This is a genomic window from Rhizobium sp. WCS2018Hpa-16, from assembly GCF_031843705.1.
Lineage (GTDB): Bacteria > Pseudomonadota > Alphaproteobacteria > Rhizobiales > Rhizobiaceae > Agrobacterium > Agrobacterium tumefaciens_C.
Window position 1 is genome coordinate 113,448 of the sequence record NZ_JAVTIX010000005.1, and the last position, 115,343, is coordinate 228,790.

Sequence of the window (115,343 nt, forward strand, 5' to 3'; positions counted from 1 at the left end):
ACCCGAGCGCTGATTTCACCGGTTGTCGTGATGACATCGGCGACGGGAAGCGTTTTGACCTGAACCACTTCTACTCGTCGCGGTGGCTTCTTTTGCGCTTCTTTCTCAGGCTCGCAGGCTGAAAGCCCTGGCAGTGCTGCCGCCAGTAAGGCGATTGTTGCGTACCGTCTCATTTATTGCCTCTTGAACCATAATGAATAGGTGATACATTTGACTTACTGGGTAGTCAATGAAATTATTGTGTCTCGAATTGATCGAGCGCACATGGTTAAGGATAGTTATGGCAAGTCTGACACGCGCCGAACAGAAGGCACTTCGGCCCACGCAAATCTTGGAAGCGGCATTTCAAGAGTTTGTAGATCACGGCTTTACCGCCGCTCGCGTGGAAGACATCGCTGAGCGTGTGGGTGTCACCAAGGGTACAGTGTATGTATATTTCCCAACAAAGGATGAACTTTTCTCGGCGATGATCCAATATATTGCCGTTCCGATGAAAAATGTCATTGGCGATATTGGAGAGCTAAAGGGAAATGCAGCAACGCGGCTTGAGACGCTTCTACGGGAGCTTTATCATCGGTTGCTCAGGGAGAGACGACTGCGACAGTTGCTGCGGTTTGTTGTAGCCGAAGGTGCGCGCTTTCCCGAGGTTATAGACACCCACCGCGACGAACTCATCGAGCCCATTCACGCCCGTATACAAGCCATCCTCAACGAGGGGGTTGAAGCGGGAGAATTTGTGGGCGGGCCAAGGGCAAACGCTTGCCTTATTTTCGCGCCCATCGTTGCGATTGGCATCGAAACGCTCATCTATGAGGACCGCCGAGAACTTGATCTTGAGTCCTACATCGATGCCCATATTGATCTGGTGATTGGGTCGCTTTTGGTTGATCGTCGCTCCCGCTCATAGTCCACGCTGTGTGGTTGGATTGTTTGTAACGTCGAGACGCGCTGTCAGCTCGGGCAGGTGGTCGCGTCTCATCGAGTCGTTTGCATGCTCCGCGCACTATCCTCCTGAACTTCGCTGCCAAAGAAACACTGCCGGATTGATTGCAGTGAAGGCTTGACTTTGCGTTGCGGTCATAGTTACTAAGTTGTAACTGGTAAGACCAATTGACCAGATGGGATCTGGGAGGATTTCATGTTTGTGGCCCTGGAACCACGCCGTCTGCACAGGCAGGTGGCGGACCAAATCCGTTCGCTGATCGAAACGGGCGAGTTGAGCTTGGGCGCGAAGCTTCCAGCTGAGCGGGATCTTGCCGAGCGGTTCGCAGTGTCCAGACCGACGGTTCGGGAAGCGTTGATTGTTCTGGAAGTTGAAGGGTATATCCACATCCGGATGGGTTCCGGCGTTTACGTCAGTCAGCGCACGAACCACGCTCCCAAGGCCTTGCCGGTTGACGACAATGACAGCCCGTTTGAAATTCTTCAGGCGCGCAGCATTATCGAAAGTGCAATTGCGGAGGAAGCAGCGCGGGTTGCAACGGCTGAAGGTATTCAGCGGCTGGACGATTGTCTCAGGCAGATGGAGAATGCCATTGGCGATCCCGTCAACATGCTGGTTCAGGACCGCGCATTTCACACGGCCATCACGGATATCATCGGTAACGCTACGCTGCATCGGTTTACCGGCCAGATCTTTGACCGGCGCATGACACCGTATTTCGAGAGGCTGGCCAGCCATTTCGAAGGGCCGCAGACATGGCGTCTGGCGCTTGATGAACATCGGGTCATTCGAAACGCCATCGCTCAAAACGACGCGGCAGGTGCGCGCGATGCCATGCGCCGGCATCTGATGCTGTCGCAGAAAAGATTTTCCGAAAGCTTCGGGGAGGAGCCGTAGGCGAAGCATGGTCCTTCCGAGAGAGAGGAGCATGAAAACAGAGAATCTGACATCAATCCGGGAGGGAAAACAATGTCATTCAAAATCATCAGCTTGCTGGGTGCAACGGCAATCGTCGCTGTATCCGCATTTGCAGCCCAGGCGCAGACCGCGCTCAAATGGGCCCATGTTTACGAAACAAGTGAGCCTTTCCACACCGAATCCGTCTGGGCTTCGAAGGAAATCGAAAAGCGTACGGAAGGCCGTTACAAGATCGACGTGTTTCCTGCATCGCAGCTCGGCAAGGAGGTTGATATCAACCAGGGCCTGAAACTGGGAACGGTCGATATGATCATTTCGGGTTCCAGTTTTGCCGCCCGTGACTACAAGCCTATCGGCGTCACTTACTTCCCTTACATCTTCCGCAGTCCTGAACATCTGATCGCTTACACGAAGAGCGACGTGTTCAAGCGCCTTGCAAAGGGTTACGAGGACAAGACGGGCAACGTCATTGCCGCCGTCAGCTATTACGGCACTCGCCACACCACAGCCAACAAGCCGATTGCGACATGTGCTGATCTGGCCGGCGTGAAAATGCGCGTTCCTGACGTTCCAGCCTATCTTGCCATGCCCCGCGCATGCGGCGCCAACACCACGCCGATTGCTTTCGCCGAGGTCTATCTGGCGCTTCAGAACGGAACTGTCGATGCGCAGGAAAATCCGCTGACGACCATCGAGGCGAAGAAATTCTTCGAGGTGCAGAAGAACATCGTGCTGACCGGCCACATCGTCGATCACCTCAATACGGTGATCTCCAAGAGCCGGTGGGCGAGCCTTTCCGAGCAGGACAAGAAAATTTTTGTCGATGTTATGCAGGAAGCCGCAACTCGCACCACGAAGATCATCGAGGAGCGTGAAAACAAGCTGGTCGATGATTTCAAGTCGCGTGGCTTGACAGTGACTGAGGTTGATAAGGCCGACTTTGAAAAGAATGTGATCGAGAAGGTTAAGTTCGAGGACTTTGGTTACGACAAGGCCGACTGGGAAGCCATCCGCGCCATCAAGTAAGCCCGTGCCCGGCGCGGTTTTATGAGCCGCGCCGCCTTTTCTTCTCAGTCGGGATAAATCAATGTCGCAGGAAATTCATACTCAGGTCACGCCTGAGGAACTTGCCCACACATTCGATGAGCCACCACCCAATGCCGATCTCTCGGTCTATGCTTTCGAGGACTGGCTGACTCTCGCTCTTTTCTGGATCATGACAGGCTGCGTTTTCCTGCAGTTCTTTACCCGTTATGTGCTGAACGACAGTTACGCCTGGACGGAAGAGATTGCCGTCAATTGCCTGATCGCTGTCGTCTTCATGGGCTCCGTCATGTGCGTGCGCATGTCGCGCCATATTCAGGTTGATGTTCTCTACCACTACCTGCCTGCACATGTGACGCGCGTCATGTCTCTGGCTGTGGATGTGCTGCGGATCGGATTTTTTGCCTACACATCATGGCTGATGTGGCGCTATCTGGAGATTGTGGAGGGTGAGGAAATGGTGACCGTGGCGCTGCCACGCAGCATCGTTTTCTACACGGTCTTTGCGGCATTTGTGCTGATGTTCCTGCGATCCATCCAGGTGTTCATCGCCAATATCAGGCGTGGCTATTCCGTTCTTGAGAGACCGGAAGAGTTCCAGAGCGTGGAGGAGGTTTGATATGCTGGTATTGATTGGCTCATTCCTGCTTCTGATGCTCATCGGCCTGCCGGTTGCCATCTCCATGGCATCAGCATCGCTTCTTTATATTCTGGCCTTCAATGTTGCCCCTGATATCATCGCTGCACAGCGCATGATTGCGGGCATCGAGAGCTTTCCGCTTCTGGCCGTCCCGTTTTTCATTCTGGCGGGTAATCTCATGAATACCGCCGGTGTGACCGGGCGCATCTATTCCTTCGCCGTTGCCCTGGTGGGATGGATGAAGGGTGGTCTTGCTCAGGTCAACATCATCGGCTCGGTCATCTTCTCTGGCATGTCTGGAACGGCCCTTGCAGATGCGGCTGGCATTGGCACCATCGAAATCAAGGCCATGAAGGATCATGGCTATCCTGTCGAAGCTGCCGTTGGCGTTACAGCCGCATCCGCAACGCTTGGGCCTATCTTTCCGCCATCCCTGCCTTTCGTGATTTACGGAATGATGGCCAACGTTTCGATTGGCGCGCTTTTCATGGCGGGTATCGTTCCCGGCGTTGTCATGACCTTGCTGATGATGATTACGGTGACGGTTTTCGCCTATATCAAAAACTGGGGTTCCGATACGCCATTCAGCCTGCGCACCATCTTCGGCGCGTCGCTGGAAGTTCTGGTGGTCATGATGGTGCCGGTCAGCGTCTATGTGATGACCTCGCTCGGCCTGTCGCTCAACTGGGCCATTGTCATTGCGCTTGTCGTGCTGGTTGCCTGTGACTGGTACTTCGACTTTTCGGCCGTTATGGCGCTGATGACGCCGGTCATCCTCATTGGCGGCATGACCATGGGCTGGTTCACGCCAACGGAAGCAGCCGTTGCCGCTGTGTTGTGGTCGCTGTTTCTCGGTCTTGTGCGCTATCGCACCATGACCTTCAAAACGCTGGCCAAGGCGACATTCGACACCATTGAGACGTCGGCGTCGGTCCTCTTCATCGTGGCGGCGGCATCGGTGTTTGCGTGGTTGTTGACGGTCTCTCAGGCCGCGCAAGTGCTGTCGGCGGCAATCCTGACAATCACGGACAGCAAGTGGATATTCCTCATTCTCGTCAACCTGCTGATGCTGTTTGTCGGCTGCTTCCTGGATACGATTGCCGCCATCACCATCCTCGTGCCCATCCTTCTGCCGCTGGTTCTGCAGTTTGATATCGATCCGGTGCATTTCGGCCTCATCATGACACTCAATCTGATGATCGGCCTGCTGCATCCGCCACTTGGAATGGTATTGTTCGTGCTTTCGCGGGTGGCGCGATTGTCGGTGGAACGCACGACGATGGCGATCCTTCCCTGGCTGGTGCCTCTGTTCATCGCCCTCATTCTCATCACCTTCATTCCTGCGGTCACCTTGTGGTTGCCAACGGAGATGGGATTGATCCGTTAAACCTAGAACCCGCGCGGCTCTTCGCGCGGGCTCGCCTCATCACGAAACGAAAGTAGACATTCATGTCGACACGCGTCGCGCGTCTCTATGGCAAGCAGAACCTCAAGGTCGAAACGCAGGATTTCGCACAGCCGGACGCTGGCGAGGTACTGCTTCGTATGGCTGCGGGCGGCATCTGCGGTTCTGACCTCCATTACTATCAGGATGGTGGCTTCGGGCCAGTTCAGGTGCGAGAGCCGATCATATCTGGCCATGAAGCATCAGGTTATGTTGAAGCTTTGGGCGATGGTGTAACGGGTCTTGAGGTCGGCGCGCTCGTCGCGGTCAACCCTTCACAACCCTGTGGCGCGTGCCCCCACTGCGCCATCGGCCAACCCATTCATTGCCATGACATGCGCTTCATGGGCAGCGCCATGCGTCTTCCCCATGAGCAGGGCATGTTCCGCGACTGGCTTGTCGTTCCGGCAAAGCAGTGCTTTTCGTTCGAAGGCGATACTACTCCCGCTGAGGCAGCATGCGCCGAGCCGCTTGCGGTTTGCCTTCATGCGGTGGCGCAGGCTGGTGATATCAAGGGCAAACGTGTTCTGGTGACCGGCGCTGGTCCCATCGGACTGCTGACGGTTGCGGCTGCGAAACATGCTGGTGCGGCAGAGATTGTTGTTACGGATCTTGCCGATGCGGCCCTTTCCCGAGCGCCGTCCATGGGTGCCCGCCGGACGATCAATGTCGCCAAAGACCCACATGGCCTTGCACCCTATCAGGAAGGTAAAGGCACATTCGATATCGTCTTTGATTGTTCAGCCGCCGGTCCCGCATTGCGCTCGGCATTTGCTGCGATCAAGCCGCGCGGCATTCTCGTTCAGGTCGGCGTGACAGGCGATATCACAATCCCGCTCAATAGCCTCGTCGGCAAAGAGATCGTCTGGCGAGGCTCCCAGCGTTTCGATCAGGAATTTGCCGCTGCCGTGCAACTCATTTCGTCGCGCAGGATCGATGTGCGGCCGATCATTTCCCATGCGTTTCCACTTGAAAAGGCTGTCGAAGCATTCGAGCAGGCCGGTGATCGCTCCGTTGCCTGCAAGGTGCAGATTACCTTTGGCGGTTCTCACTAAGTTCTGAAGGATAAAGATATGAAGCACACATGGCGCTGGTTCGGCCCCGTGGACAAGGTTTCGGTGCGGGATGCCGCGCAGGCGGGTGCCGAGGGCATCGTCAGCGCGCTGCATCACATCGAAACCGGCGCGGTCTGGCCTGTCGATGAAATTGACAAGCGGCACGAAGCCATAAAGGCCGGTGGCCTCTATTGGGACGTGGTTGAAAGCGTTCCCGTCTCCGAGGACATCAAGACCCAGACTGGCGACTGGAAACAGCATATCGCAAATTGGCAGGAAACACTGCGGCGCCTCTCTTCCAGCGGCATTCGCACTGTTTGCTACAATTTCATGCCGGTTCTGGATTGGACCCGCACGGATCTGCGTTGGGAAACTCGCCACGGTGCAAAGGCCATGCGGTTCGATTTGGTGGATTTCGCCGCTTTCGACATTCACATCCTGAAACGGCCCAACGCAAAATCCGATTATCCAGAATGGCTTATCGATGATGCTGCCAGACGTTTTTCCGAAATGCCGGATAGCAAGATCATCGCTTTGGGCAGGAACATCGGGGCGGGCCTGCCGGGTTCTGCTGATGGCTACACGCTTGACCAGCTTCTGGAAAAGCTGCGCTCATATAGTGGCGTGGACCGTTTGCGGCTGCAATCCAATCTGGTTGATTTCCTGTCGGAGGTTGTTCCGGTGGCGGAAGAGGTGGGTATCAATCTCTGCGCCCACGGCGACGATCCGCCCTGGCCCCTGCTCGGGCTGCCGCGCATTCTCTCTACCCAGGCCGATTATGCGCATATGCTGGATCAGGTAGACAGTCTGGCAAATGGGGTTACGCTCTGCACCGGCTCGCTGGGTGCGCACAAGGATAATGATCTGCCGATGATCGCGAAGGCCTTTGCGGACCGTATTCATTTCGTACATTTGCGCAACGTGACGCGTGATACCGATACGGTTCCATGTTCCTTCTTCGAGGATGAACATCTGGAAGGCGCAACCGATATGGTGGCCGTCATCGCTGCGTTGCTGGAAGAAGAAAAGCGCCGTCGTGACGTGGGGCGCGAGGACCATCGCATCGCCATGCGGCCAGATCACGGGCAGGAAATTCTTGACGATATCGCCCGCGGCGCCCAGCCCGGCTACCCCGCCATCGGTCGCCTGAAGGGATTGGCCGAATTGCGCGGCATCGAGCGCACACTTCTTCATCCACAGTTCGGTCGAGTATAGCATGATGAACAGATTAACTGCCTCCACCTCGTTGCCCCAAACCGTTTCCGTCCCGGCCTTTGATCGCACGGCATTGAAGCCCGGCATTGTGCATTTCGGTTTGGGTGCTTTCCACCGTGCCCATCAAGCCGTCTTCACGCAAAAAGCACTGGAGCACAGCATCGGCCCCTGGGGCATCGTCGCCGTCAACTTGCGCTCGAATGAGCCTGTTCAGGCGCTGGCAGGACAGGATGGCCTTTACTCCGTAATCGTTCGAAGTGCCGAAGGTGATCGCGCTGACATCATGGGTGCAACAGTGGACTGGCTTTGTGCAGCCGAACAGAGAGAGGCTGTTCTTGGCCATCTGGCCAATCCGGATATCCGCATCGTCACCCTGACCGTTAGCGAAAAGGCTTACGGCCTAGACCCCTTGACAGGCGGGTTAGACCTGAAGCACCCATCAATCGCCTCAGACCTCGCCAATCCGCATGCTCCTGTGGGTGCAATAGGCTACCTTGTTGAAGGTCTTGCCAGACGGCAAGCGGCAGGACTTCTTCCATTCACAGTGCTGTGCTGCGATAACCTTCCATCCAACGGTCATGTCGTGCGCCGTCTTGTTCTGGAGCTGGCGAAGCGGCGTGACCCTGAACTGGCACGCTGGATTGACGACAACGGCAAATTCCCATGCAGCATGGTGGACCGCATCGTGCCTGCGGCGACGGATGAAACGCGGCAACGTGCGGCGCGGCTGCTGGGTGTCGAGGACAGACTCGCCATTGAAACGGAACCCTTTCTGCAATGGGTGATTGAGGATGATTTTGTCTCCGGTCGTCCTGCATGGGAGGCGGCGGGCGCTGTCTTCACGCAGGCGGTCGAGCCCTATGAAAATATGAAGCTTCGGCTTCTGAATGGTTCCCATACGCTCATCGCGCATTTGGGCATTCTCCACGATCTGGAGTTCGTGCGCGATGTCATGGCGGTGCCGGAGTATGTGGAAAAGGTGAAACGGCACATGAAGGCAGCAGCTGCCACGCTCGAACCCGTGCCGGGCATTGATCTTCCTTACTACCAAAACGAATTGCTTGAACGCTTCGCCAACCCGACGATTGCCCACCGCAACGAACAGATTGCGATGGACACAAGTCAGAAGCTGCCGCAGCGGATCATGGCTGCCGCGGTTGAGGCGTTGGCTGCGGGGCACGATGCCGCCGAGTTTGCTTATGTGGTCGCCCTGTGGATTGCGTCTGTTCACAAGCGCGGCAACCTGAATGATCCTCGTAAGGACGAAATTCTTTCTGCGGCAAACTACGTCGATCGTGCCGATCCATCGGCTGCATTTTTCGCAGTCGAAGGCCTGTTTCTCGCCGATCTGGTGCAGAACCGTGCGTGGCGCGATCTGGTCAATCAGGAACTGGCCGCTCTGTCATTCTGACCTATTATCCAAAAGCCTTCAAACAGAAAACCCGGCGATGATCTCGCCGGGTTCTTGTTTTGCGGTGATGGCTGGGCCTTAGTCCATCTTGTGGATGTCGCGATCCTTGGTTTCCGGCAGGAACAGCAGGCCGACGACCAGTGTGATACCTGCGAAAATGATTGGGTACCAAAGGCCGTAGTAGATATCACCCTTGGCAGCACTCATGGCGAATGCGGTTGCGGGCAGAAGTCCACCGAACCAGCCGTTACCAATGTGGTAGGGCAGGGACATGCCGGAATAGCGGATGCGGGTTGGGAACATTTCCACCAGCAGAGCGGCAATCGGGCCGTAGACCATGGTCACATAGATGACGAGGACGGTCAGAACTGCAATGATGGCAATCCAGTTCACGGCGGCTGGGTCGGCGACCATGGCAAATGCGCCACCGCCAGCAACTGTATAGACGGCCATCTCAGTCGCACCGTTCAGCTCGGGCGCGGTCATCAGCTTGTCAGCCACCAGCTTTTCGGCAGGCACTGTTTTGGCAGGCGTTGCGCGCACGGTGTCGGCATTTAGTGCCAGTTCCGGGTTTGCTGCCACGAAGGCATCAAGCTTGGCTGCGGGAACCTGTGCCGCGCCACGCACCAGTGGATAGCCACCTTCCTGAAGAGCCATGTTGATCTGCTTCTGGAATGCGCGGTCGTTTGCTGCGGCATTTGCACCGGCAGCGGCGGCATCATAGCTGGTGATGGTCTTTTCGCCAATCTTGACTGTTGCTGGCTGGCCCGCAGGTCCTTCGACAACGTCATAAGGCACGGAGTTTCTGGTCAGGAACGAGGTCGCGATATCGCAAGATGTGGTGAACTTAGCCGTGCCGGTTGGGTTGAACTGGAAGCGGCAATCGCCGGGGGCAGCGGTGACCGTCGCGCGAACCGAGGCCTGAGCCTGTGCAAGCGCAGGGTTACCTGCCCATGTCAGTGCCTTGAACAACGGGAAGTAGGTCAACATGGCCAGAACCAGACCTGCCATGATGATGGGCTTGCGGCCGATCTTGTCAGAAAGCCAGCCAAACAGGACGAAGAAGCCGGTGCCGAGAAGAAGTGCGCAGGCAACCATAATATTGGCCGACTGGCCGTCTACCTTCAAAATGCTCTGCAGGAAGAAGAGCGCGTAGAACTGGCCGGTGTACCAGACGACTGCCTGTCCAATGACGGCACCCACAAGCGCGATGATCGCGATCTTGGCATTTTTCCATTGGCCGAAGGCTTCGCTGAGTGGAGCCTTGGAGGTCTTGCCCTCTTCCTTCATTTTCTTGAAGGCAGGCGATTCGCTCATCTTTAGACGGATCCAGACGGAAACGCCAAGCAAGATGACGGACAGCAGGAACGGAATGCGCCAGCCCCAGTCAGCGAATGCTTCACGGCCGACAGCAAATTGAACGCCCAGAATAACCATGAGCGAGAGGAACAGACCGAGTGTCGCCGTGGTCTGAATCCAGGATGTGTAATAGCCGCGACGGCCATTTGGCGAGTGCTCGGCCACATAGGTGGCAGCACCACCATATTCACCACCAAGCGCCAGACCTTGCAGCATGCGCAGGATAATGAGGATGATCGGTGCCGCAATGCCGATTTGCGATGCATTGGGCAGAACGCCGACCAGAAAGGTCGAGAAGCCCATGATCAGGATGGTGACAAGAAAGGTGTATTTGCGGCCGACGAGGTCGCCAAGGCGTCCAAACACCAGCGCACCGAACGGACGAACAAGAAAGCCTGCGGCAAATGCCAGCAGCGCGAAGATGTTGCGCGTTGTTTCAGGATATTGGCTGAAGAAGTTCGCGCCAATGTAGATGGCCAGTGAGCCATAGAGATAAAAGTCGTACCACTCGAAGACCGTTCCCAAAGAAGAGGCGAAAATCACCTTCTTCTCTTCGCCCGTCATAGGGCGGGCCTTTTCGCTGCCTACGGCTGCAACATTTGCCATTTTCTGTCCTCCACAGATCGATGAGTGACACATCGCAACAGTCCGACTCCCCCGGACTGCCCTTGCGGCACGATGCACCTGAACACAGAGTGGCAGAAAATGAACGAAAGGAAGAGCGATCCTTTTGGCTTATGACTTTAGTCTAATCCAGGCCGGCCTGAAATCGAACGTAGCATGGCGCGGCAACGCGTTGGCAGACCAAATTGCCGCGTGTTTGCGCTTGACAGGAAATGCAAACACCATAATAGCTTTGCCGAGAAAAGGAGCACGATTTTGATGAGACATGTCACAGACATGACTGTCATGCATAACCCGGCAGAGTTTGCCGGTGATCGGTCGCGCCTTGCCTACTCCATCCGAATTACGGCCAAAACGACGATTAAAACCGTCTGACGTCTCTGGCCCACCGCTCTCTCCCCGGTTTGGTCGGGGAAGAAGGAAGCCGCAGGATTGCGGGTTCCCCCTCACCAAAAACGAGGAGAGGTAGAAAGAGAGCTTGATCATGGGTTTCAAAGTTGCAATCGCAGGCGCTACCGGCAATGTCGGTCGTGAAATGCTCAATATTCTCGCTGAGCGCGGGTTCCCGGCCGATGAAGTCGTCGCCCTGGCGTCGGCGCGCAGCCAGGGCACGGAAGTGTCTTATGGTGACCGCACGCTGAAGGTCTCCAATATGGAGAACTACGATTTTTCCGACACCGATATTTGCCTTATGTCTGCTGGTGGCGATGTATCGAAGAAGTGGTCTCCGAAGATCGGCGCGCAGGGCTGCGTTGTCATCGATAACTCATCCGCATGGCGCTATGATCAGGACGTTCCACTGATCGTTCCAGAGGTGAATGCTGACGCTATTGAAGGCTTCCGCAAGCGCAATATCATTGCAAACCCGAATTGCTCCACGGCCCAGCTCGTTGTTGCCCTGAAGCCTTTGCATGATGCGGCCACAATCAAGCGCGTCGTCATCTCCACCTACCAGTCGGTGTCCGGTGCCGGCAAGGAAGGCATGGACGAGCTTTTCCAGCAGACACGTGCTGTCTTCGTTGCCGATCCTGTTGAAACGAAGAAGTTCACCAAGCGCATCGCCTTCAACGTCATTCCGCACATCGATGTCTTCATGGAAGATGGATACACGAAGGAAGAGTGGAAGGTTCTGGCTGAAACGAAGAAGATGCTGGACCCGAAGATCAAGGTCACATGCACCGCCGTGCGCGTTCCGGTTTTCATCGGCCATTCTGAATCCGTGAACATCGAGTTCGAAAACGAAATCACAGCGGATCAGGCGCGTGATATTCTGCGTGAAGCACCCGGCTGCCAGGTCATCGACAAGCATGAGAATGGCGGATACATCACGCCGGTTGAATGCGCTGGCGAAGATGCGACGTTCATTTCGCGTATTCGCGAAGACGCAACTGTCGAAAACGGTCTCAACATCTGGGTCGTATCCGACAACTTGCGCAAGGGCGCGGCTCTGAATGCAATCCAGATCGCTGAGCTTCTGGTCAATCGTGGCCTCATCAAGCCCCGCACTGCGGCTTGATACTATTTTTTAACAAATGTTAACTATAACCCGCCCATTCCACTGTGGGAATGGACGGGTTTTCAGACAAACTGTTCATCACGGGCTGTTTATTTGCCGGTTTTGATGTCAGCAGGCAGGCTGAAAGCCGTACATCTCAGTCAAGTGGTGACCGAGTTAGGGCGCGAACCCAAAAACTTTGAAGGCAAATTCTGATGCGGGCACTAAAAGCTTTTTCCGTTGGCGTAGTTATGGTTTCCGCAATGGCGGCAACGTCGGCTATGGCGGCGCAGTGCGGTAATACTTCTGCGGGCTTTGATGCCTGGGTCGGCGCATTCAAGCAGGAAGCTGCGGGCAGGGGCGTCAGCCCATCGGTTCTGGATCGTGCATTCTCGAGTGTCTCCTACAATCAGGCAACGATCCGTGCAGACCGTGGTCAGCACAGTTTCAAGCTTTCGTTCGATCAGTTCATGCAAAAGCGCGGTGGTCAGGCGATCATTTCGCGTGGCAAGGCCATGAAGAAGAACAACGCAGCGCTTTTCGCCAATATCGAACGCGCCTATGGCGTTCCGGCTGGCCCGCTGCTCGCCATTTGGGGCATGGAAACCGGCTTCGGCGCTTTCCTTGGAAACCAGCACACCATGTCCGCCGTGGCGACGCTGTCCTATGACTGCCGTCGTTCCGAATATTTCACCGAACAGCTTTATGCTGCGTTGAAACTGGTCGGAAGCGGTGATCTGAGCTCCACCGCCAAGGGTGCGGCACATGGCGAAATCGGCCAGACTCAGTTCCTGCCTCTCAACGTCGTGCGTTATGGCGTCGATTTCGACCGCAATGGCCACATTGATCTGGTTGGTTCGCGCGCCGACGCTCTTGCTTCGACCGCCAACTTCCTTGTCGGTCACGGTTGGCAGCGTGGCGCTGGTTACCAGCAGGGCCAGACAAACTACACCGCCATTCAGGGATGGAACGCTGCAAGCGTCTATCAGCAGTCCATCGCCTTCATCGGCAAGGCCATCGACGGCCAATAATCCACTGAGATATCAAGGCGACCTCGTCGTTTTGAATAAGGAATGACCGCGCATGTGTGCGGTCATTCGTCGTTTTGGAGTGCCATCAAGGCTTAAAGTCCGAGTGTGCCTCGGACTTTGTTTCAGAGGTCACGGACGGCGGAAGTCGCCTGTCTTGCTGTCCATAATCCACAGTTCCCCAGTGGAAATATCAAACCACGCACCGTGCAACCTGACCTTGCCAGCGGTTTCCTGAGCCTTGACGAAAGGAAATGCGCGCAGGTTGCTGATGGAATTGCGAATGGAAACCCGCTCCATTGCAGTTTGTCTTTCACCCGAGGTCATCACGTCGTTGCTTTGGATCTGCTCGGCAGCGGATTTGACCATGTTCATCCACTTGCCAATAAAATCGCCGGGCGAGAGGGGTTCCAGGTTCGGATCGAGTGCCGCCTGTATGCCGCCGCAACGGCCATGGCCCATGACGACAATGTCTTTTACCTTGAGGACCTGCACCGCATATTCAACGGCAGCAGACGTCGAGTGGTATTGTCCGTCAGGCTCATAGGGCGGAACCATGTTGGCGACATTTCGCACCACAAACAGCTCTCCCGGGCCGCAGTCAAAAATGGTTTCCGGCGCTGAACGGGAGTCACAACAGGCAATGATCAGCGTTTGCGGCTTTTGCCCGGTGTCTGCCAATGCGCGGTAGCGTTCACGCTCATCGGTGTAGCGACCGCTCATGAAGTTCTTGTAGCCATTGAGGAGGTAGTCAGGAAAATCTTTCATGATGACGCAGTACCGTTTTGCTGGGCCAGGCTCGCAGAGAAGCGCGGCGTGTTGAAAATCCTACGTGACGATCCGTTATTTGCGCTTGCTGCGGGATGGATGCAAGAGATGGCGCATCTGCACCATGGCCATAGGTGTGGAAAGACTAGACGCATCGGTCTCCAGCGTCAGTTCGTTCGACCCTCTTTTCATCGTGCGGGCGAGAACCTCAAAAACGCTTGCAGTTGCCAGTTGAAGCGCCTTTTCATCGTCTAATCCCTGCAGTAGCCGAGCGAGGAAAAGCGCCGAAAGGAGATCGCCCAGACCGTTCGGAACGTTCTCAATGGCACGATGTTCAGCAAGAAGCGCATGACGACCGCTGAGGAAGAGATTGCCTATCCCGCCAACCGTCATCGGAACAGCCGATGTGACAAGCATTTTTGGCGGACCGAGCGCTAAGGCCGCATCGATGATTTCATTGTTCGTCTCAAGCTCGGCGCCGCTCATCCACGCAAGTTCATATCGGTTTGGCGTGGAAACTGTGGCAAGCGGTATCAACTCATCCCGTATGGCCTGTGCTGTTTCCTGGGGTATGTAGAGTCCACCCTTGTCACCCATAACGGGGTCGCAAACATAGATGAGATCAGGGTTTGCTCGTCTCATGTCGCGGATCAGCCGCGCGACGGAGCGCACCTGATCGGCGCTTCCGAAATAACCGGTGAGGATTGCGCGCACTTCACCGGACCATTTCGATGTCGCCAGATCCTTCATCGCGGAATCAAATTCGGTATTATCGAACCGCAGGCGGGTCGATGGTCCATGGCCGGGGTGCCAGGGCATGACGATGGTGGGAACGGCCCAGACTGGAAAGCCTAAAGTCTCGAGCCCAAAAACGACTGCACGGTTACCAACTGAGCCACGCATCACGTGGCTGGAAATGACGATGACGGAGCCGTTGGTATTGTCCTGCATGATGCACTCATTCCACATGGCAGCGGTCATGACGCAGATTTGGCGCCTTCGGCCGCGTAATTGGTTTCGTCATGGCACAATGCTGCGCGGCTTTCCACTGTTAGTGTGGTATCCACGTGCGGTTTTTTACCGGGTCACTTCCCGGCGCGTTCCAGTGCCTTCAGCACAGTGCGCTCTGAAAGGTTCAGATAGAGGTCCATTTGTGTGGCCGCATCCTCAACTTTTCCTTTGATCACCAGGCCCAGTATCTGCTCATTCATGTCCACGAAGGGAGAATGCAGCTGCTCCGGGTCGTTCAACAGCCCAAAGCTCAGGCGCAGTTCGGCGGCAACGCGCGCATAGAAATCGCTCAGCCTACTGCTATCGGAAAGATCAATGACGGCGGCATGAAATTTCATGTTGGCACTGCCAACTTCCCGCCACTCCTGCCGCTCGCGGTGGATCTTCGCTGCGTCGACCGCATCACGCATTGTGGTGGTCGCAGGATGTTTCGGCCAAGCTTGACGCAGTGCGCCGCATTCCAACATGCGTCTGACGCGGTAGATATCGATGATCTGGTCCGTGCTAGGCGTCGAAACGAAAACACCGCGATTGGCTTCATGCCGCAACAGGCCGTCTTTTGTCAGCAGCCGGAAGGCTTCGCGCAGCGAATTTCGGGAGACGTCGAGGCGTTCGCTGAAGGCTGCTTCGGAAAGCCTCTGCCCTGGCACCAATGCCCCCGTGATCAAGAGATCGCGGATATCCCGCGCTACCCGATCCGCTAGCGGCAGTGATTCCATCACGGTGTTGTCCTGGTGGCCGTTCATTCGCAGTCGATTGTCCCGATGGCGGTGTTGCTGATGCCGGCTGCAATATCACAAAAACATGGCAACGGAGATAAAAATGATGCTTAGTTTCGCGCCAATGGTGCCAAAAATTGCGCAGAATGAAAGAACGATATAATTTTATTGTTCAACAATGTTGACAATTTTGTAGATGCCGCCAAAGTTGCTTTAAAGTATCCGCGAGGGGCGGATGCGCTAAGGAGAAAATCCATGGAGCCTACAAAAATAGCTCAAAGTGCCGAGTTCGTTAAATCCCGACGAGCGTCTCTGACCGCAGCTGTCTTTCTGATGGCGACCTCGGCCATCGGTCCCGGTTTCATCACCCAGACGGCAACTTTCACCACCAAGCTCGGCGCGGCTTTTGCCTTTGCAATTCTGGCCTCCATCGTGATTGATTTCGTTGTTCAGCTGAACATCTGGCGCATCGTCACGCTGACGCGCATGCGCGCTTCCGACATTGCGAACGCTGCGATACCGGGTTCGGGATATGTGCTCGCTGTTCTCGTCATCGTTGGTGGCCTGTTCTTCAATATCGGCAATATTGGCGGTTCAGGCCTCGGCCTTAACGCCATGCTTGGCATGGATCCGAAGCTGGGCGGTGCGCTGAGCGCGCTTCTGGCCATTGGCATCTTCCTGTCGAAACGCGCCGGTATGGCCGTAGATAGGTTCATCATCTTCGCAGGTATCCTGATGATCGTTCTGACGGTCTATGTTGCCTTTGTTTCCGGCCCGCCTGTTGGTGATGCCCTTTTCCAGACATTCCTGCCTTCCACTATCGATTTCGCGACCATCACGACGATTGTCGGCGGTACTGTCGGCGGTTACATCACTTATTCCGGCGCTCATCGCCTACTCGATAAGGGCATGGTCGGCGTTGAAAATCTCGGTGCCGTCAACCGTGCAGCACTCACGGGTATCGCGGTCACCGGCGTCATGCGCTACGTTCTGTTCCTCGCCATTCTGGGTGTGGTCGCTAGCGGCGTAGTTATCGATGTGTCGGGCAAGGGTGCCAACCCTGCTGCTCAGGCTTTCCAGGCCGCTGCGGGCGATATCGGCTTGCGCATCTTCGGCGTCGTTCTGTGGGCTGCGGCCATTACTTCGGTGATCGGTGCCGCCTATACGTCGGTTTCCTTCATTACCGTTTTCAAGCAGGACATCAGTGAACGCGCTCGCAACATTGCGACTGTCATCTTCATCGCGGTCTCCCTGTTCTTCTATGTAGTCATAACGACACCTCCAGCGCAGATGCTGGTCTTCGTTGGCGGATTGAACGGTCTCATCCTGCCCATCGGCTTGTCGATCTTTGTCTATGCTGCCTGGGCGCGCTCCGATCTTATGGCCGGTTATCGCTATCCACGCTGGCTTCTTGCGCTCGGCGTTATCGTCTGCGCACTGACCTGGTATATGGGCTACAAGTCGATCGGGCCGATTTTCGCCCTGCTCTTCTCAGCCGCGTAAGGGGGAAACAACATGGCTTCCATTGATTTGAACAGCGATCTTGGCGAGGGCTACGGGGCGTGGGCCATGGGGGATGATGCAGCCATGCTGGCAGTCGTTTCCAGTGCCAACATTGCCTGCGGTTTTCATGCGGGTGATCCGGCGGGCATTTTCCGCACGGTCAAGTCCGCTGCCGAGAAGAATGTCGTCGTGGGAGCCCATGTCTCCTATCCGGACCGCGTCGGCTTCGGCCGCCGCGATCTGGATGTTACGCGCGAAGACCTGATGGCCGACGTTATCTATCAGATCGGCGCGTTGAAGGGTTTGGCGCAATCGGCTGGCACGTCGGTTAGATACGTGAAGCCGCATGGCGCGCTTTACAACCGCATTGCCAATGATGCCGTGCAGGGTCAGGCCGTTATTGACGCCATCAAGGCAGTTGATCCGTCGCTTGTTCTGATGGGGCTTGCGAATGCTCCCATTCTGGAACTTGCGCGCCAGTCCGGTTTGACAGTTGTTGCCGAGGCCTTTGCAGATCGTGCCTACACGCCAGATGGCCAACTCGTGTCCCGCCGCGAAGCGGGTGCCGTTCTGCATGATGCTGACAAGATCGCGCAGCGCATGGTGCAGCTTGCCCGGGACGGCACGTTGGAAGCCATCGATGGCAGCGTGATCAGCATCGAAGCGCAATCGATCTGCGTTCACGGCGACAGCCCGGGCGCAGTCGCCATTGCCCAGCAGATCAGGCAGCGTTTCGAAGCCGAGGGCATCGATATCCGTTCTTTCATCTCAAAGCCGTAAAGGGCCAGCGATGACCATTCCGACATCTTATCTTCAGCATACCAATGCAGATACGGCGCGTGCTGCGCGCACCCAGTATCGCAATGGTCTGGTCGCGCCGACATCCGGCATCGCACCGGGCTTCACACAGGCCAACATGATCGTTTTGCCGCGAGACTGGGCCTATGATTTTCTGCTCTATGCGCAGCGCAACCCCAAAGCCTGCCCGGTACTGGATGTATCCGATCCCGGCTCACCGACGACTTTGCTGGCACCGAATGCCGATCTGCGCACGGACCTGCCGCTCTATCGCATCTGGCGAGATGGCAAACTGGATGAAGAAACCGCCGATGCCACGGCTGCGTGGGCAGAGCACGACGATCTTGTTGCGTTTCTGATCGGGTGCAGCTTCACGTTCGAGACACCCATGGTGGAGGCTGGCATCGAAATCCGCCACATGACGGACAAATCCAATGTGCCAATGTATCTGACTAACCAGCCTTGCCGCCCCGCCGGACGTTTGAAAGGCAACATGGTCGTCTCCATGCGCCCCATTCCCGCCGCGCGCGTGGCCGATGCGGCGACAATCTCCGGGCGGTTCCCTGCGGTTCATGGATCACCCGTTCATGTCGGCTCCCCGGCAGAGATTGGCATTGCTGATCTGTCAAAGCCTGATTTTGGCGATGCCGTGCGCATTGAGCCCGGCGAAGTGCCGGTATTCTGGGCCTGTGGCGTCACGCCTCAGGCGGCCGTGATGGCGTCAGGCGTGCCCTTTGCGATTACCCATTCTCCGGGGCACATGTTCATTACCGACATTCCGGATTCGGCCTATCATGCGTGAGGACAAGATGCGTTTTTTACCGGTCAGTCTCACGACGATCCTTGTTGAGCTTGCCGATCTCGATCAGACGCTTGCGCTGTTTGCTTCGCTTCAGGCCCATCCTGTTGAAGGCATCGAAGAGACGGTGCCTGCGGCGCGGACACTGATGATCCGTTTCCGGCCCGAGATCATCTCCGCGCAGGCACTGGCGGCTGATATTGCGACCCGCGATCTCTCCGCAAAAATAGCACCATCCGACCAGTTGGTAGACATACCGGTGCGCTATAATGGTGAAGATCTGGCCGATGTTGCGGAATTGACGGGTCTCAGCATTGATGAGGTCATCAAGCGGCATACGGAAAGCGAATTCACCGTTGCCTTTAGCGGTTTTGCGCCCGGCTTCGGTTATCTCGTTGGTGGTGATCCCGCCTTGCATGTGCCGCGCAGGCAAAGTCCGCGCACGCGCATTCCGGCTGGATCGGTTGCGCTCGCAGGGGATTTCAGCGGCGTATACCCGCAAAACAGTCCCGGCGGATGGCAGATCATTGGCACCACCCCGCTGAAGATGTGGGACATTGAGCGTGAACCCGGCGCGCTGTTCCAGCCCGGTTACCGCGTTCGTTTCTTTGATATGGATAAGGAAACGGCCAAGGTCGATATTGCCCAATCAAAGCCTGCGGCAACCAAGGCTTCTGCCAAACCAGAGGCGGACCGGTTCGAGGTTCTGGCCGCACCCATGCCGGTTCTGTTTCAGGACCGTGGACGTTTCGGGCAGACGGGGCAGGGTGTGTCCGCCTCCGGCGCGCTGGATCAATCCGCGTTCCATGCTGCCAATCGCATTGTCGGCAATCCGGTTAATACGCCCTGTCTGGAAATCACGCTGGGCGGCTTCTCCTTCAGAGCAACAAGCCGCGCCGTGATCGGCATTGCCGGTGCCGCTGGCGTCATCACCGTTAAATCGGAAGCCTATAGTTTCGAGAGTTCAGCATATGTGCCGATCGCTCTGGAGCCGGGTGATGTGGTGACATTCGGGCATCCCGTCAAAGGCATGCGCTGTTATCTCAGCGTCCGTGGCGGCTTTGGCGTTGCGGCGGTTCTGGGAAGTGCTGCGACCGACACATTGGCCATGGTTGGGCCAGAGGCTGTCAACGCTGGTTCGGTCATTCACCTGAGAAACGAGACGTCAGGCCTTTCCAGCGTCTCGATCAATGAAGGACCCGCATTTGATCTGCCAGGTAAGGACGATGTTGTGACGCTCGATGTCGTCATGGGTCCTCGCAGCGACTGGTTCACGCAGACTGGTTTGGAGACGCTGACCAGCCAGCTATGGCAGGTCACACCGCAATCTAGCCGCGTGGGCATTCGCCTTGCCGGTGACACGCCGCTTGAACGCAAGGACAGCGCCGAACTTCCGAGTGAAGGCACAGCAACCGGTGCAATCCAGATACCCCACAGCGGTCAACCGGTTCTGTTTCTGGCCGATCACCCTCTGACGGGCGGTTATCCTGTTATCGCTGCCGTTGCCGAGCATCATCTTGATCTGGCAGGGCAAATTCCGGTGAACGCCAAAATCCAGTTTCGCCCGCTTGGGCCTTTCGCCGAGATATCGGCGAGCAAGAACACAGAGCTTTCGGGAGACAAGCCATGAGAAAAGTGCTGATTGCCAATCGTGGCGAGATCGCCGTGCGCATCATCCGCGCATCCCGTGACTACGGCGTCGGTTCGGTCGCCGTTTATGCGGATCCTGACCAGGATGCGCTGTTCGTGAGGTTGGCCGATGAAGCCTATGGGCTTGAAGGTGTGCGTCCTGCGGAAACCTATCTCGATATTGCAAAACTCATCGCCATCGCCAAGCGTTCGGGCGCGGATGCTGTCCATCCAGGCTACGGGTTCCTGTCTGAACGGGCGGAATTCGCGCAGGCGGTTATCGATGCAGGGCTGATTTGGATCGGGCCTGATCCTCAGGTCATCACCATGCTGGGCGACAAGGTCGAGGCACGACGCCTTGCCAACAGCGTCGGCGCACCCTTGGTTGCGGGCAGTGACGGCCCCGTCGCAACGGCTGCCGAAGTGACCGCCTTTGCGCAAGCGCATGGCTTGCCGGTTGCCATCAAGGCGGCGCATGGCGGTGGTGGGCGCGGCATCAAGGTCGCGTGGAAGATGGAAGAGATTGCCGATCTCTATGATTCCGCCGTGCGTGAGGCCACAGCCGCCTTTGGCCGTGGCGAATGTTTTCTGGAACGGTTCCTGGATCGCCCGCGCCATATCGAAGCGCAGGTCATTGCCGATAAGCACGGCAATGTCGTGGTGCTTGGCACGCGCGATTGTTCGCTTCAGCGCCGAAATCAGAAGCTGATTGAAGAGGCGCCAGCGCCGTTCCTGCAGCCTGAGCAGCGTCAGAAAATCCACGATTCTGCCAAGGCCATTTGCGCTGCGGCGGGTTATTCCGGCGCGGGAACGGTGGAGTTCCTGCTGGGCGTAGATGGCACCATCTCGTTCCTTGAGGTCAATACACGGCTTCAGGTCGAGCATCCGGTGACGGAAGAGACCACGGGCATCGATCTGGTCGTCGAGCAGTTTCGTGTGGCTGAGGGGCATCCGCTCCAGATCCTCGAAACGCCTGAGCCACGTGGACACTCCATGGAATTTCGCATCAACGCGGAAGATCCTGGTCGCGGGTTTTTGCCAACGCCCGGGGCAATCACTGTCTTCGATCCGCCATCCGGCCCCGGCATCCGTCTGGATAGTGGTGTCGTTACCGGATCGACAATCCCGGGCGTGTTCGACTCCCTCATGGCAAAGCTGATTGTGACCGGCACAGATCGGGATCAGGTGCTGCGCCGTGCACGCCGTGCGCTGCAGGAATTCCGCATTGAGGGCGTGGCGACCGTTCTGCCCTTTCACCGTGCAGCGATTGATACGCAAGATTTTATCGGGACTGATGGTTTCAAGGTTCATACCCGCTGGATCGAGACGGATTTTGCCGACATGCCTGATGCGATGGAGCGGCAAAAGCCTGTCGACGACATTGCGATGACACGCACATGGCTGGAGATAGACGGAAAGCGCGTCGCCGTTGGCCTTCCGCATCTGTTGTTGGCTGGCCTCGGTTCCGCAGGCGGTGCGGGTAAGCCCGCATCGGAAACGCATTCCGAAAACGCCGGTATCGTCGCGCCCGTTTCAGGAACACTCCAGTCCTTCAAGGTGGAAGATGGCGCTGCGGTCTCAGAGGGCGATCTGGTTGCCGTAATGGAAGCCATGAAAATGGAAACGCAGGTAACAGCACCCAAGGCAGGCACGGTGCGTCTGCGTGTCAAAGAAGGCGACTACCTTCAGGCCGGAGATACGCTGTTCGTCTTCGAATAGGTGACGCTCAACCCGATCAGACGTCATGGCAATGGAACCTTGCGTCGATTGTGAGCCGTCAATAACGGCCCCCGTCGGCGCAAGTGGCTATAATATCGCCCCATTGTTTGGGATAGGGTGGCGAACTTATCATGGACGCCGGGCAGCATATTGGATACCGAAAATCAGATATTCATCGGGCAGGATCTTGTCCCTCAAAGATCACTGCCCGACGATGTTGAAGACATTCAGCGACGGACCTTTGATTATTTCTGGCTTGGCAGCCACCCGATTTCTGGATTGGCACGAGACCGCCTGCGCTCTGATGGCTCGGTCATCAACGAAATTGCATCCGTTTCAGGCACTGGCTTTTCATTTCTCGCAATCGTCGTGGGCGCGGAACGGCGCTGGATAACCCGTGACGAGGCGCTGGATCGTGTCACGCGAATGGTCGCAGCCTTGCATAAGGCCAAGCGTTTTCACGGTGCATTTGCACATTTCATTCATGGAGAAACCAGCGAAGTCATTGCCTTCGGGCCGAAAGATGATGGCGGCGATCTGGTCGAGACGGCCTTTCTGTTGCAGGGTCTGATCTGCGCCCGGCAGTACTTCTCCCGCTCGACACTAGCCGAAACCCGCTTTCGCGCCCTTGCAAATGACCTGATCGAAACCGTCGACTGGGACTGGTACACGCGGGCAACGGATGGCCCGCTGTGGTGGCACTGGAGCCCCGGACGCCGATGGTCGCTGGATCTGACCATCACCGGTTGGAATGAAGCTCTCGTCTGCTATGTTCTGGCCGCAGGCGCGCAAGATCACGCCATTGATCCGGTCCATTACCACAAGGGATGGGCGCGGTCGGGGGATATGGTGAACGGCAACGCCTATTTGGGAACGGTCTTGCCGCTGGGCGAACCCTATGGCGGGCCACTGTTTCTCTCGCAATATTCCTTCTGTACGCTGGACCCGAGGGGCCTTTCCGATACCTATGCGGATTATTGGCAACAGGTGGAGGCGCACACGCGGATTAACCATGCGTATTGTCAGTCAAAATATCCCGGATCGGATTTTTGGGGAATGACCGCCAGCGATGGCCCAAAGGGCTACCGCGTTCATTCTCCAACGCAGGATAATGACATCATCTCCCCGACCGCCGCTCTCTCCAGTTTTCCTGTCTGCCCTGACGAAGCGATGGCAGCGGCCAGCGCATTTCTGAACTATGACGGTGGCAAGCTGATGGGGCGATACGGCTTTGTCGATGCCTTCTCTCCGGTCACCGGTTGGATTGGCGAAACGCATCTGGCGATTGACCAGGGCCCCATCGTGGCAATGATTGAGAACTATCGTTCTGGTCTGTTATGGGCGCTGTTTATGGGGGCGCCCGAAGTCCAGCGCGGCCTTGTCCGCCTCGGCTTTCGGGTTGGCGATACACAGAATATGTCTGACCAGACCTGAAAATCAATCTCGCGGTATTCCGGCGGGGCGGAGCAACCGACGTTGCGCGCCGATGCGGAATGGCGCGTTCATAGCGCCGTATCCGGCATAATTCCCGCGTCTTTCGACAATCTCGAAGAAGAAGCCTTCGCCAAATGTTTGGCTGTAGATCTGGAAATATTCCCCGTGGTCGTCACGGTCGTAGAGAATGCTGGAAGCGCGTAGCGCGTCGGAAAACTCTGGCTCCAACCCGAAACGTGCCTCTAGATCATCATAATAGTTGCGGGAGATAGGCAGGGCTTGAAAGCCGCGTGCGTGCAGTGCCTGCGCCGTTGCAAAAATATCGTCGGTTGAGAAAGCAATATGTTGGATGCTGGTGCCGAACCCTTCTGCCAGGAACTTCCCAGCGAACGTCTTGCGGTTATCAGCACCATTCATCGTCAGGCGGAAATCGGGTTTTGGGAGGCTTTCTATGGCCTGACTGCGCACGAGGCCGCCCGGCTCCACCACATCAACCATAGGGGTGCGGCGCATGGAGAAAATCGACGTGTAAAACAGCAGCCATGTCAGCATTTCATCGTAGCGTGTTGTCTGCGCCAGATGATCAATGCGGGTCAGTCCGGCATCTCCAGTGTTTTGCGAAGGAAGCCGCGAAAACTCTTTGTCCCAGATTGAAGCAAGGTCGGGCGATCCATCAAGGAAATAGATCACGCCATTTCCGACGCCCTGAATGGCTGGAATTGAGGCTTCGCCACTCTTGCGCGGCTCAAAAAAGGTGGGTGCACCGAGTGCGGCCGCCCGCTCCAGTGCTGCCTTCGCGTCATCGACCTTCAGGCCGAAGGCATAGGCGTTCGTGCCATGCACGGAGTAGGATGCGCCTGCAAAGCTGTCACCCGTGCTGTCGGTATTGATGACGATGCGAATATCGCCCTGCGTGTAAAGCTCAACCTCGCGATTGCAATGGCGAGCAGATTTGTTGAAGCCGAGTGTGGTCAATAATGTTTCAAGCTCGGCTTTGTCGTTCTGCCCCGTCGTGAACTCCACGAATTCCACACCGCTTGTTTCCACAGGCGCGGGCATATTGGGCACATCGATACGAATATCGGGCTCGAGACGGTGGACTTTGTTCATGAGGTTGATAAGCGAGCGGTGGCCATCTTCTGCGAGCAGGCGGGCGGAGCCGCCACGGAACTGGTCGTTGAAGATTTCCAGAGACAAAGGCCCGGCATAACCGGTTGCGGCGACAGCCCGCATGAAGTCAACGACTGGAAGATCTCCCTCGCCCGGCATGTTTCTGAAATGGCGGCTCCAATAGAGGAGGTCCATGTCAAACAGCGGTGCGTCTGCCAATTGCACGATAAATATCTTGTCGCCGGGAATAGAACGGATCGAGTTCGGGTCGACCTTGCGCGACAGCGTGTGAAAACTGTCCAGAATGATGCCGACATTACGATGATCGGCGCGGCGCACGACTTCCCAGGCATCGCGGTGGTCGTTGACGTGACGCCCCCAGGCCAAAGCCTCGTAACCGACTCGCAGACCGTGCTTTGCGGCACGTTCCCCGAGTTCGTGAAAGTCTGCCGCTGCCCGGTCTATCCCGCCAAGCGAAATCTGCGAGACGTTGGAGCAGATCAGCATGAGTTCGGTGCCAAGCTCTCCCATGATATCGAACTTGCGTTCTGCTCGTTCAAATGCACGCTGGCGGTGCTGGTCGGGCATGCCTTCGAAATCACGAAAGGGCTGGAAGAGGGTGATTTCCAAGCCGTGGTCTTTCACCATCGCGCGCACTTCACGGGGGGAGGCGTCGTAGGTGAGGAAATCATTTTCGAAGATTTCGACCCCCGAGAACCCCGCCTTTGCAATCGCCGCAAGCTTTTCAGGAAACTCGCCGCTGATGGAAACGGTCGCGATGGAGGTCCGCATGGGCTGCTTCTGCGTCTCGATGCCGGAGATGACCATATTGCCTTCCTTTCCGTGATTATGTACTAATTAGTTAATAGTGACGGTTTCAGTTCGGGCCGATTGGACTATTGATAGGTGTATGATGACGAAAGCGGCGACTTCGAACGATACCCTCGCGCCCCGGCAAGCCAAGCGCGACCCAGAGGGTGTGCGACGCGATATTCTTTGCGTTGCCATGGATGAGTTTGCGCAAAACGGGCTGTCTGGTGCGCGCATCGATGAGATTGCTGCGCGTACCCGCACATCCAAGCGCATGATTTACTACTACTATGGAGACAAAGAGGGCCTCTACCAGCAGGCGCTTGAAGCTGCCTATGCGCAGGTGCGCGGCGGTGAAAGCGGCCTTGAACTGGACGAGATGGAGCCGGTTGCCGCACTCGACAAGCTCTGTCGGTTTACCTTCGATCACCATCGTCGCCACCCTGCTTTCATTCGAATGGTCATGATCGAGAACGTTCACCATGGCCGTCACATGCAGGCTTCTGAAACGATCCGAGAACTCAACCGCCCCGCGATCGATGCCCTGCAGAATGTTCTCGTGCGTGGCCAAAAGCAGGGCGTCTTTCGTGAGGGCGTCGGCGCGCTTGAACTGCACTGGCAGATCAGCGCGCTGTCGTTCTTCAACGTTTCGAATGCTGCGACCTTCTCGTTCATTTTCGGTGGCAACCTGTTTACCGACGATGGTCAGGAAACCCTTTCGAAGCATGTCGCGGAAATGGTGCTGCGCTATGTGCTTCGGGTTGAACATATCGGGGCTACCGAAAAGACCGGTCGGTAAAGCCGGTCCACATCTTGTGGTCACTACGCGCAGACGATGTCATGTCGCAGCCTCATCCATGCAAAGTTCGTCAAAGTGCGCACGCATGCGGGTCGGATCTGGCTCCAGACCCGAAAACAACCGGAAAGCACCCACGGCTTGGAACACAGCCATGCCACCGCCGGGCAGAACCTGACAGCCTTTGCTGACCGCTTCGGCGAGCAATTGCGTGATAAGCGGCATGTAGACAATGTCTGCAACCCAATGGCGGGGCTCGATCAGAGCCGATGGTACGGGCATTCCGGGATGTGCAGGCATGCCGGTGGGTGTTGCGTGGATCAGGCCGTCTGCGTGCGGCAAGGAGTCTTCTGGCTTCTCAACGACAAAAGCGCGCTCTGCACCGAACCGATCATTGAGATGGTCTGCAAGCTGTGCTGCGCGGCTGATATCCTGATCGAGAATATCGAGACGTTGAATATCCAGCTTCAAAGCGGCGTGCGCCACCGCAACGCCTGCGCCGCCAGCGCCAATCAACAAAACGCGGTCGCGCTTTGCTTCGGGCAGGCCCACTTTGAAACTTTCATAAAAACCGTACCAGTCGGTATTGTGGCCGGTTCTTTTGCCATCGCGAAACACGACGGTGTTAACGGCGCCCAGCATCCGCGCATCTTCCGACAAATCATGAAGGAGGGGAATGACCCGTTGCTTGAAGGGGTGGGTAATGTTGACGCCTGCAAAACCGAGACTTTCCGCCTCGTCAAGAAGATCAGATAAGGCGCTTTCCGGCAGGTTCCGAGTGTTAATGTCTATAAACGCGTAGTCGTAGTCGATGCCATGGGCGGCACCTTCACGCATGTGCATTGCTGGCGTTTTGGAAAGCTGGATGTCGGCACCGATCAGCCCGACCTTCAATGTTTTTCTGTCTGTCATGTCGGTATTCTCATCAGGGAAAGACTGCTTGGAAGAGGGGATCGCCCACTAATAGTGGGCAAGAATTTCACCAAGGAAGGTGCGGGTCCGCTGATGTTGAGGGTTCTTGAAGAACTCTTCCGGCGGCGCTTCTTCAATGATTTCACCGGAAGCCATAAACACAACGCGGTCTGCCACCTGCCGGGCAAATCCCATTTCATGGGTCACGCAGATCATCGTCATGCCGTCCTTGGCAAGTCCGATCATGGTGTCGAGAACTTCCTTGACCATCTCAGGATCAAGAGCCGATGTGGGTTCATCAAACAGCATGGCCTTGGGCTCCATGCAAAGCGCGCGCGCAATGGCTGCGCGTTGCTGCTGGCCACCGGACAGTTGGGCCGGATATTTGTCTGCCTGATCGAGGATGCGAACACGTTCGAGATATTTGCGCGCTGTCTGCTCGGCATCAGCCTTCGACAGGCCCTTCACGCGCATGGGCGCAAGGGTGCAGTTTTCGAGAATTGTCTTGTGCGGGAACAGGTTGAAGTTCTGAAACACCATGCCGACTTCACGCCGGACGGTGTCGATGGCACTTGCGGACGACGTCAGCTTGGTACCCTCGACGGTGATCATGCCCTGTTGAATGTCTTCAAGGTGATTGATGCAACGGATCAACGTCGATTTGCCTGAGCCTGACGGCCCGCAAAGCACGATCTTCTCGCCTTTGCGAACCGTCAGATTGATATTCTTCAGGGCATGAAAGGATCCATACCACTTTTCCACCGCTTCAAGAGCGATCAACGGAACTTGTGTATCGGTGGTTTGCAGCATGGGAGCCTCCAGCTTACTTTACGGTGAAGGGGATATCGGGGAGGGATTCCGGGAAGGCCGGAACGTCCCGCTTCATCCACTTCGTGTAGATCTTCGCCAGTTCGCCATTGCCTTTGATTTTCACCAGGAACTCATTGACGGAGGCGTTCCAGTCTTTTTCGCCCGGACGAGTGCCTGCGCCGTTGTAAAGCGTGGTCAGATCGAACTTGGATTCGTATTTTCCGGCAGCTGCCGCATTGAGGCGATCACCGTAAAACTGGTTGCCGCCTACCACTTCGACCTGACCTGAGATCAGAGCCTGAATATTGGCAGCATCGTCATCGAAGCGAAGGATATTGGCTTTCGAGCCAGCACCAGCGGTGATGGACGTATCCATTGCACTCGACTTGGGAACGCCGACAGAAACGCCTGTCAGGTCATCGTAGCCAGCAATCTTCTTGTCCTTTGGTCCATAAACCGAGAGAACGTTGCCCGCGTAAGGCTGGGAATACTGGATGGTCTTTGCACGTTCTGCTGTCATGCCCATGGTGGCAAACAGCACGTCAACCTTGCCTGTCATGAGAGCAGGAATGCGGTTTGCGACGGCCAGCGGCACAAACTGAACCTTAACGCCGAGGTGGTCGGCAAATGCCTTGCCGATGTCAGCGTCAAGTCCGTCCTGAACGCCGCTGGAATTCACAAAGCCCCAAGGTGAGTTGTCGCCCTGAATACCTATGACGACGGTGCCTTTGGCCTTTGCTTCTTCAAGCGTGCCGGCAAAGGTGTTGCTCGACGCCATAAGTGGCAGGGTTACGGTGGCTGCGGCCAGCGCAAGCACCATACGGCGATTGATTGTCTTGCTCATGAACTTCATAGTTTGCTCCTCCTTACAAAGCAGATCTTATGATTTAGCGTGATGCGGTTTGAAGGCGTTTTTCCACCCCGGCGCCCCACAGGGAAAGCGGCCAGCAGATCAGAAAATAGATGAGGCCAACGATGGCAAAGACCGTCAGAGGCTTGAATGTCTGGTTCGAAACGATCTGTCCGGCACGCGACAACTCAACGAAGCCAACAATTGCGGCAAGCGATGTGCCCTTGATAAGCTGGACGAGAAAGCCGATGGTCGCTGGCAGCGATATTTTGAAAGCCTGAGGCAGAACGACGTCTTTCATGCGCGAAACATAGTGGAGACCGAGTGCCTTTGCGGCCTCTGTCTGGCCCTTCGGCACGGCCTGAATGCCGCCGCGCCAGATTTCGCCCAGAAACGCGCTGGCGTGCAGCGTGAATGCGATGGCCACCGCAAGCCATGCATCAATGTCCAGACCCACCAGAGCGACGCCATAATAGACAACGAAGAGCTGCATCAGCAGCGGTGTTCCCTGGAAGATGGCGATGTAACCGGCGGTCACTCGCTGGCCGATCTTGCTGTCGACTGTTCTGGCCATGGCAACGCAAAGGCCAAAGACCCCGCCGCCGATAAAGCCGATGAGCGCCAATGCCACGGTCCATTTCAGACCCTGCATCAGGAAGAACAATTCGTTGGTGCCGATAGGTGTCATCGCCTTTGCCTCACTTGACCGGGTAGCTGAATGAAAGGCGCGAAATCAAAGCGAAAACGGCCATCATCAGAGACGAAATGACGAGGTAGAGAAGCGTAATGGAAAAATAGACCTCGAATGAACGGAATGTTTCAGCCTCGATCCGCTGAGCAACGGACGTCAACTCATAGGCCGCAATCGATGTGCAGACCGATGTTGTCAGCGTCAGCATGATGAACTGGCTGGTGAGAGAGGGATAGACCGCGCGCAGTGCAGGCTTCAGAATGATGTGGCGGAAGATCTGCGAGCGGCGCAATCCGAGCGCCAGCCCTGCTTCGATCTGCCCCTTGGGAACCGCGTCTACACCTCCACGAATGATTTCGATCGCATAGGCGCCGCCGTTCAAGGCCAGAGCAACAATCGCTGTTGTCGTGGGGTTCAACCGCAGGCCCATCTGCGGCAGCGCGAAGAAGATGAAGAAAATCTGGACCAGAAATGGCGTGTTACGGATGATCTCAACAAAGGCGATAATCAGTGCCCGCAGCGGCTTGAAGGATGATCCACGAGCGATAACGCCCAGTACGCCGATAATCGTTGCCAGAAACATGCCTGCGAGCGCGAGGCCTATTGTTGCGAGGCACGCCAACAGCAATTCCGGCAGGCGGTCGTAAACTGCCGAGAAATCCAGCGTATATGACATCTGTCCTCCCAATCCCGCAAAGCGTCGGTTTGCTCTGCTACTGCCATTTTGCGGGACGTTTTGCACCGTCCTTGTATCTTGCCGAAACCAGCGCCTCCCGCGCATCAATCCATCGGCACCACAATGTTTGTACCAGTTAGTTCAAATCTGTCAAGCGAGACGGATTTCGATACGTCACGGTCATTTTCACTGTGGTCGAGGCGGGTTTCTGCACAATTTGATGACCGCAAATCGTGTGTGAAAAGCGATGGTGACGCTCACACGCAAGCAAAATGGGCTAAGGACCAATATTCGTCCCACGGCGTCATCCGTTTGCTGATCGTGCTCGTAATATCCCGACAACATAAGGAAATTTCTGCATGACGCATTGTCGGAACCTTGTCTTTATTCTGGGGGATCAGCTCTCACCGTCGATGTCCAGCCTTCGCGGGGCAGATCCATCGAGCGACGTGATCCTGATGTGCGAGGTTGCTGAGGAAACCACCTATGTCCGGCACCACCGCAAGAAAATTATCTTCATTCTCTCGGCTATGCGCCATTTTGCGGAAGAGCTAGCCGGTCTCGGCTTCACGGTCAGGTATGTGCGACTGGATGATGAAGACAACACTGGATCCTTCACAGGCGAGTTGAAAAGAGCGGTCGACGATCTGCATCCTGAGGCAATTGTGGTGACCGAACCCGGTGAGTGGCGCGTCCTGAACGAGATGAAACGCTGGAACGCAGAAACCAATCTCCGTGTGGACATTCGCCCAGACGACCGGTTCCTCTGCTCGCATGAGGAGTTTGCCCATTGGGCCGATGACCGCAAGCAACTCACCATGGAGTTTTTCTATCGCGATATGCGTCGGAAAACCCGGCTGCTGATGGAGGGCGATGTTCCTGCGGGCGGGCGCTGGAATTTTGATAGCAAAAACCGATCCCCGGCCAAGCCAGATCTGTTTCGCCCCCGTCATCCACGGTTTGCACCAGACGAAACGACCCGTACCGTAATGAACCTCATCGAAGCACGCTTTCCCGATCATATGGGTTCATCAAATGGATTTGCCTTTGCCGTGACGCGGGCTGATGCGCAGGCATCGGCAGACGCATTCATCGCCGACTTTCTTCCCAAATTTGGTGAAACGCAGGACGCCATGGTCACGGGTGATCCGTTTCTCAATCATTCCCTGCTGTCGTTTTACATCAATATAGGCTTGCTGGACCCACTGTCGGTTTGCCAGGCCGCTGAGCGGGCCTATTTGCAGGGCGATGCGCCCATCAATGCCGTCGAAGGCTTTATCCGCCAGATTATCGGCTGGCGCGAATATATGCGGGGTATCTATTGGCGCTTCATGCCGGATTATGCGCAGCGCAATTTTCTGCGCGCAACACGGCCGCTGCCGGATTTCTTCTGGACGGCAAAAACCGACATGGCCTGTTTGGCGACGGTGATTGGTGAGACCATTGAAAATGCCTATGCCCATCACATTCAGCGCCTGATGATCACCGGCAACTTCGCGATGCTGGCGGGGCTCGATCCCCATGCGCTTCACGAGTGGTATCTGGAAGTCTACGCCGATGCCTATGAATGGGTGGAAATGCCCAATGTCATTGGCATGAGCCAGTTTGCCGATGGTGGTCTGCTGGGCTCAAAACCCTATGCCGCCAGCGGTGCTTATATTTCCCGCATGTCGGATTATTGCGAAAACTGTCGATATGATGTGAAGCGCAAAACCGGTGAGGGAGCTTGTCCCTTCAATGCGCTCTACTGGGATTTTCTGGATCGGAATGCTGAAAAACTGTTCGGCAATCACAGGCTTGCTCAGCCTTACGCCACATGGCGGCGCATGAGTGAGGAAAAGCGCAAGGACTATACCGACAGCGCGCAAGCCTTTCTGCAAAAGCTGGATGATGGTGTCCCGGTCTGATCGCAGCTGTAAGGAATCTTTATTTTTTCCTTATGTAGCGGGCCTGCATTCCCAATCGAACCCTGACGTGGTCAGGGCGTAGGGTGGGTTTCTCAACAAATGGAGAGACCCACATGTCTGACCTTTTCTTCATCCTCGGAGGCAGTGCCTTGCTGATCGGCTTTGCCGTTTATGCGCGCGCGCTGAACAAGCTGTGAGGGCGACATGATTGAAGCTTTGCTCGCGCTGGCCGTTGCCGGCGCTCTTGTCGTCTACCTCGTCGTGACGCTTTTGCGTCCCGAACGCTTCTGACCTTTCGGGAGAACGTCCATGACCATTCTCGGGTGGCTGCAAATCAGCCTCCTTTTCCTCGCCGTGCTCTGCGTTGTCAAACCGCTGGGCCTTTACATGGCGAAGGTGTTTTCAGGTGAACGAACCATTTTGTCGCCGGTCTTAAGCCCCATTGAGCGTGGTATTTACCGCGCCGCTGGCGCCAGCCCGGATAAAGAGCAGAACTGGCTTGCCTATACGCTGTCCATGCTTGCCTTTTCACTGGCAAGCTTCCTCGTTCTTTACGCGATCCTGCGCCTCCAGGCCTATCTGCCACTCAATCCGCAGGGCTTTGCAAACGTGCCAGCGGATCTGGCCTTCAACACCTCTGTCAGCTTCATCACCAATACGAACTGGCAAAACTATGCCGGTGAAGCGACCATGAGCCATTTGAGCCAGATGGTTGGGCTGACTGTGCAGAACTTCCTGTCTGCTGCCGTCGGTATCTCGCTTGCCATGGCCTTGACCCGCGCCTTCATGCGCTCGCAAGCCACCACACTCGGCAATTTCTGGGTCGATATGACCCGCGCCACGCTCTACGTTCTCGTGCCGCTCGCCATCATTGTCGCGCTGGTTTTCGTGTGGACGGGTGTGCCGCAGACGCTGGATGGCACGGTCACGGCAACCACGCTTGAGGGTGCACAGCAGGTCATTTCCCTTGGGCCTGTCGCAAGCCAGGAAGCGATCAAGCAACTGGGCACGAATGGCGGCGGTTTCTTCAACGCCAATGCGGCTCACCCGTTTGAAAATCCAACGGCATTTGCAAACTACGTCAACATATTTGCCATGCTGTGCGTCTCATCCGCGCTCGTCTACACCTTCGGCCAGATGGTGGGCAACCGCCGCCAGGGCTGGGTGCTGTTGTCGGCCATGGCGACCCTGCTCATATCAGGTGTGGCAGTCATCTACTGGGCGGAAGCTTCGGGTAATTCCATCCTGACATCGCTGGGCGTCGATGCGCTTCAGGGCAATATGGAGGGCAAGGAAGTCCGCTTCGGTCAGGCCATGACCGCTCTTTATGCAGCCGTCACGACAGGCCTTTCCAACGGTGGCGTCAACGGCATGCACGGCTCTTTCACCGGTCTTGGCGGCTTGGTGCCCATGTTCCTCATCCAGCTGGGTGAAATTCTGCCTGGCGGTGTCGGCTCTGGTCTTTACGGCATGCTTGTCTTTGCGCTTCTGGCCGTTTTCGTGGCTGGCCTGATGGTGGGAAGAACACCGGAATTTCTGGGCAAGAAAATCGAGGGCCGGGAAATGAAATGCGCCATGCTGGCCGTTCTCATTCTGCCGGTTGCTATCCTCGGCTTTTCAGCGGTGTCGGCCATGCTGCCCATGGCCGTTGCCAGCATCGGCACGGCGGGTCCTCACGGGCTTTCTGAAATTCTCTACGCCTATACGTCGGCGGCTGGCAATAATGGCTCGGCTTTCGGGGGCCTCTCCGGCAATACGCCCTGGTACAATACGACGCTTGGCATCGCCATGCTTCTGGGTCGCTTTGCCTATGTCATTCCTGTCATGGCCATTGCCGGTTCACTTGCCGCAAAGGTCAAGGTTCCAGCCTCCAGTGGCACGTTCCCGACAGATGGACCGCTCTTTGTCGGCCTCCTGATCGGCATCATCATCATCCTCGGCGGGCTGCAATATTTCCCGGCTCTGGCACTTGGCCCCATCGTTGAACATTTCGCGATGCTGGCCGGTCAGACCTTCTAAAGGAAAACACTCATGTCACAAAAGCCAGCAAAACCTGGTCTTTTCGATCCTGCAATCGTCATCCCCGCCATTCGGCAGGCCTTCGTAAAGCTCGATCCCAGACAACTCTACCGCACACCTGTCATCTTCGTAACCGAAGTCGTGGCAGCCATGGTGACAGTGATCTTCATTCGTGACCTTTTGACTGCCAACGGCACAGCAGGCTTTTCGGGCCAGATCGCCGCATGGCTCTGGTTTACGGTTCTGTTTGCCACCTTTGCCGAGGCCGTGGCCGAAGGCAGAGGCCGTGCACAGGCCGAGAGCCTGAAGCGCAGCCGCTCCGATCTCAACGCGCGTCGTCTCGATGCCAATGGCGTGGCGCAGTCCGTTCCGGCCACCATGCTTGCGGTGGGCGATATCGTCGTCGTCGATGCCGGTGAGCTTATACCCGGCGATGGCGAGGTCATCGAAGGCGTTGCCTCGGTCAACGAAAGCGCCATCACCGGCGAATCCGCACCTGTCATCCGTGAATCCGGCGGTGACCGTTCGGCTGTAACGGGCGGAACGCAGGTTCTGTCCGATCAGCTTAAAATCCGCATCACCACCCCGCAGGGCGCAAGCTTCGTGGATCGGATGATCGCGCTCATCGAAGGTGCCGAACGACAGAAGACACCGAATGAGATAGCCCTGTCCATTCTCCTGTCCGGCCTGACGCTGATATTCCTGATCGTCGTTATTACGATCTTGGGCCTTGCTGGCTACTCCGGCACTGTCCTCTCCGTAACCGTTCTGGCAGCTCTCCTCGTCACCCTCATTCCTACCACGATTGGCGGATTGCTGTCGGCGATAGGTATTGCGGGTATGGATCGCCTCGTTCGCTTCAACGTCATTGCCACGTCCGGCCGTGCGGTCGAAGCGGCTGGCGATGTTGACACGCTACTGTTGGACAAGACCGGTACGATCACCTTCGGCAACCGCATGGCGGCGGATTTCATTCCGGCTCCGGGCGTGACCCAGCACCAGCTGGCAGAAGCCGCGCTTCTCGCCAGCCTGTCTGACGAAACACCGGAAGGCCGCTCCATTGCCGCACTTGCCACTGGCGAGTTCGGCCTTGCTGCACCGAAGGCTGTGGTCGACAATACGATTGCTTTTAGTGCGCAGACCCGGCTTTCCGGCGTGGATATGGGCGCTCATCAATTGCGCAAGGGTGCCATTGATGCCGTGTTGAAATTTACCGGCATGACGGACAAGGACGCCCCGCGCGAATTTCTGCAGGCGGTTGAAAGCGTGGCTCGATCTGGCGGCACGCCGCTGGGTGTGGCGGATGGCAAACGCCTGCTCGGAGTCATCCACCTGAAGGACGTGGTCAAACCCGGCATCAAGGAACGGTTTGCAGCCCTTCGCGCCATGGGTATCCGCACCGTCATGGTCACTGGCGACAATCCAGTCACTGCCGCGGCAATCGCTTCCGAAGCCGGTGTCGATGACTTCCTGGCCGAGGCAACGCCTGAGGATAAGCTGGCCTATATCCGTAGGGAACAGCAGGGTGGTCGCCTGATTGCCATGTGTGGTGATGGCACCAACGACGCGCCAGCCTTGGCGCAGGCCGATGTGGGCGTGGCCATGCAGAGCGGCACACAGGCCGCACGCGAAGCCGCCAACATGGTCGATCTCGATTCCAGCCCGACCAAGCTCATCGAGATCGTCGAAATCGGCAAGCAGCTCTTGATGACGCGGGGATCACTGACGACGTTTTCCATCGCCAATGATGTCGCCAAATATTTTGCGATCATCCCGGCCTTGTTCGTTACCACCTACCCAGCGCTTGCTGCCTTCAACATCATGGGCCTGTCCTCGCCGCAATCGGCGATCCTGTCCGCGGTCATTTTCAACGCCCTGATCATCATCGCGCTTATCCCTCTGGCGCTCAAGGGCATTGCATACCGGCCATCCAGCGCGGCCGCCCTGTTGCGCCGTAACCTCCTGATTTACGGCCTGGGCGGTTTGCTGCTGCCCTTTGCCGGAATCAAGATTGTCGATCTCGCCGTTTCGGCCCTGCATCTGGTGTAATCATGCTTAAACTTCTTCGACCTGCATTCACTGTTCTCATCCTCCTGACGCTTGTAACCGGCGTTGCCTATCCGCTGGCGGTCACCGGCATTGCTCAGCTTGTCATGCCGCAGCAGGCGAGTGGCAGCGTCATTCGTCAGGGTGATGCTGTTGTCGGCTCTGCCCTGATTGGCCAGAATTTCACGTCCGAGCGCTATTTCTGGCCGCGCCCTTCGGCAACTTCGCCTGACCCCTATAATGCTGCTGCGTCTTCCGGCTCAAACCTTGGCACTACGTCCGCCAAGCTGAAGGACCGTGTGGCCTCTGATATCGAACGGCTGAAAACAGCAGGCATCACGGGCGCTGTTCCTGCCGATAGCGTCACCGCATCCGGCTCGGGTCTTGATCCGCATATTTCGCCGGAATTTGCGCAGGCGCAGGTCGCCCGCGTGGCTGCTTCGCGCCAATTGACTCCCGAACAAGTGCAAAATCTGCTTCTGGAGCATACCGAAAAAGCGGCTCTTGAAATTATCGGTGAGCCGCGCGTGAATGTGCTAGAGCTGAACCTTGCGCTGGATGCGCTCAAGAGCTGATACGAATGCCGATAAACGAACCTTACGAGACAAACCGTCCCGATCCTGATGCATTGCTTGCCCTGGCGGAGAAAGACCGCCGGGGCAAGCTGACGATTTTTTTAGGTGCCGCCCCCGGTGTCGGCAAAACCTATGCGATGCTGAACCGCGCGCAGCGACTACGTGTTGACGGAGCGGAGATCGTCGTCGGGCTTGCCGAAACCCATGGCCGCACCGAAACATCCGCCCTGCTGGACGGGCTTGAGATATTACCCCGGCTTTCGGTTTCCTACCACGGCAAGGATTTGCAGGAATTTGATCTTGATGGTGCGCTGGCCCGAAAGCCCGCCATCATCATCGTGGATGAGCTTGCCCACTCCAACCCGGAAGGCTTCCGGCATCCCAAACGCTATCAGGACATAGACGAACTCATCGAAGCGGGCATCGATGTGTGGACCGCGCTCAACATCCAGCATCTGGAAAGTCTGTCCGATCTTGTGGCCCAGATCACCGGCGTCAATGTGCGCGAGAGAATTCCCGACACCGTCCTGAAAAAGGCCGATGATGTGCTGCTCGTTGATTTGCCGCCCGCGGAGCTGATCACGCGCCTGCAAGACGGTAAGGTCTATCTGCCAGCCAGCGCAAGGCGTGCTGCCGACCGCTTTTTCCGTCTGGGAAATCTGACGGCGCTGAGGGAACTGGCGCTTAGGCGCACCGCCGACCGGGTAGACGATCAGATGATCGACTATCTCAGGCAAAACGCTATCGAAGGCCCATGGGCGACCGCCGAGCGTCTGCTGGTTTGCATCGGTGCAGATGCGCTTTCCGAAAAGGTCGTACGGGTGGCGAGCCGCCTTGCTTCGGGCTTGAATGCCCCTTGGCTGGTCGTCAATATTTCCCATTCTGACCGGGAGACGATGGACGATGACGATTTACGGCGCATCGATGACACGTTCCGTCTCGCGGAGAAGCTGGGTGCTGAGACGCGCCGGGTGAGGGGCAGCGATTTCGTGACGGAAATCATGAAGCTTGCCAAACGCGAACATGCAACGCAGATCGTGATCGGTTCGCACTGCCGGCGGTGGTTGCGAAATCCGTTGCGCACAAGTCTCGCTGATGCTCTCTCGCAGGAAACCAGCGGCATTGGTCTGCACCTTGTTACTGCGGATGATAAGACGTCGCGTAAAACCGGTCGAAAATTCGTCTTTCCGCCATTGCCGACACTGGCAAAGCCTTTCGGCATCGCCTTTTCATGCGTGCTGCCAGCGGTGCTGCTTGGGGCGCTGATTGACCGCATTGTCTATCTTCCAAATATCTCGCTTCTGTTCCTGATCGCGGTGCTGGGTGCTGCCACCTATGCCGGTTTTGCCGCCGCCCTCATGGCGGCGATGCTTTCGGCGTTGGCCTATAATTTCTTCTTCATACCGCCGCTCTACACCTTCACCATCGCCTCTCCGCATGAGGTGTTTGCGCTCTTTATCTTCGTTGTGGCTGCCGTACTTGCGGGTAGTCTTGGCTCGCGCATTCGCGATCAGGCAAAAACGGCGCGGGCACGGGCAGCCGCCATGCAGGCGCTTTATGATTTTGCGCGAAAGCTTTCCGGCACTGCCGATGTCGATGAGGTGCTGTGGGCTTCCGTCAGCCAGTTACATGCAGGCATCAATCGCAACATCGTGCTTCTGCGACCGAACGGCGATACGCTGGAAACGGCAGCCGCATGGCCACCCGATACGGAACTCGGCATTTCCGAAATAGCCGCCGCACGATGGGCCAATTCGAGAAAGGAAGCAGCGGGCGCTGGTACCGGCACATTGCCAAATTGCCGATTTCAGTTCAGGCCGCTCACCAGCCCGCATGGTGTTGTCGGTGTCTGCGGTTATGAGATTGGCAGCGAACCGCTTGATTCCAACGCAGAGCGCATGTTTTCGGCCATCATAGACCAGACCGCGACCGCTATCGACCGTGCGCGCCTATCATCGGAAAGCGCAAAACAGGCGGTGCGGCTGGAAAGCGAACGCTACCGCGAAGCCCTTTTATCCTCCATTTCCCACGATTTGCGCACACCACTTGCCACCATCACCGGCGCCGTGACCAGTCTTCGGGAACTTGGTGAACGAATGACGCCTGAAAGCCGCGACGATCTCTTGCAATCCATTGAGGAAGAGGGAGCACGTTTAAGCCGTTTCGTCGCCAATCTGCTGGATATGACGAGGATTTCCACGGGCACTCTTCAGGCCAAGCGCGAATGGGTAGATGTCAGTGATGTCGTGCGCTCGGCAACCGAGCGTGCGCGCAAATACTTCCCCGCACAGAGTTTCGAAACCGGCATCGCGACGGATTTGCCGGTGTTGCGCGGCGACAGCGTGCTTCTGGAACAGGTTCTGTTCAACCTTCTGGATAATTCAGCAAAATATGGTGGGGGGGAACCCGTCAATATCTATGCGCGCCGGGATGGCAGAGAGCTGGTTTTATCAGTCACGGATCAGGGCAAAGGCATTCCCGCCGTTGATCTCGACCGGATCTTCGAGAAATTCTACCGCCGCTCCAAAACGGATGGGCGCTCACCCGGCACGGGGCTCGGCCTCTCTATCGCCCGTGGCTTTGTGGAGGCGCTTGGCGGACGCATCCATGCTGAAAGCCCGGCTGTGAGAAAGAGGGGCACTCGTATTGTCATGCGTTTCCCGATAGAGGAAAAAGAACAGACTTTGGGATCATCATGACACTTGCCCGTATTCTCGTCGTAGATGACGAACCACAGATCCGGCGATTTCTGCGGCCAGCGCTGGTTGCCGCCGGTTATGATGTCATTGAGGCCGAGAATGGTACCGATGCGCTAAAAGCCGTGGCCACCGCTGCGCCAGATGCCGTGATCCTTGATCTCGGCTTGCCGGATATGGACGGCAAGGACGTGATAACAAGCCTTCGCGGCTGGTCTGACATTCCCATCATTATACTTTCCGCGCGCGACCGCGAGGTGGAGAAGATCGCTGCCCTTGACTTGGGCGCTGATGACTACATCGAAAAGCCGTTTGGAATTGGCGAACTGACCGCCCGTATCAGAACCGCCATGCGCCACCGGGCAAATGCCGGAAAAGCGCCAACCGTCGTCCATGCGGATGGGTTGCTGATCGATGTGGTGCAGCGGCTCGTCTCGAGAAACAGCCAATCCATTCGGCTGACACCCAAGGAATACGATCTGCTGACCCTGCTTTCGCAGCATGCCGGTCGCGTCGTCACACATCGCACACTGTTGACCTCTGTATGGGGCCCTGCCCATGAAGAGGACTTGCATTATCTGCGTGTCTTCATTGGCCAGCTTCGCCAGAAGATCGAGCGTGACCCAGCGCAGCCAAAGATTGTTCAGACGGAACCCGGTGTCGGATACCGCCTGATCAGTGATTAAATCGCGAACGCATCCACCCGCTTGCCCTCAACGCGGAAGAGCTTTTCCAACGCGGCGATGTCAGGCGCAGGCGGCGCTTTGGCGAGAGCCGCTTTGGCTTGGTCGTGTAAAGGCAACGCCATGGCAGCTGTTATCAGAATGGTTTCACCAGCTGCGAGTGCCCCGCGCAGTTGCGGAACCAGTGTTCGGGGATGGATGAGGTTGGTGTTGGCTATCGCCTGATGAGCCACGCGATCGCGAAGAGAGCCGGGCGAAAGATCGACAATTGCACTGATATCCTTCTGGCCAAAGCACACAGCTTTACCGTTGCCAATCTCGTTCGTATCGCGATTGAAGTCAGCGCGCTCAATGGCAAAACCGCCCTCGGATGTTTCCAGCCCATAGGGTGTTTGGATCCGGTGAACTCTCACATGCCACGGGTTTTGCGGTATGAGCCATGTCTCGACCACCACATCCCGCCACGGCCTCCAGCGAGAATAGAGATGATCGCCCGCGATGAGTGCCTCTTCCATCGTCTCGCGTGTGCGGAAATGAATCCCATCGTCGGATAGACCCAGCATGCCATCGAAGCTCGCCGCTGCAAAATGGCGGTCGTCTGCCTCGATGTTGAAGGCATAGCGTGTGGAGTAGACAAATTTTGAATATTTTTCCTGCGCGCCCCGCATCTTGTCATGCTGCTGGCCGGAAGAGAGAACGACCACATTGCCTGATGTGTGGAATGCGACCATTCCGGGTTTGGGCAAAGGGATCGGTTCGGCAAATGTTTCAGGCTCGGCTTCTGGCGCTGTCCAGAACGGATGGTCGGCGGGAAGGGCCAGAGGCAGGAAGAACTTGAGCGCCCAGTAAGGCGAGCAGGGGGAGTTGTAGCTCTCGCTCATCAACAGGTTGGGGTAGCCATAGCCAATGGATAGCACGCCATCGCGGTCACAGATCGGCAGCTTTGACCACCATCGGATATGCCGCATGTAATAGCCTTTGAGCTGAGACCACGGCAGCGCCTCCAGATTGGCAAAGGCAAGCGCGCCCCAGAAACCGCCTGCCGCGAAACGATAGGTCTGGCTGCGCCCGAAGGCGAGCGAAGCGCCGTCTGGCCCATACCAATGTCGCATATCGGCTGCAAAACTTCTGGAGCGTTGTAGCAATCTTGCTTTTCGCTCATCATCGCCAGTGGCAAGCACACTATAGATCAAGCCGTAAAAGTGCATGGCGAAGGGGACGTAGTGGTCAACCCGACGCACTGGCCCATCGCGGTACCAGCCATCGCCGATGTCAAACGCTTCCAGCTCATCGAGATAGGCGTCCGTCTTAGACGTGTCGAAAGTGACCCCGACCCGGGTGAGACCGAGATCGATCAGCACGCGGAAGAATTTCCAGTTATTGTCAACGAACTCGCGTTCACGCGCAGCCAGAAGATAGTCGGCGACGACCTGTTTGTCGGACTCGCTCAATGGCTCCCAGATGTGCTGCGGCACCAAGGCCAGCGCAAAACCAATGGCTGCCAGTTCCACCAATCGTTGGTTTCTGTCTGAGACATCGCCCCAATATTCGTCGTGGTGAGGATTGGTGCCGTTTGCTAATCCGCGCCGGTACAGGTCCCAATGCGGAAAGTCATATCCGCCCGCGGCCAAGGGAACGATACCCCAAAGCGGCCGTGCAAAACCCTCAAGCTCGGCAGCAGGAAAATCGAATATTGCCCCCGTTGAACTCAGCCGCACTCTTGCGCCACCTTCAGAGAAATACGGCAGAAGCGGATTGAAAAGATCCATCACCGCTTTTGCAAGATCGTCCCGCGTCTGTAGCGGATTGTGAGAAAGCGGGTTGGCCTTGGCGCTATCGTGATGCACGGCAAATCTTCCAAATTGGGATCATGAAAACGGCGGTCGCGAGAGGCCCCCGCGACCGCCAGATAGTTACTTGATGGCTTTCACGCCATCGTCCATGTCCTTGATGCCATCTTCGATGGAGATATTGTCGGTCATCAGCGCATCATGGACGCGGTTTAGAACAACCTCGATCTTTGCGGCATTTGGGTTCACGGCCATCTCCAGATAGGCTTTGCCCGCCTTCAGCGCATCCTTGCTATTCTGGTCTTGTGGGAAGCCAGGGAGGGCTGCGATGGTCTGTGCGACAGTGTCAGAGCGTAGCGCCGGGAATGTGCCTGTCGAGGCCACGATGGCGGCACCTTCTGGGCCGGTCACGAACTTGATGAAATCAAGCGCGGCCTCTTTATGCGCGGAGTTGGAATTGACCGAGAGGCCTGAAATCTGCGCAGCGGTGGTGCCTGCTACCACACCATCGGGATGCGGGAACTTCACGATGCCCCAATTGGCGCTTTTGGATTCGCCCGACTTTACCTTAGCGATCTGTGTTCCCATGAACCATGTTCCCATGGGAAGCATGCCAATGGTGCCATTGAAGAACAGCGCTGAATAATGGGTGTTGGAGGTCTTCAGCGATGCGTAGGAGGGGATTGCGCCGCTCTTTTGTAGCGCAAGCGCGCGTTCGTACCAGGGCTTCAGAAACGCGTAGTCTCCATCCACCAGCGTCTGCTTGCCATCCTGAATGCCCGGTAGTTGAACGGTTGAACGCCATGTGTGAAGCAGCGCGCCATAAACGCGGTTTGCCCCCATGCCGCCCTTGAGCTTGGTGGCGATCTCATCAAACTGTGCCCAGGTCATATCATTGGTTGGATGAGGCACGCCTGCCTTGTCGAAGATGTCCTTGTTGTAATAGACGATCCAGAAATCCGAGCGGAACGGCAAAGCGTAGATCTTGCCGTCGACCGTCATTTCCTCAATTAGACCGCCATATCCTTTCGGATCGATCTTCTGGTCTTTCATATAGCTGCTGAGATCGGTGATGTTTCCGGCACGCACAAGGTTGGCATAGCCGGGAACATCCTTGATGGTGACGATGTCGATGTCTTTGGAGCCGCCGGTCAGCTGCGTCGAGATCATCTGGGTGTAGTCCTGCGAACCGAGATCGACAGGCTCAAAGCTTACATTGGGGTGCTTGGCTTTATAGGCATCCATCAGCGGCTTGAAATAGGCACCCTTATCAAGATCCCAGAGCGCCCATTTGAGGGTGACAGGCGCATTGCTCTGCGCAAAGGCCGCGCCGCCCATGCTCATTGCTAGACTGATGCCTGCGGTGGCCAAAGCGAATGCACGTCGTGTGGTGTTGAATTCCATAGTCGGTTTCCTCCCGGACTGTGTTCGATTTTTAGTGATCTTGTGAATAACGTGTCCCTGTAAGGCGAGAGTTCTGCGCCTGCGCTGCGGCAAAGCAGATCGCAAACATGCCAAGCGAGAAATTGATTGTGGCGGGCATGAAGACCGACACCGGATAAAGCAGGATATGCGCGAGCCACAGCGCGGCGACAAATGCCAGAGCCGCCAACATGGGCAAGGGTTTTACCAATGCGAGAAGAGCCGCCCGCCGAAAAAGGCTTGCAAGTGAAAACTCGTGCGTGACGGTCAGCACGATGGCGTAGGCCGAGCCCAAGGCGACAAAAAGGGTCATGACGATACTGATAGCCAAGGGCAGGCTGTAGATCAGCGCATCCTGAACCAATTTTGCGTAGGTCATGACGGCGTATATGCCAGCAGCCATTATCACTGCGCAGACAGCAACAAGAAGAGTGCCGCGCAACGCGTAGCGCCTGAAAGCCTCGGTAAAATCGCGTAGCAAATAGGTGTTTTCATCCGCAACGATGGAGCGTGAAACCCGCGCCATGGCCAGCGTCGCCGCCGGGATTGTTACGACAAGCAGGCTGGCTATCAGGAAGAGCAGATTAAGCTTTACCAGTTCCCACCATTCCCGTTTGAGAATGTCGAAGAACACGGCAAGGCCGGTGGCGCGCGGGGCATCCTTTTCGATCCCGGCTCCCTCCCTCGTCCACAGTCCTTCAAGCCATTGCATCATGCGCCTCCCAGCGGTTTAGTAGAGAATGGAACGTTCCGTTTCAGGGTCGAACAGCTGCGCGCCGGTTAGGTCGGCTACGAGTGTGATGTCATCGCCAATTTTGCCTTTGAAGCGCGGAGATACGCGCGCAATAAGTGCCTTCCCGCTTGCCACAAGATTGAGATGAACCTCCGATCCCATCGGTTCGGCGAGTTCCAGTGATGCGTTGAACGGAACGGTATTGGCCGCATCGATATCGGCGGGCGCAAACTCGTGAAAATTCTCCGGGCGAATGCCAAGGATCACATCCTTGTTTTCATAAGGCCGCAGCCGTTCGGCATCGATATTGGCGGGAAGAGGCAAAGGCTTGCCATCGAAGACTACACTGAAACGTTCGCCGTCGCGCATTATCGTGACCGGCAGCATGTTCATCTGTGGCGCGCCGATGAAACCGGCAACGAACATGTTGATGGGGCGGTCGTAGAGGTTTTGCGGTGTATCCACCTGCTGGATGTGCCCGTCCTTCATGACAACGATCCGATCCGCCATCGTCATGGCTTCGATCTGGTCATGCGTCACGTAAATGAAGGTCGCATCCAGCCGTTTGTGCAGCTTGCTAATTTCAGCGCGCATCGTGCCACGCAGCTTGGCATCCAGGTTGGATAGCGGTTCGTCGAGAAGAAACACTTCCGGGTTGCGAACCATCGCACGGCCCAGCGCCACACGCTGGCGCTGCCCGCCTGAAAGCGCTTTTGGTTTGCGGTTCAAGAGATGCGTAATATCGAGAATATTGGCGGCTTCCTTGACCTTTTCGTCAATGAAATCACGCGGTGCTTTGCGCAGTTGCAGACCAAACGCCATGTTCTTGTAGACCGTCATATGTGGATAAAGCGCATAGTTCTGGAACACCATGGCAATGTCTCGGTCCTTGGACGGCACGTCGTTCATCACATCATCGCCAATGCGAAGCTCACCACCGGAGATTTCCTCCAGCCCGGCAATCATGCGCAAGGTTGTGGACTTGCCGCAGCCTGACGGGCCAACCAGAATGATGAATTCCTTGTCGGCAATTTCCAGATCGATATCGTGAACGACCTTGAGCGCGCCAAAGGTCTTGTTCAGTTTTTTCAGCGAAATGCTTGCCATTGTTTCCTCACGCGCTCACCAGTAGGAGGCCCACTTGCGCGAAAGTCGCGTCAGTGCTTCCAGATAATAATAATCACCCCAGGACACGCACTCATCGACACCTTCTCCGCGGCAGGTGTTGTGCGGTGTCTTCTTCGAATAGGTGCCGTCGAGAAGCTGCCCGTTGGATATCGCAGGGTCTTTGACTGAATAGCCATCAACGAGGCTTTTCATCATGCGCCGGGCCAGATCGCGATATTGTTCCGCCTTTTCGGGCTCTTCCAGATCGGCCATTTCCAGCAAGCCGCAGGCAACGATAGCCGCTGCCGAACTGTCGCGTGGCTCATTGTCTCCGTCGGAAAAGACTAGATCCCAATAGGGCACAAGATCGTCTGGCAGACGCTTCAGGTAAAAGGCGAGCAGCCGCTCAAAAGCATCGCGATAGGCTGGTAGGCGCTCATAGCGATAGGAAAACGCCATGCCGGCAATGCCCCAGGCCTGACCCCGCGCCCAGTAGCTTTCGTCGCTATATCCCTGCTTCGTCACTCCCCGCACCGGCGCTCCGGTTTCAGGGTCCATGTAAAATGTGTGATAGGTGGAATCATCTGGGCGGACCGAATGCGCTAGCGTCGTGCGGGCATGCGCCAGGGCAACTGTGCGATAGTCTTCCCGACCCGTCCGCTCCGCTGCCCAGTAGAGCAGCGGCAAATTGAGAAGGCAATCAATGATGTAGCGATATTCATTGGGGTTGCCCTTTGCGCCCCACGCCTGAATGAACTGGCCAACAGGCTGAAACCGTTCCATCAACTGGTCGGCTGCCATTAGGGCGGCGCGTGCGCCATCCTCGTCGCCCACAAGTTTCCATGCGGCGATGCAGGAGGGCGAGTAGAGAAACCCCATATCGTGGTGGTCAGTCTCGATGCGATGTTCGATACGGTGGAGAAAACTCTGGACCTGTATCTGGGCTGCGTATTGGAAAACCTTGTCGCCCGTATGCTCGAAGGCAAGCCAGATCTGGCCGGGCCAGAAGCCCGCAGTCCACTGGTTGTTGGCAACGGCTGGATAGACGTTACCAACGCTCGAATGGTTCTGCGCCGTGTAGGTAAACTCCGGCAGATTGCGGCGCACCTGCTCCACAGCGGTCGCCATCGCGGCACTGATTTCGGCGTCGCTGATCGTGTTGGGTTGCGTGTTTGGAACTTGCAGCATGATATCAGCCCTTGATCCCGGAAGAGGCGACGCCTTCGACGAAGAAACGTTGCAGCGCCAGGAAAACGATGAGCACAGGGATCAACGCCACGACGGATGCAGCCATGATCAGCCCGTATTCGGCTGAATACTGTGAGATGAACATGCGAAGCCCGATTTGGATCGTCTTTAGTTCGGTTTTCGTCAAATAGATCATCGGCCCCAGAAAATCGTTCCAGGTGGTGACGAAGGTGAAGATGGTCAGCGTCGATAGCGCAGGCTTGGAAAGCGGCAGCATGATCTTCGCCCAAATCTGGTACTCGTTCATACCATCAATGCGCGCCGCTTCGCAGAGTTCGTTGGGTATCGACATGTAGAACTGCCGCATCAGGAACACGCCGAAGGCCGTGAAGGCTTGCAGCAAAATCAGCGCAAGGTGCGTGTTGTTGAGGCCGAATTCCCGCATCAACAGAAACTGTGGCACCATATAGACCTGCCAGGGCATGGCGATGGTGGCGATATAACCCAGAAACAGCGTGTTCTTGTAGGGAAAGTTCAGCTTCGCAAAGGCATAAGCCGCGAAACTTGACGTCAACAACTGCATGATCGTGACGATGATCGTCAATTTCGATGTGTTGTAGATGAACAGCGCCAGCGGGATTTTTGTCCAGATCTCGGTGTAGTTCTCCCAGCGCGGCTGCGACGGTATCCACTCGATGGGAAAGGCGAAAACATCGCGGCTTAGCTTGAGCGATGCAGACAGCATCCACACAAATGGCAGCAGCATCACGATGGTGATGGCGATGATGGTTGCATACACGGCGATTGTTCCAAGCGTGACTTTTTTGCCCATGATGCGCATCGCTTCAGTCCTCCCGCTGTCTTTTGAACTGGATGACGGTGACGGCAAGCACGAGGAAAAACAGCACCAACGCAATCATGCTGGAATAGCCAAGATCCCAGGAGATGAAGGCCTCGCTATAGATGTGGTAGACGAGAACGAGCGTCGATGTTCCGGGTCCGCCCTGGGTGATCATGTAGACCTGATCGAACACCTTGAAAGACTGGATCGTGAGCATCACGGTGACGAAAAACGTGGTCGGTGCCAGCTGTGGCAAGGTGACGTGGATGAATTTCTGCCAGGCATTGGCACCATCCAGCCCCGCCGCTTCATACAGCTCGGAATTGATGCCCTGCAGTCCGGCCAGATAGATCACCATGTAGTAACCCATGCTCTTCCAGATGCCGAAGAGGATCACCGTTACCATGGCCCAGTGCCTGTCTGCCGCCCAGCCGGGCATATCGGCAGGGTCCATGCCAAGCGTATAAAGCAGCATGTTGACCGGACCCATTTCCGGGTTGAAAATCATGTTCCATACGACGGCCACGGCGACCAGTGAAGCGACATAGGGAAAGAACATTGCCGTACGGAAGAAATCACGCCCGAGAATTTTCTGGTTAAGGAGGACGGCAAGCCCCAGCGCGCAGGCCAGCGTCGCCGGCACAGAAACCACGGTGTAAACAATCGTGTTCCAGAAGGCGGAAATGAAGGCCTTGTCTTCAAACAAGCGCCAGAAATTATCGAGCCCCGCAAAGCTCATCGCATTTGAGCCGTCCCAATGCATGAACGCCAGTGCGAAGGCAAAGAGGATGGGGCCAAGCGTGAAGATGGCAAAGCCAAGAAAATTCGGGGCAATGAAGGAATAGGCGATCAACGCATTTTCAAGTCTGCGCCGTTTTCTTGAAACGATACGCACTTTCTTTTTGCGGTATGGGGCCGCCTGCGTGTCAGACGCGGTCGTAATGGCCACGGCACTTCTCCCATTGTCGGTCAACCGTCGTCATGATCGGCGTAGACCGGCTGCAATATCTCCTGCGATCAGCTTTTCAGCCTGACGCCTCCTGCCGTTTTGATAACACAAAATCCGCATTGGTCAAACAACTTCGCATAACATCAGACAAATTCTCTGGAGATTTGAAAATACGTATGATAGGAGCGAGCATCTGATATCGGATGCGCGGGAGGTCCAGGGCGTGTTTGCAGAAATGATACCGCTCTTGCCAGAACGGCTCGAAGACTTTGCCGCGGATGTCACCATTGATCGGATCCGCGCTTGTGCGTCTCAGGAGAGCCGTGCGCAGCTTGTCGATCTGGCTGTGAAGGCATTGGATGAGCCATGGTCCTTCATTCTCGCAAGCGATTATCTGGAATATACGTCCAACGGAAATCGCTCGCGCTTCGAGGCGCTTTATTTCGCTCGTCGGCTCAAGCTCAATGCGTTGGTTCTGGGCGAATGTATCGAAGGCGAAGGCCGTTTTTTGGCCGCTATAACGGATGGCCTGTGGCTGATCTGCGAAGAGAGTGGCTGGCAGTTGCCAGCGCACAATGCCCATGTGAGGGGTGGCCCGCGAACGCCACTTCCTGATCCGCAAAACCCTGTCATTGATCTTTTCGCAGCGGAAACAGCGGCCAATCTGGCGCTCGTGTCGCATCTGCTCCACACAATGCTCGATCCAACGCTGGTTGCGCGGATATCCGCCGAAATCGACAGTCGCATAACCGATCCGTACCTCACGCGGCACTTCTGGTGGATGGGAGATGGTGCGGAGCGGATGAACAACTGGACGGCATGGATCACGCAGAATGTGCTGCTTGCCACATATCTGCGCCCCACCGGGCAGGCTACGCGCCGCGCCGTTGCGGAGCAATCACTGAAAAGCCTCGATGCGTTTCAAAAGGACTATGCCGCTGATGGTGCCTGCGAGGAGGGTGCTTTGTATTATGGGCATGCAACGCTGTGCATGTTCGGTGCTATCGCTGTTCTCAACGAGGCGGCACCCGGCGTCATGTTGCCCCTTCTCAGGCACGACAAGCTTCGAAATATGGCGGAATTCATCAGTCACATGTACGTCGCTGACAACAGGTTCTTCAACTTTGCAGATGCTCCGGCACGGTTTGAAACCTGTGGCCTGCGTGAATACTGGGTCGGCAAAGCCATCGCATCCCCCCAGCTTCAAGCCTTTGCCGCAGAGCGGTGGCGGACGTCATCCAAGCGGCTGATGCAGGATGAGTGGAACCTCTGGTATCGGGTGCAGGCAGTCCTGCTGGGTCAGGAACTGACAGAGTCTTCGCTGGCGCCGCCTGATAAGCGTGACATTTTTTATCCCGGCATTGGACTCGCGATTGCCCGCGACGACATCGTCGATCTTGCCGTCAAGGGCGGGAATAATGGCGAGAGCCATAACCACAATGATGTCGGCAGCGTCACGCTTTACAAACATGGGCGGCCTCTTCTCATTGATGTTGGAGTGGAAACCTACACGGCGAAGACTTTCTCGCCGCAACGCTATGACATCTGGACGATGCAGTCGGCGTTTCACAACCTTCCCACCTTCGGCGGCGTCATGCAGGCCGATGGCGCGGTTTTTGCGGCTCGAAATTTTCAGGTCGATTTTGGCGGCGATTGCGCCGAAATATCGCTCGACCTTTCTGCGGCCTATCCCCCGGAGGCTGGTGTGCAAAGCTACACCCGAACGGTTCGGCTTGTCCGCGGCCAGCACGTGGAGATCATCGATGAACATAGGAGCGGCAGCGATGCCGTTTTGTCGCTCATGACAGCAGAAATGCCCGTTGTTGGTGGCGATGCACTGGTGATTGGTGACCTCGCAACTGTCGATGTTGAGGGGGGAGGTATCCCGACCGTTGAAGCGATCAAGATCGATGATCAGCGTTTGCGCCAGTCCTGGCCAGAAACCATCTACCGCACACTCATTCCAATCAAAGGCAATCGCCTTCGCCTTGTCATCCGCTAAGGGAGAATGCTGATGAAGCTAACATTGAAAGTCGTTGACGCCACGGGAATGGTCCTGGCGCAAACGAGCGCGGATGATGAGGCCATTCTGGTTTATCGCAGCGAATATGCACAAGGTGACAGGATCGTTATTGAGACAACAGAGCCGTGCCATCTGGATATCAGCCTTGATGCCGGAATGCCGTCAGCGCGTGTTTTCATGGCTGGAACCGATTTTTCGCTACCTGTTCCTTTCGGCGCGACCCGCAAGACTTATCCACCCCAGGCTTTTCTAGGGAATTTGCACCGAATTTCAGTCTGTCATGTTGATCAGCAAGAGGCAAAGACACGTCGGAATCTGACCTTCAACCCATTTGACCACCACGAAAATAAGACGCTCTTTCCCCATGCAAGTGCCAATGTGGAAACGCGCGGAGAGGCCGTGTTTGCTGCCCGCAATGCCATTGATGGCGAAAAAGCCAATACGGACCACGGCTTCTGGCCTTATACCAGCTGGGGCATCAATCAGGATCCGACGGCGGCGTTAACGCTTGATTTCGCACGGCCCGTCCAGATTGATCAGGTCACCTTGTATATTCGAGCCGATTTCCCCCATGATGCGTGGTGGAGTGAGGCCAGCCTGACGTTTTCTGATGGGCATACACTGACCGTTCCATTGCTCAAATCCGGCTCTGCGCAGGTCTTTGCAATGTCACCCAGAATTGTGGAATGGGTGCGGGTCCACGACCTCAAAAAAGCAGATGATCCATCACCTTTTCCGGCGCTCACGCAGCTGGAAATATGGGGTTCCGATGTCGCTTGAAGTGGTGAGCTTTTAGTTGGCTGAAATTCCGCGCAGATCCCGCATCATCTCACGATAGCGGAGCTGGCTTCCGCGCAAGTGCTCTTGCATGGCAAGCTTGGCGGCCTGTTCGTCGCGGTCTGAAATTGCAACGATGATAGCCTCGTGCTCCCTGTGGATCAGGCGCCGATAGGCTGTTTGATCGACTTCCTCTAGTTTCGGGACAAACCTAGATTGCGGAATGGCCGCCGGTCCATGGAGTTCGAGAAACTGCGTGAACAGGGGATTGTTCGTTGCTGCCGCAATTGCGAAATGCAGTGCCAGATCGGCTTCGCGGATGGATTGGTTCTTTTCGATGCAATCCAGCACCCTGGCATGGCAATCGAAGATTGCTTCTTCCTGAGAGGGGGAGCGGCGAAGAGCGGCAAGGCCGGCGGCTTCAATTTCAAGCGGGGTCCTGATTTCCAGTACCTCCAGATCCGAAGAAAGCCTCGCCTTATCGACGTTGACGGGCGGTCGGACGTCCTTTTCCGTTTTCAAAACGAATATGCCCGCCCCTTGCCGAACTTCGACTAGACCGTCGTGGCGCAGCGCAGCGATGGCCTCACGAACAACAGTGCGGCTCACGCCATGCTCTTCTGTCAGTTCCACCTCACTGGGCAGCCGGTCTCCCGGGCTGTATCGACCGGATGCGATAACGTCCCGCAGAATGCCGCTGAGTTGGCTAACCAGCGAAGCCCCGTTTTTGGGACGCTCTTTTCGATTGAGGTGCATTTCGGAGACTCATGGATGAGAACGACAGCGATATCATCACATACATATGATGATTTACCCGATTTGCCAATCAATTCATTATTTGTCTGATGTTTTGCCAATCGCTTATACAGAGTGGGACGCAATCACCTTCGATATTTCGCTTGCGAGCTGGTCTTGCGTGTAGGGTTTACCCAGTCGGTTGATTTCCAGATCGGTGCCTTCCGGCAGCTCTGCGTAGCCGGTGGCGATGAGGATGGGAAGGCTGGGGATCAACTCGCGCGCCCTGCGGGATAGCTCCGCACCATTCATGCCCGGCATCGAAAAATCCGTCACCAGCAGATCGAACTGGCGTTCGCTGGCCAGCAGCTCAAGCGCCTGCATGCCCGAATTTGCCTCGACGACGTCATGCCCAAGATCTTCCAGCATGTCGACCGAGCTCATAGCAATCAGCGGATCATCATCCACCATCAGAATCCTCAATGGCCTGTCGATGGACGAGTTGTCCACCTGAGCGGGCAGGGCCGGTTCCGTGGGGTAGCCCGCATCATCGGCATAGACCGGCACCCACAACTCAGCAGTGGTGCCTCTTCCCTTCGTGCTGTGGAGAATGAGTGCGCCTTTTAGCTGCAAGGCAAGGCCGTGGATCATGGAAAGGCCAAGGCCCGTGCCCTTGCCAAGTTCCTTGGTCGAGAAGAAGGGATCAATCGCCTTTTTCAAGGTGTCTGCGTCCATCCCAACACCCGTATCTGCAACGGAGAGAACGATATAGTCTCCGGCAGACAGCTCCGCCGTCGAGTGCGCGATGGTGTCTTCGCGCAGGCTGATTGTCACGGTGCCACTATCAGGCGTGGCGTCTCGTGCATTTACGACGAGATTGAGGAGAGCGAGCTCGATCTGGTTCGCATCGCCCAAGGCAAAACGCAGATCCGCATCAATTGCACGCTCAATCGAAATACGCGAGCCGGCGGACCGACGGAGCAATTCATCCATGTCCTCGACAAGCTTGGGCATATCGACCGGTTTCACTTGCAAGTCCTGCCTGCGGGCAAATGCCAAAAGCCGTTGGGTCAGCGACGCGCCACGCTTTGCACCCTTCAGCGCACCATCGATAAGCCGGGTGGCTTTCTCATCGCCGGAGACGTGCTTTGCCAGCAGTTCGAGATTTCCCATTACCGCCATGAGCAGATTGTTGAAATCATGTGCCACACCGCCGGTGAGTTGGCCGATGGCCTCCATCTTCAGCGCTTGCCGCAATTGCTCTTCGGCTTTTTGCCTATGATCCACCTCGGCCATGACAGTTTCATGGGCCTTCAGCAATTCCGCCGTTCTTTCGGCTACGCGTAGCTCCAGAGTTTCGTTCACGCGGCGCTGTCGCTCAACGATTTCCTTGCGCTCGGTTATGTCAGCCGCGACACCGACCAGCTTGCTCGGTACGCCCCGCCTATCACGATAAAGCTGTGCTTTCGTTTCCACCCAACGCACAGAGCTATCGGGCCGGCTAATCCGGTACTCGATGGCATATTCGCTACCATTTTCGACGGTATCGTGAACCGCAGCTTCCACGCGCAAGCGGTCGTCTGGATGGGCCTTGGCTAGAAGGTCCTGATACGTGCAAGCCGCATCCGCCTCAAATCCGAAGATGGTCTTGCACGCCGCAGAGCTGATAAAGCACATCGACGACAGTTCAAGCTGCCACGAGCCGAGCCTGCCCGCACTCAACGCAGTTTGAAGCCACAATTCGCTATCTGCCAAAGCTTCGATCTTGGCTCTGGCATCGAACTGGCGAAGACGGTTTCGGTATGCGGTTCTGGAGACGCTGATGAAGGTGGTGACATGGAACGGTCGTTCCAGAAAGCTGACATTGCCGAGAATTTCCGAGAGCCGCAAAGCTATCGGGTTGCGATCTGGCCCTCCACCACGATGGGTCAGAACGATGAAGGGCAGGTCGGACCACGCGGCTTGCGCGCCGATCCAGTCGGAAAGGCCCCGCAAGTCTGCAGAGCGCAACGTGTCCTCAGTCACGACGACAAATGCCACATCCTCGCCCAGCGCCGATACCATGCCGGGCAAAGAGGAGACCGATCGTGAGTCTATACCTGCTTCTGCGAGGATAGATTTTGCTATGTCACCATCTCTGCCATTTGGCGTGTAGATGAGAGCGAAGTGTCCGGGATCAATAATTTTCCGAGCTTTCTTAATCTGGGGAGTCGATAGACTTTTCGGGCATCAGAAACGGGACACCCCTCAGCACGCCCTGGAAGGACGAAATCGGTTCTCCGAGCGTCAAGCCGCTCTCGTTGATCTTGTATTCGCGGATCGTGTCTTCATGCATGCCAGTCCGCTTCTTGATAACTGACACGGCCCGTCTGACGCGGCCGACAGCCTCGAAATAACGAAGCAGGATAACCGTATCTGCTAGGTAAGTTACGTCGACGGGAGATTTCATGTCGCCGACGAGACCGTGCTGAGCAACTGTCAGAAAAGTGTTTGCCCCCTGCCTGTTCAAGAACTGTAGCAGCTCATGCATATGCAGGATAAGCGCATTTTCCTCGGGCATTGATGCCTGATACCCGTTGATACTGTCGATCAGAACGGTTTTCGCATCATATTTTGCGACATGTTCTCTCACGCGTTGGGCAAACTCACCGGGAGACAGTTCCGCCGCATCGAGCTGCTCGATGTAGAGGCTGCCCTCGTCGCGCATTGCCTCCAGATCGATGCCAATATGTCTCATTCGATTAAAGAGCAGGCCTAGTTCTTCATCGAAAATAAACATTGCTGCCTTTTCCCCACGAGCCAAGGCGGCGGCAACGAACTGGATGCCGAAAATGCTTTTCCCTGTGCCAGCAGGCCCAATGAGAAGAGTGCTCGATCCGCGATCAATGCCGCCACCGAGAAGCCCATCGAGACTATCAATGCCACTGCTGAGCGTATCTCGCACAAACGTCGTCTTGTGTTCGACAGCCCGAAGACGCGGAAATACCGCCACGCCACCGGTGCGAATGACAAAGTCATGGTAGCCGCCACGGTAGGATTGTCCACGATACTTCAAAACCCTCACTCGCCGACGTTCCGAACCATAGTTAGGGGAGAGTTCTTCAAGATGAATAACGCCATGCACGACGCTATGGACTGTCTTGTCGAGAGTATCAGCGGTCAGGTCATCCAGTAGCAGAACCGTCGCGCCCGACTTCGAGAAAAAGTGCTTCAGTGCCAGTATCTGGCGCCGATAGCGTAGGGAACTCTGGGCAAGCAATCGAATTTCCGAAAGGCTATCGATGACCACTCGATCAGGTTTTATCCTCTCGAAGGCGTCAAATATCAGCTTCGTCGTTTCACCGAGTTCCAGGTCGGAGGAATACAGCAGGCTCTGCTGCTGGTCCGCATCGAGCAGGCTTTCCGGCGGCACCAGTTCGAAAATTTCGATGTTCTCGTGCAGAACCATATTGTGAGATGCCGCACTATCGCGCAACTCCTCTTCAGACTCCGAAAGACTTATATAGAGGCAGCGCTCACCCCTCACTGCTCCCTCAATCAGAAACTGCAGCGATATTGTCGTCTTGCCGGTGCCGGGCGATCCCTCAAGCAGAAACACATGCCGTCGTGTCAGGCCTCCAGACAAGATGTCATCCAGACCTTCAACGCCCGTCGTGGCTTTGCTATCAATTTCTCTCATGATTGTTCCTGTTTTGGGCACGTATCTTTGACGTCATCATAAGTCCGATTAAGGGAAATAACTTATAGGATTTGCGGTAGAAATGATTTCAGAGCAGGTTCTGTTCCAATTGGGGCGAAACGCGGTCAGTTGAGCGACGTTCATCATCTCCATATGCTTGTGCCGATGATGTGCTATCTCGAAGAGCGACCGGTTTGCCGCATTCCAACGCCATGTTCGCATATGAGATTTTTGGATCGTTGAAGCAACGAGCTTGGCCCTATAACCTATGAGCCAGCGCGAGCCAGGACAGTTAACTCTTTGTTATCCATACAGTTAAAGTTTTAGGCAAATTCTAACGGAATTGCGGAACGTGCCTTACCTTTGTGCCATTCTTAGCCAAAACCGCAATCAGACGCACAGTCCAGGATGTGTTTTAGAATTTAGTGGCCAGCTTGGGTCACAGTGTAAGAACAAAGTGTGGAGTAAACCTATGTCGAAGACCCTGAAATCTGTTGCAGCTGCAGCCCTTGTCTCTCTTGTGGCAGCACCTGCTTTGGCTGCAGATCTGTCATCCTACGAGGCGCCGCCGCCTGCCTATTCCGAGGAGCCGAAGACCTCCTGGACTGGCGCCTATGTTGGTGGACACGTCGGCGCGGCTATGCCAAGCGCCAACCCTTTCAAGGGCGGCAAGGGCTTGGCGCTCGGCGCGCAGGCGGGTTACGACTATGATCTCGGATCTGCCGTCGTTGGTGGTGAAGTTGAAGCCACGCATCTGGGCGACACCCGTGCGAAGGTGCCAAATGGTAACCTCAAGGAACGCTGGCGCGCAGCCGCGAAAGTTCGCGCCGGTGTTAAGCTCGACGACACGCTGGTCTACGGCACAGCCGGTCTGACCGTCACCAGCCTGCGTGATGGCGGCGGTGTGACAGGCCCTGACGGCATGAAGGAAGGCTACCTGCTTGGCGCAGGTGCGGAGCACCGCTTTACGCCACAGGTATCTGCCAAGGTCGAATACAACTATGTAGCAACAGACGATGTTCGCACCTTCTCCAACGGCGTCACCTCGCACACGGATTTGACCGACCACGTTGTTAAAGGCGGCGTGAACTACCGCTTCTAATTTTGAGACAGGCGGCGGACCAGTTCCGCCGCCTTCTAGCTGCCTAGCCGAGCAATATGCTTAGACATCGCAACGGAGCCATCAGGCCGCATCCGTCGGCAATGAGGGGTGAATTTTAAGGGTATGCGCTCCGCAGTCGAGCTGTGCATCGCCAAGTACTATAAAATTCAATGCCTTACGTTACGTAAGTGGTTGCTGAAAGGCAACAGCGCGCTTGTTACCGCTCTCATCTTTTCAATTTTCAGCTTCACTGATATTGTCCGAAATCGCTTTGATGCTATTCCTGCGTGTATGTGATTCTATTGCGGGGATGTCGGATGAAGAAGGTTGCGTCGGTACTTCTTTTGGCTTTGTTGGCCGGTTGTGCAAAGCCCTCGGATGGTCCGACTGCCGGAAATATCCGGTCAGCAACTCTTCCCAAAACCAACGAAAAAATTCGTGTTATCGAGTTGGCGGACGCACCTGCTGCGCCATTGTTGCAGTCTTCGCTGGAAAGCGCTAACGGCCCGGGCCTGACTGCCTTGCGTAATACTGGCTATAATTCCCAGCGTCTGCGTCGTGGCGATGTTATTGACATCACTGTATTTGATACGGGCGAAGATGGACTTTTCTCGTCGACGCAGAGCAAGACCCTCAACCTCGGACGTTTTACGGTTGATCAGAGCGGCAGCGTTAATCTGCCATTCATTGGCAAAAAGCGAGTGATCGACTCGACACCGGAGGGCCTGCAGTCGCAGGTCGTGACCGGTCTCAAGGGGTCTGCAGTCAATCCCCAGGCTGTTGTCACAGTTATCGATAAGCCGACCAGCGCGGTTATGCTGAGCGGCGCAGTCAAGACGCCCGGCAAGATTGCGCTGACTGCCCGACAGGAACGGGTGCTGGATGTTATCAACCAGTCTGGTGGGCCGACGGTCGCACCGGCTGCAGCGCAGGTGACTGTTGTTCGCGGAAGCCAGCGCGCCAGCGCCTCGCTGGATCGCATCATGCGGGAAGATCGCCAGAATATTCGCGTGTCACCGGACGACCAGATCATGATCGATGGCGATGCCTCCAGCTTTACTGCGCTGGGCGCATTTAAAAGCGCAGGCGAGTTTCAGTTTGAAACTGGAAAGATGACGCTTGCGCAGGCCGTTGGTCGTTCCGGTGGTTTGCTGGATGACCGCGCTGACGCCCGCAATGTCTATGTTTTCCGCAATGAGATTGTGAATGTGCCAACCAGGGCACCTGCGGGCTCGAAAGATCCGGTCGCTTTTACATCAACGATGAAGCCGGTGATTTATCACGTCAATATGCGTGATGCGTCCAGCATCGCCTTGATGCAGCTCTTCCAGATGCAGAAGGGCGATGTTCTCTATGCGAGCAACGCGCCGCTGGTGGATTCTGCCAAGCTGCTGACGGTCTTCCAGAAGAGCGTGCCAACCGCAGCAGCGCCGCCGCCCGGCGGTTCAAACTGATTTCTGCCGAGGCGAGGCGGCGGTGATATAACGTCACTCGCCGCTGAGAAGAAGAGCCGCATCGGTAGCAGAACGAGGGCGCTTAGACGCATCTGATGCGGTGCACAGCTGCATAAACCTTGCAAGCTTTTCATCCGCCTCGCCATCAAGCGCGCTGATCATCCGCTCTGCGAGCCTTCCGATCGAATAGATATCGTGCTTCGGATGTGCTGCTTCGCCCGCCAATTGCTCCGGAGCTGAAAATTCAGGTGAACCCGCATGGCTGATGCCGTGCATATGGTGGAATTCGCCTGTTTTCAACGTTATCCCGAAATCGCCAAGCCGCGCCTTGTCGAGTTCTCCGTCTGGAACGAGAAGATTTGCGGGCGTGATATCACCGTGGACGAAACTCTCAGCATGAAGAGCAGAAACCCCGCTTAGAAGCCGATGCAAGCTGGCGTTGATCTCATGCGGTGTCAGTTTTCTGCTGCTCAGAAGAGTTGCTAACGTAAAAGGCGTCCATGGCTGCAGCAGGCCCGGCCGCCCGTCCGTCAGCCGTAGCAGTGCCGAGATTTCCTGAAGGCAGGGATGCCGAAGGGAAAGCCCGATCTCAGCTTCTCTTCGCAGGTTCTGAACGAGAAAGGCATCATCACGCGCTTTTTCCGGCACTGTCTTGATGGCGGAGGAGGTGCCTAGGTCGCGATGAGTTACCTGCAGGATTTGTGTGGTTTCCGTTTCATGGGTCACAGCCTCAACAATGAAACTGTTTTCGATATAGTCAGGATTTTGATGAGCCAGCGCCGTCGCCTTGCGGTCAAGTGCATCGCGAATACGATCTATCACGTCGTCCGGTGTTTCCGACCGTCGTATCGCCGCCCACAAATCGGCAAAACGCCTAGCAACCTCGTCATTGCTGCTCAAGCTGGTTTCCGATCACAATCGCGCTGATATTCTCTCTGATATTCTCGATAAGAGCTTCCTGTATCAGAGCATTGGCGCAATCGTCGATCCGCGTTTCTTGCAAGATCTCGGCAACCACGCGCTCTTTCAGAGCCTGTATAAGCGGGAAACTGCACAGCAGGAGGCGGTCGCGCAAGCCCCATTCTTCGCTTAGTGTATCTGGACGGAACTGTTGGGAAAGCCCAAGGCATTGCGACAGCTGCTTCCTTATGCCGACGCTCACGTGATCGCGCGACAGCATATGCATGGTGCCATCCCGCATCAGATAGGCGCGCGCATCACCTGACCATAAAACTCTGAGAGTGTTTTCAACAAGAGAAGCCAGAACCACGCTTGCCATCGGCCGTGGTGCTTCCGTGCCGACCTGGCGTGATAGCAACAGGCTGTTGACGGTGCCGAGTTTGCCTTTGATATCCTGCGCGACAAATTCAGCATGGTCGTTGCTCGTTATGTCTGTTAGCGCATTCATTGTCAGCCTTGCAGCCTCGACTGCTGCATTGCTGTCTCCCACACCGTCGGCAATGGCAAAGAGAGCAGGGCTCTTTGAGACGAACAGTGCGTCCGCGTTGACGCTGAGGCGCGTGCCCGGATGGGTGGCGTAACTGTAAACAAGTGATGGCGCGGGTGCAGCTTGCGGCGGCGGGGTTGGCACAGCAGCGGGTTTTGGTGGGACAGCGGGTTTGGTTTCGGTCGTGGCTTTCTGAGGCGGGGTTGAGGCGGGGGCTGCATCCGTGGCCGCCTCATCCGTGGCAATCTGCTCACGAAAAAGCTTCACGAAATCCGTTGCCTTCGGCTTTCCTTCAAATTTCATACCGCGGGCGCGGCGCGTGTCGGCGTCAATGTACCACCACAGGCTTATCGGTTCCCCGGAGCGGGCTGAAAATCTGATATCTTCATCTTCGCCCTTCGGTTTAGGCATTCGCAACCGTTTGATCGCGGTGGTGAAACGCTGCATGTCGAAGTCTTGTGTCATGGACGTTTCGGCCACCGCCTCTGCTGCCATGAACCACGTGTCATCAAGATAGATCGTTCTTGGATGATAGTTGAAGTCTGCCATCTGCGCCAAGACGACCAACGGATATTTACGGCCAACCCTGTCCCGGCTGGGAAGGAGAACACCCGCATAGGCATTGGGGCCCCAAATTCCGCGCTCGGTAATGAAGCGCAATGGAGGGGATGCGGAAAATACGGAATTCCAGCGCGACGCGAATGCATCAGCACAGGCGTGCATTCCGGCCTGTACCCAGCCATCGAGGGCGCCGATAAGATCGCGGTCCAGACCCTCGGAGAGGAAATCTCCGTGGCTCTGGATTTTCCCGAAAAAGCCAATCCGGTCGCTTTCGACCGCTGCTTTTGCGGGAGTGCTGACTTGCTTTGCCATCAGACTGACAAGTCAGCTCTGCGGCGTCGGTCTAGTTTCATTGTCATCATCCCCTCCGTTAAAGGTGACATCTGTCGCTCAGAATTGAGCAGGGCAGCTAAACTTCGCAAGCGCGTCCAGCCTGAAAGGATTGAGCACTGATCCAAATTGAATATCGAACTCTGCCACCTGACCGCTATTCTCAAACCTCGCTCGCAACAGATCACCGGCTTGATTATCGATTTTAGCATCATCGAGCAGGCGGAAAGGAGACCAGTCTCCGTTTTCTGTTTTCGCCTGCTGCCAACCACCTGGCTGGAAGGCGATGCGCGAAAGATTGGCGGAGTTGGCCTCCGATGGCCACGTGATGGATTTCGCCTGAACCGGACCATGATAATAGACGACCCGCTCGCCTTCGATTTCCAGCATCACCGCGCTGGATGCCTGAGACAGCGACACCGGCTTTACGTTGATGGAAACGGCTGGGACTTCACTTCCATTGGGAAAGAATGCGCGGAAGATCTTGTCGGCATTCTCGAATTGCGCAATGGCATCGCTGGGTATACCGGTTGCGCCAAAAGTACCTTTCCAGCCCCATGGCGTTGTCGTCTTGTCCACGAATGGCTCCATGCGCTGTTTGAAGAACGTCTGGAAGGTGCCGGTCGGGCCGAAAAGCCTCGTGAAATCCGCCATCGCAACATCTCTCGGCGATGCCCGATCAAATGGGTAGCGTCCAGAAACTATGGATGAGCAAAGTGAAGCTGCCTCTGCCGCCCAAAGGTCGGCAATCCGGCCACGGGCGGATTTGACCGCTAGCGAGCCGACATCGGCGGCAAGCCCAGCAACCCATATATCAAGCGGTGCCGGAAGCTGACGGGCCTCTTGCAACAGATCCTGATTGGCTTTCGTCAGCTGGCTGTCCACATCGAACACCTTCGCCACCTCATCTGATGTGGTTGAGGAGCGTGCCAATTGCTCATGCAGTTCTTTGATATTTACCAGAAGCTGTTCGGATGGTGAACCAGCGTCCTTGCTGCCATTCTCCTGGTTGGCACTGCCTGAACCTTTCACCGCCAGCATGTCGCGCAGAGGGCCGTAGGGGTCGGAGGCATCGACGGTCGCGGATAAAATCGCAGCGGTATTGTCGCCGTCTGCGGTTGAGGCAAGTGTCGTCAAACTTGCCCCCGCATTGGGGCGCAGGTCTGTGGCATCGGCAATGGATCTGGCGGCTTCAATGACAATGTTGCGATCATTGGCCAGAATACGTGTGGTCTCCACCGCGTCACCAAGGCTTTGCGAAGGCTTGATGCGGACATCTGTGAGAAGGTCGTTCCAGCGCTTTTCAAATCGGTCGAAGTATATCTGAAGGGCGGCCTGCGCCACGGTTTCAACCGTTGCACCACGAATGGCATCGTCAGACCCGCGAACCCAGGCCTCAGACAATGCGACGCGAGAGGCATAGGAGACCTGTGGAATGACGACGCTGCGATATCCATTGGCGGTAAACAGCCCTTCGATACCATCCACCAGCGGTGCCTTGCTTTCACGTTCCACGGCACGTTCACCAAGCGGACCGAACGCACCAGAAGGGTTCCACTCCGCAAGCTCGCGTGCCTGCGGAAGGCCAGCCAGAATATCATAGGCACGCGCACCTATGGCCTGATTCCGGATCGTGTCTCGCGCTTTGGATATCAGCCTCGCATCAAGTTCAATCGGTGCAAGTGCACCAGTCGCCAGAGCGCGAGCATGTCGATTGAGTGCATCGCGGGCAGCAGCGCGCCCATCCCCCGGATAGAGTGAGGCAAACATATCGTGCGACTGCACAGTCATGAAATCCCGATCGAGATTACCAAGACCACCCAGCATGCCGTAAAGCTTGAGTGAGTTGAACGTGCGTGTCACATCGTTCTCATCTTGTAACTGCTTTTGCAATTGCACGATCATTCGCGGCAGGAGCAATGCATTCAGCGCACGCTGGTATGCGTCACGCTGCCGTCCTGCGATCTTTTCTTCCTGATCCAGCCCGAAGCCAACGTTCCAGACGCGATCCTTCTGAAAGCCGGAATTCACGTCGCGCAGATTGTCGAGCGCCGGCAGGATGCGCAGAAAATCGGCATCCGATACATTGCGCACCGGAATACCCTGTACGAGCTGCTGATAGGCGTTCAGCTTGCGGTCGGCTTCCGCCAGCGCCTGCGTATTGGCGAAATAGGTGAAAATCCAGCCAGCGAAAACGATGGCTACGACAGCCGTACATACGCCATAAGCTACGCGCCGGACCAGCAACTGTCTGCCGGAAAGGCGCTTGTCACGCATGACGAGTGCAGCTTCCGGAAAGATGACGTCCTTGAAAAGGCGCACGAGAAAGTAACTGCGGTGGGCGCGAGGCGCTGTTGTGCCAGCTTCCGCCTGTGTGCCCGACGCAAAGTAGACACCCCGCAGCAACGGCGATTCGATGAGCGGCGAACTGGCGCAAAGCTCGCTCAGTGCCTCGTGCAGTCTGTCCTTGAGCTTGGAAAGTTCTGCCGGGAAGCGGAAAATGCGCCCCCTGATCTCGGCATTCTGCTCCTGTTGCAACCGTTCGATCAGCATCGCATCGACACGCTGCTGCAACAGTTCAAATTCTTCGAGAAAGCGTTGCGGAAGATCCTGCCCAGAATAGCTTTCGTCCAGCTTGAATGTCGTGCCCCAGACCTGATGGCGATCCGTCTTGTTGAACCCATCGAAGAATTCGATGAAACCGTCCAGAAGGTCAGCCTTTGTCAACACGACATAAACAGGCACGCGGGCATGAAGATACTCGTCCAGTTCCGACAGCCGCTGCCGGATGGATCGAAGCTCTTGCCGCTGTTCTTCCGGGTCACGCGTCAGAAGGTCGTGGATGGATAGAGTGACGAGCGCACCATTGATTGGCTGGGAGCGACGATAGCGGCGCAAAAGGTTGAGGAAACCCTCCCATCCGGCCTTGGATGAGCCGTCTAGATCGTCCTGTGTGGTGTAGCGCCCCGCGGTATCGATGAGGATTGCCTCATCCGTGAACCACCAATTGCAGTTTCGCGTACCGCCGATACCCTTCACGGCGTTTTCGCCCAGAGCGTCACCCAGCGGAAATTGCAGGCCGGAATTGGTCAGCGCCGTGGTCTTACCGGAACCGGGTGCCCCGAAAATCACATACCAAGGCAGATCGTAGATATAGCCAAACCGCTTCTTTGTAACGCGGCGCAAGAGGGCAAGCGCCTCTTTCAGGCGGGTTTGTATTTCCCCGACCTCTGCATTCCTGTTGTTGAGCGCCTCTTGCTCGATGCTGTCTACGAGTTCCTTGTCCTGCTTGCGGGCACGGTAGAGCGTGACAGCGATGTAGATGATCCAGATCAGCAGGATGATGCCGATGGCGATCAACCGCGCTTGGGTTGTTCCGAACGGCTTGAACGTGCCGAAGCTGACGAGATAGCCGTAGAACCAGATGACGACGCAGAGCGCCACGGCCCACAGCAAGGAGATGAACCGCCTGCCGATGATGGAAGCGTAGCTATCGACATATGACCGGATCGTATAAAAATAACTCAGCGGATTCATTGCTGGGCCTCACCTGGTTGCTGTCCGGTTGTCGTTGTAATTGTGGGGGAAAGAATGCCCGCTTCGCTCAGTTGCTCGCCGGGATTGGTCAGCACCATGATTTCAGTTCTGCGGTTCTTCTCGCGACCTTCCGCCGTGTTGTTATCGGCAATCGGGTCACTATCGGCGCGGCCCTCGGTCAGGATGGCATCGGGACCGGTGAAGGTGGAGAGAATATCGCCCACCGCCTTGGCACGAGCTTCCGAAAGGTGCCAGTTTGATGGAAACTGGATGGTTTTGATCGGCACATTGTCCGTGTAGCCGATAACAACCGCACGGAACTTGTCGGCCGCAAGTGCGCCGCCAATTCGTTGGATCAGATCACGAAATTGCGGGCTGACATCGGCGCTTCCCACATTGAAGAGGCCGGAATTGTTGATGCGCACGCGAAGGCGCCCATTCACATTTGCCAGCGTTACCAGATTTCTTTGAACCTCTGGCTGGAGGAAAGCCATCAGATTATCCAGTCGCGTCGGTTTTGGCGGCTCGACAGTCCTTGGAGGCTCGGCTCTCGGTTGCTGCGCCTGAACAGTGGGTGTTTCCGGTGGGGAAGGCGGTGTTGTGATGAGAACACTCGGCGTATCCGTTGGCGGCAACGATGCCAGCCGCTCGAAGGTTGTATCGGAGGCGCTGTTCAGAGACAGGGTGAAGAACAGGTAGCCGAAGGCGAATGCCAGTGCGATCAGTGAGAGCAGCGTCCAGAGTGCTGCCATGGTGCGCAGCGGCGTGTGGCGGGCTTGGACACCCTGCCAGTGCGGAGACAGTTCACGCTCAAACACGCCATATTGGCCAATCAGCGTTTTATAAAGGCTGTCGCGGATTCGGGAAAGCTCGAGCGCTCCCTTGGCGGAAACGCGTGTGCGACCCTCAAAGGCCAAAGAAAGGCTGAGATAGAGGAGCAGCAGAAGATCTTTGTTGGCACCCGGCGACTGGTGAAAATGGTCGAGAATATCGAATACGCGGTCACCGCCGGTCACATCGTTATGGAAGGTGGAAACGAGGCCGGAGCGCGCCCAGCCAGCACGCACGCCCCACGGCTTGCTCAAGATAACGTCGTCCACGGTGGCGCACACCACGTAATGGGCGGCTCTGGCGCGTTCCGGGCTGATACGCGCTGACCCCAGGTCGCGCTCGTAACGTGTGATGGCTTCCATGCAGGCGCGGCGCAGATGTTCCGGGTCGGGTTCAACATCGCTGAAGCGCAGCACATGCGCAAGGTTGAGCAACGGCGCTGCCGATTGCACCAGCGTTGGCACCTCTTCGCCGCCGAAACGGAAATTGGAAAGCAGCGCATCGATCGGCAGCGAATTATCGCCGCGTCCCGCACGTGCGGGCACAATGTCAGTCTCGATGATGTCATCCAGAATGGCAGCCATGTTGCGGGCATTCTTGTTTCGAAGCCGGCTTTCGTCGGTGATTTCCACCACTGTCGGCAAATCCTGCCATGAAGAAGGCTTGTCGTTGCTCATTCGCGTAACGCCCACATTTCCATCTCAAGGCCGGGGAACTCACCCGCGAGATGCAGCGCAATGGCGCCAGAGGTTTCAAGCTGCTTCCAAAGAGGTGACTTGGTATCGATCTCGAAATAAATCGTGCCCGAGCGATAGGGGAGCTGTCGCGGCAACACCGGCAGAGACCGGACGGGAATGCCCGGAAGCGCCACATTGACCAGCTCTGAAATGCGCTCCACCGGACCGACCTTGATCTGCGCTGGCAGTTTGCGGCGAATGTCCTCGGCGGACATGTCAGCTCGCACGGCGAGAACGAAGCCGGCATCGCGCAGGAGGGTGCGATCGTGAATGGTTCCGACGCGCACGCCGTGCCTGCGCTCTATGAGTTCGATGGCGACAGCGGCCTGCTCGAGAACGGCTGAGAGCGATGTGCGTAGATCATCGAATACGGCGGCGAAGCTTGTTTTCAGGTCGTCATGCCGATAGGGCGGAAAATCCGTTGCGCGCTTTTTATCCGTCGTGAATGTGGCAAGTTCACCGGCCAGCTGAATGCAATCCTCGTAAAAGCGAATGGGGTGGAAGCGCGTTGCATTGGCGGAACGGTGAGCAAGCAGCGGATCGGCGCGATTGAGTATCTGCAGAAGGAAGTAATCCCCCACTTCCGCCGTGCCTCTGATCGTCGGATCACCGATCCGCTCCGAAATGGCCTGTGCCCGGTGCCTGACGATGCCAAGCAACTCGGTCAAAAGTTCGCTCAGCCGAGATGACGCGGCGCAGTTCAGCACCGGCGGGATGAAATCTGGGTCCAGGATTACGGCGCGGTCAGACCTGACTTCAACAACGCGAGCCAAACCTATGAGGTCATAGCCGGAAAGATCATCACCGGTTTTCAGGAACTTCAGGCTTAGCCGTCCAACTTCGATGGGTGCTACGAAATCGGTATCAACATTGGCGTCCGTGGCCTCATAGGTCGTGGCAACAATCCGCACGCTGTTGACATCGGCTTTTCCACCGGTGGACATGTCAGCCTTGCCGGGTTGGCGGGCGGGAAGCGCCAGATACACAATGGCATTCTTGACGCTCTCATCCAGATCGAGCGGCAAAGGAAGGTCGGTATCTTCAGGGGCTTCAAACGGCGTTCCATCCGGCAGGATACCGCGCAGATTTGACAGGGCGAACTGCCCGATGGCAAGTGCGCTTCGGTCTATGCCAATCTCTGCCACACCCCAAGGGTAGGGCGAGAGATTGCGCGTCGTGTTGCGCACAAGTCGTTCCGTCCAGCGGTCGGATTGCTGAAAATGTTGAACGCGAAGGAACATGCCCTCGCTCCAGGCGACTCGGTTTTCATGCCTCATCTTGGTTGCTTACCCCCTTGGTGTCTGTTTGGCGTGGGTTGAGAGCCTCTTCAAGTGCGGCGTCTCCACGCGCTGCCCGTTGAAGAAATTCCCTGACCGATAAAGCTCGGCCACCCTCTTCGAATTGCTTTTTGAATGTGGACCAGTAGTCCGTTCTGCTGATCATCTGCCGCCATTGCTTGTGAGCAAGCAGGGTGCGCCAGTCGTTCTGCGCGTCTGCCTTCGCTTCGATCAGCCTCGGCTCCAGCTTGAGCGTGGAGGTACGGATCAGCGTTTCGAGCGATGACGCAAGAAGCCGTTGCTGGCGAATGAGGCCCTCAAGCCGCGCCCTGTCGGTCGTTGCATCGGTCTCATGCGCGAGGTCGGCTGGGTCGATATCCAGAACGGCTAGGCATTCTGCCGTTTCTCTTTCCAGTTGCGTCAGAAGATCATCGACCGGGTCATGACCCGGCGCACTGATGAAAGCCTCTGGCTCCTTTTCCTGCGCTTGCGCTTCCGGCGTGAAGATCGCGTCGAAATCCTGCGCGTCCGGCTTCGGCTTTGCAGGGCGGGAAACGAGCACGGGAATGTTCATTGCATCGGTATGTTCGTGTTTGCTGCTTTCGACCGGCTCCTCGTTCCAGTCATTTGGCAGCACGGTCCCAACGCTACTGGTGGAGGGCGGGGCATCCCAGCCCACTTCCACATTGCGCGAGATGGTCTTTGTCTTCTTCCCCGATGGGCTTGGTTCAGCATCAGGCCAGCCGTCATTAGAAGCGCCTGCGGCGATCGGCCCTCGTGAGGCACGACCGCTGGGGGTAATGTCTGAGAGGATTGCCGAGATTGTCATTGTCTCGTCGCTGATGCGCAGTGACTGATCGGGATCACTAAAATCCGCCTCTGCCTCACCGGTAATCACGACCTCGAAGGTGCGCGTGCCGATGCCGATGCGTGAGCCGCTTTGCAGACGTGTCGTTTCGCCCTCCAGCAATAATCGTCCATCCACCTGAGTTCCATTGGCGCTTTGGTCGACAATGAAGAACCCGGCCTGATCCCGCGAAATAGTGCAGTGATGCTTGGAGACCCGCCGAGCGTCGTCATTCACTTGCCAGTCGCTATCGCTGGAACGCCCAATCATGCGACTGCCGTGTTCAAGGCTCCACTGGTTGGGCTTTGCTCCACCGTTCGTTTGTGCGCCCTTCAGCACAAGTTTCATGATAACGCCCCCACGCTGGAGATCGCCGAGCCTTCGCGCTCGGTTATGATCGCATCCATGCTATCCTTGCCTGCCGGTGCAACCCGCGCCCAGCTGTTCCAGCCAAGTCTTGCCGGGGAGGCGTCTTGGCCAAGGCGGCAGAACGGAATGTCCTCTTTCTTCAAAATGACCTGAACATCGAAATCGAAACCGCTGCCGACGAAAAGGCGTGCCACGGCGAAGATTTCGGCAAGCCGTTTCGAACCGGGCGTCAGCGCCAGATAATCCGCATAGCCAACCGGGCCGAGAACGATGCGAAAGCGGCTGCTGAAATCCTCGATGGCACTGCCAGCTGTCACGTTCTGGCCCAGACGCAAGCCACCGGCTTGCCCAAGTTGGCTTTGCTCGTGGACAGGCAGCGGCACCCAGCGTCTGCAGAACTGCTCGATGGTTACAGGCAGGCCGGTGAATTCCTGCAGCATCGAAGTCAGCGCCGTCGTGTTGCGGTTGCGATTTGCCAACAGGCCGCTAAACCGAAGGAGAACGTCGTCCTTGACGCCAGCATTATCACTCAAACCTGCAGTGCCAAAGCCTGTGAGCGACAGCAAGGTCTTGCGGAAAGCATTGTTTTCGCGGTCTTGCGACCAGCGCAGCCCACGCGCCATCCGGTATTTTTCGGTCGCCGAAACAAAGAGTTCGCTGAAACGGGCGGCAAACAGGTTGAAGAAGCTCGTCAACGCCTTGGAGCGATTGCGCTCCTCGCGCTGCTGCAATTCCGAATAGCTAGGCGGCAACGAACCCAGCGGCCCGATGATAGGGGCAAAGGCAGAGCGCAGTTCGAGCGTGCCATTCTTCCTGCGATAACCGCTGATAACAACGGGGGTAGGGCGGGCACCGTTATGCGATCCGATCGTCAGCTCATCATCGGAGGCCAGATGCTGCGCAACCCGGAATGCCGTGGCAGGCTCGAAGCCACCTGGGTTCGTTGCCAGAAGCTCTGCTTGCTGTTTCTCAATGTCGAGCATCTCACGCTGCATCGTCTTCCTCCTACAACAGGGGTCGGTCCGCCGCACGGGCAGGCCAACGGGCAAGAGGTTCGGAGTGGCCCCGCATTGTCGCGGTCAGGCGGGTGAAGCTGTTGATCGAGGTGTAGAGCCCGAAGAAATGGTTGAGCACACTGGCGAAGATGTAGGCCGCAGGCCTGTCGATCATTGCTGGGTCGAATTCGAGCGTGGTGTCAGTGCCGGGAACCATGGCAGAGCCAATGCGCGCATGGGAATTACGGGCTTCGACTGATGTAATCGCTTCCACCAGCTGTCGCGTTTCAGGCGAGTCGCGGAAGGCATAAAGGGAGAGAATATCCTTCAGCGGCGCGCCACCATTGTCGAATAGCGAAAGATGATTGAGCAACAGGTGAGACACCAGCCGCCATTCGCGTGCCGAACGTTCATTCATCCGCACGGCGGGCGTTGGCGGCATCAAGGCCTGGATCGAGCCCACGGCCTCGTTCCCCGCAGATAGCTGCAAAAAGGGATGCCCACCGCCAAAGGGAAGCTGGCTTGGCAGCTCGCGGTTGATGCACAGCGTATCGACGCTGGCGACGACATCAAGCGGGCCGAGCGGACCACGTTGCTGATCGATGAACGCAATATCCGTATCGGAGGAACCGTCATCATCATCGAACCGGCGATAGGTCTGCCAGAATACATTGGACCCGTTGCTGCGTTGCGTGCGACCGAAGAAGGGGGATGTCTTCTCGATCTGGCCTGAACGGGTGGTCAGTTGCACGTTTTCCACGCCGTAGATTTCGCGGGTCCGTTGCCGCCTTGCGTCCGGCAGCAAGCGATATTCCGTGCGGGTGCCATCAAGCGTCAACGGCTCGCAGCTCTGCTTGAAAAGATTGATGACAGGTGACGCGTTGAGCACGAAATCCTTCGCTGCAACCATTCTCTCGAGGCGAGAGTCGGCGGCATCAAGATAGATGTAAAGCTCGCAGTCGCTACCGCTCCATTGATCGAGCCCGGCAATATCGAAACACAGGAACTTTTGCGGAAGCGCGAAGAATTCTGTCAGCAGGCGGTAGCCATCAAAGCTGTTTGCTGGGTAGGGCAACATCGCCTCGTCCTTCGAGAAGCCTGATGGCTTCAGGCTCGACGGCGGTAGAAACACGGCGTTGCGGTCTTCGGAATGCTGCGCAAGCGCAAGGCCTATGCAATGGTTGGTCAGCAGTTCATGAAGTGCCGTTGCCTGCTGCCACGCCGAGGAAATAAAGATCTGCAATGAATTCAGGCCCATTTCGCCAAAGCTTGTGGGCCGGGGCGAGGTGGTGCGCAATGAAAGGCGCAGACACGATGCGGCTCCAGCGGATGAGGGCGAAAAGGGCGCATCGATCGGCTGGCTGGCAAGCGTCGCAGAGGCGATCTCCAGCGGTACGATATGGACGTCTTGTGTGGTGCGGAACCGGCAGCTTTCACCGCCAATCGGCTCGGCCAGAATTTCGCTGTGTCGCGGCAGGGTCTGCACGGTTGCCAGCGCAGGGCTCGGCGAAAAATGCACGACGCTCATGGAGGGCAGCGGTGCAAGATAATGCGGGTACAGCGTCTCCAAAAGGCTGTCGGAAAGCTCCGGAAACTCGTCATCCAGCTTCTGGCGCACGCGGGCTGCGGAATAGGCAAAGCTTTGTATCAACCGTTCGACATGCGGATCATCCGCAACCTCGCCGGTCATGCGCAGTCTGCCCGCTATCTTCGGGAAAGCGGCAGCGAAGCGAGACGCGCGCTTTCGCAATGCGAAAAGCTCGTCATTGTATTTTTCGAGAAAGCCTTCAGCCATGACCCGCCTCCACAAGGAAACGCTGGGTTGATGGATCAATCTTGGACTCAAAGCTGATCGGCGGCATTCCTTCATGAAGGCGGAAGGTTGCGTTGATCCGCATCCGCAAAGCCCGGTCTCCATCAATGCGGTTTTTTATGATGGTCACCGTCACGTCCGACAGGCGCGTTTCGAACATGGAAATCCGCCGTTCGATTGTCTGCGCCAGCTTTGCCTTCGACTGGTCGGTGACGAGGTTTGCCGAAAGAATGCCGTCCACGCCGTAGCTCACCAGCGCGTCCGTCAGCTCCTTCAAGACAGCGGGCGGTCCTGCCGGATTGCGCCTCGTGTTGAGCAGCTGCTCAAGATCGCGCCTGATGACTTCGCGCATCTCCCGTACTTGGTCGGAAAGACTTGTTGGAGGATCGCTTTCCATATCCGGCGCGTCATCCAGCAGCCGGTCGAGAACCGAGCGGGCCAAAGTTCTTTGCTTGGGGCGGTACTGTTCCAGCGGATTAACCAAGGGCTGACTGCCTTTCTTGGTTGCGCGCCGGTGCCGACATGCTGGAGATTTCATGGAAAGGCACGAGATCATCGCCAACAATCAGGCAGCGTTGGCCGCTTCCAGTCACAAGCGCCGCGTCCTCGTCCCAGACTGTTTCGCGCGCCAGCAGCAGTGAGGTGCTGGTTTCATTGCCGTGGTAGAGCGCGGGCAGCAGGACTGAGGCGATAGCGCCATCGTGAAGGGTCAAGTCCGCCTGCCGGTAGGCCAGATCACGCGGACGGCTCATCGGCTCGATGGCGAGGCTTTCGATGCGATCATAATCGATCCAGAGATATTTGCCGCCGTTGGTCAGCACTTCAAGCGCGTGAGGTACACGGTCGTCGAGGTCGCGAATGTAGCCCGCCTTGCCCTCGTTCACGGTAAGGGAAATTTCGGCACGCTTCTCATCCAGTTCGGCCAGCGCCTTGCGTGCGGTTTTTGCGTCACCGTCACGGGCGGCAATATTGGCCTTGATGGCCAGCTGGTCCAGCTCGGATGGTCCATGTGTGAAGTCGGGAACGGCACCTTTCTCGAACCACGCTACCCGCGCCGCCATGGCCCGCAAATGCTGGCGGAAAAGGGAAAAGCCGACGGCATCCTGCGGCGAGAAGGTTGAGGCCACGTTGCATTGGGCGTCCGCCTTTTCAAGTTCACCCGCCAGTATCAGGAGATCGATGTAGAGATAACGCCCCTCTTTCTCGGAGGCGTTTTTCTTCACATGGTCCCGCGCATGGGCAATCGCTTCCTGCAATTGGTCGGCATCGATGAGGCGGGTGATGTCGTCGCGAAGTGTCATGCTTGTATCCTTTGTGGCTCAGGCGAAGACCGCGTAATCGATGCGGTTGGCGTGGTTGTCTCGGCAATGAGGTGAAAGCTGGTGGATACGTCGTCCAGTTGGAAATGCGGCTGCAGCCGCACCGTGCAGGAAAAGCTCCCCGGCTTTCCGGGAATTTCGTAAACCTTGATGCCAGCTGAGCGCAGCGGATAGCGGATACGAAGCGAAGCTTCCGCGTCGTCATTGCCCAGAGTGTAGGACGACAACCAGTTTTCCAATTTGCGCTCAATCGTCAGCGCATCGCTGAGCTGGCCGATATCGTCGCGCATGATGACCTTGAGGTAGTGCGAGAAGCGCGAGGCGCAGAGCACATATTGCAGCATGGCTGCCAGCCGCGCATTCTGGCGGGCGCTTTCCTTGGAATAGTGGCCAGGGGCATGGAGAGATTGATTGGCATTGAAAATCGCCATGCTCGACAGATATGTTGTCGATACAGGCACGATGCCGAGATCGGAAAATTGCTGCTCCTGACCCATGGTCAGCTGCATTTCGACGGGCGGCTGGGCGGAAAGACCGTTGCTCTCAATGCCCAGATCAAGTGGCGGCAGCTGCCAGGACGACAGCATTCCGCCGTCGATCTCATCCTGCGTTACGCCGCGAATATCGGCAAACCAGCCTGAATCGATGAAGTTGCGCACCACCACTGAGGCGAAGGCGAAAGCGGGGTTGCCCCACAGCAATGTATCTCCATCTTCGCCAATATGTTCGCGAAATGGAAACGGGTCTTCGCGTCGGCGGGAAAAGGGTTTGTGGGGCGAGCGAAGCAGGATGCGCGGCGCAACGAGGCCGATGAAACGGCTGTCATCGCGGGCGCGCAAGGCATTCCAGCGCAGGCGCGATTTCTCCTGCTTCAGCCATGAGAAATCCTGCACGCGGACCAGTTCCGAAAAATCTTCCAATCCGATTGTGGACGGAGAGGCACCGGCAATGAACGGGCAGAACGCGGCAGCAGCCACCATGCCGATCTGCGACAATGTGGTGATGCCGTCTACACCACCTATATCGTCAGGGGAAAATGCGTAATCACCTACCATCAGGCCGATGGGCTCTCCACCCGGCATGCCGAATTCGCGGTTGTAGACGATTTCGAAAAGATGGCTCTGATCGAAGTCGGTTGCCCTTTCCATGCTGCGCGCCAGTTCACGCCAGCTCGCATTCAAAAGCTTGATCTTGACCTCGGGGCTACGGCTCGCCTCCCGCACGACCATGGCAAGGCCACGCCACCGTGCTTCCATGGCCTGAAATTCGGCATGGTGCAGAATAGCGTTAACCTGGCGGTTCAGCGCATCATCGATCAGCGCGATGAGCTGATCGGCCTGACTGCGAATGTCCGAAACGGACCGTGGCGGCATGAATGGGCTCCGGGCAAGAAGGCCGGGACGGGGGCGGGAAAGCCCCCATCACCTGTTTGGTTCAGTTCTTGGTTGGAATACGAGCGACCATGCGCAGCGATGTGGTCAGTTCTTCCATCTGCAACCACGGACGCATCCATGCGACTGCGTTATAGGCACCCGGCTTGCCCGGAATTTCCTGAACAGTCACTTTCGCATCCCGCAAAGGATACTTCGCTCGCGACTCTTCGCCCGCTTCGTCATTGGCGTTGACATAGTTGGAGATCCAGCGATTGAGCCAGACTTCGCAATCGGATGCTTCCATGAAGGAGCCGATCTTGTCGCGACCCATGACTTTCAGGTAGTGGGCGAAACGAGAGGTCGCCATCATATAGGGCAGGCGCGCGGAAACTGCGGCATTGGCAGTTGCTTCCGGGCGGTCGTAGAGTTTCGGCTTATGGGCCGTTTGCGCTCCGAAGAAGACGGCATAATCCGTGTTCTTGTAATGGCACAGCGGCAGGAAGCCGAGCTTGCCAAGTTCGGCATCGCGACGGTCGGTAATGCCAACTTCAGTCGGGCATTTCAGATCCAGATCGCCGTCGTCGCTGGAGAACACATGCATCGGCAGGTTTTCAACCTTGCCGCCGTTCTCCGCGCCGCGAATGGCCGTGCACCAGCCATATTTGGCGAAGGCATCGGTCAGCTTCGTTCCCATGACGTAGGAAGCGTTCATCCAGCAATACTGGTCGTGCGGCAGGTCACCATTCGGGGAACCATTCGTCTCATCATAGGCGAACTCGTCCACAGGATTTGTCTTCGGGCCATAGGGCATGCGCGCCAAAACACGTGGAAGGGCCAGCGTGACGAAGCGTGAGTCGTCGCTCTCGCGGAAACTACGCCATTTCGCATATTCCACCGTGTCGAAGATCTTTTCGAGATCGCGCGGCCGTGCCAGGTCGCGGTAATCGTCAAAGCCGAACATGTGCGGGCTCGCAGCCGAGATGAAAGGCGCAAAGGCGGCAGCGGCAATGGATGACGCGCCCTGGAGCAGCTGGATATCATCAAACGAATTGTCGAATTCGTAGTCGCCGATGATGGCACCCATCGGCTCGCCACCGGGTGTTCCAAACTCGTCTTCATAGATGGACTTGAACAGACGCGACTGGTCAAATTCCACAGCCTTTTCAAGATCGCGTCCCAACTCACGCTTGGATGCGTTGAGAACACGGATCTTTAGATTGACGCTGGTTTCGGAGTTCTTGACGAGATAGTTCAGCCCGCGCCATGTGCCCTCGAGTTTGGTGAATTCCGGGGATTGCATGATCGCCGAAAGCTGACTGGATATGGCCTTGTCGATTTCGGCAATGGCTTGGTTCAACGTAACGGTCAGGTTGCGATCGTATTTGACGGTGCCTTTCAGCGCCTGGTCGGTCAGCGTGCGCAGCAGGTTCTGGGCGCGATCGGGTTCGGTTTGGCGAGTGGCAGCGACAACCTTAGACAGCAGACCGCCGTCCTGTTCGGTTGTTGCCTGTGTCTCATTCTTCAGCAGGCTCTCAGCGCTCATTTTTCAATCCTTCCAAATGCGGCGTCTTTCGCCGCTAGAACAGGTGAAGCCCCGTGCGCCGGGGCCATCAAAGACAGGTTGAACTGCAGCGAATTACTGTGGTGCGCCATTTTTCTCTTTCAGTTCGGATACGAGCTTGCCGAGATCCGTCTTGTTCTGAAGGATGTCCTCCAACAGCCGCTCAAGGTCTTCGGATCTGTCCGCCTTGGACAGAAGGTCACGCAATTCGTTGCGCGCATCGAGCAGCGCTTTGAGCGCAGGCACCTGGTCGACAACCGATGCCGGAAGGAAATCGTCCATGCTTTCGAACTTCAGGTTCACCTGAATATCGGTGCCATCGTTCTGCAACGTGTTAGGAACGGCAATGTTCAGACCAGGTGTCATGCGGCGCATGACTTCATCGAAATTGTCGCGGTCGATCTGAACGAACTTTCGCTCACCGAATGGCTTTAGCGGCTGCGTCGGGTTGCCGGAAAAATCGCCCAGAACACCAACCACAAACGGCAGTTCCTTCACCACCATCGCGCCTTCGGTTTCCACCTCGTATTTAATGTGAACGCGGGGCTTGCGAACCCGCTCCAGCTTTTCGTGCACACTTGCCATTCAAACCTCCTTGATGCCTTTTGGGCATTGCTGACTGAAGAGAGCGCTCACGCTCCCGTGGTTTCACTATTTTCCGTTGTTCTCGCCGCCGGGCTTGATGCCCGCAGCCGTCAGCACAGCGTTGCGTGCCTGCGCCTCGGGTAAAAGCTCCGCGAGCAATTCTGAAAAATCCATGCGCCCCCTGCGAACCAGTGTTTCAATGGCCAGCGATATTGGAGAATGTGGCTCCATCCGGCGGAAATAACGCGCAACTGTAAGAAGAGTTTCAAAAGCTTCGTCACGTGAAGCGATTTCTTCGGGATTTTTTATCGCTGTTTTCTGAACCGCTGGCTGTGCTGGTGCGCCGCCATCCTCCGCTATCCGTGCAATCTCGCCGACGGCAGCAGGAATTTCGTCGCGCCCGCCAAGCGCGCGGATAGCGGCTGCGACCTCGATCAGGGCGTTGCGAATGTTGGAACTGGCAGGCGCATTCGCCCCGCATTTCTGCGAGAGGATCATGCTGATCTCATCAAACAGCGACAGACACGCATTGACCTGCGCAAGATGGGTCGACATGGCCGCAATGCCTGCTTCGGACGCCGCGTTATACAGCTCTTCCTTGCGTTTGGTTTCGGATGATCGTTGTGCCAGCTGGAAATCCCAAAGCGTGTTCTCACCGAATTTGCCGCCAGGAATGAGAGAGCTGAGGCGCAAAGGCTGAATGAGCGTTCCCTCGCTGCCAATGCCGTTCAAACCGGCAAAGGGTGCAAATCTTTCATCATCATCCTCGTCGCTGATAGAGCGGACCGAGTCCCACTGGTTGCAAAATATATCATATGTAACGCGGTAAACTTCACGCAGCCCGAGAAAGCCCTTTAAGCGTAGTTCTGCTTCAGCAAGCCATGCTAATATTTCAACGTCGCGACTTTCCGAATATATAATTTGCAATCCGAGATTGCTGACCTCTGTCCATTTATTAGAAACCCGAAGAACTTCTTGTGGTGAGACAGTGCGCTCTTCTGCTCTTGCTTGGTTTCTTTCGTCTTTAATTTTGTAATATAGTTCGCGAGTTCTTTGGTTGGAGCGAATATTTTCTCCACAATCGCCAAGGTATTCTTTAACTGAAATGTCTTCACTGAGATCCAAAGCCAGTTTATCCCCCGTAGAAAATGATAGTTCTGTGACAGTTACTTCCGTTACGTAAGGTTATTGATTGAACAGACTTATGGAAAATGAGGCATAATTGTGACCACCCCTTTTTAAACTCGTCAAATAAAAATGCAACTTTCGGCTAGACAAGCGAGTTTTAGCAACCTAACTATGCCACGTCACGTTGTGGAATGATCCAAACTGGAGGCTCGCTGCATGTCGCAAATTGATCTCAATCGCCTAGTAGAAGCGCTTGAGCCGGGGTTGCGCGTGTCGCTTGAAAGCGCTGCATCTATAGCTGCGCGGCGCGGTCATCAATTTGTAGATATTTCCCACTGGTTGTGTGCAGTTGTGGAATCGGACACCAACGCTGACCTTTTCCAGCAACTTCAGATACCGACAGACAAGCTCCAATCCGAGATTGATCGTGCTCTCGATGAGGCTGCGATTGGTGATGGGGAAGCACTGGCACTTTCGCAAAACGTGTTGACTGCAGGACGTGAGGCCTGGCTTCTGGCATCCCTGCAGGATGGCCGCACAAAGATTGCGCTGCTGCATCTTTTGCTGGCTTTGGACGAGGACGCATCGCTGCGCAGCATGGTCCGCGCCGCTTTTCCGTCGCTTAAACTCATGGATCGCGGCGCTTTAGAGCGTTTGCGAAGCGAAGATGTGTCGCAACCGACAGAAAATCGGACAGATCCAGCGCTCGGCGGTGCGGGCAAAGAGCAGAATGATTTCCTGCGCCTCTACACTCAGGACATGACCGACGATGCACGCACAGGAAAGCTGGATCCTGTCATTGGCCGTGACGACGAACTTCGCCAGATGGTTGATATCCTGACTCGCCGTCGGCAGAACAACCCTATTCTGGTGGGAGAGGCTGGCGTTGGCAAAACCGCAGTCGCCGAAGCTCTGGCGCTGGAAATCGTGTCAGGCAACGTGCCCGAAAAATTGCGAAATGTTCGGCTGTTGAGCCTCGATCTGTCGCTGCTTCAGGCCGGGGCTGGCGTTAAGGGAGAGTTTGAGAGGCGGTTGCACGGGGTGATTGACGCGGTAAAGCGTTCAACTGATCCCATCATTCTTTTCATCGATGAAGCACATGGTCTGGTTGGTGCGGGTGGCGCCAGCGGGCAGGGCGATGCAGCAAATATATTAAAGCCTGCACTTGCCAGAGGTGAAGTTCGGACTGTCGCCGCCACCACCTGGGCTGAATACAAGAAATACTTCGAGAAGGATGCGGCTCTGACCCGGCGGTTCCAACCTGTGCATGTGCGCGAGCCGGATGAAGCGACTGCCATTCGCATGTTGCGTGGTGTTGCGGATAGTTTTGTGCAGCATCACGGCGTCGTTATCCGTGATGAGGCGATTGTCGCCGCGGTGCAATTGTCCGCTCGTTACATGCCCGCCCGCCAACTGCCCGACAAGGCCGTCAGTTTGTTGGATACGGCATCTGCCGCTGTGTCGCTGGCACGCCAGACGCTTCCTGAAAAGCTGCGATCCATGGAGAATGAACGAACACTCCTTTCCACCGAACTGGAATGGCTGGCGCGTGAACCAGCAAGCGAGGACATAACCGCCCGCATTGATGCGATTAAGTCCGAAATTGGAAATCTGGACACGGCGATTGAAGGGCTGCACTCGCGCTACGACGCCGAAATCGCCGCGCTGAGTGTGCAAGACGACGGCAAGGGCGGCGCTGATGCTGCCAAAAAGAAGCGCAAAGCTTTGGCGATAGCCCCTGACAACAGTGACGAGAGGTTGGTCCCGACAGTTGTTGACCGGGAAATGATTGCCGCTGTTGTCTCGCGCTGGACTGGTATCCCCCTTGGTAAATTGCTGGCGGACCAGATTGAGAGTGCGAGATCGCTTGACCAGCGCATGAAGCAACGGGTTGTGGGTCAGGACTGGGCGATTGATCGCATTGCCGATGCCATGCGCGCTGCCCGCGCTGGTTTGTCCGATCCGCGTCGTCCGCCTGCAGTGTTCCTGCTGGTTGGCATGTCGGGCACAGGCAAGACGGAAACCGCGCTTTCGCTAGCTGACATGCTCTATGGCGGTAACAGCCACCTGACGACGATCAACATGTCCGAGTTCAAGGAAGAGCATAAGGTCTCCCTCCTTCTCGGCTCGCCACCCGGTTATGTGGGGTATGGTGAGGGTGGCGTTCTGACAGAGGCCGTTCGCCGCCGCCCGTTTGGCGTGCTGTTGCTGGACGAAATCGACAAAGCGCATCCGGGCGTGCAGGATATATTTTATCAGGTTTTCGATAAAGGCATGTTGAAAGACGGCGAGGGCCGGGACATCGACTTCAAGAACACCACCATTTTCATGACCGCGAACACAGGTTCGGAGCTGCTGACGGCACTCGCTGCCGACCCGGACACGATGCCGGATGGAGAGGCTCTGGAAGCGCTGCTGATGCCGGAACTGACGAAACAGTTCAAACCGGCATTCCTTGGGCGAACGGTCATTCTGCCGTTCATGCCTTTGGGGCCGGAGCAGCTTTCCCGTATCGTCGATATGCAGATCGCAAAGGTCAGCGGGCGCGTCCATGACGCCTACGGCACGGAGTTGGCTCTTTCAGATCGCGCCCGTGACGCGCTGGTCGGACGGGCGGGCTCGAGCGAAATTGGCGCACGCGCCATCGAAATCATGATTGGCAGGGATTTGTTGCCGCCACTCTCCAGCTTTTTCCTGGAAAAGGTCATCGCTGGCGAGAAGGTGAAGCGGATTACTGTCGATTTTGGTGAAAGCGGTTTCGACATCATTGTCGAAGCGGCTGGGGAAAGTGATGAATTCGCAGCAGCCAAAAAGGGTGCAGTGGATAAAGTTGCCGCGTCGGATGGGAAGTCCCGGCGCATGCGGCAGTAGTTGAGAGGCAAACACGACCTCGGAGCAAGAGGTCTTTCATTAGCTACAGGAGCATTAAGCATGCCAATTTATTTGCAGATCGACGGTATTCAGGGTGATGCGACTCACGAAGAACACCGCAAGTGGATGGATATCGAGGCCATTCACTGGAACGTATCCCGCAACATGAACACCTCTGCTGGTTCTGCTGCAAACCGCGAAGCCTCCGAGCCCACCATTTCGGAAGTTATTCTCACCAAGGTGAGCGACTCGTCCTCCACAAAGCTTTTCAGTGAAGCGTGCTCTGGCCGCCAGGGCAAGCTTGCGACGATCCATCTCGTAACGACAGGTGACCCAGGCAACACCTACATCCAGTACCTGCTGACGAACACACTGATCGCCAGCTACTCCGTCGATTCCAGCGGTGATCGCCCCGTGGAGACCATTAAGCTCAACTTCACCAAGATGGAAGTTAAGTACACGCCTGCCGATGAAAACAACACGCAGCAGGCGCCAATGATCGCTTCTTACGATCTGGCAACAACCAAGGCCGGTTAACAGATCGGTCCGGCCCGGCGCTTCCATGGCGCGCCGGGCCAGCTCTTGCGTCATCGCAGTTCCGACAGTTCGGATACGCGCAGGTTCCATTTGTGCCAGGTGTTTACCGTCCGCTCTCGGACGCTGCTGGGAGAAGTTATCAATGCCAAATTTCGCTGTTTCAACGGACTCTTTCGTCGTGCGCCCGGTGCGCGAGGATGAAGTCGTACCTGTTCAACGCATGGGGAAGGGTCCTGACTCATCCTATATGTCTCTGCCCGATGGGCCTCGCCAATTCAACTCTCGGATGGCTGCTGGCGGTGCCGTCGCTGCTGTCTTCAGCCAAATATCGGGCGGGGTCAATGAATACTCGCTATCGGTCTGGCTCAAGAAGTGGCTCAAGGCGAATGATGCCAAGATCAAGCAAGCTCTTCTCCAGAAGGGCCACGGCGCATTCGCTTTGCAGGTCAATTACGCCATCGGCAATTCCTTCGGTAATCAGGTGTTTATGTCGCGAGACATCTACCTTCTGGGAACCGCGCAATCCGGAAAAGAGATCGGCACCGTTTTGACGCCTGAGCTGATGTTTGGTCCAAAAATCGATGACGTCCCAAACAACGCGACGAAGTTTAAATACGCATATCTCGTCGGAGAGCGTCTCTAATTGCGTTGAGCCCGAGATTTTTGCGTATGTATAGCGGAGATAGACTGTGACCGAACAACCATCGTCGTCCGATTTCATCCAGGCCAGCCGTGTTTTGAAGGTCAAGTCGCCGCTTGGCGAAGACCAATTGCTGCCCGAGCGGATGGAAATCACCGAGGGTGTCTCGCAGCTTTTCGAGATACAGTTGAATGTCCGTGCCAAGAAAGAAGCGGTCAAGCCGGAAGAGCTGATCGGTCGATTGGTGGATGTGTCAATCGAGGTGCAACAGGGTGACGGCGACGAGGGAAGCGGCATCCGCCGCCCCTTCAATGGCTTGGTCACGGACCTCCATGAAGGACCACCGATCACCCGCGGCCTGCGCTCCTATTCCATGACCATCCGCCCGCAAATGTGGCTGCTATCCCGCCGCTCCGACTGCCGCATCTGGATGGACAAGACGTCGGTGGATGTGGTCGAGACGCTGTTTTCCGAACACGGCATTCCCGCCCCGGATACATCAGGCATCATCATAGTTCCGCCTGTGCAACACTATAGTGTGCAGTTCAACGAAGATGATCTGTCTTATTTACTTAGACGGTTCGAAGAAGACGGACTTTTTTACTGGTTCAGCCATTATGATGGCTCTCACAAGCTGCATGTGGCTGATACCGCCAATGGATGGCTTGGACCATCGCCTTCCGCTCAGGGCGAAGGCAGGGTGAGATTGGCACAAGGCTCCTCAGATCGCAACCACATTAACGACTGGGCTCGCCGCTTTTCCTATGTGTCGGGCCAGCGCGCAGGTGCCGACTGGAATTTCGAGACACCCGGCATGGTGCCAGGCAATATGACGCCATCACTGGTGCAGATGCCAGATGCGACCAAGCGCGAACTTTACGAATATCCCGCCCGCATCAAGACTGTGGAAGAGGCAGAGCGAGCACAAAAACTGCGGGCGCAATCCATCGAAGCCGACCACGATCGCGTCTTCGGCGGATCGACCTCTCGTATTCTCGAAGCAGGCCGCCGCTTCACGCCTTACGAGGTTGCCCACCCCGAACACGAATACGAAGAACACGTCATCATAAAAGCGAGCCACACCATTGTGGATCGCTCCTATGAGACCAACAGCAACGAGCCCGAATACCGCAACACCTTCGAAGCCATCCCCGCCCGCGTGCCTCTCACCCCGCACCGCACCACAAAGCGTCCGAAGATTGAGGGCACGCAGGTGGCTATTGTCGCAGGGCCAGAAGGTGAAGAAATCCATCCGGATCAGTATGGCCGCATCAAGCTATGGTTCCCGTGGGACCGCAAGGCCAGGAAGGATGGGACAGATACTTGCTGGGTCCGCGTCGCCCAAAACTGGGCAGGCTCTACCTGGGGCGGTCAGATCATACCTCGCATCGGCATGGAAGTGATGGTTGCGTTTGTGGATGGTGATCCGGATAGGCCTTTGGTGACGGGGGTGGTGCCGAATGCGCGGCAAACGGTGCCGTATTCTTTACCGGCGAATAAAACCCGAAGTACTTTTCGAACACAAACTCACAAAGGCGAAGGTTTTAATGAGCTCTCATTTGAAGACGAAAATGGTCGTGAAGAGATTTACCTCCACGCTCAAAGAGATCATCGCATTCACGTCGAAAACTCTAGAGCGAAACGTATTGATAACAATCAAGCTGAATCTATAGGTCATAACAAGACGATAGAGGTAGGAAATAACCACGATGAAGTTATCGGAGGTAATATGACGCTCATGGTCGGCCCGAACATTTTACAACGAAGTGTGACGTCAGCGATGGGGCTAATGCGTAATGTAGGAGGTGACCTTGTTAGTGATAAGCTGGCCTCCTTTACGGATAAACTTGGTTTCCTCTCGGCAACTGCCATGGGTGAAGGCAACATGATCATCGGCGTCGGAAAGAATAAGGCGGAGACGGTTATGGTCAGTTCCACAGAAATCGTTGGAGGTGTCAAGACGGTGTCGGTGGGAGGTGGCTATCAACTTTCAGTTCAAGGAATCGAAAATAAGTCTGTCCTCCTTGGCGCATATGAAGAGGTTGGCCAAAATAAAAGTGTTGTAGCTGGAAGGATGATGGAATTTATATGCGGTAAATCATCAATTAGACTTAAAGAAGACGGAACTATTACTATAGAGGGTGTTCACATTGTTGTAAATGGAAATAGGATTGATTTGAACTAATGGGATATTCAGATGGTTTCTTTGCTAGACGAGACCCTGAGCGGCGAGCATTGAGAGACGCCACTAGGACTAGATTTTTTTCAGATCTCGGAGTTGAGCCAAGCGGTGATCCGTTTTCTCATAGTCACACGGATGCCCAAAATACTCTTGTTGAAAAATTACTGATGGATGCAAGTCGAGATCTTGGGGCGGATAACGAGGCTGTGAAGATCATGCTGTGCTCGATTCGGAACATTGGTTTTGGTGATCAAGGAGTGAGACAAAACCAATGTAATTTATTGTTTTCTGCGCTTTCACCCACAGCATTTGCTGAAATGTTTTTTGTAAATCATTGGGGCAATCAGTCAAGCGAAGCGGTGGAGAGTGCTTGATGGGAAGTTTATCGGCACCGGACGCAGGAGTACCTGATACATTTCTCCAAGATAAGTCTTGCGGCCAGCTTGCTGATGATAAGCTCACGGAGGCAAAGGCTCGGATCATTTTTTTAGGGCTTTTAGCCGGTATCGGCGATGACCGAGAAATTCAAGCGGCAAGAAGCTCCTTAAAAGAAGCCGTCATGGAGGTCCAAGGTTTGGGTCTCGACGATGCTGATCAGCGTAAGAAAGTTTTGGAGCTACAAAAGGAATGGTATAATTTAAAATACGGTTCGCTGCCGGATGGAATGTCTGCTGCTCAACGGGATCAAAAAGTAAAGGATATCGATGCAGCAATAAGTGGTATGCCGGTCGTCAATAAATGGACGCCCGTAGGTGTAGCTGACCGACTTGAGCAATGGCTAAAAAGTTGGATCGATGATTTTAGAAAATACTATGATGAGGTCAAAGCTCTTATAGAGGCTGATAGGTGGGGGGCCGCAGTTTGCAAGGTGGGGCTCGATATCACATTTATCGTTGCTGAAGAGGTCTTAGTTTGGGGGGCGACAGCCTTGGTAGGTGCTGCCGGAGGTGCGGCTGCGGCTGTAAGTGTGCATATTTCCGCTAGAGTAATTGCTAGAGGCTCTAAACTAGCTTCCATAATCGTTCGTGCACGCAAGTCCCATGCGGTCAGCCTGCCTCATAAGGCAGGTCATGACGTTAATTTTGGCCAGATTGATACCGCTAAACCAAAAGATTTAACGATTTCAAAAATCGATGACGAAGTAGGAATGGGAGGAGCGGGCGATGACCATGAGCCAAGTACGATGGGAAATAAAATAATTGATGCGCGCCTTAAAAAACGCGACGAAGTATACGACCGGGTTACGGGCGGCCTTTCTCACAAGGACTTAGATTTGGCAGCTAAAGAAGGATACAGTCCGGCCCAGGTATCCGCGCGACAAAAACTATACGATGCATTTGCTCAAGAGTACGGGGACGGCACATCCATCAACAAAGGCATGGATTGGAGCAAGCCTATGCGGATAGTAAAAACTCCGCCTCCGAGTAAACTAGCCATGTGGCGAAACGAGAATGATATGGATCGGCACGGGAATTATTACGACCCGAATGCTGGTGCATCCACTCCCGATCAATCGGGCATTAACTCAGTTGGTCGTCATATGGGGATATTTAAGAACGAAAAACCTGGATTGGCTTTCGAGGGGTATGGCGCTCCAATAACCGATACATGGTCAGTTCATGGCGTAAACAGTTCTCGCAACACTCAGGGTGGGACAAGGCAGTTTTACGTTCCAGACGAATTTAAGCCGGAGCCAGCCGATCGCATCGGGAATTTACACAACTGGCGCGATCTGCCGGGTAATAAACCTTGGGTGAAAGCTGAAAAAGATAAATCCCTAAGGTACGAGCTGAATCCTACGAAGGGTTACCCGGTTTGGTATTATGACGGTCCTCCAATAAAGGAAATCGGCGGTGAAAGATAATCGAATTCCTAACAGTGCAAATACCTTAATACGAGATGACAGCGATGCTGACAAAGTTATCCGGAATTATCTTGCTTGCGATAATCAAACTGTGGAAGGTTCAGGCGTTGAAGGGATGCTGTTGTTGCTCAGAGATTGCTTGCAGCAAGGAATAAATTTTCGCCAAAAATTAAGGGAGCGCTTTTTTATTGAGTGTTATGAAGCTTTAGATGGTGCTGCGAATTTATCAACTGACCTTTATACTGCGTTCACGTACGTCGTTAATAAAATAGAGAAGAATGAGTTAGATGCCGACTACGATCCAGTTTTTTACTATATGATCGAATTCGCCGGTAATTGGTTTCATAATAACGAGAATTTAAAATCTGTACGTGAAAGTAATTCTAGGTCAGTATTTTCATCGTACTTTGGAAATATAAGAAATTCTGTCATTATATACAGGATTTTAGAAGAGCCTAATGATCAATACACGAAGGATAGTGCTAAGGAAACTGAAGTAATTGCTACCTCAGTTTTGAGAAATTATTATAATATTCCTTTTTATATAGCATATCATCAGGAGGCGTGGGGCGAAGCGGCTACGCTTGCACGCGCCGTATATGATTATGTCTTTGATCCCTCTGCCCGCGGTCGGCCTTCGAATTTACTTCCAATATCTGGAGAGTTGACGATCAATTGGCGCCGCAACGCGGACTGGATATTTGATCCTGCAAATCGTCATTGGCTGACTTCCGGTGTCGAAAACACAGACCAAATTGAGCCGCGCTTTCTGACGAGTGGATACATGATGTAACTGAGATTCGGAGATGATGATGCCCCCAGCCCACCGCCGCACTGACATAGGCTCCGGCCACTCCTGCCACTTCCCGCCAACTCTGGCCACCGGCGGCAGCCCCAATGTCTTCGTCAACAACAAGCCGTTGATGCGTGTGGGTGATGCCTATGTGCCGCATGGTTGCCCGGTGTGCCCGGAGCCTGTCCATGGGCGCAAGTTAGCTGCTGGGTCATCCACCGTCTTCATCAACGGCAAGCCTGCCGGGCGCATCGGCGATGCTATCGATTGTGGCGGGCAGGCGCAGACGGGTTCGGCCAATGTCTTCATCGGTGACGAGGGCGGTTCTGGCTCGGGAGGTGCGGGCGGGACGGAATGTCAGAATAGCATGGCTTCTCAGTCGATGCCGATGGTGCGAGGATAGATTTCATGACACCTGATGCCATTGACGAGACCCAGCTGTCTTCAGTCGCTCAGGCTTTGCTGAAAAGCGTTTCCGAAATTGCCTCCGATCCAGACCACCGCGTTTACGTCGTCATGGACGGTTCGCAGTTTGATGATCTTCCCAAACTGTTGAAGGCAGCCAATGTCTCTCACAGGCCGCTTTATCGTTACGCAGGTGGTGACTATGCGGTTATCGTCGGAGGTCCATGGCTGATCGACCCGTATCAAGCCGCGCTCCCCAAAACGATTGACCAGACCTTGGTCGACGAGGGCGCAGACGACATTTCTGATGAGGAGCTTGAGGCGCACTCTGCCGCCCTTTCTGCAAATATGGTCTCGGCGCTTGAGGCGGGTGATGCGACCGGCGGCGGAATGCTGCCTGCACAGTTTAGTCATGACCCGGGTTTGGTCATCGAGCGTCTTCGGCAGATCGTGATGCTTTGCGATGGAAAGCCTGCGGCTGTTTTCTGGGCGGGTGAAAGGTCTTTGAATAACGAGCATCTCTACAAACACCTGCGAGGGCTTAACCGCATATCCGTGCCGAAGGTATGGAAGGATAACCAGCTTACACATGAGGGGCCGCGCGTCAGGAATGAGGATGAATTTTCCGCCGCAGGCGACGATGTCCCGAGGGAAGATTTGACCAATGGTGGGCAGGAGATGGTCATCTTCAGACATGCGGATGCGAATGTGATGATGCAGACGATCCCGGCTCTGGATGAGGTCCAAATAGCGCGCCTGTTTGGCCCGGCGACACAGCTTATCTTCGCCCCCGGTTTGGTCTGGGGCGGAGGTGTCAAGCGGGCACGTCACGCGGCGAATATTAAACCTCCCCTTGGATCACTCCAGTTTGATCCTGCAGCGATGCAGGCGATGAGTGCCGCAAGGTTGGAAGTATCCCGACAGCGGGTCATGGCCTATCTGCGAGAAGCTGACCCTGAAAACAATAAGCTTTCCGATGCAGATCTACGCAAGAAAACATTGTTTTATGAGGCAGATGGCAAGGAAATGGGGCTGAGGTCAGAAGGAGCGCATGCGCGCTGGGCGTTTTTGATGTCGTCCACTGATGGTGAAATAGGCCAAGAGCAGGAAATAAGAAAGGCCGTGAAGTCTTCGGCCGATCCGGATCAAACGTTGGCCGAAATTATGGACGGGATGGTGCGAATTGGCCAGTCTGAAATCCAAGGCAAACGAATATCGGGGAGCGGTTAATGGCTCTTCCTCTCGTTATACCGGTGGCCGTTGGATTAGGTCGTCTTGCCATGCTCGGCTACCGTGCATATCAGGGCTACAGGGCTGTTCGCACAGCGCAGGCAGTCACAGCGACTGCGGAGGCTGCTCTTGCGGCTGAACGAGCAAGAAAAGCAGCGCAATTGGCTCAGGCTGCCGCGATGGCTCAACAACTTGCCCAGACCAAGGCGCGAGATGAGCCATGTGATGACTGCCCGTGCCACGGCGTCGTCGTGATATCCAAAGGGAAATATCCTGAATCGGCGCAGCACATACTGGATGCCCAGGCGGCGGGAAAGCCGGCAACCTTGACAATCGACCGACCGAATGCTGCCATGCGCAGGACGGCGGCAACCGGTACGTATCCCCGAGAGGCTGGGAAGCAGCCCGATGAATACCCTCCTGCCATGTTTCTGGAGGGTGGGGCTGGCGCAAGTGTAAGAAACGTAACCGCCGGTGACAACATGGGAGCAGGTGCTTCGATGGGCAACCAGCTTCGAAAGTATCGTGATGGCTGCAAAGCCACAATTACTGTTGGACCGTGAATATGGCAGAGATTTTTCCTCTTTTTATAAGCTATCAGCAACTGGCAGTTTTCAATGACGGTCTCGACAACCCTTTTAATGATTGGAAGCCGCGACACGTCTCGCAAGGATTTTCCTGGCGCGCCGAAAGCGTTTCCTTCAGAGTGCCGGAAGGTGAGAACTACATCGTGGAAGTGCTTCAGGATTCGGACGTATCGGCCCTGGTCGGTGAACCGACGCGTATCATCCTGACGCCATTTGTTCGGATCAAAGACAATTCCGTTACCGTTGGCTCCATCACTGAAGAAAGCAGGGTCTCGATTGAAGAGGCCGCGAAATATCAATTGTTTTTTGAACTGCTGCCTCGTGGCGTTTACGAGGACAAGCAGTTCGAGCACGGCATTCGGCTCAGATTTGTAAAAGACGATAATCCTGTCTTTGAAATCCGCAAAGCAGATGATGAAATGGATGTGTCGTCTGACTTGGAGTTGGTGGCTCAACCAGCGGAATAGTTGTCTCTGGCTGATCTACACAATTCATGTTCCCATGTTCTGAATATAATCTCTAGCAGTGAGATTTTTGCTGTGTTTACGGAATTTGATTTAACGACACTGCATACCCAACTTGTCGTTCAACACGCTGATCTGCAACTGCCGGGCTTGCTGTGGGATGATGATCACGTGGATCAAGGCTTTGCCTGGTCTGAAGGTATTGTAGGTTTCGGAGTGCCGGATCACGATGGGCAGTGCTTTCTTCGAATTGATGTCTCTGACGAACTAAAACTGGATGCTGGCGGTGAGTGGGCGGTTCGGGTTCCTTTCGAGGTCGACTCACTCTTAAAGATTGGCACGGTGACAAATATGCGTGACGTCTTCGTGCCAAAAGGCCTTTATGGCCTAGTGTTTCAAGCTCTGCCCGGCTCTGCAATGGCGCGCGCGGGATATACCTATGTTCTCTTGCTAACGTTTATAAAGTCTGCCGATCGATCCTTTGAAATTCTAAAGCAGGGAAGACTTGGCACTGACAAGGCGTCGCGGCTGGATGCGCAACGCACTTGACAAGTCGTATCTGCTTTTGCACCTCTGGTCCGATCGGATCGAGTGTGTGCGCTTCCTCAGTCGGTTTCCACCACACTCTTTTCCCGCCACTTTCTAAACCGTGGCATCAGAAGGGGTGTGAGCAGGACTGCTGCAGCCATGACCCAAAGAGCGATAGAAATTGGGCTGGACCAGAGGATCGCCACGTCACCCGCAGAGAGGGAGAGTGCCCGCCTCAAGCTCTGTTCCAGTATTTTTCCAAGAACGAGCCCGAGAATGAGCGGTGCCATGGGTACTCCGAACCGTCTCAGGAAATAGGCTCCGACGCCAAGCACGACCATCAGCACCAGATCAAACGTGGTCGATTTGCCGGAATAGACGCCGATGGTGCTGATGACCACGATGAAGGGCACAAGCACCCAGGCTGGCACGGACAGCATTTTTGCAAACAGGCCGACCAAGGGAATGTTGATTGCCAACAGGATGATGTTGCCGATGAACAGTGACGCAATCAGGCCCCATACCAGATCCGGCTGCGACCGAAAAAGGGCAGGTCCCGGTGTGATATTGTAGAGAGTGAGCACACCGAGCATGATGGCGGTGGTCCCAGAACTTGGAATGCCGAGCGTCAACATGGGAATGAAATTGCTGTTCGACGCGCTGTTATTAGCGGCTTCAACGGATGCGAGGCCGCGCATATCACCTTTACCAAACCTGCTGCCTTCAGGATCACTGCGCTCTACCACGCGCTTTTCGGTCGTGTAGGAGAGTGCAGAGGCAACCGTTCCACCGGCGCCGGGAAGGATGCCCACGAAAAACCCGATTAGAGATCCACGCAGTGTTGCAGCATTGGTGAACTTCATCTCTGCACGGTTGAAAAGCGGTCGCCCAAGCTGCTTGATGCGCGGGGCGGCTCCACCTTTCATGCTCTCAAGCATGATCAGGAGTTCGCTGATGGCGAAGAGACCGATGACGACGGTGGCAAACTGGACGCCATCCACGAGATTAGGTGAGCCGAACGTATAGCGATAGACGCCGGAATTTGCGTCAATGCCCACTGTCGAAATTGCAAGGCCAAGCATGATGGCGAGCAGTGCCTTGACCGGCTGGTCAGTCAGCAGGCCGGTGAGGCATGCGAAGGCCAACACCATCAGCGCAACATATTCGATAGGGCCAAAGGCGAGCGCCCAACGCGCAAGTACAGGGGCCGCCAGTACGATACCAACGGTCGCGATCGCCGAGCCGACGAAGGACGTCCAGGCAGATAGCGACAGAGCAATACCCGCCTTGCCCTGCCGTGCTAGCGGATATCCTTCGATGGCGGTCATGACCGCCGAAGCTTCGCCGGGAACGTTCAGAAGAATCGCACTGATTCTGCCACCATATTCCGAGCCGATATAGATGGCGGCCATCAGGATCAGCGATGACTCCGGTGTAAGGCCGAGTGCAAATACAACGGGTACCAGCATGGCAACAGCGTTGATCGGCCCAAGTCCGGGCAGTACGCCAACCATGGTCCCGACAACGGCTCCAATCGCTGCCAGTAAAAGATTTGTTGGCTGCAGCGCAATGCCAAAGCCATGGCCCAAATAAGACAGGGTTTCCATCAGATCATTCCCCCTAGGGGTCCAACAGGCAAGATAACGTCAAGAACTTTGTCGAAGAGGAGGTAGGATGAAACGGCAAGCAGCACACCTGTGATCGCGCCCTGCCACCACAGCGCTCCAAACACCATCGCAATCGGAACCATCATCACCGCTGTCGATAGGACAAAGCCGAGTGGCTGGAAAAGGAGAGCGTAGGACATAAGGCAAACAGCAAGAACGAGGATCGGGCGGCTGATGCCCGATCCTTCTGTCGTATCCGCTTGCCCGGGTTTCAGCACTAGCAGCAATCCGCATACCGCAATGACGCCCGCGGCCATCAATGGAAATGCGCGTGGTCCTACCGGTTCGTAGGCAAATGGCGCTTGCAGATTGTAGCCATAGGCTATCATGAAAGCGGCCAACGCTAGCGCTGCGACGCCGAGGAAGCGATCCTGTGTCATCGTTGCAATCCTACTTTGTCGTCAGGTCAAAGTCGGCTGCGAGAGTCTTATATGCGGCGACCTGTTTGTTGACGAATGCAGTGGTTTCGTCCGCCGTCATCGGCAATGGAAACAGATTACGTTCCTCGAGAAGTTTTGCGTATTCCAGTGATTTCATGGTCGCGGCAAAAGCATCGCCCCACCATTTGTAATCCGCATCGCTAACCTCTGGTCCGACAAAGAAGCCGCGTGCGATGGGCCACTTGATGTCAAAACCCTGCTCGACAGCGGTTGGCACATTGGCAAGCTTCCCGGCAAGGCGCTGCTCGGAGAAGATGGCGAGAAGTTTCAGCGGTGCGCCGCCATCGATTGCCGCCTGGCTGTCACCGACATCGTTCATGCAGACGTGGACATGGCCGCCTTGAAGAGCCGTCGCGCAATCACCGCCGCCTTCGAACGCCACGAACCGCATGGCTTTGTAATCAACGCCCGCAGCCCGTGCTGCCATGGCCGCTTTCATCCAGTCCTGGCTGCCGATAGTGCCGCCTGCACCGATGATGACAGATGTCGGATCGGCTTTGATGGCAGCCATCAACTCGGTGAGGGATTTGTGTGGGCTGTCCTGTTGCACGACGACAGCGCCGTAGTCGGTTCCAATATTGGCAACCCAGCGAACATCTTTTTCGGAATATGCGCCGAATTTCCCTTGGGCAATATTGAGAAGCGAGCCGGCAGAGAAGGCAACGATGGTACCGGGTTCTGCGCGGCGCTGGCCAACGATGGCATTATACGCAACTGCGCCAATGCCGCCCGGCATATACGAGACGCGCAATGGTGCCTTGAGTGCACCAGACTTCTGCAGGGATGCCTGGGCGAGCTTGCAGGTAATATCGAAACCGCCGCCAGGCTGTGCCGGTGCGATGCATTCAGGTTTTGCGGGTTCCGCAAGCGCGATAGTTGGACTAGTGAAAACAGCAGATAGAATAGCGGCCGCGGACGCTACGCGAATATAGGCGCTCATAAAAATCTCCTCCGGAAATCAAGAATGCGGACCTCCATCCGCATTGCTTCCGCTATATCTGATTGCAGCTTTCAATCAGCTTTCAAAGCGGGGACGAGTCAAGATTTGGCAAGGAGATGCAGACGATGAGCCCGCTTTTGTCTGCGCGATTGCGCACCTCCATCGTTCCGCCGGACGCACGTGCCACGGTCAAGGCAATTGCCAGACCAAGGCCGCTGCCATCGCCAGACCTCTTTGTGGAACCCCGTCTAAACCGGGTGCCGGCATGGGAAATCTCTTCTTCGCTCATCCCTGGACCCTCGTCCATGATCTCGATGATGGCATGTTGCTCGTCGGTCAGAAGTCGAATGGAAATGACGGATTTAGGTGGCGCAAAAGCAATCGCATTATCGATGATATTAACGAGTGCCTCCTGCAAAAGTCCGGCATTGGCGCGAACATGCACAGTGTGGGGCGGTGGGTCGAACACACATTCCATGCGTCGGGCACGGATTCGAGACCACAGCATTCGAACTGTGTCAGCTATGGTCTCTTCAAGAGATATCCGTTCCTGCGGATATGTGTCGTAGCCATGGGATGTTCGCGCGCGGGCGAGCGCCAGAAGCTGGTTCGTCGTGCGCACGGAGCGGTCGAGCACATCGCGTGACGAGGTCAGCGTCTTTCGAACCTCGTCCAGATCCGTCTGATGGAGCGCAACATCGATCTGTGTTCTCAAGATTGCCATTGGGGTTCTGAGTTGGTGCGAGGCATCGTCCAGAAAGCGCCGTTGCTGATCGGCCTGCTCGACATTGCGCTGCATCAGCCGATTGACCGCCTCCACCAATGGGCGCACTTCAAGCGGCAGAGACGCGACTTCAATGGATGTCAGATCGTCCGGTTGTCGCTTGTCGATTGCTTCACGCAGCCGGTTGAGTGGCTTGACTGCCGCATAAACACCGACAGCCAGCAGAACGGATAGAGCCACAATGACCAGAAGGTCACGAAGAATGGCGCGTGTGATCAATTCATTCTGAAAGCCGAGGCGCGATCCTTTTGTTTCGGCAACCTGAATGATGATCTGCGTACTGTCCGGCGCCTTTGACGAAAGAGGGCGCTTCAGTGAACCGAGCCGGATTTCCTGACCAAGATAGGTCTCATCCTGAAACCGCAGTTCGCCTTTGGCAAGGGCTGGAGCAGGTGGAAGCAGGACATCGCCGATTTGAACCAGGCCATCATCGGTATAGACGTTGAAATAGACCGCGCCCTGAGCCGTCAGCTCGAAAAATTTGAAAAGCTGGTAAGGCTGTTCAACGCCCACGCCCCCGCTTTCGGTAGAAATATTGGCGTCGATGGCCCGTATTGCACCGGCCAGAGAGCGATCATAGGCACTGTCTGCAAGTTCGTTGATTGTGGTGGCGCTGAACCAGAGCGTAGACACCATGCCAAGCATCAAAGCGGGCAAAGTCCACATGACCAGCGTGACAATCAGTCGGCGACCTGCTTGCCCTCTCACGTCGGGTCGACCTCGAGAACATATCCGAGGCCCCTCAGGGTGCGGATGTGAACATCATCGCCCAGCTTCTTGCGAAGGCGGTGGGCGATGACCTCCACAGCGTCCAATTGGATGTCGACATCGTAGGAAAACATCCGGTCGATGATTTTCTGTTTCGACATGGGCTCTCCCGCATGTTGAAGGAGTATACGCAGCATCGAATGCTCCCTCGGTGTCAGTTCCAGTGGCTCTCCATGAAGGGAAAAACGCTGTTCGGAAGAATGGTAGCTCAGCGGACCGGAGGAAAATGTGCCAGCGTTCTTGCCATGCGAGCGGCGCACGAGAGCCACCAATCTCGCCTCCAACTCCTCGACAGCGAAAGGCTTTGCAAGAAAATCATCGGCGCCCTGATGAAGGCTTTCTATTCGTTCGGCCAATGTGTCTCTTGCTGTGAGGATAAGCGTTGGCGTGGCATCTCCACGCGCCCGCATAGTCGATAGCAACGACCGACCGTCCATTTCAGGAAGCCCCAGATCTAGGATGACCGCGTCAAATTCCTCTGTCTGGAGGCGCTGGTTGGCGATGGCCCCATCTTCCGCCCACTCAGTCATGAAGTTATAGCGAGCCAATGCTTTCAGAAGCCACTCCGCAAGCTCGGTATCGTCCTCAATCAGCAATATCTTCATCAACAGCTCCGCTTGACCGGGATGATAGTGCCTAAGCTTTTCGCGTTCTAAGCAACGGATTTATTCGAGCAATAGTGCTGAGAGATTACAATCGCTTCCCTGCCCACAGTTCGGCGTGTTGGCGCATGCAACCTGCCGTTGGCGGTCGATCAATTGCAGGCGCTCAGTATTTCTTTTTTTTGATCGTTTTATTGCCCTTCGGCCCGCTGGCAACGGGTGTCCTGTCGCGATTTTCGGATAAAAGACTGCGCCAGCGTTTCACACGGTCGCCATCGAGTTCGCCGTTTGCGACAGCAGCCTGAACGGCGCATCCGGGTTCATGAGCGTGGGTGCAATCGCGGAATCGACACAATGGGGCAAGTTCCGTGATTTCCGCAAACAGGGTATCGATACCGTCGCTGGCGTCACTGACGAAAAGCGTTCTAATGCCTGGCGTATCGATGATCCAGCCGCCATTGGACATGGCATGCAGTGATCGTGCCGTTGTCGTGTGGCGTCCCTTCGCATCCTGCTCGCGGATGGTCCCGGTCTTCTGCATTGCGTCCGGTCTAAGGCCTGAAAGCGTGTTGACAAGCGTTGACTTGCCAACGCCCGACGAGCCGACCAAAGCCAAAGTCTGACCTTCACCACACCACGGCCGTAACGCGGAGGCCGCATCGGCTGAACGTGCATTCAGGACGATGACGGGCAGATCGCGCTGCAGCGCTTCTGCCTGTTGTTGAAACGTTGCTGCGTCGTCAGTGGTGTCAGCCTTGGTCAAAACGATAACAGGATTTGTCTCAGCCTGATTGGCCATGACGAGATATCGCTCCAACCGTGTGAGGTTGAAATCTGCGTTGCATGACGTGACAATCAACAGCGTATCGATGTTGGCTGCGGCAAGCTGGTGGCCGTGACCGCCCTCCAGCCGACGTTGGAACACGGATTTTCTTTGCAGCCGCAGAACGAACATGCCCGTTGCAGGGTCAGTCAGCACCCAGTCTCCCACCGCAAAATCTGCGGTGTTGGAATTGGGAGGCAGATCAAGTTCGACTTGCCCGTTGACATTTACAGCTTCAATCCTCGCGCGGTGAACAGAGGCAATGCGCGCGGGTATCAGGTCCACCTGATCTGGCTTGACCTGATCTGCGAAGAAATCTGACCATCCCAGCGTGTCCAGTGAGAGTGGCGGGTTGGAAAGGGCCAAATCGTGATCCTTGTTATCGAGCGCGCAGGGCATACGGCATGATTGAGCTGTTGATGCTGCGTTCTATACTGAAAACAGAGCAACTGCCACAGACACAGCGCCGTTCTCATCATCTAGCAAGATGTTTGCGCAGAAGATCAGGTTGTCGCCGTCGGGCACTCCGCTGTACAGCTTACTGAATGTCCAGCAGGCGCTCCAGATATCGACGCTCGATTTCACCGGGCGGGTTGTTGCCCAGCTTCTCTCGGATGGCTTCCAGTATTTCGCGGGCGCGTTGAACGTCGATCTCGTCCGGTACACGCACCTGGTTATCGCCGAAATCCGGGCCATTGTTTTCGCGGGGTCGTCCAAGAGGATCGCGACCGTTCTGGCCGCCCTGTCCCATCATGCCTTCCTGGCCTTGGCCGGGCTGCTGGCCCTGCTGGCGCATCGCCTGCATGATTTGGCCCATCATATCCTGCGCGCCTTGGCGCAGGGCATTCATGGCGTTACCCTGTCCTTCGACAGCCTGTTCGCCTTGTCCATCGCCAAGCGCCTGGCCTGCACCCTTCATTTCCTGCTCGGCCTTGCCGAAATTCTGACCGGGCTCCATTCCCAGATCCCGCAGACCCTGCTGCAATTCACCCAGCTGCTTTCCAAGCCCATCCTGCTGCTGGCGCAGCTTCTTCAAGGCTTCACGCAACTGCTCGGCCGTCATCTGGTCGGTCGGGTTCTGCTGTTGCTGGCCCTGTTGGCCATTCTCACCCATTTGCGGGTCGCCACCTTCTTGCGCCCCAGGCTGATCGCCTCGCTGCATGCGATCACGCAGTGCCTGATCCAGCTTGAAGGTTTCGTCCATCAACTTCTGCTGTTGCTGCATGATCTCGCCAAGCTTGTCTATTTGCTGGCGCAACTGGCTGTTCTGTTGCTGCTGTTGGCCTTGCTGCCCACGCTGGGGACGACCGGCCTGAAGATTGTTCATCATGCGCTGCAATTGCGAGAGCATTTCCTGTGCTGCTTCGCGGTTACCAGAACGGGCCAAATTTTCGATCTGGTTCATCATATTTTCCAGATCGCGCTGACGCAGAACATTTTGCGCCTGCTGGTTCATGTTGTTCTGCGGAGCGTTCTGCATGCGTTGCGCAAGTTCACGCATGAACTCGTTCATGGCGTCGCGAAGCTCCTGCATCAGCTTAGCGATCTCTTCGTCGCCCGCTTTGCGATCCATGGCATCCGCGAGGGCATCCTGTGCATCGCGCAGTCGCTTCTCGGCTTGTGAAAGATCACCGTCTTCAATGCCGAGTGCGATTTCCCACAGGTAATCGGCGGTGTTTTTCAGCATCTCGTCATTATAGGCAAGCTTCATGCGTGTTTGCGCAGACTGCAGAAGAAGGTAATGCGTGGAGTTTGGAATTGTCTCGGCAGGTCTCATGCCCACGGCTTCGTTAAAAGCGACTGCTTTGGGCATCTGGCGTGTGTCGAGTGAAAAGATCTGGCGCTGTTCGACGATGGATGCGGCCAGAGGCTCTGAAAAATTCCTGCCGGGAAGCGTCAATTCCTGTGTCGGGCTACGACCGATTTGTCCGGCGCCATCGGTCGCGATAAGGGTTATCCGCACCCTTTTGCCAGCCATCGGGTGTTCTGTCAGGTTGCGACTGGTCACACCCTTCATGTCACGGGGATTTTGGCGTGGCAGGTCCAATTTGAATTCTGGCGGGGGATAGAGCGGCGTGGCGCCTGTTTCGACGCCAATGGGTTCAATCACCGCATGGGCCTCACGAATGCCGTAGTCATCCTTGGCGGTAAAGCCGATTTCCAGTGCACCATTCACCGCACGGCGCGGCAGATTGTCAAACGCGATCGTCGGAGTTTGATCAGGGATGATATTGAACTGCCAACGCTGGCCATTCGCTTCCACCAAGCCGCTTTCTGACACATCCATGCCATAGGTCCGTGGTTCGCGTGGCGCAGAAGCGTCCTTGGTTTCAGCTGTCGCGACGGTCTGCGCATCGGCCTTTTCAGCGCCTTCGGGGATAAGCGTTTTCACCTCTCCACCCACATCCGGCTCAAAGGTAATGACCTCTTCGCCACTCCCGCCTGTCATGCGAATGGTGAGCCTTGAGCCCTGCGGAAGAGAGACTACATCATTTGTTGCGGCATTGCTGCCTGTGAGGAAAATGGGCGCGCGTCCGGTGTAGGAGGGCGGAGTGGCCCAGGCGTCGAGGCGAATATCTGGGTTGGTCAGCCCGCCTGCGGGACGGTTCCGGAAGGCATCGATAAAGTCCCCGGCACCATTTGAGAACGAGAAGCCGAAAGCCGCAAACAGCACAAGCGCTGGAATGGCGCGCAGCGCCATAGGGTCTTGGCGGGCGATGTCAGGCCTTGGCGGCCCCGCATCAAGCTCCGCAATCCGCTTTGCCATGCGCAGCTGGTGCTCTTTCCAAAGGGCCTGCGCAAATGGTGTATCGAATGCGGGTTCGTCTTCCTGAACGCCGACGGGTTGGTGAGCCAAACCATTGCGCTCTTCCAGCAGGCGGGAGGCCTCGTCCTTCGTCGGCCATTTCAGGCGGGCAATCGGCAGAAGCGAACTGATGAAGGCAAAGATGAGAACGAAAACGATGGCGAGGCGCAGCACATCGGGCATTTGCCGGTAAAGGCCGAACCATGACAGGGAGACGAACAGTGCGGCAATGGAAAGCGGGAGCAGGGTTTTGGGTGCGATCCGCTCTGAAACGATGACCAGTTTTGCGATCAGACGTTTGGATGCCACACGCCGCGCAAGGTCAGGCCTATCTTGGAAAGCCCCTTTTCCGCCCTTACCCGATGTGGTCATTAATCCGCTCTCCCGGTTCTGGCCACCCGATTTCACCATCCCGAGACAGCAAAACAATTCCGTGCAACGAGCGTCAGGATAACACTCTTTATGGCGAAGACGAGGGGAAGCCGACGCTACCCCCCGTTTTTAAGGCCTATTCGCTCAATTGTGATCACTCAAGCCAGGCGGGCACGGAATCCAGAGCGATCAGTTCGTCATAAGTTCCGCGAGGGCGCACGACGTGAAACTCGCTGCCTTTGACCAGAACTTCCGGCACCAGCAGGCGAGAATTGTATGTTCCGGCCTGCACGGCGCCGTAGGCACCGGCGGAGCTGACGGCAATCAGATCACCGGGCTGCGGTGCCGCCATATCTCTGTCGAGCGCCAGATAATCGCCTGTCTCGCAGACAGGGCCGACAATATCCGCCTTGATTCGCGGTGCGTCGGGCATGGGCTGCACAACAGGGCGGATGCCGTGATAGGCTTCATACAGAGTTGGACGAATGAGGTCATTCATCGCACCGTCGACGATGACGAATGTCTTTTCGCCGCCATCCTTCACATAGATGACTTCGGTCACCAGAATTCCCGCATTGCCGACAATCAGGCGACCAGGCTCTGTCACGATCTTGCAGTTCAGGCTCTTCAGCTCGTTCTTGACAATGTAAGCATAGGCATCTGGCAAGGGGGGCGGATTGTTGTCGTCTCGGTAAGGAATACCAAGGCCGCCGCCAATATCCACATGGCTGATCGTGTGGCCATCGCCGCGCAGCGCTTCCACAAGTGCACGGAGCAATCGGAAGGCAGCCTCAAACGGCTGCAATTCGGTGATCTGGCTACCGATATGCATATCGATTCCGCTGACCTCGATGCCGGGCAGGGTGGCTGCGTGGGCATAGACGGCGCGGGCGCGCTCATAGGGAATGCCGAACTTGTTTTCCTTCTTGCCCGTCGAAATCTTTGCATGGGTGCCAGCATCGACATCGGGGTTGATGCGGAAGGAAACATGAGCCTTCTTGCCGGCCTTGACGGCGCGCAGATTCAGAACCTCCAGCTCGGGTTCGGATTCGATGTTGAAACAGTAGATGCCAGCATTTAGCGCGAAATCCATTTCAGCAACGGTCTTGCCAACGCCTGAGAACATGATGCGGCTTGCCGGAACACCTGCCGCCAACGCGCGGCGCAACTCGCCACCGGATACCACATCGATCCCAGCGCCAAGCTTGGCAAGCGTTTTGAGAACGGCCTGATTTGAGTTTGCCTTCATGGCATAGCAAACCATCGCATCCACATCGGCGAAAGCTTCAGAAAACACTTTGTAGTGCCGCTCCAGCGTCGCTGTGGAATACACGTAGAACGGTGTGCCGACAGCCTTGGCGATTTCAGGCACAGCAACGTTTTCGGCGTGGAGCACGCCGTCGATATAGTGAAAATGGTTCACAGCGATGGACCTTAAAGAAGCTTGTCGAGAATAAACGGCCGTTCTGGTGTTGGCTGCACCTTGTCATCCGTCGAGCGGATGTTGCGCTGTTCTTGCGGCGTGCTCGGCGGATCGATATCGCCTTTGCGGCCGCAACCTGAAAGAACGAGGCCGACGGCAAGCGTCATGCCGACTGGAACAATGAAACTACGCAAGGTTTTTAAAAACATGGGCCTATCCAAAGGAAATCTCTGCATTCCTGATAACGAAAAACAGGGCACTTGTGCACCCTGTTTCTTTTGATGCTGGCATAACGTTGCCGTGCTGGGCATCTGCGGCTGTCCGTTGCCCTGCACGTTGGGCAGTATCAGTTCTTTGTCCGCCACCAAGCGATCTGCTTGCGCACTTCCGATGGTGCCGTGCCGCCGAAGCTAGTGCGACTGGCGACAGAGGCCTCAACCGACAAGACATCGAAAATGCCAGCCGTTATCGCCGGATTGATGGACTGCAATTCTGCCAGCGAAAGGTCGCTCAAATCGCATTCCTTCTTTTCTGCTAACGCAACCGCGTGGCCGGTGGCGTGGTGGGCATCGCGGAAGGGTAGTCCTGCCTCACGCACCAGCCAGTCGGCCAGATCTGTGGCGGTCGAGTAGCCAGAACCGGCCGCTTGGCGCATCTTGTCGGCACGCACCTCTAGGTCACGAACCATGCCCGTCATGGCCGCGATGGCAAGCTCCAAGCTTTCTGCAGAATCAAAGACCTGTTCCTTGTCTTCCTGCATATCCTTGGAATAGGCGAGCGGAAGGCCCTTCATGATGGTCAGAAGAGCAATCAGCGAACCATTGATCCGTCCCGTCTTGGCGCGGACCAGTTCTGCCGCATCCGGATTTTTCTTCTGCGGCATGATGGAGGAGCCGGTTGAGAAGGCGTCGGAAAGGCGGATGAACCCGAATTGCGGTGTCGACCAGATGACGATTTCTTCGGCAAGACGCGACAGATGCGTGGCGCAGATCGACGCAATCGACAGGAACTCCAGCGCGAAATCGCGGTCCGATACGGTGTCAATCGAATTGCGAGTCGGTTCGCGGAAACCGAGCGCCTTTGCCGTCATATGGCGGTCGATGGGGTAACCGGTGCCGGCCAGTGCGGCAGCGCCAATCGGGCTCTCGTCCATGTGTTCGATGGCGTGGCGAACACGCGCGCGGTCCCGGCCGATCATTTCCACATAGGCCATGCAGTGATGGCCGAAGGTCACCGGCTGGGCGGTCTGGAGGTGCGTGAAGCCAGGCATAACAGTGTCGGCATGTTCTTCGGCACGATCCAGAAAGGCCGCGATCAGTCCCGTCAGCATGGCTTCGGTCTTTTGCAGCTCTTCTTTCACCCAAAGGCGGAAATCGAGCGCGACCTGATCGTTACGCGAACGTGCAGTGTGAAGACGTCCAGCTGCCGGGCCGATGAGATCGGCGAGGCGCGCCTCGATGTTCATGTGAATGTCTTCGAGCTTGCGCGAGAACACGAAGGAACCGTACTCGATTTCTGACAGAATCGTGTTGAGGCCGTGAATGATCTTGTCTTTATCTTCCTCAGAAATAATGGCTTTTGCGGCGAGCATCGTGGCATGCGCTATTGAGCCGCGGATGTCCTGCGCATAAAGCTTCTTGTCGAAGCCGATTGAGGCATTTATCTCTTCCATGATGGCAGAGGGACCGGAAGCGAAACGTCCGCCCCACATCTGGTTGGAGGATTTCTGTTCGGTGCCATCAGCCATGTTTTGCCTGCCCTGGAGTATTCAATGACAGAAAAAAGGCCTTTCAGGCTTCCTTCCGCCAGACTTGTTGCAATTGCTGCCCTGGCCGGCATCGTCTGCGGCGCGGGCGTCGTGATGTTCAGGCTTATTGGGTCTGAAGATCAGGTTCAAGGGGAAGTCGCCGCACAATCGGGTTTATGTGAGGGTGCGGCACAGCGGATTGCATCCTTGAAGCCATTTCTGAAGGGCGATGTCGCAGCCATGTCGGCAAGCGAGCGGCCACGCGTCGTTCCGCTATCCTTCAAGGGACCGGACGGGGCGGCGATGTCCCAGGCAGACTTCAAGGGCAAGACCGTCCTTCTCAATCTCTGGGCCACGTGGTGCGTACCATGCCGCGAGGAAATGCCTGCGCTCAACGCTCTGGAAAAGGAAAAGGGCGCGGATAATTTCGAGGTCGTCACCATCAACATCGATACGGGTGACGATGAGAAGCCGAGAACATTTATGAGCGAATATGGGATCGATTCGCTCAAGCTCTACCGTGACAGTTCCATGGGCGTGTTCAACGCCTTGAAAAAGGAAGGCCTTGCGTTCGGCCTTCCTGCAACATTGCTGATCGATGACAGTGGATGCTTGCTCGGCTCCATGAACGGCCCGGCGGCCTGGGACAGCCAGAACGCCAAGGCACTCGTGGAGTTTGCAAAAGCGAAATAAGGCTGGTGTTGATTACCGTGTCGGGACCGGTGTCTCGCCACGGTAATCGTAAAAGCCGCGACCGGACTTGCGGCCAAGCCAGCCAGCTTCGACATACTTCACCAGCAGCGGGCAGGGACGATACTTGCTGTCAGCCAACCCATCATGCAGCACCTGCATGATCGACAGGCAGGTGTCGAGACCGATGAAATCTGCCAGTTGCAGAGGACCCATCGGATGGTTTGCGCCGAGCTTCATGGCCGTATCGATGGCTTCTACCGAGCCGACGCCCTCGTAAAGCGTGTAGATCGCCTCGTTTATCATCGGCAGAAGAATGCGGTTGACGATGAAGGCGGGGAAATCTTCCGCAACGGTGATCGCCTTGTCCAGCGAACGAACGAAATTCTTGGCTGTTTCAAAGGTCTGTTCGCCGGTGGCGATGCCACGCACAAGTTCCACCAGCTTCATTACCGGAACGGGGTTCATGAAGTGAATGCCCATGAATTGCTCAGGGCGGTCGGTGGCAGAGGCAAGGCGTGTGATGGAAAGCGAGGACGTGTTTGTTGCCAACAGCGCCTCGGGCTTCAGCACGGGGCAGATCTGCGCATAGATCTTGCGCTTGGTCTCTTCGTGCTCCGTTGCAGCTTCGATCACCAGATCCATGGCTGCGAGGTCGTTGACGTCGGAAGAGCCGGAGATCAGCGCGAGTGCCGTCTTGCGCTCCTCATCCAGCATTTTGCCATTGCTGACCTGCCGGGCCAGATTGCCGTTTATGGTTGCAAGACCTGCCTCGATACGGTCCTTGGCAAGATCATAAATGTGAACCTTGTAACCGGCCAGTGCCGAAACATGCGCAATGCCGCACCCCATCTGACCGGCTCCAATGATACCGACATTCTTGATAGGGGCTGTCATGGTGTAGTTCTCCTGTAGGGCATGGTCTGGGCACTGCGGCTCGGCGGTGATGTTACGCATATTGCCGAAAAACGAAAGCGGCGCGTTGGAAAAACGCGCCGCTTTCAAAATTAGACTGGATCAGAGTGCTTTTTCAAGCTCGGGTAGGGCGTCGAAGAGGTCAGCCACAAGGCCGTAATCCGCGACCTGGAAGATCGGTGCTTCTTCATCCTTGTTGATGGCAACGATGACTTTGCTGTCCTTCATTCCGGCGAGGTGCTGGATGGCACCGGAAATGCCCGCCGCGATGTAAAGCTGCGGTGCGACGACTTTGCCGGTCTGACCAACCTGCCAGTCGTTCGGAGCATAGCCTGCGTCAACCGCTGCGCGGGATGCGCCGACGGCGGCACCCAGCTTATCCGCAACTGGCAGCACCAGTTCCTTGAATTTTTCTGCCGAACCCAAGGCACGGCCGCCGGAAATGATGATCTTTGCAGATGTCAGTTCTGGACGGTCAGAGGATGCCAAAGCGTCCGATACGAAAGAGGAAACGCCTGGGTTTTCTGCAGCGGCTACCGTTTCAACCGGAGCGGAACCGCCTGATGATGCGGGGGCAAATGTTGCCGTGCGCACAGTGATAACCTTTTTCGCGTCCGTCGCCTGAACGGTCTGAATGGCATTGCCAGCATAGATCGGGCGCTTGAATGTATCGGGGGAGATGACTTCGATGATTTCAGACACCTGCGCAACGTCCAGATGGGCAGCAACGCGCGGCAGAACATTCTTTGCCGATGCTGTTGCTGGTGCGATGATAACGTCATAGGAGCCAGCAAGCGAAACGATCAGCGCAGCCAGCGGCTCCGCCAGCGCGTTGGCGTAGGATGCGTCATCCGCAAGCAGGACCTTGGAAACACCGGCAAGCTTGGCAGCTTCATCGGCGATAGCCTGTGCGCCGGAACCAGCAACGAGAATCGTCACGTCGCCGCCGATCTGCGTTGCCGCCGTCAGCGTCTTTGCTGTCTGGTCGGAAAGGGTCGCGTTGTCGTGTTCTGCCAGAAGAAGAATGGCCATGGTATAATCTCCCTTTCGCTTATCCTTAGATGACGCCGTCAGCTTTGAGCTTCGACACCAGTTCGGCAACAGAGCCAACCTTTACGCCAGCCTTGCGGCCTGCGGGCTCTTCGGTCTTCAAAACCTTGAGGCGTGGGGCAATATCGACTCCGACATCAGCCGGTGTCTTCTTGTCCAAAGGCTTTTTCTTGGCCTTCATGATGTTGGGAAGCGATGCGTAACGCGGCTCGTTCAAACGAAGATCCGTGGTCACAACTGCGGGAAGCTTCAGCTCAACCGTCTGCAAACCGCCGTCGACTTCGCGGGTGACGGCGACCTTGCCGTCCGATGGTTCGACCTTGGAGGCGAAGGTGCCCTGGCCCCAGCCCAGAAGAGCGGCCAGCATCTGGCCCGTCTGATTGCTGTCATCGTCGATGGCCTGCTTGCCCACGATCACCAGACCCGGAGCTTCCGCTTCAACGACGCCCTTGAGGAGCTTTGCAACGGCCAGCGGCTCGACGGCTTCATCCGTTTCGATCAGGATGGCGCGGTCTGCACCCATGGCAAGCGCGGTGCGAAGGGTTTCTTCGGCTTTAGCAGGGCCAATCGAAACGACGACGACTTCCTCTGCCTTGCCCGCTTCTTTCAAGCGAAGCGCTTCTTCAACGGAAATTTCGTCAAACGGGTTCATCGACATCTTGACGTTGGCAAGCTCTACGCCTGAACCATCCGACTTGACCCGGATTTTCACGTTATAGTCCACGACACGCTTTACAGGGACAAGGATCTTCATCGATAACCTTCCTTCAACTCCTGACCACAGGCGTAAACACCGCATGGTCCTCCTGACAATCAAGTTGCGACATGGATACGCATTTTTTCCGTGAATTCAACGGAGCAATGCTCATGATCTCATGCGCTGTGGAGATATCTTACGTTAACGTGAACGTAAATATCAATCCTCGTTCCAATCTTCATGGATTACCATCGCAACGTCGTCCCGTTTGCGACACGATGCAGACCTATGGCCGGTTATTTACATGCTCGACAGCGCGTGGTGTGACAATTTCACGGTCGAACAGCAGAACATCGCGTCTGCGCAGAATGATGACGAGAACGGCACCCGCCAGAATACCGCCCACATGCGCGCCCCAGGATACCTGCTCCTGCAGTCCGAAGGCGAGCATAAAGAATTGCTGACCGATCCAAAGCGCAAGCGGAATGTATGCGGGCAGGGGAATCGGGATGCGCATGAACACCAGAATCCACACACGTACCTTGGGGTGCAGCAAAAGATAGGCTGCGACGACGCCAGAGACCGCACCTGAGGCACCAATCAGCGGCCCTTGTGAAGACGGCGAGACAAGTCCATGAAACAGCGCGCCCGCTGCGGCACAGGCAAGGTAAAAGACCAGAAAGCGAAAATGCCCCAGCGCATCCTCTACATTGTCCCCGAAAACCCAGAGGAACAGCATGTTGGAGGCCAGATGCCAGAAGCTCAAATGCATGAAAGCATAGGTCACGACTGTCATCTGATCGGGAATGATTTGCAGTGCAGGATCGAGCTGCGCACCGTCAAAAATCACAGCGGGAATGAACCCGAACCCCAGCATCGCAGCATTCCCGTCCTTGATGCTGGCCAATACACCGAACAGCACCCAGACGAGGACATTTGCTGCAATCAGCGACAGGGTGACCCATTGCAATTTGATATGCTTGAGCGAATTCGCATCGTGCAATGGAATGAACATGCGAAAACGCCCTGTCGTAGATTAACGGTTCTTGCCCGGAACCCACAATATGTCAGGCACATCCGAATTGGTCGCGTTATTGGCGTACCGCGCCGCAACGAACAAAAAGTCGGAGAGACGGTTGATGTATTTCAGCGCGGCAGGGCTGACGACTTCACCATCCATCCGCGAAAGCTCCACCATCTGGCGCTCCGCCCGTCTCGACATGGTTCGGGCAAGATGGAGATAGGCCGCTGCCGGGGTGCCGCCGGGCAGAACGAATGATTTGAGCGGCGAAAGATCGGCATTCAGTGCATCGATCTCATTTTCCAGACGCGTGACCTGTGTCTCCACGGCTCGCAAAGGCTCATAGGAAAGAACTTCGCCGGTTTCAGGCGTTGCGAGGTCAGCACCAAGATCGAACAGATCGTTCTGGATGCGAAACAGCATGTCATGAAGTTGAGGCAGCTCTGATGTGTGCAGGCGCGCAACGCCGATGGCGGAATTCGTCTCGTCCACGGTGCCGTAGCTTTCGACGCGCATGTCATATTTTGTGCGTCTCGGGCCGGAAACCAGCGCCGTCGTGCCGTCATCACCGGTGCGGGTGTAGATTTTGTTCAGCTTGACCATTTTTTACTCCTGCGATCCTATCGCCCGCCGCCTGTCAGCCACAGCACGAACATGATCAGTATGATGGCAATCGCCTGCAACAGCAGTCGCAACTGCATAAGCTTGTTGGATTTGTTGGCATCGGTACCTTTGAGCATGTTGAACAGCCCGCGTATCAACACAAGCACAACCAGACCCATCACGATGACTGCAAGAACCGTTGCGAAACTGGACATGCTCTACCTTCCCGAAAATGCCACCTGTGCCTATTACGTGCGTTGTAGCTGATTGGATTACGCGAATGCTAGTCGAACTTGCGCAGCAGACGGTAAAACAATCCGGCAGGCAAAAGCCGTTTCAGGATCATGGCTTGCTTGGCTGGTGTGGTGACCAGATAGTGCGGCTCGGGGTTCGACGCCGTCAAAGCATGTTTCAGTCGGCTGTACACGGCATCCGGTCCAAGCTTGTGCTTGTTCGGCGGCCCGCTGCCATCCAGCCGCGCGAGTTGTCGCTTGTATTCCTGCGCATGGGCAGAATTTTCGAGATCGATATTGCCTCTGATATGGGCCAGCGCCGTTGCCGTGAATTTCGAGGCAATGGGGCCCGGTTCGATCAGGCTGACATGAATACCGCTGCCTTGAAGCTCCATGCGCAATGTTACGCCCAAGCCCTCAAGCGCAAATTTCGACGCCGTATAGGCACCGCGAAAACGGTAGGGTACGAGGCCGAGAATGGACGAGCAATGAACGATGCGGCCTTGGCCGCGCTGGCGCATGAAGGGAATGACGCGGCATGTCAGGTCGTGCCAACCAAAGACATTGGTTTCAAACTGCTGGCGCAGCACATCGACCGATAGATCTTCGACAGCACCCGGTTGGCCATAGGCCCCGTTGTTGAACAGTGCGTCGATCCTACCGCCGGTCTTTGCAACGACCTCGTCGACCAATGCGGCGATGCTTTCCGGCTTCGTATAGTCCATCAGCACGGTCTCGATGCCCTGCTGCTTAAGCGCTTGTGCATCTTCTTGCCGCCGCACGGTGGCAAAAACCCGCCAGCCATCGTGATGAAGCGCTTGCGCGCAAAATGCACCAATACCAGATGAACAGCCGGTGATGATGATGACCGGTTTTTCAGTCATGGAAGGTCTTTCCTAAGAACGAACATCGTATAAAACATCGGCGATATAAGCGGGCAAATTTCCGTAGCGCGCAATTCTTTTTCTGAATCTTTGGAACCGGCGCACGGTTTCACGCGCTGTACAAGCGATGCTTGCCTTCCCATATATTGCCGTGGGTTACAATTGAAATGTCGATTTAGGAGGTGACATGGTCGCCGCATTGGACATCGTCCGTAAGGTCGCCTGGGACGCCTATATCCACTTTGCAGAGGACGACGGCTGGGCAATGGCGAGCCATGTGGCACTGTCCATCCTCCTCGCCTTGTTTCCCTTTCTCATCTTCGGAACGGCGCTTGCCAGTTTTCTGGGTGCTGATCAGTTTGCGGCGACGGCTGTCCATATCATCTTCGACACCTGGCCGGAGGCCATTGCGGCACCTCTTGCCGCACAGGTCCAGCAGGTCCTGACTATTCCCCGTGGTGGATTGCTGACGATTTCGGTGCTCGCGGCAGCCTATTTCGCGTCCAACGGCGTCGAAGCCATCCGGATTTCACTCAATCGCGCATATCGGGTCAGCGAGACGCGCTGGTGGTACGTTACGCGTCTGCTCAGCCTGTTCTATGTCGTCATTGCCGTGACCATATTCGCCGTTATCAGCATTGTTCTCGTTGCGGTTCCCGTCGCGCTGTCTTTCGCCGAAACCCGCTTTCCGCTTTTGAAAGACTTTCTGGAAACGGTCTCGAATCTTGGGCTTTACGGTACCATCATCCTGCTGGCTGTCGGGCTGGCGGCCGCGCATTTGTGGCTTCCAGCGGGAAGACGGCGGATATGGGATGTCTTGCCAGGCATCGTTTTAACGCTGCTCTTTTGGGTGGTCGGTGCAGCCATATTCGCGTATTATCTGGCCACCTTCGCCAATTACGCCGCGACCTATGCCGGTCTGGCATCGGTCATGATCGTGCTGGTCTTTCTCTACATGGTCGGTGTCATCTTCATGCTGGGGGCCGAAGTTAACGCCGCTTTGATGAAGTACCGCGTCCGCCACATCATCAAGGCGGGTTACCATAGCGGCAGCCTGAGAGAGGCATTAGATGCCGAGGAGGCTGCGGATATCTGACGGCTGCAAGCCGCGGTCCCGAAGGGCACTCAGAGAAGTGCTGGCAACGCTCTTGGATAGTTTCTTGCCCTCATCATCAAGGATGAGGCGGTGATGATGGTAGCGTGGTGCTGGCAGTGAAAGCAATTCCTGTAGCAACCGGTGAACGGATGTAGCATGGTATAAATCCATGCCGCGAACCACGTGGGAAACAGCCTGCAGCGCATCATCCAGCACGACAGAAAGATGATAACTTGACGGTGCATCCGAGCGAGAGAGCACAACGTCGCCCCAGGCGGCCGGTTGCGCTTGAATAATCGTCATCGTCCCTGTGCCATTTTCCTCCCATGTGATTGGATGCTGAAGCGACGAAATCGCCTTGTCCATATCCAGCCGCCAGGCATGTTTCGCACTCGAAGAGAGAAGCCTTATGACTTCTGCGGACGATCGTTGCTTGTCCAGTGGTGGGTATAGAGGTGCCCCGTCAGGATCGCGTGGCCACGTCTTTCCGTCAGACTCGAAGCTCGCCACAAAGTTTTTCGTTTCCTGGCGGCTCATGAAGGAGGGATAGGCCAGTCCCGCCTCTATCAGATGTTCAAGCCCTTTCTTGTAATGCTCGAAATGATCGGATTGCCTGCGCACGGGCATTTCCCATGTCAGGTCAAGCCATTCAAGGTCCGTATAGATCGCTTGCTCAAACTCAGCCGTGCACCGTGTCAGATCAATGTCTTCGATCCGCAGCAGAAACCGCCCGCCCGTGGCCTTCGCTATGTCGTGATTGAGGATCGCCGAAAACGCATGGCCAAGGTGAAGCCGCCCATTGGGGCTGGGGGCGAAGCGAAAAACCGGCTTTTGACCTGAAAGCAAAGACATGGTTTCTTCTGCCATAGTTTCTGGTGCTTCGCCAAGATGAAGTCCTATGTGGTGAGCTGCCTTGGTCAACATCATTCGAAATGCTGATGATATCGAAGAGGGATTGGCGGCCCTTTTGAAAATAGATCCCCGCCTAGAGAGCGTCGCTGCGATAGCGGGGCCGTTGCCATTGCGGTTGAGCGAACCAGGATTTTCCGGTCTGGCACACATCATCGTCTCGCAGGTCGTCTCCCGCGCCAGCGCGGATGCCATATGGCGCCGGATGTTGGACGAGATGAAGGTGGTGAGCGCGGAGAATTACCTTGCGGCAGTAACAGGCATCGAGCCGCAATTCGGGCTCTCACGGGCGAAAGCGAAAACCTTGCATGGCGTAGCCAGCGCCATAGCCAGCGGTTTGCTGGATCTTGGCAGGATGAATGCGCTTGATGAGGCGGAAGCATTTGCTCGGCTCACCGCGCTTGACGGCATTGGCCCGTGGACGGCTCAGGTCTATCTGATGTTTTGCGGCGGACATGCCGATATCTTTCCATCCGGCGATGTTGCGTTACAGGCTGCGGTTGCTAGAGCGTTTCAGATGGATGCCCGCCCCAGCCCAAAAGTTCTGGCAGAAATCGCGATGCGCTGGTCGCCCTACAGGTCCACAGCCGCCCGGCTTTTCTGGGCCTATTACGCATCCAAGACGCGCCGAGAAGCGCTGCCGATCGCCTGAAATAAGCCTTTCTTTGAGAGCTTCATTTATGGGCTTCACAATCCTGTAACAACAGACCTAATATACAAGATGTAGATGCAGAATCGGTCAGGAGACGCCCTTGACGATTGCCGTTTCACCACAGGCTTTGCCTGCGCTCGTATTGAACGCAGACTATCGGCCACTGAGTTATTACCCCTTGTCGCTGTGGTCCTGGCAGGACGCGATCAAGGCCGTCTTTCTTGACCGCGTGAACATCATTGCAGAATATGATCACTCGGTTTGTTCACCAAGCTTCTCCATGCGGTTGCCGAGTGTCGTCAGCCTCAAGACATACGTGCAGCCCACGCGAAATCCCGCATTCACACGTTTCAACGTGTTCCTGCGGGACAAATTCGAGTGCCAATATTGTGGATCGCATGATGATCTGACGTTTGATCACGTCATTCCGCGTGCGCATGGTGGCGAAACGACCTGGCAAAACGTTGTTGCGGCCTGCTCGCCCTGCAATCTCAAAAAAGGCAGCAAGCTGCCCAAGATTGCAGGCATGATACCGCATCAAAAGCCATACCAGCCGACGGTGCAGGACCTGCACAATAATGGCCGGTCATTCCCGCCCAACTATCTGCACGAAAGCTGGGTGGATTATCTCTATTGGGATACTGAATTGCAGCCGTGATCGGCTTAAGCAGCCTTGCGGGTCGCGCCAAAGAAGGCGATGCCCGCGAGCACAACGCTTGCAATCACGTTCCAGCCGGCAAAGGAAAGGCCAAGCACCCGAAGCGCCGCGTCATTGCACGATGGCGGTTTGACAGCGTTGAGGTCGCTCAGCAAGCTGCCGGCATTGGTGGTGATTGATGGCGCGCCGGTGGCGCAGGTAATCGGCCCCGCCCAGAAGCCCCATTCCACGCCCGAATGATAAACACCAAGTCCTGCACCAATCACCATGGCAATGCCAACGAGGATGAGTGCCGCGCGCGTGATCCAGACCGGCAGTTTGAAGAGGCTTGCCGCAATGGCCAATAGGCCGACCGGTATGGCGTAATAATAGGGATCTCGCTGCAAAAGACAAAGCGCACAGGGCGTGTAGCCGCCAACATGCTGAAAGCCGAGCGCCGATCCCACGGTAAAGATCATCCCCGCTGTCACCGCAATCGCAGACATGCTGCGGTTTCTCTCAGGTGAGACTGAACGTGCCATGATCTTTTCCTCAATATTCGACGCGAGATTTAAAAGCACCTGATAAGGTGAAAAACAAGGCGGGAAAGGGTATTTTCGAATTAAACGCATAGCCTCTATTCGACTCCCACTCGGCTTGCAAACTGGCCATGCCCGAGAGCCTTCAACAAAGTTTCACCAAACCAAGATTTTCGCAAAAATCTGTTGACCTGACACCATCGGTTCGTATAGTCCCGCCGCATACCAAGGAACAAGATTTCCAAAGTTGCCCCTTTGGCGGAATTGGTAGACGCGCCTGACTCAAAATCAGGTTCCGAGAGGAGTGCTGGTTCGATTCCGGCAAGGGGCACCACTACTGCTTAAAAATCATTGAAATCGTTGATCTTTTAAGGTGTTTTTGCCCCACCTTTTACTAACCCATGATCGTGTGGACATTTTCAGTGCTGATTTGTTCCGGCACCAGATTCGTTACAGCATTTTTTGGCGGTGTGAGGATTGTTGCCGACCTGTCGGTGGACAAGTCCACCTTGCAGGTTGTGCTCTCAAAAAAGCTCTAAGACAGGCCCGCGAGCGCAAACTTGTCTACGCGATAAAAGGCAGACTGTGATGTCTCGATCCGGCGCGCCTGCGCCGTGCTGAAGATCATGGACATCTGCCAAAGGCGTGTGCGCTACGGTTATTATCGCGTGCATGTCCTGCTGAAGAGTGACGTTTGGCCGGTCACTCCGAAGTGAATCTATCGTCTTTACAAGGAGATGGACCTTCAGCTCTGCAACAAGGTTCCCAAGCGCCGGGTCAAAGCGAAGCTGCGGGCTGACCGCAAAGAGCCGACCCACGACGCGTTCATTTAGAACCAAAAAATGCAACTGTAATGCTAGTCTGCGTTAGGAGTTTGATTCAGCTGTACACCCCGAAGCGAGCGCTCTTCAGGTGCACGCGACTTAATCGACCCATTGAAGAACAGGCTAAGGATTCGAGACTTGTCGACAACGACATATCCGACGTAAGCCAGAGCGAGCGTCAGAAGGCAGATAGCCAAGAATTCAAAAAATATTGGTGCGTCTACATAGAATGCCATCATCCCAAGCACGCCGATGATTGGCTGGTGCAGAACATATATTGCCATAGAGCCCAGTACTAGGCGGTCAATGATCGGATTGGGCTTATCGTACCACTTTTTGCAGGCACTCAACACGACGTGTGCCATAAACAGCCCTGCGAAGGAGCTACTGACGAGTTCGGCAATCGTCTGAATATGTTGGTTTTTGATAAGGAGGGTACTTGCCGCGTAGGCCGGGATGCTTACTCCCGCTCCCAACCAAACTGCCGGAATTGGCGTCACGAAGCGCTCCAGTATTTGACTATCACGGGAAAGGAACGCGCCAAGGAGGAAAAACGGCGCGAATATAAGCGTGTTTCGGAGTTGGAGCATGCTCAAAATTCGGTGATTATTAAACCCGGTAAAACTCATCCCAATGACGGACGCAATGGATACCGCCGCGATTAATACTGCCGCGACGAGGAGTGAAGGGACGGGGTTCCTGCTGACCAGCGACGAAACTCTCTCTTCCGGGCGCCAATAAGCTAGCTTCGGCCAGGCAGAATGCGCGAACGCTAGCAGCGCTGATAGTTCAAGAAGTACGACAAGAAACCAAAAATGGCGGAGCCAGTGTATTCCAGATGTGGTGATTTCTTTCAGCAATTCCGCTCGAACGTCTCCGAGAGTCGCCAGCGTAAGATCAAGTCCAGCAGCTGCTGTGATCAGCATCTGAAAGGGGTTGATTAGGATCACTCCGGCAATCAGTGGTGCGCCTATTCTAATGACTCGGGATTTGAGCCAGGCGCCCGCTTCCTTTCTGACGAGCAACATTCCGGCGAAAAAACCAGCAACGATAAAGAACGCCTGCATCCGAAACGAGTGGATAATGAGATATATCCAGTCGAACAAGACGTTGCTGGATGTGGCTGAAACGGCCCAGTCTGTATGGACCGCATAAAGTAGAGACGCATGCAGAGGGATGCCTAAAAGCATTAAGAATGCACGCGACGTATCCCAATACCGCTGCCGGGACTTCGGCGGATTGCTGACAGGCATGTCGGTCCCCATGGAAAAGTTAAGTTGCGGCAGCGTCGCCTTAATTCCTCGGGAAGCTTTAATATCGAATTTTAGACTATGTAAAGTAATGTAAGTGCGCTAGTGATAGAAAAATACGCTTTCAATTGTATATGGTATTAGTTTGCATTAGAATATTGTTTTTTAATGTTGTATAATGTTAGTGAGAGCTATATAAATAGATACTAAAATACCGTAGTATGATTTTCTGTAACAGAAATTATTATGTTTACGTCATGTTTTGTAGAGTTGATGATATAAGTATGTGAATTTAAATACTTAACCATGCTTTAGCTTGGCAATCGGTTCTGCGGCAAAGTTTCAGCCAACCGAAAACGGTGGTGTGAAGATTCGGACATCACATTCACCAACGATTGCGACTTGTCTAAAGAATTTCTTAAGGACTATCTGTAAATCCGACCGGCACATTCCTGTGTGAATACCCTCCAGCGTCTTCTGATTTGTTGCTTTCGTGTATCTGGTGACCTCTTTGGAAGTTGTGTGGCGTGGGATGTACATAATCTCACGTTCAGTCGCGCCACTGTTTGGAAGCCTGGTTCATCAACCGATCAAAAGCGGCATAGCACGACCTTCAAAATCAAAGAGTGGCTGACCCTTGGCGGTGTCGCAATAACGTTTGTCGTGGTGCTATTCTAATGCGTGACGCCAAGCATATTCGACGCCTCCGCGCTGCAAACCCGGCATGTCCTTTCCGGCGTCTTCAAGGAAACGCGGGTGTTATCATCGACAGATAAAACAAAGGGCCGGAGGCAAATGCCTCCGGCCCTTTCTGATTCCTGTCTGATTGTGATCTTTCAGGTGCAAGTGCCAATAGCTAGGTTTAGAACTCCTGCCACTCTCCACCATTCGCAACTTTCTTAATCGGTGCGGCTGTGGCCCGCGAAAGCTGTGGCCGAGAGGGTTTGGGAAGGTCTGCGGGCCTGGAATTGCGTCCTGTCGAAGGCGAGTTGGTGGCTTTTGACGTGCGAAATTGTCCGATGAGGGCGGCAAGGCTGTCAGCACGGGCTGCAAGCTGATGGCTTGCACCGTTCTGCTCCTCGACGCTGGCGGCGTTCTGCTGCGTTCCCTGATCGAGCGCATTGACCGCTTGATTGATTTCCTTGATCCCGATGGTCTGCTCGCGGCTCGCCTCCACGATTGCCAATACGTTGCGGTCAATTTCCATCACCCGAACGACGATAGTCTCAAGGGCTTTTCCTGTGCGATCGACAAGATCAACGCCGGACTTAACATGGTTGGACGACGTCGTGATCAGATCCTTGATCTCTTTGGCTGCCTTTGCAGACCGTTGAGCAAGTTCACGCACCTCCTGGGCGACGACTGCGAAACCCTTGCCCGCTTCTCCAGCGCGGGCAGCCTCTACGCCTGCGTTCAGCGCCAAAAGATTGGTCTGGAACGCGATCTCGTCGATCACGCTGATGATATTGGAAATTTCCTTCGAAGACTGCTCAATCTGCCCCATGGCGGCAACCGCGGCAGAGACGACCTGACCCGACTCCTCCGCTGACTGGCGGGTCTGGCGCACCAGATCACCAGCTTCCGAGGCGCGCTGGCTGGAATCGTTCACTGTTTGGGTGATCTGCGTGAGTGCTGAGGACGTTTCTTCAAGCGCTGCGGCCTGTTGTTCAGTTCTCTTGGCAATCGTTCCGGCGTTATCAAGCATCTCTTTCGCAGTCTCTGCGATGTCATGCGATGCGCCAGCGATCTCACTGATGACTCGGTCGAGTTTGACGACGGCGGTGTTGAAGTCCTGGCGTGTCGTTTCCATCGAGCGATCTAATGGGGTCGTGAGTTGCGAGTTCAGATCACCGTCGGCGAGGTTTCCGATTGCGGAACTCAACATACCAACTGCGTTCATCCGTTCAGTGATATCGGTGGCAAATTTTACGATACGGTAGATGACGCCGCGCGAGGAGAAAACAGGATTGTATGTCGCCTGTATCCAAACATCACGGCCATTCTTGCCCACGCGACGATAGGTGTCTGAAAAGAATACGCCCGCCCGGAGTTTATTCCAAAATTCAGTATAGTCTTCCGAAGCAACATAGCTCTGTTCACAGAACAGCCTATGCTTCTGTCCGATGATTTCACTGCGCTCGTAGCCCATGACCTTGCAGAACGCGGAGTTGGCTTCAACGACTACACCTTCAGGGTCGAACTCGATCATTCCGACCGAACGCT

The 115,343-nt window shown here is 55.9% G+C and carries 100 protein-coding genes, 1 tRNA gene and 1 pseudogene (2 of these 102 cut by a window edge); 46 read left to right on the plus strand and 56 right to left on the minus strand.

Features of this window, described 5'->3' with window-relative positions:
• A protein-coding gene (locus tag RQI55_RS16180) for an efflux RND transporter periplasmic adaptor subunit (protein WP_042617099.1) crosses the window boundary here: on the minus strand, positions 1-173 show its beginning. Its footprint begins 901 nt before the window's first position; the window shows 173 of its 1,074 coding nt (coding positions 1-173); the start codon lies at positions 171-173; its stop codon lies beyond the left edge, outside the window.
• A 77-nt stretch (positions 174-250) separates the two neighbouring features.
• Here RQI55_RS16180 and RQI55_RS16185 point away from each other — a divergent pair, with 77 nt between their 5' ends.
• The 8 genes from RQI55_RS16185 (at position 251) to RQI55_RS16220 (ending at position 8,670) form a co-directional block, all read left to right on the plus strand.
• On the plus strand, positions 251-907 hold the full coding sequence (locus RQI55_RS16185) for a TetR/AcrR family transcriptional regulator (RefSeq protein ID WP_311273181.1): 657 nt from the start codon (positions 251-253) through the stop codon (positions 905-907).
• Between the two features lie 231 nt (positions 908-1,138).
• A complete protein-coding gene (locus tag RQI55_RS16190) occupies positions 1,139-1,840 on the plus strand; it encodes a FadR/GntR family transcriptional regulator (RefSeq protein WP_243258290.1) in 702 nt (233 codons plus the stop codon).
• Positions 1,841-1,912: 72 nt separating this feature from the next.
• Positions 1,913-2,887, plus strand: coding sequence for a sialic acid TRAP transporter substrate-binding protein SiaP (locus RQI55_RS16195; RefSeq protein ID WP_192065745.1), 975 nt, complete (start codon positions 1,913-1,915; stop codon positions 2,885-2,887).
• A 61-nt stretch (positions 2,888-2,948) separates the two neighbouring features.
• Complete coding sequence (locus RQI55_RS16200) at positions 2,949-3,524, plus strand: TRAP transporter small permease (RefSeq protein WP_243258289.1); 576 nt, start codon at positions 2,949-2,951, stop codon at positions 3,522-3,524.
• Between the two features lies 1 nt (position 3,525).
• Positions 3,526-4,932: a TRAP transporter large permease gene (locus RQI55_RS16205; RefSeq protein ID WP_042617094.1), complete on the plus strand. Its 1,407-nt coding sequence runs from the start codon at positions 3,526-3,528 to the stop codon at positions 4,930-4,932.
• Between the two features lie 62 nt (positions 4,933-4,994).
• Positions 4,995-6,044, plus strand: a complete 1,050-nt coding sequence (locus RQI55_RS16210) for an L-idonate 5-dehydrogenase (RefSeq protein ID WP_243258288.1) — start codon at positions 4,995-4,997, stop codon at positions 6,042-6,044.
• A gap of 18 nt (positions 6,045-6,062) precedes the next feature.
• Positions 6,063-7,259, plus strand: coding sequence for a mannonate dehydratase (gene uxuA, locus RQI55_RS16215; RefSeq protein ID WP_042617092.1), 1,197 nt, complete (start codon positions 6,063-6,065; stop codon positions 7,257-7,259).
• Position 7,260: 1 nt separating this feature from the next.
• On the plus strand, positions 7,261-8,670 hold the full coding sequence (locus RQI55_RS16220; RefSeq protein ID WP_311273180.1) for a mannitol dehydrogenase family protein: 1,410 nt from the start codon (positions 7,261-7,263) through the stop codon (positions 8,668-8,670).
• A gap of 78 nt (positions 8,671-8,748) precedes the next feature.
• Here the strand turns inward: RQI55_RS16220 and RQI55_RS16225 are convergent, their stop codons facing one another.
• Positions 8,749-10,635 carry an MFS transporter gene (locus RQI55_RS16225; RefSeq protein ID WP_243258285.1) on the minus strand — a complete coding sequence of 629 codons (1,887 nt, stop codon included), beginning with the start codon at positions 10,633-10,635 and terminating at the stop codon, positions 8,749-8,751.
• A gap of 502 nt (positions 10,636-11,137) precedes the next feature.
• On the opposite strand from RQI55_RS16225, the gene RQI55_RS16230 reads away from it, so the two are divergent.
• Positions 11,138-12,169 (plus strand): aspartate-semialdehyde dehydrogenase, encoded by a 1,032-nt coding sequence (locus RQI55_RS16230; protein WP_042617089.1) that lies wholly within the window; start codon positions 11,138-11,140, stop codon positions 12,167-12,169.
• 194 nt (positions 12,170-12,363) lie between these two features.
• Positions 12,364-13,179, plus strand: coding sequence for a lytic transglycosylase domain-containing protein (locus tag RQI55_RS16235; RefSeq protein WP_042617088.1), 816 nt, complete (start codon positions 12,364-12,366; stop codon positions 13,177-13,179).
• Positions 13,180-13,308: 129 nt separating this feature from the next.
• Here RQI55_RS16235 and RQI55_RS16240 read toward each other — a convergent pair whose 3' ends face one another.
• The 3 genes from RQI55_RS16240 to RQI55_RS16250 all read right to left on the minus strand — a co-directional run bounded on the left by RQI55_RS16240 (position 13,309) and on the right by RQI55_RS16250 (position 15,701).
• Complete coding sequence (locus tag RQI55_RS16240; RefSeq protein WP_243258284.1) at positions 13,309-13,944, minus strand: carbonic anhydrase; 636 nt, start codon at positions 13,942-13,944, stop codon at positions 13,309-13,311.
• A gap of 75 nt (positions 13,945-14,019) precedes the next feature.
• Positions 14,020-14,895: a pyridoxal kinase PdxY gene (gene pdxY / locus RQI55_RS16245; RefSeq protein ID WP_243258283.1), complete on the minus strand. Its 876-nt coding sequence runs from the start codon at positions 14,893-14,895 to the stop codon at positions 14,020-14,022.
• Positions 14,896-15,029: 134 nt separating this feature from the next.
• Positions 15,030-15,701, minus strand: a complete 672-nt coding sequence (locus RQI55_RS16250; protein WP_243258282.1) for a GntR family transcriptional regulator — start codon at positions 15,699-15,701, stop codon at positions 15,030-15,032.
• 228 nt (positions 15,702-15,929) lie between these two features.
• Between RQI55_RS16250 and RQI55_RS16255 the strand changes: the two genes are divergently transcribed.
• From RQI55_RS16255 to RQI55_RS16280, 6 genes are all read left to right on the plus strand, one after another.
• Positions 15,930-17,177: an NRAMP family divalent metal transporter gene (locus RQI55_RS16255; protein ID WP_243258281.1), complete on the plus strand. Its 1,248-nt coding sequence runs from the start codon at positions 15,930-15,932 to the stop codon at positions 17,175-17,177.
• A gap of 12 nt (positions 17,178-17,189) precedes the next feature.
• A complete protein-coding gene (locus tag RQI55_RS16260) occupies positions 17,190-17,957 on the plus strand; it encodes a 5-oxoprolinase subunit PxpA (RefSeq protein WP_311273179.1) in 768 nt (255 codons plus the stop codon).
• Between the two features lie 10 nt (positions 17,958-17,967).
• Positions 17,968-18,777 carry a putative hydro-lyase gene (locus RQI55_RS16265; RefSeq protein WP_243258279.1) on the plus strand — a complete coding sequence of 270 codons (810 nt, stop codon included), beginning with the start codon at positions 17,968-17,970 and terminating at the stop codon, positions 18,775-18,777.
• A 7-nt stretch (positions 18,778-18,784) separates the two neighbouring features.
• On the plus strand, positions 18,785-20,404 hold the full coding sequence (locus tag RQI55_RS16270; RefSeq protein ID WP_243258380.1) for a carboxyltransferase domain-containing protein: 1,620 nt from the start codon (positions 18,785-18,787) through the stop codon (positions 20,402-20,404).
• Positions 20,401-22,122, plus strand: a complete 1,722-nt coding sequence (locus RQI55_RS16275) for a biotin carboxylase N-terminal domain-containing protein (protein ID WP_311273178.1) — start codon at positions 20,401-20,403, stop codon at positions 22,120-22,122. The genes RQI55_RS16270 and RQI55_RS16275 overlap by 4 nt, the downstream gene beginning before the upstream one ends.
• 150 nt (positions 22,123-22,272) lie before the next feature.
• On the plus strand, positions 22,273-23,556 hold the full coding sequence (locus RQI55_RS16280) for a glucoamylase family protein (RefSeq protein ID WP_243258277.1): 1,284 nt from the start codon (positions 22,273-22,275) through the stop codon (positions 23,554-23,556).
• 3 nt (positions 23,557-23,559) lie between these two features.
• Here the strand turns inward: RQI55_RS16280 and RQI55_RS16285 are convergent, their stop codons facing one another.
• Positions 23,560-25,458 carry a bifunctional sugar phosphate isomerase/epimerase/4-hydroxyphenylpyruvate dioxygenase family protein gene (locus tag RQI55_RS16285; RefSeq protein ID WP_243258379.1) on the minus strand — a complete coding sequence of 633 codons (1,899 nt, stop codon included), beginning with the start codon at positions 25,456-25,458 and terminating at the stop codon, positions 23,560-23,562.
• Positions 25,459-25,579: 121 nt separating this feature from the next.
• Here RQI55_RS16285 and RQI55_RS16290 point away from each other — a divergent pair, with 121 nt between their 5' ends.
• A complete protein-coding gene (locus tag RQI55_RS16290) occupies positions 25,580-26,275 on the plus strand; it encodes a TetR family transcriptional regulator (RefSeq protein WP_243258378.1) in 696 nt (231 codons plus the stop codon).
• Positions 26,276-26,314: 39 nt separating this feature from the next.
• Here the strand turns inward: RQI55_RS16290 and RQI55_RS16295 are convergent, their stop codons facing one another.
• From RQI55_RS16295 to RQI55_RS16315, 5 genes are read right to left on the minus strand one after another with little or no spacing between them, the layout of a single operon-like run.
• Positions 26,315-27,184 carry a shikimate dehydrogenase gene (locus RQI55_RS16295; protein ID WP_243258276.1) on the minus strand — a complete coding sequence of 290 codons (870 nt, stop codon included), beginning with the start codon at positions 27,182-27,184 and terminating at the stop codon, positions 26,315-26,317.
• Between the two features lie 48 nt (positions 27,185-27,232).
• Positions 27,233-27,994 (minus strand): amino acid ABC transporter ATP-binding protein, encoded by a 762-nt coding sequence (locus RQI55_RS16300; RefSeq protein WP_279290565.1) that lies wholly within the window; start codon positions 27,992-27,994, stop codon positions 27,233-27,235.
• Between the two features lie 13 nt (positions 27,995-28,007).
• On the minus strand, positions 28,008-28,847 hold the full coding sequence (locus tag RQI55_RS16305) for a transporter substrate-binding domain-containing protein (protein ID WP_243258275.1): 840 nt from the start codon (positions 28,845-28,847) through the stop codon (positions 28,008-28,010).
• Between the two features lie 34 nt (positions 28,848-28,881).
• The gene (locus RQI55_RS16310) at positions 28,882-29,532 is read right to left on the minus strand and encodes an amino acid ABC transporter permease (protein ID WP_243258274.1); all 651 of its coding nucleotides are present in this window, start codon (positions 29,530-29,532) and stop codon (positions 28,882-28,884) included.
• A 10-nt stretch (positions 29,533-29,542) separates the two neighbouring features.
• Entirely contained in the window at positions 29,543-30,211 is a 669-nt protein-coding gene (locus tag RQI55_RS16315; protein WP_243258273.1) for an amino acid ABC transporter permease, read from the minus strand.
• A 359-nt stretch (positions 30,212-30,570) separates the two neighbouring features.
• Here RQI55_RS16315 and RQI55_RS16320 point away from each other — a divergent pair, with 359 nt between their 5' ends.
• From RQI55_RS16320 to RQI55_RS16345, 7 genes are all read left to right on the plus strand, one after another.
• Positions 30,571-32,118 (plus strand): cryptochrome/photolyase family protein, encoded by a 1,548-nt coding sequence (locus RQI55_RS16320; protein ID WP_243258272.1) that lies wholly within the window; start codon positions 30,571-30,573, stop codon positions 32,116-32,118.
• Between the two features lie 204 nt (positions 32,119-32,322).
• The gene (gene kdpF, locus RQI55_RS24235; protein ID WP_065700206.1) at positions 32,323-32,409 is read left to right on the plus strand and encodes a K(+)-transporting ATPase subunit F; all 87 of its coding nucleotides are present in this window, start codon (positions 32,323-32,325) and stop codon (positions 32,407-32,409) included.
• Between the two features lie 18 nt (positions 32,410-32,427).
• A complete protein-coding gene (gene kdpA, locus RQI55_RS16325; RefSeq protein ID WP_243258271.1) occupies positions 32,428-34,137 on the plus strand; it encodes a potassium-transporting ATPase subunit KdpA in 1,710 nt (569 codons plus the stop codon).
• A gap of 12 nt (positions 34,138-34,149) precedes the next feature.
• A complete protein-coding gene (gene kdpB / locus RQI55_RS16330) occupies positions 34,150-36,186 on the plus strand; it encodes a potassium-transporting ATPase subunit KdpB (RefSeq protein WP_243258270.1) in 2,037 nt (678 codons plus the stop codon).
• Positions 36,187-36,188: 2 nt separating this feature from the next.
• Positions 36,189-36,758: a potassium-transporting ATPase subunit KdpC gene (kdpC, locus tag RQI55_RS16335; protein ID WP_243258269.1), complete on the plus strand. Its 570-nt coding sequence runs from the start codon at positions 36,189-36,191 to the stop codon at positions 36,756-36,758.
• Between the two features lie 5 nt (positions 36,759-36,763).
• On the plus strand, positions 36,764-39,457 hold the full coding sequence (locus tag RQI55_RS16340) for a sensor histidine kinase KdpD (protein ID WP_311273177.1): 2,694 nt from the start codon (positions 36,764-36,766) through the stop codon (positions 39,455-39,457).
• Positions 39,454-40,140, plus strand: a complete 687-nt coding sequence (locus RQI55_RS16345) for a response regulator (protein ID WP_243258267.1) — start codon at positions 39,454-39,456, stop codon at positions 40,138-40,140. Before RQI55_RS16340 ends, RQI55_RS16345 begins: the two co-directional genes overlap by 4 nt.
• Here the strand turns inward: RQI55_RS16345 and RQI55_RS16350 are convergent.
• From RQI55_RS16350 to RQI55_RS16380, 7 genes are all read right to left on the minus strand, one after another.
• Positions 40,137-41,984: a DUF2264 domain-containing protein gene (locus RQI55_RS16350; RefSeq protein WP_243258266.1), complete on the minus strand. Its 1,848-nt coding sequence runs from the start codon at positions 41,982-41,984 to the stop codon at positions 40,137-40,139. The two genes, RQI55_RS16345 and RQI55_RS16350, sit on opposite strands and share 4 nt — an antisense overlap.
• A gap of 66 nt (positions 41,985-42,050) precedes the next feature.
• Complete coding sequence (locus RQI55_RS16355) at positions 42,051-43,331, minus strand: sugar ABC transporter substrate-binding protein (RefSeq protein WP_243258265.1); 1,281 nt, start codon at positions 43,329-43,331, stop codon at positions 42,051-42,053.
• Between the two features lie 31 nt (positions 43,332-43,362).
• A complete protein-coding gene (locus RQI55_RS16360; RefSeq protein WP_409233745.1) occupies positions 43,363-44,061 on the minus strand; it encodes a DUF624 domain-containing protein in 699 nt (232 codons plus the stop codon).
• Positions 44,062-44,079: 18 nt separating this feature from the next.
• On the minus strand, positions 44,080-45,189 hold the full coding sequence (locus RQI55_RS16365) for an ABC transporter ATP-binding protein (protein WP_243258263.1): 1,110 nt from the start codon (positions 45,187-45,189) through the stop codon (positions 44,080-44,082).
• A 15-nt stretch (positions 45,190-45,204) separates the two neighbouring features.
• Entirely contained in the window at positions 45,205-46,377 is a 1,173-nt protein-coding gene (locus RQI55_RS16370) for a glycoside hydrolase family 88 protein (protein ID WP_311273176.1), read from the minus strand.
• A gap of 4 nt (positions 46,378-46,381) precedes the next feature.
• The gene (locus RQI55_RS16375; protein ID WP_243258261.1) at positions 46,382-47,218 is read right to left on the minus strand and encodes a carbohydrate ABC transporter permease; all 837 of its coding nucleotides are present in this window, start codon (positions 47,216-47,218) and stop codon (positions 46,382-46,384) included.
• Between the two features lie 4 nt (positions 47,219-47,222).
• Positions 47,223-48,113, minus strand: coding sequence for a carbohydrate ABC transporter permease (locus RQI55_RS16380; RefSeq protein ID WP_409233746.1), 891 nt, complete (start codon positions 48,111-48,113; stop codon positions 47,223-47,225).
• Positions 48,114-48,390: 277 nt separating this feature from the next.
• Here RQI55_RS16380 and RQI55_RS16385 point away from each other — a divergent pair, with 277 nt between their 5' ends.
• Together RQI55_RS16385 and RQI55_RS16390 are read left to right on the plus strand one after the other, a co-directional pair.
• Entirely contained in the window at positions 48,391-50,169 is a 1,779-nt protein-coding gene (locus RQI55_RS16385; protein WP_243258259.1) for a heparinase II/III family protein, read from the plus strand.
• 12 nt (positions 50,170-50,181) lie between these two features.
• Positions 50,182-50,970: a carbohydrate-binding protein gene (locus RQI55_RS16390; RefSeq protein ID WP_243258258.1), complete on the plus strand. Its 789-nt coding sequence runs from the start codon at positions 50,182-50,184 to the stop codon at positions 50,968-50,970.
• Between the two features lie 12 nt (positions 50,971-50,982).
• Here RQI55_RS16390 and RQI55_RS16395 read toward each other — a convergent pair whose 3' ends face one another.
• The 3 genes from RQI55_RS16395 to RQI55_RS16405 all read right to left on the minus strand — a co-directional run bounded on the left by RQI55_RS16395 (position 50,983) and on the right by RQI55_RS16405 (position 55,381).
• Positions 50,983-51,723 carry a FadR/GntR family transcriptional regulator gene (locus RQI55_RS16395; RefSeq protein ID WP_243258257.1) on the minus strand — a complete coding sequence of 247 codons (741 nt, stop codon included), beginning with the start codon at positions 51,721-51,723 and terminating at the stop codon, positions 50,983-50,985.
• A 105-nt stretch (positions 51,724-51,828) separates the two neighbouring features.
• Entirely contained in the window at positions 51,829-53,742 is a 1,914-nt protein-coding gene (locus RQI55_RS16400) for an ATP-binding protein (protein ID WP_311273175.1), read from the minus strand.
• 157 nt (positions 53,743-53,899) lie between these two features.
• The gene (locus tag RQI55_RS16405) at positions 53,900-55,381 is read right to left on the minus strand and encodes an ATPase domain-containing protein (protein ID WP_042617061.1); all 1,482 of its coding nucleotides are present in this window, start codon (positions 55,379-55,381) and stop codon (positions 53,900-53,902) included.
• Positions 55,382-55,853: 472 nt separating this feature from the next.
• Here RQI55_RS16405 and RQI55_RS16410 point away from each other — a divergent pair, with 472 nt between their 5' ends.
• Both RQI55_RS16410 and RQI55_RS16415 read left to right on the plus strand, forming a co-directional pair.
• Entirely contained in the window at positions 55,854-56,483 is a 630-nt protein-coding gene (locus RQI55_RS16410) for an outer membrane protein (RefSeq protein WP_243258255.1), read from the plus strand.
• Between the two features lie 317 nt (positions 56,484-56,800).
• On the plus strand, positions 56,801-57,937 hold the full coding sequence (locus tag RQI55_RS16415; RefSeq protein WP_042617059.1) for a polysaccharide biosynthesis/export family protein: 1,137 nt from the start codon (positions 56,801-56,803) through the stop codon (positions 57,935-57,937).
• 33 nt (positions 57,938-57,970) lie between these two features.
• On the opposite strand, the gene RQI55_RS16420 is transcribed toward RQI55_RS16415, so the two are convergent.
• From RQI55_RS16420 to tssA, 14 genes are all read right to left on the minus strand, one after another.
• Positions 57,971-58,837 carry a protein kinase domain-containing protein gene (locus tag RQI55_RS16420; protein WP_042617058.1) on the minus strand — a complete coding sequence of 289 codons (867 nt, stop codon included), beginning with the start codon at positions 58,835-58,837 and terminating at the stop codon, positions 57,971-57,973.
• Positions 58,824-60,257 carry a type VI secretion system-associated protein TagF gene (gene tagF / locus RQI55_RS16425; RefSeq protein WP_042617057.1) on the minus strand — a complete coding sequence of 478 codons (1,434 nt, stop codon included), beginning with the start codon at positions 60,255-60,257 and terminating at the stop codon, positions 58,824-58,826. Before tagF ends, RQI55_RS16420 begins: the two co-directional genes overlap by 14 nt.
• Positions 60,258-60,335: 78 nt before the next feature.
• Entirely contained in the window at positions 60,336-63,812 is a 3,477-nt protein-coding gene (tssM, locus tag RQI55_RS16430; RefSeq protein ID WP_311273174.1) for a type VI secretion system membrane subunit TssM, read from the minus strand.
• Positions 63,809-65,320: a type VI secretion system protein TssL, long form gene (gene tssL / locus RQI55_RS16435; protein WP_243258253.1), complete on the minus strand. Its 1,512-nt coding sequence runs from the start codon at positions 65,318-65,320 to the stop codon at positions 63,809-63,811. The genes tssM and tssL overlap by 4 nt, the downstream gene beginning before the upstream one ends.
• Positions 65,317-66,657 (minus strand): type VI secretion system baseplate subunit TssK, encoded by a 1,341-nt coding sequence (tssK, locus tag RQI55_RS16440; RefSeq protein WP_243258252.1) that lies wholly within the window; start codon positions 66,655-66,657, stop codon positions 65,317-65,319. Before tssK ends, tssL begins: the two co-directional genes overlap by 4 nt.
• Positions 66,647-67,852, minus strand: a complete 1,206-nt coding sequence (locus tag RQI55_RS16445) for an FHA domain-containing protein (RefSeq protein WP_311273173.1) — start codon at positions 67,850-67,852, stop codon at positions 66,647-66,649. Before RQI55_RS16445 ends, tssK begins: the two co-directional genes overlap by 11 nt.
• Positions 67,849-68,868 carry a type VI secretion system baseplate subunit TssG gene (tssG, locus tag RQI55_RS16450; RefSeq protein ID WP_042617052.1) on the minus strand — a complete coding sequence of 340 codons (1,020 nt, stop codon included), beginning with the start codon at positions 68,866-68,868 and terminating at the stop codon, positions 67,849-67,851. Before tssG ends, RQI55_RS16445 begins: the two co-directional genes overlap by 4 nt.
• A 10-nt stretch (positions 68,869-68,878) precedes the next feature.
• Positions 68,879-70,663 (minus strand): type VI secretion system baseplate subunit TssF, encoded by a 1,785-nt coding sequence (gene tssF / locus RQI55_RS16455; RefSeq protein WP_042617051.1) that lies wholly within the window; start codon positions 70,661-70,663, stop codon positions 68,879-68,881.
• On the minus strand, positions 70,656-71,165 hold the full coding sequence (gene tssE / locus RQI55_RS16460) for a type VI secretion system baseplate subunit TssE (RefSeq protein WP_042617050.1): 510 nt from the start codon (positions 71,163-71,165) through the stop codon (positions 70,656-70,658). The genes tssF and tssE overlap by 8 nt, the downstream gene beginning before the upstream one ends.
• Positions 71,158-71,982: a type VI secretion system accessory protein TagJ gene (locus RQI55_RS16465; protein WP_042617049.1), complete on the minus strand. Its 825-nt coding sequence runs from the start codon at positions 71,980-71,982 to the stop codon at positions 71,158-71,160. Before RQI55_RS16465 ends, tssE begins: the two co-directional genes overlap by 8 nt.
• Positions 71,979-73,373: a type VI secretion system contractile sheath large subunit gene (tssC, locus tag RQI55_RS16470; RefSeq protein ID WP_042617048.1), complete on the minus strand. Its 1,395-nt coding sequence runs from the start codon at positions 73,371-73,373 to the stop codon at positions 71,979-71,981. The genes RQI55_RS16465 and tssC (RQI55_RS16470) overlap by 4 nt, the downstream gene beginning before the upstream one ends.
• A 61-nt stretch (positions 73,374-73,434) precedes the next feature.
• Positions 73,435-74,916 carry a type VI secretion system contractile sheath large subunit gene (gene tssC, locus RQI55_RS16475; protein WP_192065662.1) on the minus strand — a complete coding sequence of 494 codons (1,482 nt, stop codon included), beginning with the start codon at positions 74,914-74,916 and terminating at the stop codon, positions 73,435-73,437.
• Positions 74,917-75,009: 93 nt separating this feature from the next.
• A complete protein-coding gene (tssB, locus tag RQI55_RS16480) occupies positions 75,010-75,519 on the minus strand; it encodes a type VI secretion system contractile sheath small subunit (RefSeq protein ID WP_042619947.1) in 510 nt (169 codons plus the stop codon).
• A gap of 66 nt (positions 75,520-75,585) precedes the next feature.
• On the minus strand, positions 75,586-76,644 hold the full coding sequence (gene tssA, locus RQI55_RS16485) for a type VI secretion system protein TssA (RefSeq protein WP_311273172.1): 1,059 nt from the start codon (positions 76,642-76,644) through the stop codon (positions 75,586-75,588).
• Between the two features lie 219 nt (positions 76,645-76,863).
• On the opposite strand from tssA, the gene tssH reads away from it, so the two are divergent.
• From tssH to comJ (RQI55_RS16545), 12 genes are all read left to right on the plus strand, one after another.
• Positions 76,864-79,518, plus strand: coding sequence for a type VI secretion system ATPase TssH (tssH, locus tag RQI55_RS16490; RefSeq protein ID WP_042619945.1), 2,655 nt, complete (start codon positions 76,864-76,866; stop codon positions 79,516-79,518).
• Positions 79,519-79,578: 60 nt separating this feature from the next.
• Positions 79,579-80,055, plus strand: a complete 477-nt coding sequence (locus RQI55_RS16495; RefSeq protein WP_042619944.1) for an Hcp family type VI secretion system effector — start codon at positions 79,579-79,581, stop codon at positions 80,053-80,055.
• Positions 80,056-80,197: 142 nt separating this feature from the next.
• On the plus strand, positions 80,198-80,698 hold the full coding sequence (locus RQI55_RS16500) for a hypothetical protein (protein ID WP_042619943.1): 501 nt from the start codon (positions 80,198-80,200) through the stop codon (positions 80,696-80,698).
• 46 nt (positions 80,699-80,744) lie between these two features.
• The gene (tssI, locus tag RQI55_RS16505; protein WP_042619942.1) at positions 80,745-82,880 is read left to right on the plus strand and encodes a type VI secretion system tip protein TssI/VgrG; all 2,136 of its coding nucleotides are present in this window, start codon (positions 80,745-80,747) and stop codon (positions 82,878-82,880) included.
• Positions 82,880-83,251, plus strand: a complete 372-nt coding sequence (locus tag RQI55_RS16510; RefSeq protein WP_155399023.1) for a hypothetical protein — start codon at positions 82,880-82,882, stop codon at positions 83,249-83,251. Before tssI ends, RQI55_RS16510 begins: the two co-directional genes overlap by 1 nt.
• Positions 83,251-84,741: a hypothetical protein gene (locus RQI55_RS16515; protein WP_243258251.1), complete on the plus strand. Its 1,491-nt coding sequence runs from the start codon at positions 83,251-83,253 to the stop codon at positions 84,739-84,741. Before RQI55_RS16510 ends, RQI55_RS16515 begins: the two co-directional genes overlap by 1 nt.
• Positions 84,731-85,534, plus strand: a complete 804-nt coding sequence (locus tag RQI55_RS16520; RefSeq protein ID WP_155399022.1) for a hypothetical protein — start codon at positions 84,731-84,733, stop codon at positions 85,532-85,534. Before RQI55_RS16515 ends, RQI55_RS16520 begins: the two co-directional genes overlap by 11 nt.
• 13 nt (positions 85,535-85,547) lie before the next feature.
• Entirely contained in the window at positions 85,548-85,937 is a 390-nt protein-coding gene (locus RQI55_RS16525; RefSeq protein WP_311273171.1) for a PAAR domain-containing protein, read from the plus strand.
• Positions 85,938-86,050: 113 nt separating this feature from the next.
• Positions 86,051-87,169, plus strand: a complete 1,119-nt coding sequence (locus tag RQI55_RS16530; RefSeq protein WP_155399021.1) for a hypothetical protein — start codon at positions 86,051-86,053, stop codon at positions 87,167-87,169.
• Positions 87,169-87,732: a NucA/NucB deoxyribonuclease domain-containing protein gene (locus RQI55_RS16535; protein WP_052496958.1), complete on the plus strand. Its 564-nt coding sequence runs from the start codon at positions 87,169-87,171 to the stop codon at positions 87,730-87,732. The genes RQI55_RS16530 and RQI55_RS16535 overlap by 1 nt, the downstream gene beginning before the upstream one ends.
• 2 nt (positions 87,733-87,734) lie before the next feature.
• Positions 87,735-88,223, plus strand: a complete 489-nt coding sequence (comJ, locus tag RQI55_RS16540; RefSeq protein WP_042619937.1) for a competence protein ComJ — start codon at positions 87,735-87,737, stop codon at positions 88,221-88,223.
• A 72-nt stretch (positions 88,224-88,295) separates the two neighbouring features.
• Positions 88,296-88,769 carry a competence protein ComJ gene (gene comJ / locus RQI55_RS16545; protein ID WP_042619936.1) on the plus strand — a complete coding sequence of 158 codons (474 nt, stop codon included), beginning with the start codon at positions 88,296-88,298 and terminating at the stop codon, positions 88,767-88,769.
• A 56-nt stretch (positions 88,770-88,825) separates the two neighbouring features.
• Here the strand turns inward: comJ (RQI55_RS16545) and RQI55_RS16550 are convergent, their stop codons facing one another.
• The 10 genes from RQI55_RS16550 to argH form a co-directional block, all read right to left on the minus strand.
• Positions 88,826-90,355 (minus strand): tripartite tricarboxylate transporter permease, encoded by a 1,530-nt coding sequence (locus RQI55_RS16550; protein WP_243258250.1) that lies wholly within the window; start codon positions 90,353-90,355, stop codon positions 88,826-88,828.
• Positions 90,355-90,795 (minus strand): tripartite tricarboxylate transporter TctB family protein, encoded by a 441-nt coding sequence (locus RQI55_RS16555; RefSeq protein WP_243258249.1) that lies wholly within the window; start codon positions 90,793-90,795, stop codon positions 90,355-90,357. Before RQI55_RS16555 ends, RQI55_RS16550 begins: the two co-directional genes overlap by 1 nt.
• A 10-nt stretch (positions 90,796-90,805) precedes the next feature.
• Entirely contained in the window at positions 90,806-91,795 is a 990-nt protein-coding gene (locus tag RQI55_RS16560) for a tripartite tricarboxylate transporter substrate-binding protein (RefSeq protein WP_311273170.1), read from the minus strand.
• An 82-nt stretch (positions 91,796-91,877) separates the two neighbouring features.
• A complete protein-coding gene (locus RQI55_RS16565) occupies positions 91,878-93,287 on the minus strand; it encodes a sensor histidine kinase (protein ID WP_243258248.1) in 1,410 nt (469 codons plus the stop codon).
• The gene (locus tag RQI55_RS16570; protein ID WP_042619932.1) at positions 93,284-93,952 is read right to left on the minus strand and encodes a response regulator; all 669 of its coding nucleotides are present in this window, start codon (positions 93,950-93,952) and stop codon (positions 93,284-93,286) included. The genes RQI55_RS16565 and RQI55_RS16570 overlap by 4 nt, the downstream gene beginning before the upstream one ends.
• 163 nt (positions 93,953-94,115) lie before the next feature.
• The gene (gene rsgA, locus RQI55_RS16575) at positions 94,116-95,171 is read right to left on the minus strand and encodes a ribosome small subunit-dependent GTPase A (RefSeq protein ID WP_042619931.1); all 1,056 of its coding nucleotides are present in this window, start codon (positions 95,169-95,171) and stop codon (positions 94,116-94,118) included.
• A gap of 139 nt (positions 95,172-95,310) precedes the next feature.
• Positions 95,311-97,950: a TIGR02302 family protein gene (locus RQI55_RS16580; RefSeq protein ID WP_311273169.1), complete on the minus strand. Its 2,640-nt coding sequence runs from the start codon at positions 97,948-97,950 to the stop codon at positions 95,311-95,313.
• Positions 97,951-98,104: 154 nt separating this feature from the next.
• On the minus strand, positions 98,105-99,373 hold the full coding sequence (gene lysA / locus RQI55_RS16585; protein WP_042619929.1) for a diaminopimelate decarboxylase: 1,269 nt from the start codon (positions 99,371-99,373) through the stop codon (positions 98,105-98,107).
• A gap of 11 nt (positions 99,374-99,384) precedes the next feature.
• Entirely contained in the window at positions 99,385-99,738 is a 354-nt protein-coding gene (lptM, locus tag RQI55_RS16590; protein WP_236728018.1) for an LPS translocon maturation chaperone LptM, read from the minus strand.
• Positions 99,720-101,120 (minus strand): argininosuccinate lyase, encoded by a 1,401-nt coding sequence (gene argH / locus RQI55_RS16595; protein WP_311273168.1) that lies wholly within the window; start codon positions 101,118-101,120, stop codon positions 99,720-99,722. Before argH ends, lptM begins: the two co-directional genes overlap by 19 nt.
• Before the next feature lie 24 nt (positions 101,121-101,144).
• On the opposite strand from argH, the gene tlpA reads away from it, so the two are divergent.
• Positions 101,145-101,813: a thiol:disulfide interchange protein TlpA gene (tlpA, locus tag RQI55_RS16600; protein WP_243258245.1), complete on the plus strand. Its 669-nt coding sequence runs from the start codon at positions 101,145-101,147 to the stop codon at positions 101,811-101,813.
• 12 nt (positions 101,814-101,825) lie between these two features.
• Here tlpA and RQI55_RS16605 read toward each other — a convergent pair whose 3' ends face one another.
• The 7 genes from RQI55_RS16605 to RQI55_RS16635 all read right to left on the minus strand — a co-directional run bounded on the left by RQI55_RS16605 (position 101,826) and on the right by RQI55_RS16635 (position 107,213).
• The gene (locus tag RQI55_RS16605) at positions 101,826-102,707 is read right to left on the minus strand and encodes a 3-hydroxybutyryl-CoA dehydrogenase (RefSeq protein ID WP_243258244.1); all 882 of its coding nucleotides are present in this window, start codon (positions 102,705-102,707) and stop codon (positions 101,826-101,828) included.
• Between the two features lie 120 nt (positions 102,708-102,827).
• A complete protein-coding gene (locus RQI55_RS16610) occupies positions 102,828-103,757 on the minus strand; it encodes an electron transfer flavoprotein subunit alpha/FixB family protein (RefSeq protein WP_042619925.1) in 930 nt (309 codons plus the stop codon).
• A gap of 25 nt (positions 103,758-103,782) precedes the next feature.
• Positions 103,783-104,529, minus strand: coding sequence for an electron transfer flavoprotein subunit beta/FixA family protein (locus RQI55_RS16615; RefSeq protein WP_042619924.1), 747 nt, complete (start codon positions 104,527-104,529; stop codon positions 103,783-103,785).
• A 229-nt stretch (positions 104,530-104,758) separates the two neighbouring features.
• Complete coding sequence (locus tag RQI55_RS16620) at positions 104,759-105,487, minus strand: rhomboid family intramembrane serine protease (RefSeq protein ID WP_243258243.1); 729 nt, start codon at positions 105,485-105,487, stop codon at positions 104,759-104,761.
• A 21-nt stretch (positions 105,488-105,508) separates the two neighbouring features.
• Positions 105,509-106,096, minus strand: coding sequence for a cob(I)yrinic acid a,c-diamide adenosyltransferase (locus RQI55_RS16625; RefSeq protein WP_042619922.1), 588 nt, complete (start codon positions 106,094-106,096; stop codon positions 105,509-105,511).
• Positions 106,097-106,113: 17 nt separating this feature from the next.
• Positions 106,114-106,311, minus strand: a complete 198-nt coding sequence (locus tag RQI55_RS16630) for a twin transmembrane helix small protein (protein WP_042619921.1) — start codon at positions 106,309-106,311, stop codon at positions 106,114-106,116.
• Between the two features lie 68 nt (positions 106,312-106,379).
• On the minus strand, positions 106,380-107,213 hold the full coding sequence (locus RQI55_RS16635; RefSeq protein ID WP_311273167.1) for an SDR family oxidoreductase: 834 nt from the start codon (positions 107,211-107,213) through the stop codon (positions 106,380-106,382).
• A gap of 187 nt (positions 107,214-107,400) precedes the next feature.
• On the opposite strand from RQI55_RS16635, the gene RQI55_RS16640 reads away from it, so the two are divergent.
• Entirely contained in the window at positions 107,401-108,309 is a 909-nt protein-coding gene (locus RQI55_RS16640) for a YihY/virulence factor BrkB family protein (protein ID WP_042619919.1), read from the plus strand.
• Here RQI55_RS16640 and gluQRS read toward each other — a convergent pair.
• Complete coding sequence (gluQRS, locus tag RQI55_RS16645; RefSeq protein ID WP_311273166.1) at positions 108,280-109,176, minus strand: tRNA glutamyl-Q(34) synthetase GluQRS; 897 nt, start codon at positions 109,174-109,176, stop codon at positions 108,280-108,282. The two genes, RQI55_RS16640 and gluQRS, sit on opposite strands and share 30 nt — an antisense overlap.
• Positions 109,177-109,222: 46 nt before the next feature.
• Between gluQRS and RQI55_RS16650 the strand changes: the two genes are divergently transcribed.
• Positions 109,223-109,870, plus strand: coding sequence for a DNA-3-methyladenine glycosylase (locus tag RQI55_RS16650; RefSeq protein ID WP_042619918.1), 648 nt, complete (start codon positions 109,223-109,225; stop codon positions 109,868-109,870).
• A 100-nt stretch (positions 109,871-109,970) separates the two neighbouring features.
• Positions 109,971-110,528: an HNH endonuclease gene (locus RQI55_RS16655; RefSeq protein WP_042619917.1), complete on the plus strand. Its 558-nt coding sequence runs from the start codon at positions 109,971-109,973 to the stop codon at positions 110,526-110,528.
• A 5-nt stretch (positions 110,529-110,533) separates the two neighbouring features.
• Here the strand turns inward: RQI55_RS16655 and RQI55_RS16660 are convergent, their stop codons facing one another.
• Positions 110,534-111,049, minus strand: coding sequence for a disulfide bond formation protein B (locus tag RQI55_RS16660; RefSeq protein ID WP_243258241.1), 516 nt, complete (start codon positions 111,047-111,049; stop codon positions 110,534-110,536).
• A gap of 246 nt (positions 111,050-111,295) precedes the next feature.
• Here RQI55_RS16660 and RQI55_RS16665 point away from each other — a divergent pair.
• Positions 111,296-111,380: transfer RNA gene (locus tag RQI55_RS16665), tRNA-Leu, on the plus strand.
• Positions 111,381-111,519: 139 nt separating this feature from the next.
• Positions 111,520-111,855, plus strand: a pseudogene (locus RQI55_RS24240) (IS3 family transposase); the annotation flags it as partial.
• A gap of 47 nt (positions 111,856-111,902) precedes the next feature.
• On the opposite strand, the gene RQI55_RS16670 reads toward RQI55_RS24240, so the two are convergent.
• Both RQI55_RS16670 and RQI55_RS16675 read right to left on the minus strand, forming a co-directional pair.
• Positions 111,903-113,123 carry an acyltransferase family protein gene (locus RQI55_RS16670; RefSeq protein ID WP_311273165.1) on the minus strand — a complete coding sequence of 407 codons (1,221 nt, stop codon included), beginning with the start codon at positions 113,121-113,123 and terminating at the stop codon, positions 111,903-111,905.
• Between the two features lie 859 nt (positions 113,124-113,982).
• Positions 113,983-115,343: the 3' portion of a PAS domain-containing methyl-accepting chemotaxis protein gene (locus RQI55_RS16675; protein WP_042619965.1), read on the minus strand. 418 nt of this gene lie beyond the right edge of the window; only the last 1,361 of its 1,779 coding nucleotides appear in the window; the start codon falls outside the window, past its right edge; the stop codon is at positions 113,983-113,985.

Coding starts and splice junctions, on each gene's coding strand:
- RQI55_RS16190 (WP_243258290.1), top strand. CDS start 1,139: ATGTTTGTGGCCCTGGAACCACGCCGTCTGCACAGGCAGGTGGCGGAC.
- RQI55_RS16195 (WP_192065745.1), top strand. CDS start 1,913: ATGTCATTCAAAATCATCAGCTTGCTGGGTGCAACGGCAATCGTCGCT.
- RQI55_RS16200 (WP_243258289.1), top strand. CDS start 2,949: ATGTCGCAGGAAATTCATACTCAGGTCACGCCTGAGGAACTTGCCCAC.
- RQI55_RS16205 (WP_042617094.1), top strand. CDS start 3,526: ATGCTGGTATTGATTGGCTCATTCCTGCTTCTGATGCTCATCGGCCTG.
- RQI55_RS16210 (WP_243258288.1), top strand. CDS start 4,995: ATGTCGACACGCGTCGCGCGTCTCTATGGCAAGCAGAACCTCAAGGTC.
- uxuA (WP_042617092.1), top strand. CDS start 6,063: ATGAAGCACACATGGCGCTGGTTCGGCCCCGTGGACAAGGTTTCGGTG.
- RQI55_RS16220 (WP_311273180.1), top strand. CDS start 7,261: ATGATGAACAGATTAACTGCCTCCACCTCGTTGCCCCAAACCGTTTCC.
- RQI55_RS16225 (WP_243258285.1), bottom strand. CDS start 10,635: ATGGCAAATGTTGCAGCCGTAGGCAGCGAAAAGGCCCGCCCTATGACG.
- RQI55_RS16230 (WP_042617089.1), top strand. CDS start 11,138: ATGGGTTTCAAAGTTGCAATCGCAGGCGCTACCGGCAATGTCGGTCGT.
- RQI55_RS16235 (WP_042617088.1), top strand. CDS start 12,364: ATGCGGGCACTAAAAGCTTTTTCCGTTGGCGTAGTTATGGTTTCCGCA.
- RQI55_RS16240 (WP_243258284.1), bottom strand. CDS start 13,944: ATGAAAGATTTTCCTGACTACCTCCTCAATGGCTACAAGAACTTCATG.
- pdxY (WP_243258283.1), bottom strand. CDS start 14,895: ATGCAGGACAATACCAACGGCTCCGTCATCGTCATTTCCAGCCACGTG.
- RQI55_RS16250 (WP_243258282.1), bottom strand. CDS start 15,701: ATGAACGGCCACCAGGACAACACCGTGATGGAATCACTGCCGCTAGCG.
- RQI55_RS16255 (WP_243258281.1), top strand. CDS start 15,930: ATGGAGCCTACAAAAATAGCTCAAAGTGCCGAGTTCGTTAAATCCCGA.
- RQI55_RS16260 (WP_311273179.1), top strand. CDS start 17,190: ATGGCTTCCATTGATTTGAACAGCGATCTTGGCGAGGGCTACGGGGCG.
- RQI55_RS16265 (WP_243258279.1), top strand. CDS start 17,968: ATGACCATTCCGACATCTTATCTTCAGCATACCAATGCAGATACGGCG.
- RQI55_RS16270 (WP_243258380.1), top strand. CDS start 18,785: ATGCGTTTTTTACCGGTCAGTCTCACGACGATCCTTGTTGAGCTTGCC.
- RQI55_RS16275 (WP_311273178.1), top strand. CDS start 20,401: ATGAGAAAAGTGCTGATTGCCAATCGTGGCGAGATCGCCGTGCGCATC.
- RQI55_RS16285 (WP_243258379.1), bottom strand. CDS start 25,458: ATGCGGACCTCCATCGCGACCGTTTCCATCAGCGGCGAGTTTCCTGAA.
- RQI55_RS16290 (WP_243258378.1), top strand. CDS start 25,580: ATGACGAAAGCGGCGACTTCGAACGATACCCTCGCGCCCCGGCAAGCC.
- RQI55_RS16295 (WP_243258276.1), bottom strand. CDS start 27,184: ATGACAGACAGAAAAACATTGAAGGTCGGGCTGATCGGTGCCGACATC.
- RQI55_RS16300 (WP_279290565.1), bottom strand. CDS start 27,994: ATGCTGCAAACCACCGATACACAAGTTCCGTTGATCGCTCTTGAAGCG.
- RQI55_RS16305 (WP_243258275.1), bottom strand. CDS start 28,847: ATGAAGTTCATGAGCAAGACAATCAATCGCCGTATGGTGCTTGCGCTG.
- RQI55_RS16310 (WP_243258274.1), bottom strand. CDS start 29,532: ATGACACCTATCGGCACCAACGAATTGTTCTTCCTGATGCAGGGTCTG.
- RQI55_RS16315 (WP_243258273.1), bottom strand. CDS start 30,211: ATGTCATATACGCTGGATTTCTCGGCAGTTTACGACCGCCTGCCGGAA.
- RQI55_RS16320 (WP_243258272.1), top strand. CDS start 30,571: ATGACGCATTGTCGGAACCTTGTCTTTATTCTGGGGGATCAGCTCTCA.
- kdpF (WP_065700206.1), top strand. CDS start 32,323: ATGATTGAAGCTTTGCTCGCGCTGGCCGTTGCCGGCGCTCTTGTCGTC.
- kdpA (WP_243258271.1), top strand. CDS start 32,428: ATGACCATTCTCGGGTGGCTGCAAATCAGCCTCCTTTTCCTCGCCGTG.
- kdpB (WP_243258270.1), top strand. CDS start 34,150: ATGTCACAAAAGCCAGCAAAACCTGGTCTTTTCGATCCTGCAATCGTC.
- kdpC (WP_243258269.1), top strand. CDS start 36,189: ATGCTTAAACTTCTTCGACCTGCATTCACTGTTCTCATCCTCCTGACG.
- RQI55_RS16340 (WP_311273177.1), top strand. CDS start 36,764: ATGCCGATAAACGAACCTTACGAGACAAACCGTCCCGATCCTGATGCA.
- RQI55_RS16345 (WP_243258267.1), top strand. CDS start 39,454: ATGACACTTGCCCGTATTCTCGTCGTAGATGACGAACCACAGATCCGG.
- RQI55_RS16355 (WP_243258265.1), bottom strand. CDS start 43,331: ATGGAATTCAACACCACACGACGTGCATTCGCTTTGGCCACCGCAGGC.
- RQI55_RS16360 (WP_409233745.1), bottom strand. CDS start 44,061: ATGCAATGGCTTGAAGGACTGTGGACGAGGGAGGGAGCCGGGATCGAA.
- RQI55_RS16365 (WP_243258263.1), bottom strand. CDS start 45,189: ATGGCAAGCATTTCGCTGAAAAAACTGAACAAGACCTTTGGCGCGCTC.
- RQI55_RS16370 (WP_311273176.1), bottom strand. CDS start 46,377: ATGCTGCAAGTTCCAAACACGCAACCCAACACGATCAGCGACGCCGAA.
- RQI55_RS16375 (WP_243258261.1), bottom strand. CDS start 47,218: ATGCGCATCATGGGCAAAAAAGTCACGCTTGGAACAATCGCCGTGTAT.
- RQI55_RS16390 (WP_243258258.1), top strand. CDS start 50,182: ATGAAGCTAACATTGAAAGTCGTTGACGCCACGGGAATGGTCCTGGCG.
- RQI55_RS16395 (WP_243258257.1), bottom strand. CDS start 51,723: ATGCACCTCAATCGAAAAGAGCGTCCCAAAAACGGGGCTTCGCTGGTT.
- RQI55_RS16405 (WP_042617061.1), bottom strand. CDS start 55,381: ATGAGAGAAATTGATAGCAAAGCCACGACGGGCGTTGAAGGTCTGGAT.
- RQI55_RS16410 (WP_243258255.1), top strand. CDS start 55,854: ATGTCGAAGACCCTGAAATCTGTTGCAGCTGCAGCCCTTGTCTCTCTT.
- RQI55_RS16415 (WP_042617059.1), top strand. CDS start 56,801: ATGAAGAAGGTTGCGTCGGTACTTCTTTTGGCTTTGTTGGCCGGTTGT.
- tagF (WP_042617057.1), bottom strand. CDS start 60,257: ATGGCAAAGCAAGTCAGCACTCCCGCAAAAGCAGCGGTCGAAAGCGAC.
- tssM (WP_311273174.1), bottom strand. CDS start 63,812: ATGAATCCGCTGAGTTATTTTTATACGATCCGGTCATATGTCGATAGC.
- tssL (WP_243258253.1), bottom strand. CDS start 65,320: ATGAGCAACGACAAGCCTTCTTCATGGCAGGATTTGCCGACAGTGGTG.
- tssK (WP_243258252.1), bottom strand. CDS start 66,657: ATGAGGCATGAAAACCGAGTCGCCTGGAGCGAGGGCATGTTCCTTCGC.
- RQI55_RS16445 (WP_311273173.1), bottom strand. CDS start 67,852: ATGAAACTTGTGCTGAAGGGCGCACAAACGAACGGTGGAGCAAAGCCC.
- tssG (WP_042617052.1), bottom strand. CDS start 68,868: ATGCAGCGTGAGATGCTCGACATTGAGAAACAGCAAGCAGAGCTTCTG.
- tssF (WP_042617051.1), bottom strand. CDS start 70,663: ATGGCTGAAGGCTTTCTCGAAAAATACAATGACGAGCTTTTCGCATTG.
- RQI55_RS16465 (WP_042617049.1), bottom strand. CDS start 71,982: ATGACACTTCGCGACGACATCACCCGCCTCATCGATGCCGACCAATTG.
- tssC (WP_042617048.1), bottom strand. CDS start 73,373: ATGCCGCCACGGTCCGTTTCGGACATTCGCAGTCAGGCCGATCAGCTC.
- tssC (WP_192065662.1), bottom strand. CDS start 74,916: ATGAGCGCTGAGAGCCTGCTGAAGAATGAGACACAGGCAACAACCGAA.
- tssB (WP_042619947.1), bottom strand. CDS start 75,519: ATGGCAAGTGTGCACGAAAAGCTGGAGCGGGTTCGCAAGCCCCGCGTT.
- tssH (WP_042619945.1), top strand. CDS start 76,864: ATGTCGCAAATTGATCTCAATCGCCTAGTAGAAGCGCTTGAGCCGGGG.
- RQI55_RS16495 (WP_042619944.1), top strand. CDS start 79,579: ATGCCAATTTATTTGCAGATCGACGGTATTCAGGGTGATGCGACTCAC.
- RQI55_RS16500 (WP_042619943.1), top strand. CDS start 80,198: ATGCCAAATTTCGCTGTTTCAACGGACTCTTTCGTCGTGCGCCCGGTG.
- RQI55_RS16510 (WP_155399023.1), top strand. CDS start 82,880: ATGGGATATTCAGATGGTTTCTTTGCTAGACGAGACCCTGAGCGGCGA.
- RQI55_RS16515 (WP_243258251.1), top strand. CDS start 83,251: ATGGGAAGTTTATCGGCACCGGACGCAGGAGTACCTGATACATTTCTC.
- RQI55_RS16525 (WP_311273171.1), top strand. CDS start 85,548: ATGATGATGCCCCCAGCCCACCGCCGCACTGACATAGGCTCCGGCCAC.
- RQI55_RS16530 (WP_155399021.1), top strand. CDS start 86,051: ATGGACGGTTCGCAGTTTGATGATCTTCCCAAACTGTTGAAGGCAGCC.
- RQI55_RS16535 (WP_052496958.1), top strand. CDS start 87,169: ATGGCTCTTCCTCTCGTTATACCGGTGGCCGTTGGATTAGGTCGTCTT.
- comJ (WP_042619937.1), top strand. CDS start 87,735: ATGGCAGAGATTTTTCCTCTTTTTATAAGCTATCAGCAACTGGCAGTT.
- RQI55_RS16550 (WP_243258250.1), bottom strand. CDS start 90,355: ATGGAAACCCTGTCTTATTTGGGCCATGGCTTTGGCATTGCGCTGCAG.
- RQI55_RS16555 (WP_243258249.1), bottom strand. CDS start 90,795: ATGACACAGGATCGCTTCCTCGGCGTCGCAGCGCTAGCGTTGGCCGCT.
- RQI55_RS16560 (WP_311273170.1), bottom strand. CDS start 91,795: ATGAGCGCCTATATTCGCGTAGCGTCCGCGGCCGCTATTCTATCTGCT.
- RQI55_RS16570 (WP_042619932.1), bottom strand. CDS start 93,952: ATGAAGATATTGCTGATTGAGGACGATACCGAGCTTGCGGAGTGGCTT.
- rsgA (WP_042619931.1), bottom strand. CDS start 95,171: ATGCCCTGCGCGCTCGATAACAAGGATCACGATTTGGCCCTTTCCAAC.
- RQI55_RS16580 (WP_311273169.1), bottom strand. CDS start 97,950: ATGACCACATCGGGTAAGGGCGGAAAAGGGGCTTTCCAAGATAGGCCT.
- argH (WP_311273168.1), bottom strand. CDS start 101,120: ATGGCTGATGGCACCGAACAGAAATCCTCCAACCAGATGTGGGGCGGA.
- tlpA (WP_243258245.1), top strand. CDS start 101,145: ATGACAGAAAAAAGGCCTTTCAGGCTTCCTTCCGCCAGACTTGTTGCA.
- RQI55_RS16605 (WP_243258244.1), bottom strand. CDS start 102,707: ATGACAGCCCCTATCAAGAATGTCGGTATCATTGGAGCCGGTCAGATG.
- RQI55_RS16610 (WP_042619925.1), bottom strand. CDS start 103,757: ATGGCCATTCTTCTTCTGGCAGAACACGACAACGCGACCCTTTCCGAC.
- RQI55_RS16615 (WP_042619924.1), bottom strand. CDS start 104,529: ATGAAGATCCTTGTCCCTGTAAAGCGTGTCGTGGACTATAACGTGAAA.
- RQI55_RS16620 (WP_243258243.1), bottom strand. CDS start 105,487: ATGTTCATTCCATTGCACGATGCGAATTCGCTCAAGCATATCAAATTG.
- RQI55_RS16625 (WP_042619922.1), bottom strand. CDS start 106,096: ATGGTCAAGCTGAACAAAATCTACACCCGCACCGGTGATGACGGCACG.
- RQI55_RS16630 (WP_042619921.1), bottom strand. CDS start 106,311: ATGTCCAGTTTCGCAACGGTTCTTGCAGTCATCGTGATGGGTCTGGTT.
- RQI55_RS16635 (WP_311273167.1), bottom strand. CDS start 107,213: ATGACTGAAAAACCGGTCATCATCATCACCGGCTGTTCATCTGGTATT.
- RQI55_RS16640 (WP_042619919.1), top strand. CDS start 107,401: ATGGTCGCCGCATTGGACATCGTCCGTAAGGTCGCCTGGGACGCCTAT.
- gluQRS (WP_311273166.1), bottom strand. CDS start 109,176: ATGGCAGAAGAAACCATGTCTTTGCTTTCAGGTCAAAAGCCGGTTTTT.
- RQI55_RS16660 (WP_243258241.1), bottom strand. CDS start 111,049: ATGGCACGTTCAGTCTCACCTGAGAGAAACCGCAGCATGTCTGCGATT.
- RQI55_RS16670 (WP_311273165.1), bottom strand. CDS start 113,123: ATGCCTGTCAGCAATCCGCCGAAGTCCCGGCAGCGGTATTGGGATACG.